General features: G+C 61.9%; 99 protein-coding genes (1 of these 99 running past the window's edge). 43 read left to right on the forward strand and 56 right to left on the reverse strand.

Annotated elements, in window-relative coordinates; genetic code table 11:
* The first annotated feature begins 170 nt into the window (after positions 1 to 170).
* A complete protein-coding gene (locus tag CH278_RS14660) occupies positions 171 to 557 on the forward strand; it encodes a winged helix-turn-helix transcriptional regulator (protein WP_179274371.1) in 387 nt (128 codons plus the stop codon).
* A 146-nt stretch (positions 558 to 703) separates the two neighbouring features.
* Here the strand turns inward: CH278_RS14660 and CH278_RS14665 are convergent, their stop codons facing one another.
* A complete protein-coding gene (locus CH278_RS14665) occupies positions 704 to 1,468 on the reverse strand; it encodes a serine hydrolase (RefSeq protein ID WP_179274372.1) in 765 nt (254 codons plus the stop codon).
* A 199-nt stretch (positions 1,469 to 1,667) separates the two neighbouring features.
* A complete protein-coding gene (locus tag CH278_RS14670) occupies positions 1,668 to 2,852 on the reverse strand; it encodes an MFS transporter (RefSeq protein ID WP_179274373.1) in 1,185 nt (394 codons plus the stop codon).
* Positions 2,853 to 3,071: 219 nt separating this feature from the next.
* Here CH278_RS14670 and CH278_RS14675 point away from each other — a divergent pair, with 219 nt between their 5' ends.
* Together CH278_RS14675 and CH278_RS14680 are read left to right on the forward strand one after the other, a co-directional pair.
* On the forward strand, positions 3,072 to 3,734 hold the full coding sequence (locus CH278_RS14675) for an SDR family NAD(P)-dependent oxidoreductase (protein WP_094622238.1): 663 nt from the start codon (positions 3,072 to 3,074) through the stop codon (positions 3,732 to 3,734).
* A gap of 97 nt (positions 3,735 to 3,831) precedes the next feature.
* Positions 3,832 to 4,878 (forward strand): NAD(P)-dependent alcohol dehydrogenase, encoded by a 1,047-nt coding sequence (locus CH278_RS14680; RefSeq protein ID WP_094622239.1) that lies wholly within the window; start codon positions 3,832 to 3,834, stop codon positions 4,876 to 4,878.
* Positions 4,879 to 4,969: 91 nt separating this feature from the next.
* Here the strand turns inward: CH278_RS14680 and CH278_RS14685 are convergent, their stop codons facing one another.
* Complete coding sequence (locus CH278_RS14685; RefSeq protein WP_094622240.1) at positions 4,970 to 6,460, reverse strand: NAD-dependent succinate-semialdehyde dehydrogenase; 1,491 nt, start codon at positions 6,458 to 6,460, stop codon at positions 4,970 to 4,972.
* A 122-nt stretch (positions 6,461 to 6,582) separates the two neighbouring features.
* Entirely contained in the window at positions 6,583 to 7,422 is an 840-nt protein-coding gene (locus tag CH278_RS14690; RefSeq protein ID WP_037185304.1) for a hypothetical protein, read from the reverse strand.
* Between the two features lie 148 nt (positions 7,423 to 7,570).
* Between CH278_RS14690 and CH278_RS14695 the strand changes: the two genes are divergently transcribed.
* The 8 genes from CH278_RS14695 to CH278_RS14730 all read left to right on the forward strand — a co-directional run bounded on the left by CH278_RS14695 (position 7,571) and on the right by CH278_RS14730 (position 15,421).
* A complete protein-coding gene (locus CH278_RS14695) occupies positions 7,571 to 8,392 on the forward strand; it encodes an SDR family NAD(P)-dependent oxidoreductase (protein ID WP_094622241.1) in 822 nt (273 codons plus the stop codon).
* 39 nt (positions 8,393 to 8,431) lie between these two features.
* Positions 8,432 to 9,886 (forward strand): aldehyde dehydrogenase family protein, encoded by a 1,455-nt coding sequence (locus CH278_RS14700; RefSeq protein ID WP_094622242.1) that lies wholly within the window; start codon positions 8,432 to 8,434, stop codon positions 9,884 to 9,886.
* Positions 9,887 to 9,918: 32 nt separating this feature from the next.
* Positions 9,919 to 10,710: an HpcH/HpaI aldolase family protein gene (locus tag CH278_RS14705; protein ID WP_037183747.1), complete on the forward strand. Its 792-nt coding sequence runs from the start codon at positions 9,919 to 9,921 to the stop codon at positions 10,708 to 10,710.
* 17 nt (positions 10,711 to 10,727) lie between these two features.
* On the forward strand, positions 10,728 to 11,723 hold the full coding sequence (locus tag CH278_RS14710) for a ketopantoate reductase family protein (RefSeq protein ID WP_094622243.1): 996 nt from the start codon (positions 10,728 to 10,730) through the stop codon (positions 11,721 to 11,723).
* Positions 11,724 to 11,768: 45 nt separating this feature from the next.
* The gene (locus CH278_RS14715) at positions 11,769 to 12,191 is read left to right on the forward strand and encodes a nuclear transport factor 2 family protein (RefSeq protein ID WP_094622244.1); all 423 of its coding nucleotides are present in this window, start codon (positions 11,769 to 11,771) and stop codon (positions 12,189 to 12,191) included.
* The gene (locus CH278_RS14720; protein ID WP_094622245.1) at positions 12,191 to 12,718 is read left to right on the forward strand and encodes a cupin domain-containing protein; all 528 of its coding nucleotides are present in this window, start codon (positions 12,191 to 12,193) and stop codon (positions 12,716 to 12,718) included. The genes CH278_RS14715 and CH278_RS14720 overlap by 1 nt, the downstream gene beginning before the upstream one ends.
* A 444-nt stretch (positions 12,719 to 13,162) precedes the next feature.
* Positions 13,163 to 14,599, forward strand: a complete 1,437-nt coding sequence (locus tag CH278_RS14725; protein ID WP_256991785.1) for a sugar porter family MFS transporter — start codon at positions 13,163 to 13,165, stop codon at positions 14,597 to 14,599.
* 54 nt (positions 14,600 to 14,653) lie between these two features.
* Complete coding sequence (locus CH278_RS14730; protein WP_094622247.1) at positions 14,654 to 15,421, forward strand: SDR family oxidoreductase; 768 nt, start codon at positions 14,654 to 14,656, stop codon at positions 15,419 to 15,421.
* Between the two features lie 89 nt (positions 15,422 to 15,510).
* On the opposite strand, the gene CH278_RS14735 is transcribed toward CH278_RS14730, so the two are convergent.
* On the reverse strand, positions 15,511 to 16,287 hold the full coding sequence (locus tag CH278_RS14735) for an IclR family transcriptional regulator (RefSeq protein WP_179274374.1): 777 nt from the start codon (positions 16,285 to 16,287) through the stop codon (positions 15,511 to 15,513).
* A gap of 283 nt (positions 16,288 to 16,570) precedes the next feature.
* On the opposite strand from CH278_RS14735, the gene CH278_RS14740 reads away from it, so the two are divergent.
* Both CH278_RS14740 and CH278_RS14745 read left to right on the forward strand, forming a co-directional pair.
* Positions 16,571 to 17,029, forward strand: a complete 459-nt coding sequence (locus CH278_RS14740; RefSeq protein ID WP_037183742.1) for a MarR family winged helix-turn-helix transcriptional regulator — start codon at positions 16,571 to 16,573, stop codon at positions 17,027 to 17,029.
* On the forward strand, positions 17,026 to 18,420 hold the full coding sequence (locus tag CH278_RS14745) for an MFS transporter (protein ID WP_094622249.1): 1,395 nt from the start codon (positions 17,026 to 17,028) through the stop codon (positions 18,418 to 18,420). The genes CH278_RS14740 and CH278_RS14745 overlap by 4 nt, the downstream gene beginning before the upstream one ends.
* Before the next feature lie 85 nt (positions 18,421 to 18,505).
* On the opposite strand, the gene CH278_RS14750 is transcribed toward CH278_RS14745, so the two are convergent.
* Both CH278_RS14750 and CH278_RS14755 read right to left on the reverse strand, forming a co-directional pair.
* On the reverse strand, positions 18,506 to 20,005 hold the full coding sequence (locus CH278_RS14750) for an aldehyde dehydrogenase family protein (protein ID WP_094622339.1): 1,500 nt from the start codon (positions 20,003 to 20,005) through the stop codon (positions 18,506 to 18,508).
* 225 nt (positions 20,006 to 20,230) lie between these two features.
* Positions 20,231 to 21,349: a tartrate dehydrogenase gene (locus tag CH278_RS14755; RefSeq protein WP_373557332.1), complete on the reverse strand. Its 1,119-nt coding sequence runs from the start codon at positions 21,347 to 21,349 to the stop codon at positions 20,231 to 20,233.
* A 158-nt stretch (positions 21,350 to 21,507) separates the two neighbouring features.
* On the opposite strand from CH278_RS14755, the gene CH278_RS14760 reads away from it, so the two are divergent.
* The 4 genes from CH278_RS14760 to CH278_RS27605 all read left to right on the forward strand — a co-directional run bounded on the left by CH278_RS14760 (position 21,508) and on the right by CH278_RS27605 (position 25,730).
* Positions 21,508 to 22,401: a LysR family transcriptional regulator gene (locus CH278_RS14760; RefSeq protein ID WP_037183733.1), complete on the forward strand. Its 894-nt coding sequence runs from the start codon at positions 21,508 to 21,510 to the stop codon at positions 22,399 to 22,401.
* Between the two features lie 233 nt (positions 22,402 to 22,634).
* Positions 22,635 to 24,098 (forward strand): MmgE/PrpD family protein, encoded by a 1,464-nt coding sequence (locus tag CH278_RS14765; protein ID WP_094622251.1) that lies wholly within the window; start codon positions 22,635 to 22,637, stop codon positions 24,096 to 24,098.
* Positions 24,095 to 25,432 (forward strand): TRAP transporter large permease subunit, encoded by a 1,338-nt coding sequence (locus CH278_RS14770; RefSeq protein ID WP_094622252.1) that lies wholly within the window; start codon positions 24,095 to 24,097, stop codon positions 25,430 to 25,432. Before CH278_RS14765 ends, CH278_RS14770 begins: the two co-directional genes overlap by 4 nt.
* 154 nt (positions 25,433 to 25,586) lie before the next feature.
* Entirely contained in the window at positions 25,587 to 25,730 is a 144-nt protein-coding gene (locus tag CH278_RS27605) for a hypothetical protein (RefSeq protein WP_179274375.1), read from the forward strand.
* A 55-nt stretch (positions 25,731 to 25,785) separates the two neighbouring features.
* Here CH278_RS27605 and CH278_RS14780 read toward each other — a convergent pair whose 3' ends face one another.
* Complete coding sequence (locus CH278_RS14780) at positions 25,786 to 26,907, reverse strand: XdhC family protein (RefSeq protein ID WP_094622254.1); 1,122 nt, start codon at positions 26,905 to 26,907, stop codon at positions 25,786 to 25,788.
* A 291-nt stretch (positions 26,908 to 27,198) separates the two neighbouring features.
* Here CH278_RS14780 and CH278_RS14785 point away from each other — a divergent pair, with 291 nt between their 5' ends.
* From CH278_RS14785 to CH278_RS14795, 3 genes are read left to right on the forward strand one after another with little or no spacing between them, the layout of a single operon-like run.
* Positions 27,199 to 27,834: a (2Fe-2S)-binding protein gene (locus CH278_RS14785; RefSeq protein ID WP_037183729.1), complete on the forward strand. Its 636-nt coding sequence runs from the start codon at positions 27,199 to 27,201 to the stop codon at positions 27,832 to 27,834.
* A gap of 3 nt (positions 27,835 to 27,837) precedes the next feature.
* A complete protein-coding gene (locus CH278_RS14790; protein WP_037183726.1) occupies positions 27,838 to 28,815 on the forward strand; it encodes an FAD binding domain-containing protein in 978 nt (325 codons plus the stop codon).
* Positions 28,812 to 30,977 carry a xanthine dehydrogenase family protein molybdopterin-binding subunit gene (locus tag CH278_RS14795; protein WP_094622255.1) on the forward strand — a complete coding sequence of 722 codons (2,166 nt, stop codon included), beginning with the start codon at positions 28,812 to 28,814 and terminating at the stop codon, positions 30,975 to 30,977. The genes CH278_RS14790 and CH278_RS14795 overlap by 4 nt, the downstream gene beginning before the upstream one ends.
* A gap of 80 nt (positions 30,978 to 31,057) precedes the next feature.
* On the opposite strand, the gene CH278_RS14800 is transcribed toward CH278_RS14795, so the two are convergent.
* The 10 genes from CH278_RS14800 to CH278_RS14845 all read right to left on the reverse strand — a co-directional run bounded on the left by CH278_RS14800 (position 31,058) and on the right by CH278_RS14845 (position 46,243).
* Positions 31,058 to 34,465, reverse strand: a complete 3,408-nt coding sequence (locus tag CH278_RS14800; RefSeq protein ID WP_094622256.1) for a pyruvate carboxylase — start codon at positions 34,463 to 34,465, stop codon at positions 31,058 to 31,060.
* A 55-nt stretch (positions 34,466 to 34,520) separates the two neighbouring features.
* Positions 34,521 to 35,390, reverse strand: a complete 870-nt coding sequence (locus CH278_RS14805; protein WP_037183720.1) for an NAD(P)-dependent oxidoreductase — start codon at positions 35,388 to 35,390, stop codon at positions 34,521 to 34,523.
* 59 nt (positions 35,391 to 35,449) lie between these two features.
* The gene (locus CH278_RS14810; RefSeq protein WP_052060100.1) at positions 35,450 to 36,769 is read right to left on the reverse strand and encodes an MFS transporter; all 1,320 of its coding nucleotides are present in this window, start codon (positions 36,767 to 36,769) and stop codon (positions 35,450 to 35,452) included.
* Positions 36,770 to 36,777: 8 nt separating this feature from the next.
* A complete protein-coding gene (locus tag CH278_RS14815) occupies positions 36,778 to 38,436 on the reverse strand; it encodes an AMP-binding protein (RefSeq protein ID WP_037183718.1) in 1,659 nt (552 codons plus the stop codon).
* Entirely contained in the window at positions 38,433 to 39,359 is a 927-nt protein-coding gene (locus CH278_RS14820) for an SMP-30/gluconolactonase/LRE family protein (RefSeq protein ID WP_306436700.1), read from the reverse strand. Before CH278_RS14820 ends, CH278_RS14815 begins: the two co-directional genes overlap by 4 nt.
* Positions 39,352 to 41,862 carry an ATP-binding cassette domain-containing protein gene (locus CH278_RS14825; protein ID WP_176459267.1) on the reverse strand — a complete coding sequence of 837 codons (2,511 nt, stop codon included), beginning with the start codon at positions 41,860 to 41,862 and terminating at the stop codon, positions 39,352 to 39,354. Before CH278_RS14825 ends, CH278_RS14820 begins: the two co-directional genes overlap by 8 nt.
* Positions 41,859 to 43,133, reverse strand: coding sequence for a substrate-binding domain-containing protein (locus CH278_RS14830; protein ID WP_176458690.1), 1,275 nt, complete (start codon positions 43,131 to 43,133; stop codon positions 41,859 to 41,861). Before CH278_RS14830 ends, CH278_RS14825 begins: the two co-directional genes overlap by 4 nt.
* Positions 43,134 to 43,181: 48 nt before the next feature.
* Positions 43,182 to 44,240, reverse strand: coding sequence for an ABC transporter permease (locus CH278_RS14835; RefSeq protein WP_094622258.1), 1,059 nt, complete (start codon positions 44,238 to 44,240; stop codon positions 43,182 to 43,184).
* 168 nt (positions 44,241 to 44,408) lie between these two features.
* Positions 44,409 to 45,263, reverse strand: coding sequence for an HpcH/HpaI aldolase/citrate lyase family protein (locus CH278_RS14840; protein WP_080738113.1), 855 nt, complete (start codon positions 45,261 to 45,263; stop codon positions 44,409 to 44,411).
* Positions 45,236 to 46,243, reverse strand: a complete 1,008-nt coding sequence (locus tag CH278_RS14845; RefSeq protein ID WP_037185282.1) for a MaoC family dehydratase — start codon at positions 46,241 to 46,243, stop codon at positions 45,236 to 45,238. The genes CH278_RS14840 and CH278_RS14845 overlap by 28 nt, the downstream gene beginning before the upstream one ends.
* Before the next feature lie 217 nt (positions 46,244 to 46,460).
* Between CH278_RS14845 and CH278_RS14850 the strand changes: the two genes are divergently transcribed.
* Together CH278_RS14850 and CH278_RS14855 are read left to right on the forward strand one after the other, a co-directional pair.
* Positions 46,461 to 47,183 carry a FadR/GntR family transcriptional regulator gene (locus CH278_RS14850; protein ID WP_037183709.1) on the forward strand — a complete coding sequence of 241 codons (723 nt, stop codon included), beginning with the start codon at positions 46,461 to 46,463 and terminating at the stop codon, positions 47,181 to 47,183.
* A gap of 56 nt (positions 47,184 to 47,239) precedes the next feature.
* The gene (locus CH278_RS14855) at positions 47,240 to 48,208 is read left to right on the forward strand and encodes an NAD-dependent epimerase/dehydratase family protein (RefSeq protein WP_037185279.1); all 969 of its coding nucleotides are present in this window, start codon (positions 47,240 to 47,242) and stop codon (positions 48,206 to 48,208) included.
* 53 nt (positions 48,209 to 48,261) lie between these two features.
* Here CH278_RS14855 and CH278_RS14860 read toward each other — a convergent pair whose 3' ends face one another.
* From CH278_RS14860 to CH278_RS14895, 8 genes are read right to left on the reverse strand one after another with little or no spacing between them, the layout of a single operon-like run.
* A complete protein-coding gene (locus CH278_RS14860; protein ID WP_037183708.1) occupies positions 48,262 to 49,281 on the reverse strand; it encodes a zinc-dependent alcohol dehydrogenase family protein in 1,020 nt (339 codons plus the stop codon).
* Between the two features lie 47 nt (positions 49,282 to 49,328).
* Entirely contained in the window at positions 49,329 to 50,528 is a 1,200-nt protein-coding gene (locus tag CH278_RS14865) for a CoA transferase (protein WP_244165059.1), read from the reverse strand.
* Positions 50,529 to 50,536: 8 nt separating this feature from the next.
* The gene (locus CH278_RS14870; protein ID WP_037185277.1) at positions 50,537 to 52,027 is read right to left on the reverse strand and encodes an aldehyde dehydrogenase; all 1,491 of its coding nucleotides are present in this window, start codon (positions 52,025 to 52,027) and stop codon (positions 50,537 to 50,539) included.
* Positions 52,028 to 52,035: 8 nt separating this feature from the next.
* Positions 52,036 to 53,205: an acyl-CoA dehydrogenase family protein gene (locus CH278_RS14875; protein ID WP_037183704.1), complete on the reverse strand. Its 1,170-nt coding sequence runs from the start codon at positions 53,203 to 53,205 to the stop codon at positions 52,036 to 52,038.
* A complete protein-coding gene (locus CH278_RS14880) occupies positions 53,202 to 53,972 on the reverse strand; it encodes an enoyl-CoA hydratase/isomerase family protein (RefSeq protein WP_037183702.1) in 771 nt (256 codons plus the stop codon). Before CH278_RS14880 ends, CH278_RS14875 begins: the two co-directional genes overlap by 4 nt.
* A complete protein-coding gene (locus CH278_RS14885) occupies positions 53,969 to 55,225 on the reverse strand; it encodes a CaiB/BaiF CoA transferase family protein (protein WP_244165058.1) in 1,257 nt (418 codons plus the stop codon). The genes CH278_RS14880 and CH278_RS14885 overlap by 4 nt, the downstream gene beginning before the upstream one ends.
* The gene (locus tag CH278_RS14890; RefSeq protein WP_094622259.1) at positions 55,222 to 56,151 is read right to left on the reverse strand and encodes an acyl-CoA dehydrogenase family protein; all 930 of its coding nucleotides are present in this window, start codon (positions 56,149 to 56,151) and stop codon (positions 55,222 to 55,224) included. Before CH278_RS14890 ends, CH278_RS14885 begins: the two co-directional genes overlap by 4 nt.
* A complete protein-coding gene (locus CH278_RS14895; RefSeq protein WP_094622260.1) occupies positions 56,148 to 56,918 on the reverse strand; it encodes an enoyl-CoA hydratase-related protein in 771 nt (256 codons plus the stop codon). The genes CH278_RS14890 and CH278_RS14895 overlap by 4 nt, the downstream gene beginning before the upstream one ends.
* Positions 56,919 to 57,068: 150 nt before the next feature.
* Between CH278_RS14895 and CH278_RS14900 the strand changes: the two genes are divergently transcribed.
* Entirely contained in the window at positions 57,069 to 58,535 is a 1,467-nt protein-coding gene (locus CH278_RS14900) for a 3-hydroxyacyl-CoA dehydrogenase NAD-binding domain-containing protein (RefSeq protein ID WP_037183696.1), read from the forward strand.
* 48 nt (positions 58,536 to 58,583) lie between these two features.
* On the opposite strand, the gene pntB is transcribed toward CH278_RS14900, so the two are convergent.
* The 10 genes from pntB to CH278_RS14950 all read right to left on the reverse strand — a co-directional run bounded on the left by pntB (position 58,584) and on the right by CH278_RS14950 (position 68,811).
* Positions 58,584 to 59,975: a Re/Si-specific NAD(P)(+) transhydrogenase subunit beta gene (gene pntB / locus CH278_RS14905; protein ID WP_179274376.1), complete on the reverse strand. Its 1,392-nt coding sequence runs from the start codon at positions 59,973 to 59,975 to the stop codon at positions 58,584 to 58,586.
* Positions 59,976 to 59,981: 6 nt separating this feature from the next.
* On the reverse strand, positions 59,982 to 61,523 hold the full coding sequence (locus CH278_RS14910) for a Re/Si-specific NAD(P)(+) transhydrogenase subunit alpha (protein ID WP_094622262.1): 1,542 nt from the start codon (positions 61,521 to 61,523) through the stop codon (positions 59,982 to 59,984).
* An 8-nt stretch (positions 61,524 to 61,531) separates the two neighbouring features.
* Positions 61,532 to 62,329 (reverse strand): enoyl-CoA hydratase/isomerase family protein, encoded by a 798-nt coding sequence (locus tag CH278_RS14915; RefSeq protein WP_037183690.1) that lies wholly within the window; start codon positions 62,327 to 62,329, stop codon positions 61,532 to 61,534.
* 1 nt (position 62,330) lies between these two features.
* Positions 62,331 to 63,941, reverse strand: a complete 1,611-nt coding sequence (locus tag CH278_RS14920; protein WP_244165057.1) for a class I adenylate-forming enzyme family protein — start codon at positions 63,939 to 63,941, stop codon at positions 62,331 to 62,333.
* Between the two features lie 2 nt (positions 63,942 to 63,943).
* The gene (locus CH278_RS14925; RefSeq protein ID WP_037183687.1) at positions 63,944 to 64,717 is read right to left on the reverse strand and encodes an SDR family oxidoreductase; all 774 of its coding nucleotides are present in this window, start codon (positions 64,715 to 64,717) and stop codon (positions 63,944 to 63,946) included.
* A gap of 63 nt (positions 64,718 to 64,780) precedes the next feature.
* Positions 64,781 to 65,548, reverse strand: coding sequence for an SDR family NAD(P)-dependent oxidoreductase (locus CH278_RS14930; RefSeq protein WP_037183685.1), 768 nt, complete (start codon positions 65,546 to 65,548; stop codon positions 64,781 to 64,783).
* Between the two features lie 98 nt (positions 65,549 to 65,646).
* A complete protein-coding gene (locus CH278_RS14935) occupies positions 65,647 to 65,988 on the reverse strand; it encodes a carboxymuconolactone decarboxylase family protein (RefSeq protein ID WP_037185272.1) in 342 nt (113 codons plus the stop codon).
* Between the two features lie 5 nt (positions 65,989 to 65,993).
* Positions 65,994 to 66,812, reverse strand: a complete 819-nt coding sequence (locus CH278_RS14940) for an aspartate/glutamate racemase family protein (protein ID WP_244165056.1) — start codon at positions 66,810 to 66,812, stop codon at positions 65,994 to 65,996.
* 25 nt (positions 66,813 to 66,837) lie between these two features.
* Positions 66,838 to 68,049 (reverse strand): acetyl-CoA C-acetyltransferase, encoded by a 1,212-nt coding sequence (locus CH278_RS14945; RefSeq protein WP_037185268.1) that lies wholly within the window; start codon positions 68,047 to 68,049, stop codon positions 66,838 to 66,840.
* Positions 68,050 to 68,067: 18 nt separating this feature from the next.
* Entirely contained in the window at positions 68,068 to 68,811 is a 744-nt protein-coding gene (locus tag CH278_RS14950; RefSeq protein WP_094622263.1) for an SDR family NAD(P)-dependent oxidoreductase, read from the reverse strand.
* Positions 68,812 to 68,873: 62 nt separating this feature from the next.
* Here CH278_RS14950 and CH278_RS14955 point away from each other — a divergent pair, with 62 nt between their 5' ends.
* Entirely contained in the window at positions 68,874 to 70,064 is a 1,191-nt protein-coding gene (locus CH278_RS14955; protein WP_037183681.1) for an acyl-CoA dehydrogenase family protein, read from the forward strand.
* 116 nt (positions 70,065 to 70,180) lie between these two features.
* Here CH278_RS14955 and CH278_RS14960 read toward each other — a convergent pair whose 3' ends face one another.
* A complete protein-coding gene (locus tag CH278_RS14960) occupies positions 70,181 to 70,603 on the reverse strand; it encodes a universal stress protein (RefSeq protein ID WP_037183679.1) in 423 nt (140 codons plus the stop codon).
* A 56-nt stretch (positions 70,604 to 70,659) separates the two neighbouring features.
* Positions 70,660 to 71,403 carry an SDR family oxidoreductase gene (locus CH278_RS14965; RefSeq protein WP_094622264.1) on the reverse strand — a complete coding sequence of 248 codons (744 nt, stop codon included), beginning with the start codon at positions 71,401 to 71,403 and terminating at the stop codon, positions 70,660 to 70,662.
* A 210-nt stretch (positions 71,404 to 71,613) separates the two neighbouring features.
* Here CH278_RS14965 and CH278_RS14970 point away from each other — a divergent pair, with 210 nt between their 5' ends.
* The gene (locus CH278_RS14970; RefSeq protein WP_094622265.1) at positions 71,614 to 73,035 is read left to right on the forward strand and encodes an aldehyde dehydrogenase family protein; all 1,422 of its coding nucleotides are present in this window, start codon (positions 71,614 to 71,616) and stop codon (positions 73,033 to 73,035) included.
* Between the two features lie 10 nt (positions 73,036 to 73,045).
* Here the strand turns inward: CH278_RS14970 and CH278_RS14975 are convergent, their stop codons facing one another.
* Positions 73,046 to 74,278: an MFS transporter gene (locus CH278_RS14975; protein ID WP_373557331.1), complete on the reverse strand. Its 1,233-nt coding sequence runs from the start codon at positions 74,276 to 74,278 to the stop codon at positions 73,046 to 73,048.
* Between CH278_RS14975 and CH278_RS28030 the strand changes: the two genes are divergently transcribed.
* Entirely contained in the window at positions 74,271 to 74,456 is a 186-nt protein-coding gene (locus CH278_RS28030; RefSeq protein ID WP_244165170.1) for a hypothetical protein, read from the forward strand. The genes CH278_RS14975 and CH278_RS28030 overlap by 8 nt on opposite strands.
* A gap of 6 nt (positions 74,457 to 74,462) precedes the next feature.
* Here the strand turns inward: CH278_RS28030 and CH278_RS14980 are convergent, their stop codons facing one another.
* Positions 74,463 to 75,851: an MFS transporter gene (locus CH278_RS14980; RefSeq protein ID WP_094622267.1), complete on the reverse strand. Its 1,389-nt coding sequence runs from the start codon at positions 75,849 to 75,851 to the stop codon at positions 74,463 to 74,465.
* Positions 75,852 to 76,255: 404 nt separating this feature from the next.
* A complete protein-coding gene (locus CH278_RS14985; RefSeq protein WP_052060096.1) occupies positions 76,256 to 76,852 on the reverse strand; it encodes a DedA family protein in 597 nt (198 codons plus the stop codon).
* A gap of 278 nt (positions 76,853 to 77,130) precedes the next feature.
* On the opposite strand from CH278_RS14985, the gene CH278_RS14990 reads away from it, so the two are divergent.
* Positions 77,131 to 78,006 carry a helix-turn-helix transcriptional regulator gene (locus CH278_RS14990; protein ID WP_094622268.1) on the forward strand — a complete coding sequence of 292 codons (876 nt, stop codon included), beginning with the start codon at positions 77,131 to 77,133 and terminating at the stop codon, positions 78,004 to 78,006.
* A gap of 133 nt (positions 78,007 to 78,139) precedes the next feature.
* Here CH278_RS14990 and CH278_RS28035 read toward each other — a convergent pair whose 3' ends face one another.
* From CH278_RS28035 to CH278_RS15035, 8 genes are all read right to left on the reverse strand, one after another.
* Complete coding sequence (locus tag CH278_RS28035) at positions 78,140 to 78,499, reverse strand: cyclophilin-like fold protein (RefSeq protein WP_037183667.1); 360 nt, start codon at positions 78,497 to 78,499, stop codon at positions 78,140 to 78,142.
* A gap of 206 nt (positions 78,500 to 78,705) precedes the next feature.
* Positions 78,706 to 79,164 carry a lipocalin-like domain-containing protein gene (locus CH278_RS15000; protein WP_037183665.1) on the reverse strand — a complete coding sequence of 153 codons (459 nt, stop codon included), beginning with the start codon at positions 79,162 to 79,164 and terminating at the stop codon, positions 78,706 to 78,708.
* Positions 79,165 to 79,620: 456 nt separating this feature from the next.
* Positions 79,621 to 79,959 carry a carboxymuconolactone decarboxylase family protein gene (locus tag CH278_RS15005; RefSeq protein WP_037183663.1) on the reverse strand — a complete coding sequence of 113 codons (339 nt, stop codon included), beginning with the start codon at positions 79,957 to 79,959 and terminating at the stop codon, positions 79,621 to 79,623.
* Positions 79,960 to 80,139: 180 nt separating this feature from the next.
* Entirely contained in the window at positions 80,140 to 81,168 is a 1,029-nt protein-coding gene (locus tag CH278_RS15010; protein WP_094622270.1) for a zinc-dependent alcohol dehydrogenase family protein, read from the reverse strand.
* 29 nt (positions 81,169 to 81,197) lie between these two features.
* Positions 81,198 to 82,571 carry an MFS transporter gene (locus CH278_RS15015; RefSeq protein ID WP_218828716.1) on the reverse strand — a complete coding sequence of 458 codons (1,374 nt, stop codon included), beginning with the start codon at positions 82,569 to 82,571 and terminating at the stop codon, positions 81,198 to 81,200.
* Between the two features lie 810 nt (positions 82,572 to 83,381).
* Positions 83,382 to 84,233 carry a class II fructose-bisphosphate aldolase gene (locus CH278_RS15025; RefSeq protein WP_094622341.1) on the reverse strand — a complete coding sequence of 284 codons (852 nt, stop codon included), beginning with the start codon at positions 84,231 to 84,233 and terminating at the stop codon, positions 83,382 to 83,384.
* A gap of 76 nt (positions 84,234 to 84,309) precedes the next feature.
* On the reverse strand, positions 84,310 to 85,839 hold the full coding sequence (locus CH278_RS15030) for a four-carbon acid sugar kinase family protein (protein ID WP_094622342.1): 1,530 nt from the start codon (positions 85,837 to 85,839) through the stop codon (positions 84,310 to 84,312).
* A gap of 55 nt (positions 85,840 to 85,894) precedes the next feature.
* A complete protein-coding gene (locus CH278_RS15035; protein ID WP_037183658.1) occupies positions 85,895 to 86,572 on the reverse strand; it encodes an aspartate/glutamate racemase family protein in 678 nt (225 codons plus the stop codon).
* A gap of 524 nt (positions 86,573 to 87,096) precedes the next feature.
* On the opposite strand from CH278_RS15035, the gene CH278_RS15040 reads away from it, so the two are divergent.
* The gene (locus CH278_RS15040) at positions 87,097 to 88,335 is read left to right on the forward strand and encodes an MFS transporter (RefSeq protein ID WP_176459269.1); all 1,239 of its coding nucleotides are present in this window, start codon (positions 87,097 to 87,099) and stop codon (positions 88,333 to 88,335) included.
* A gap of 26 nt (positions 88,336 to 88,361) precedes the next feature.
* Here the strand turns inward: CH278_RS15040 and CH278_RS15045 are convergent, their stop codons facing one another.
* From CH278_RS15045 to CH278_RS15055, 3 genes are read right to left on the reverse strand one after another with little or no spacing between them, the layout of a single operon-like run.
* On the reverse strand, positions 88,362 to 89,120 hold the full coding sequence (locus CH278_RS15045; protein ID WP_208601183.1) for an SDR family NAD(P)-dependent oxidoreductase: 759 nt from the start codon (positions 89,118 to 89,120) through the stop codon (positions 88,362 to 88,364).
* 55 nt (positions 89,121 to 89,175) lie between these two features.
* Complete coding sequence (locus CH278_RS15050) at positions 89,176 to 90,657, reverse strand: aldehyde dehydrogenase (RefSeq protein WP_094622274.1); 1,482 nt, start codon at positions 90,655 to 90,657, stop codon at positions 89,176 to 89,178.
* A gap of 51 nt (positions 90,658 to 90,708) precedes the next feature.
* Positions 90,709 to 92,010 carry an MFS transporter gene (locus tag CH278_RS15055; protein WP_179274377.1) on the reverse strand — a complete coding sequence of 434 codons (1,302 nt, stop codon included), beginning with the start codon at positions 92,008 to 92,010 and terminating at the stop codon, positions 90,709 to 90,711.
* A gap of 374 nt (positions 92,011 to 92,384) precedes the next feature.
* Between CH278_RS15055 and CH278_RS15060 the strand changes: the two genes are divergently transcribed.
* Entirely contained in the window at positions 92,385 to 93,167 is a 783-nt protein-coding gene (locus CH278_RS15060) for an IclR family transcriptional regulator (RefSeq protein ID WP_217901044.1), read from the forward strand.
* 21 nt (positions 93,168 to 93,188) lie between these two features.
* Here CH278_RS15060 and CH278_RS15065 read toward each other — a convergent pair whose 3' ends face one another.
* From CH278_RS15065 to CH278_RS15075, 3 genes are all read right to left on the reverse strand, one after another.
* Positions 93,189 to 94,547, reverse strand: coding sequence for an MFS transporter (locus tag CH278_RS15065; protein WP_256991786.1), 1,359 nt, complete (start codon positions 94,545 to 94,547; stop codon positions 93,189 to 93,191).
* Positions 94,548 to 94,626: 79 nt separating this feature from the next.
* Complete coding sequence (locus CH278_RS15070; protein WP_094622278.1) at positions 94,627 to 96,006, reverse strand: MmgE/PrpD family protein; 1,380 nt, start codon at positions 96,004 to 96,006, stop codon at positions 94,627 to 94,629.
* 136 nt (positions 96,007 to 96,142) lie between these two features.
* The gene (locus CH278_RS15075) at positions 96,143 to 96,898 is read right to left on the reverse strand and encodes an SDR family NAD(P)-dependent oxidoreductase (protein ID WP_094622343.1); all 756 of its coding nucleotides are present in this window, start codon (positions 96,896 to 96,898) and stop codon (positions 96,143 to 96,145) included.
* Between the two features lie 353 nt (positions 96,899 to 97,251).
* Here CH278_RS15075 and CH278_RS27610 point away from each other — a divergent pair, with 353 nt between their 5' ends.
* From CH278_RS27610 to CH278_RS15105, 5 genes are all read left to right on the forward strand, one after another.
* Positions 97,252 to 97,416, forward strand: a complete 165-nt coding sequence (locus CH278_RS27610) for a hypothetical protein (protein ID WP_179274378.1) — start codon at positions 97,252 to 97,254, stop codon at positions 97,414 to 97,416.
* A 1,072-nt stretch (positions 97,417 to 98,488) separates the two neighbouring features.
* The gene (locus CH278_RS15085) at positions 98,489 to 99,940 is read left to right on the forward strand and encodes an NAD(P)/FAD-dependent oxidoreductase (RefSeq protein ID WP_094622344.1); all 1,452 of its coding nucleotides are present in this window, start codon (positions 98,489 to 98,491) and stop codon (positions 99,938 to 99,940) included.
* 1,168 nt (positions 99,941 to 101,108) lie between these two features.
* The gene (locus CH278_RS15095; RefSeq protein WP_256991791.1) at positions 101,109 to 101,552 is read left to right on the forward strand and encodes an acyl-CoA thioesterase; all 444 of its coding nucleotides are present in this window, start codon (positions 101,109 to 101,111) and stop codon (positions 101,550 to 101,552) included.
* Between the two features lie 528 nt (positions 101,553 to 102,080).
* On the forward strand, positions 102,081 to 102,896 hold the full coding sequence (locus tag CH278_RS15100; protein ID WP_094622281.1) for an SDR family NAD(P)-dependent oxidoreductase: 816 nt from the start codon (positions 102,081 to 102,083) through the stop codon (positions 102,894 to 102,896).
* Positions 102,897 to 102,948: 52 nt separating this feature from the next.
* Complete coding sequence (locus CH278_RS15105; RefSeq protein ID WP_037183642.1) at positions 102,949 to 103,953, forward strand: GAF domain-containing protein; 1,005 nt, start codon at positions 102,949 to 102,951, stop codon at positions 103,951 to 103,953.
* A gap of 95 nt (positions 103,954 to 104,048) precedes the next feature.
* Here the strand turns inward: CH278_RS15105 and CH278_RS15110 are convergent, their stop codons facing one another.
* The gene (locus CH278_RS15110) at positions 104,049 to 104,501 is read right to left on the reverse strand and encodes a helix-turn-helix transcriptional regulator (protein ID WP_037183640.1); all 453 of its coding nucleotides are present in this window, start codon (positions 104,499 to 104,501) and stop codon (positions 104,049 to 104,051) included.
* 1,121 nt (positions 104,502 to 105,622) lie between these two features.
* On the opposite strand from CH278_RS15110, the gene CH278_RS15120 reads away from it, so the two are divergent.
* The 9 genes from CH278_RS15120 to CH278_RS15160 form a co-directional block, all read left to right on the forward strand.
* The gene (locus CH278_RS15120; protein ID WP_256991787.1) at positions 105,623 to 106,954 is read left to right on the forward strand and encodes a hypothetical protein; all 1,332 of its coding nucleotides are present in this window, start codon (positions 105,623 to 105,625) and stop codon (positions 106,952 to 106,954) included.
* A 49-nt stretch (positions 106,955 to 107,003) separates the two neighbouring features.
* Positions 107,004 to 107,597, forward strand: a complete 594-nt coding sequence (locus tag CH278_RS15125; protein ID WP_244165050.1) for a hypothetical protein — start codon at positions 107,004 to 107,006, stop codon at positions 107,595 to 107,597.
* A gap of 74 nt (positions 107,598 to 107,671) precedes the next feature.
* Positions 107,672 to 108,328, forward strand: a complete 657-nt coding sequence (locus CH278_RS15130) for a hypothetical protein (protein WP_094622346.1) — start codon at positions 107,672 to 107,674, stop codon at positions 108,326 to 108,328.
* Positions 108,328 to 109,617 carry a MinD/ParA family ATP-binding protein gene (locus CH278_RS15135; RefSeq protein ID WP_037183637.1) on the forward strand — a complete coding sequence of 430 codons (1,290 nt, stop codon included), beginning with the start codon at positions 108,328 to 108,330 and terminating at the stop codon, positions 109,615 to 109,617. The genes CH278_RS15130 and CH278_RS15135 overlap by 1 nt, the downstream gene beginning before the upstream one ends.
* 38 nt (positions 109,618 to 109,655) lie before the next feature.
* A complete protein-coding gene (locus CH278_RS15140) occupies positions 109,656 to 111,737 on the forward strand; it encodes a cutinase family protein (RefSeq protein ID WP_094622347.1) in 2,082 nt (693 codons plus the stop codon).
* A 146-nt stretch (positions 111,738 to 111,883) separates the two neighbouring features.
* Positions 111,884 to 113,581, forward strand: a complete 1,698-nt coding sequence (locus tag CH278_RS15145) for a peptidoglycan DD-metalloendopeptidase family protein (protein ID WP_094622284.1) — start codon at positions 111,884 to 111,886, stop codon at positions 113,579 to 113,581.
* Entirely contained in the window at positions 113,578 to 114,165 is a 588-nt protein-coding gene (locus tag CH278_RS15150) for a hypothetical protein (protein ID WP_094622285.1), read from the forward strand. Before CH278_RS15145 ends, CH278_RS15150 begins: the two co-directional genes overlap by 4 nt.
* Before the next feature lie 58 nt (positions 114,166 to 114,223).
* Positions 114,224 to 114,643: a hypothetical protein gene (locus CH278_RS15155; protein ID WP_094622286.1), complete on the forward strand. Its 420-nt coding sequence runs from the start codon at positions 114,224 to 114,226 to the stop codon at positions 114,641 to 114,643.
* Between the two features lie 101 nt (positions 114,644 to 114,744).
* Positions 114,745 to 115,343: the 5' portion of a hypothetical protein gene (locus CH278_RS15160; RefSeq protein WP_094622287.1), read on the forward strand. It continues 142 nt past the right edge of the window; the window shows 599 of its 741 coding nt (coding positions 1-599); its start codon is at positions 114,745 to 114,747; its stop codon lies beyond the right edge, outside the window.

Here is a 115,343-nt window from a genome sequence, read left to right on the forward strand (position 1 = left end):
GCGGGCGGGCATGCGCGCATGCTCGGGCCGGTCTTCGGACACCGCAGCTGGAGAAGTCGAATCGGACACAACACCCCTCGAGGTAATTTGGTTGGATAACCAGACCGAATGTAGGGGCAATCAGTTTGAAAGTCCAACCAAATGACGCGCTCACAATCGCACTCGATGCTGTGAGCGACCGCTGGTCTCTCCATGTTGTTCGCAGCCTTGCACTCGGCTCGGTGCGGTTCACCGATGTGATTGCCGATACGGGAGCGCCGAGAGACGTGCTGGCCAGTCGCTTGCGCAAGCTCGCCGACGACGAAATCGTCGAAAAGCGTCCCTACAGGGAAGGATCGCCCCGCGACGGTTACTTCCTGACCACGAAGGGCCTGGACCTGGCGCGAGTGTTGCTGGTTCTCAAATCATGGGGCGATGCCTACAGTCCGCCGGATGCCCGGCGTCGCCGTTTTGTTCACACTCGTTGTGGAGACGCCTTCGAGGCCATGGTCGTCTGTTCCCATTGCCGAGAACCACTCGGAACCGACGAACTCACCGACGAGACGCCAAAGAGCTGAACTGGAGACGCACCGGGCCCCTGACCACGTTCAAGCTTTCGACTTCCACTGAAAGAATGGTCCCGGCTTGCCATCGAGCGAGGCACCGGACAAACCTCGAAGCTCGGAGGGGTGACGACCGAGATTGAACTGGGTCAGCTGAGGGGTCAACTGGGATGGACACGGCCGGAAGGGAACAGCTCGGACGCAATCGCGGTCATGGTCCGACGAGCATGGTCCGCACCGACCGAACCTCCGCCGTATTCGCTCGCGGCCTCGCGAGAGGCGATTGCCACCAAGTAGCGGTGGTCGGGACCGACGAACCCGGTCGACAAATGAATCCAGTCGCCACCCACGCAGCACATCCACCCCTGCTTGACACCGAGGCTGTTCTCATCGGGCAACGCATCGGGAAGTCCAAAACGCTGGTAGTAGCCGTCCGCGCCGAAACGCGTGAAGTTCTGCAAATTCGAAAGGACAGCAACCGACCGCGAGCGCGAGAGACCACCGGCACCGTCGATCATCGCGGAGTAGAAGGTCACCACATCGTTCATCGTGGTTCGAGTTCGCCACCATTCGTCCCCCGGCTGCACCGAAGTGGAGGGCAACCCGTAGCGAGCAGCTACACGCCCTACGATGTCGTTGCGCCCGAAACGATTCCAGAGTTGCTCGGCCGCGGCATCGTCCGAGGAGCGCAGCATAGCGTCGATCTGGGTTCTGTCACTTCCGCTCAAATCGACCTCACCGCGCTCATTACGGAACAGCAGATCGGCCGCGATGAAGAGCTTCGACACCGACGCAGTCTCGATCGGCTCCTCGTTACCGTTGGTAGCCCGAATCCCGCTGACCCGGTCCATGAAAGTGATAGACACTCGCGCACCGTTCAGCGCCCCCACCTCGGTGGCAGCGCGCATCCGCGTCTCGAGGCTCACCGGTTCGATCCCTGACACTTCGGTGGCAGTCTCGGCAGGTGGTTCCGCACTCTCGACAACGCTAGGCGCAGTAACCAAATCGGTGGCAACGCAGTGCATCGGTGCCGACACGGACAATACGAGAACGACGACTGCAGTCAGAGCAACACGGCCGACTGCAGTTCGAGACACGGCCCGAGCGATCTGCCGGGGCGGTATTTCAGCGCTCTGCACGAGAAGTCCTCACTGTGACGACGGCGGACACCGCGGCGATCGCCGCATATCCGAATGCGATGTGCGGGAGGGCAACAATGCTGGACAAACGGCCGGCGACAAGACTCGGTGCGGCGGCTCCACAATAGGAAAAGAGATAAACCGCCGACATCAGGCCTGCACGTTCGCCACCAGCCGTTTTTGACAGTAACGCGCGGACGGACCCTGTGAACGTCATACCCTGTGCCGCACCGGCGATTACGCCGAAAGCAATGACCCCGAGGGTCGATCCGGCAAGCAAACTTGTTGCGATGCCGACGACGGCAACTGCGAACACCACGATGCCCGCGCGCTGCGCCACGGATGGCGTAAGGCGGGCGGTGAGTGGGCCGCCCAATGCGTACGGGGCCATGAACGATGCGAAAACCACTGCAGCCACGAGGGTGTTGGTGGTCCCCAGGTCTCGGGCCGCGATCGTCGGGCTGAAGGCTTGGTAGAAACCGCCAAGCGCCCACGTGGCACCGAACACGGCAACAGCGCCCGGCAACAACGGTCGAACCGCAGCGGGAATGGACACGCGAGGACGTAGCGACGTCAATGCTCCCTGTCGTCGGTTCACAGGATCGTGAGCGAACAGGAGCAGCACAGCACACACAGCGAGCAGGCCGACATCGATCACGTAGGTGGCCGCCAGGGGTGCCGGAGCGTACTGAGCGAGAGCTCCGGTTCCGAGCGACCCGATGGTGAGCCCCGAGACCGGCGCACCCGCGGCTGCGCCGGCAGCAAGCCAGCGCGGGCGGTCGGGGGCAGTGTCGATGACGTAGGTGGTGAGCGCCGAAGACGCAAGCCCACATGCCAGGCCGTGAAAGACTCTGCCAGTCAACAGAGTACCGAGGTTGGACACATCGAGCAGAATGAGGCTTCCGATCGCGGCGAGGATCACAGCCGCGACTGCAACGACACGGCGGCCAAGATGGTCGGACAAGCGGCCCAGTACTACCAGTGCGATCAGGACGGCGACGAAGTACGCGACCGCGGCCAGCGACAGGTCTTGCGTGCTCAATCCTGCCGCAGCTCGATATCGCTCGTACAACGGAATAGGGGCCCCGGACGCAGCGAACACCGCAACGAGCGCCGCAGTTGCGGTGGCGAACGCGAACGGTTGCGGCGTTCGATCGTCAGGCGCGGTCATCGGCGGCGATGAAAGGCGATTGTCGTAGGGGCATGCTCTCGAGTAAACAGAGCGAGCGGCGACCGCGGGAGTCCCTGCTGTGGGGTGTACTGACAGGGAACCGCTCATGGCGGAAAAGACCTGGTCGCCGCCAGCGCCGAACTTGCCACTCGGGCGATTTCACGCCACTGTGGAAAGGACGGAAATCGGTGAACGCCCCAACACGAGGAGATAGAAGAAATGGCCACGATCGCAATCATCGGCGCGGGTGAAGGTCTCGGCTCCGCTGTGGCTCGACGTTTCGGGCGTGAAGGACTCGCAGTAGCGCTCATTTCCAGGAACCAGGACAACGTCGACCGCATCGCCGGACGGCTTGTCGACGAAGGAATTACCGCCCAGGGTTTTGCCGCCGATGTACGGGACGCGAAATCGCTGACAGCAGCACTGGATTCAGCGGCCGAACGACTGGGCCCGATCGAGGTACTGCAATACAGCCCCGTGCCCGCGAAGGAATTCATGAAGCCTGTACTGGAGACCACCGCCGATGATCTTGCCGGTCCAGTCGAGTTCTCCATCTACGGACCTGTCACGGCTGTGACGCACGTGCTGCCCGGAATGCGCGCGCTCGGGCGCGGCACCGTCCTCTTCGTGAACGGGTCGAGCGCTGTTCGGCCCGGGCCCTCCGTCGCGGGCACCTCGATCGCGTTCGCCGGGGAAAGTGCTTATGCTCAACTGCTTCACGATGCCCTTGCACCCGAGGGTCTGCACGTCGGCCAACTGATCATCCCGCGGGGAATCGGCGCAGGTGAGCCATCGCACGAGCCGGATGCCCTCGCCCAGTCGCTGTGGGGAATCCACACCGAGCGCAAGGAATTCCGCGTCTTCGTGGCCCCTCTGGATTGAGCTTCGGACCGGCGGTCGAGCGTCGACAGAGGTACCTTGCCAGTACACCTTTTCTCAGAGACTGGTTCGATTGCCGTCCGCGGTGTTCCATCGAAACATGACAACTTCAGTGAAGGCCTACGCCGCCACCGCAGCCGACCAGCCCCTGTCCCCCGCCACCATCGAACGCCGCGACCTCGGGCCGCACGACGTTCGCATCAATATCAAATTCGCCGGCATCTGCCACTCCGACATCCACACCGCACGCGGCGAATGGGGACCGATCAACTACCCCCAGGTCGTCGGACACGAAATCGCCGGCATCGTTGCCGAGGTCGGATCCGAGGTCACCAAACATGCCGTCGGCGATCGCGTCGGCGTCGGCTGCATGGTCAACTCCTGCGGCAAATGCGCCCAGTGCGTCAAGGGCCTCGAGCAGTACTGCCTCGTCGGCAACATCCAGACCTACGGCAGCACCGACCGCGACGGCACCACCACCCAGGGCGGCTACTCCCAGCAAGTCGTCGTCACCGAACACTTCGTCGTCAAGATCCCCGAGGGCATCGAACTCGACGCCGCCGCACCCCTGCTGTGCGCCGGCATCACCACCTACTCACCCCTGCGCCACTGGGGTGCCGGACCCGGCAAGAAGGTCGCCGTCGTCGGCATGGGCGGACTCGGCCACATGGCCGTCAAGATCGCCCACGCCATGGGTGCCGAGGTCACCGTGCTCTCGCAGTCGCTGAAGAAGCAAGAAGACGGACTCCGCTTGGGAGCCGACCACTACTACGCCACCGGCGACCCGGAGACGTTCGACAAGCTTGCGTCCACGTTCGACCTGATCATCAACACCGTCAGTGCCTCGATCGACCTGAACGCACACCTGTCACTACTCGCAGTAGACGGTGCCATGGTCAACGTCGGTGCCCCCGCGGAACCGCTTCCGCTGCAGATCTTCTCACTCATCCCCTACCGTCGGACGTTCGCAGGATCGGCCATCGGATCGATCGCCGAAACCCAGGAAATGCTCGACTTCTGCGCCGAGCACCACCTCGGAGCCGAGATCGAGGTCATCTCCGCCGACAAGATCAACGACGCCTGGGAGCGGGTACTTGCATCCGACGTCCGCTACCGCTTCGTCATCGATACCGCCACCCTGGTCTGAGTTTTCACTCGACTATGACGCCGACCGCCGGCGCCGTTTTCAGTGCCGTCGGCATTGCAACGACTGGGCACCGGATGTAATCCGGTGCCGGTCAGGTACGCGGTATCGCCATGTATTTGTACTCGAGGAACTCGTCGATCCCCACCCGTCCACCCTCGCGCCCCAATCCAGAGGCCTTGACACCGCCGAACGGCGCGGCAGGGTTGGACACGATGCCGGTGTTGAGACCAACCATTCCCACTTCGAGGGCATCCCCGACGCGAAAGCTTCTATCGACATCCTGGGTGAACAGATACGCGGCAAGACCCCAAGGGGTGTCGTTGGCGAGACGCACAGCCTCGTCCTCCGAGTCGAACGGCACTATGGCAGCCACGGGCCCGAAAATCTCCTCGAACATGAGGTCAGCGTCGGCCGGGACGTCGACGAGAACCGTTGGTAGATAAAAGTATCCAGGACGGTCCGGCCTCGCGCCGCCGCAGATCACCTTCGCTCCCCTGCGGAGGGCATCACTGACGAGATCTTCGACCTTCGTCAGAGCTTTCTTATCGACGAGAGGGCCGACTTCCGTAGCTTCGTCGATTCCGTCACCGAGCGAGAGCGCACCCAACCGCTCTGCGAGCCGTCTGGCAAACTCATCTGCGACCGACCGTTGCACCAGAATGCGATTGGCCGCCGTGCACGCCTCGCCCATGTTCCGCATCTTGGCCGCGAACGCGCCTTCGACGGCTCGATCAAGATTCGCATCCTCGAACACGATCAGCGGAGCATTACCGCCGAGCTCCATCGACGACCGCATGACATGGCGAGACGCCTGCTCGAGAAGTAGGACACCGACAGCCGTCGAGCCGGTAAAGCTGATCTTGCGGGCAACTCCACTGGCCATCCACGGCGACACGACAGCCGATGCATCGGTCGTACACACGACGTTGACGACACCTTCGGGTAGGCCGACCCGAACAAGGATGTCCACGAGGGCGAGGGACGCGAGCGGTGCGAGATTCGCGGGTTTGAAGACCACAGTGCATCCTGCCGCGATGGCCGGCCCGATCTTTCGCGTACCCATCGCGAGCGGAAAGTTCCACGGAGTGATGAGAACACATGGTCCAACCGGTTCACGAGAGACAATGATGCGATTCTTTCCGTCACCCGTCGTCGTGACGTCACCGGCGACGCGAACTGCTTCCTCGGAGAACCATCGGAAGAATTCGGCAGCGTAGGCGACCTCGTCCCTCGCCTGCCCAATGGGTTTGCCCATCTCGCTGGTGATGATGAGTGCGAGATCCTCCTGCTCGAGCAACATCAGTTCATACGCCCGGCGCAGGAGCTCGCTTCGCTCGCGGGGCGAGGTCTTCGCCCAGTCCTTCTGGACGCGGCCGGCTGCTACGATGGCGCGCTGCGCGTCCTCGGGTCCTCCGTCCGCGACCGTTGCTATGACGTGCCCACTTGCCGGGTCGATGACCTCGAAACGTTCACCGGATGCTGCTTCTGCCCACTCCCCACCGATGAATACGCCGGTAGGGACTGCGGCGATGGTCGCCCTTGCTCGTTGAGACGAACGGCTGTCGCTGAGATGGGTAGTCATGATTTTCTCAGCCTACTTTCCGGTGACGGGATGTCGACCAGTCGCCGATCGTCCAACTCTTGCGCACGCGGCGCGTGTAGGCATACGTCAAGGCAAGGGCACGCCATCGTTCAGCAGCAGGCTCAGAACGTGTGCAGCACTGCGCGAAAGAACTCTGTGGGTTCGACGGCTTCGATGGCCACGGGCCCCTCGTTGGCCAGGAACTCGTAACCCGTTTCGGCACCGTACTTCTCGCCACCGACCAGCACGTTACCGTTGAGCTGGAACAGAATTTCGATCGACGAAAACTGTCCGGCCCCGTAGGTCGCGCCCGCGTCGAGGCGGACGAACCCGAGGCGGAGGTTGCGCTCGGTGAAGTTGCCGAGCCACTTGTCCCACACTCCCGATTCACCCTGCTGGATCCAGTCGTATGCCTCTGGATTCATGGCTATCACGTCGGTGTAGCGCGGAGTCGCAAACTCCAGTTTGCGGCCTGTGGCGTGCTCGAAGATCGCCTGTGAACCGTCCAAGGTCTGCTCTACCCCGTTTTCGTCGGTGTAGTGGTAGAGACCCTTCTTGAACACACCCTTCTTGTTCAACTCGGCATTGGTCGCTTCACGCTGCGCTACGGAAAGATAGCCGTTGCCGCTGGCTCCACCGGCCTGCAGAACCAGTGTGCGCAAGCCTTCCTCACGTTCCTGGGGTCCGTAATGGACGCTCTCGGGGAAGTAGCCGACCCAACCCTGCTCCAGGTAGTCGGTCTCCGAGTACGGCAGACGGCCCTCGACGACGTAGCGGATCTGATCGAAGTCGTGTCGGTGACGCGGAGTCCTCCAACCACCGCTACCGGTGTAGCCGGTGTTCAGATCGTAGTTGTTGGGCGAGCCGTCCACACCGAACAGAAGATGCTTCTGTTCGAGCTTTCCCTCGCGCATTGTGCCGACGGCTTCCTCGCCGGTCTCCGATGCCCTGCTCACTCGCATGTTCTGCTCCTTCGCTGCTTGTGCGTTCGTTCCGAATCTCGTTGACAATATCCCATAGTTCGGGATATTGTCCACCATTAAATAGATGCGGATCACAATTTCGCTGAAGACCCAGACACCACACAACGAGACTTCGACAAGGACCGACATGACCACAGCGCTCACACACGCCCCCCAGGATTCGGGAGTCCCCGCTTCGGCGCGCGACTTCAGCGTCAACGATCGCGTGGTGATCGTGACCGGTGCTGGACAAGGCATCGGCCGTGAGGTCGCACGACAGTTCGCTGCAGCCGGGGCTCTCGCCGTTGTTGCCGATCTCGACGAAGGCAGGGCAAAAGCAGTTGTCGGCGAGATCGAAAGTGCAGGCGGCGTCGCTTTGGCGGTGAAGGTAGATGTCGCCGACGAGCAAGCTGTGGGTGCCATGGTCGATACCGTCGTCTCCAAGTGGGGCCGTGTCGACGTGCTCATCAACAACGCATCCGTGTTCGCAACCATCGAGAAGGGGCCCTTCGACGAAATTCCCGTCGAACAGTGGGAACACGTGTTGCGGGTCAACATCACCGGGACATATCTGTGCGTCCGGGCAGTAGCGGCCCACATGCGCAAGTCGGGCTTCGGTCGTATCGTCAACATCTCCTCCGACGCGGTGACCCGCGGCACGGTGAACTACCTGCACTACGTGACCTCCAAGTCCGCGCTGATCGGTATGACCAATTCGCTGGCGCGCGAGCTCGGCCCGCACGGAATTACCGTCAACTGCATTCGGCCGGGGTCGGTTGCCACCGAGGTCGAACGAGTCATCAACCCCACCGCCGAGGTGCGCCAGCGCGCCCAGTCGCTCCAATGCATTCCACGCGGAATGGTGCCGACCGATCTCGTCGGCATCATGTTCTTTCTGGCAACTCCTGCGTCCGCGTTCGTCACAGGGCAGACGATCGCGTGCGACGGGGGCTACACACACAGCAGCTAGTCCGACCGACCTGACAAACACCCGAGGAAGGCTCGATCCATGAGGCAATACCCGCACCTGTATATCGACGGTCGATGGGTCGAGCCCATCGCACCCAAAACGATCGAACTGATCGACCCCACCCGCGAAGAAGCATTCGCCACCGTTGCCCTTGGTGGCGTCGCAGACGTAGATCTCGCGGTTGCAGCCGCGCGCCGTGCGTTCGAAACGTTCTCGGAAAGCTCCGTCGAGAGTCGAATCGCGCTGTTGGATCGAATCATCGACGTCTACGAGTCACGTCTGGACGACTTCTCCGAGCTCATCGCGCGAGAGGTGGGCATTCCGGTCGCGAACCGTGCACAGGTCACCGGACCGGCCGATCACATGAGGGTTGCCCGCGACCTCCTGCGCGACTATCCGTTCGAGTCGAGGGTCGGCGGAGCTATTGTTCGTCGCGAACCGATCGGCGTGTGCGGGTTGGTCTCACCGTGGAACTGGCCAGTTCAAACGGGAGTCATCAAACTCATCTACGCCTTGGCGGCCGGGTGCACCGTAGTCGCCAAACCGAGCGTCGAATCCGCTGCCAGCGGCGTGCTCTTGGCCGAGGTACTCCACGAGGCCGGTGTTCCAGCGGGAGTATTCAACCTGGTGAGTGGCACCGGTCGCGAGGTGGGTGACCGGTTGTCCCGTCACCCCGACGTCGACATGATCTCATTCACCGGATCCACCGGTGCCGGCAAGCTCGTGGGAGCAGCCGCGGCAACGAGCACCGTCAAGCGGGTATGCCTCGAACTGGGTGGCAAGTCTGCGAACATCGTCCTTCCGGATGCTGACCTCGAGAAGGCCGCGCGATGGAACATTCAGAGGTGCTTCCTCAACACCGGACAATCCTGCCACGCGCCCAGCCGAATGCTGGTGCACGAGAGTCAGATCGAAAAGGTGGTCCCTTTCCTTCTCGATGAGGCGCGGCGATTCCGAATCGGCGATCCACTGGAGAGTTCGACCACGATGGGACCTGTCGTCAGCGCCGGCCAGCTCACATCGATCCAGAATCTGATTCGGACCGCCATCGACGAGGGTGCTGTTCTCGAAACGGGTGGCGCTGATCGGCCGAGGGGCCTCGACCGCGGGTACTTCGTGCAGCCAACAGTGTTCACCGGAGTCACACCGAAGATGACGATCGCCCGCGAGGAGGTATTCGGACCTGTTCTGGCCGTTCTTTCGTACCGCGACGAAGACGAAGCGGTCAACATCGCGAATGACTCCCCGTACGGCCTCGGCGGCTACGTGTTCGGCGGCGACCTCGCGAACGCCAGAAAAGTGGCGAACCGAATTCGCGCCGGGCGCATCAGCGTGAACGGCGCAGCAACGGACTCCCACACACCGATGGGTGGCTACAAGCAATCCGGAATCGGCCGCTCGATGGGCAGGCTCGGCCTCGAAGAATATTTGGAAGTCAAGTCCGTCTACGGGTTCGAGGACGAGGCGAGCGACTTGCCTGCCCTGTTCGGCTGAACACACCCAGATCACACAGGAGACCACAGCACATGAGCGACGAAACCCCAGTCCTTCTTCACAATTTCGCGAAAGAGAAGCTTTCCCGAGGCGAACCCGTTTACTCGATGACGGTCCGCCTCGTACGGACGATCGACATCGCCTCGATCGCGCATACCGCGGGATTCGACACTGTCTACATCGACCTCGAACACAGCAGCTTCTCACTGCAGGACGCAGGCCAGATATGTATGGCCTGCAATCATCTGGGTGTCACGCCTTTGGTTCGCGTTCCTGACCTCGATCCGGCGCTTATAGCACGCGTGATGGACTCCGGCGCAATGGGAATCGTCGTTCCGGGTGTTGCGTCCGCCGACGAGGCGCGGGCCGCTGTTCGAGCGGTCAAGCATGCCCCGCTCGGCGAGCGCTCCCTTGCCGGGGCTGCCCCCCAATTGCATTATCGAACACTGCCGGCCGAGCAAGTCGTACGCGAGCTGGACCAAGCGTCGATGGTCATCGTCATGATCGAATCTCAGGCCGGTCTGGACGCAGCCGAGGACATCGCGGCGGTCGACGGTGTCGACGTGGTGCTTGTGGGAGCCAACGATCTGAGCGTCGAACTGGGTGTCGCCGGGCAGGTGGATCATCCGAAAATTCATGAGGCGTACCTGCGAGTCATCGCGGCATGCAAGGCCGGTGGAAAGACTGTGGGAATCGGCGGAATGGGCGGTCGTCCGGACTTGATCCGTCAGTACCTGGACATGGGTGCCGGCTACGTCTCGACCGGCAACGATATTTCGTTCCTTGCCGGTGCCGCCGCACAGAAGCGTCAGCAGTTCTCCTGACGCGGGAAAGCAGTCACATGCCCACGAAAGTATGTATTTACGGAGCCGGAGCCGTCGGCGGACACCTCGCAGGCCGCCTTGCTGCAGGCGGGGGCGGACCTGAGGTCTCGGTCATCGCGCGCGGCCCACATCTCGCAGCGGTACGCGAACGCGGCCTCCGGGTGCGAACCCACGATGGGGAGTTGCACTCACACCCGTCCGCCACCGATAGACCGGGCGATCTCGAGCCACAGGACATCGTCTTCGTCACGGTCAAGGCCCCCACGCTGCCGTCCATCGCCGCGGACATCGCGTCGCTGCTGCACGACGACAGCCTCGTCGTGTTCGTCTCGAACGGAATTCCATGGTGGTACTTCCACTCCCACGGTGGACCTCTGGACGGTACCGATTTACGACGACTCGATCCCGATCTTTCCCTGTTCTCGCTCATCGGTCCCGACCGGTCGGTGGGTGCCGTTGCGTACACCGCGGGAACCGTCGTCGCACCAGGCGAAATCGCTGCCATCAATCCACGCAACAGGCTGATACTCGGCAGGCCTGACGGTCGAGTCGACAGTCGCTTGGAGGCCGTTGCGTCGCTCTTCGACTCGAGCGGGCTCGAAGCAACAACCACCTCGACGATCCGCGACGCCGTCTGGGCAAAACTGTCGATGAACCTGATCGGTGGCGCGCTGGGCGTGCTGAGCAGCTCCGTCATGAAGGACGTTCTCGACAAACCACCTGTGGCAGCGACCGCGTTGACGATGGTGACAGAAAACGGTGCCATCGCACGAGCGCTGGGATGCGAACCGGCCGATCCCGGAGACGTTCTACGTAAGCAATCGGCATCGACTCATCTGCAGAGCGTCGTTCAGGATCTACAGGCCGGCCGGCCGATGGAGATCGACGCTCTGTTTCGAGTCCCTCTCGAGCTGGCCGCACTGGCTGACGTACCGACACCGACGTTGTCTTTCGTTATCGAACTGGTCATTCAACGAGCACGTGCTGCTGGCCTCTATCGCGACTCGGCGTGAACCGCCGACCCACACCCACCACTGTCAATTACGGAGATCGCACCTATGCGCGCAACGTCCGACACGATCACTCTGCTCACCGAGTACTACACGGCCATGCAGAACAACGATCCTCGACAATTCGCAAAGTACTACGCAGAAAATATGACTCTGACGTTCGGCAACAGCCCAGAGATCGTCGGGCGGGAGAAGGTCATCTCGGCCTTCAGCACCGCGCTGGACAGGGTGGAATCACTCGCACACGATCTCGTCGACGTCTGGGAAGAGGACGGCGGTGTCGTCTTCTTCGAGTCTCTCGGCCGTTGGACGTTGCGCGGCGGCGAGATCGTCGAAATCAAAGCCGCCTCGAAGATCACCATCGTCGACGGGAAGTTCGTGGATCAGAAAATCTACGTTGACAATGCACCTGTAGACGAAGCACTGCTGCGCGAATCGGCGACATTCGACAGCGGACGGAAGGTTCACTGATGACCGGAGAACACCGCGAGTTTCAGTCTCGTCTCATCGTCACCGGCCTCGACGACAAAGGCCGATCAGCTATCACGAGTGACGGTCCAACGACAGACCGCCTTGTGGCCGACGGCTACACCCGGAATCACCTGTGGCAGGGAACCGAAGTTCCGACTCCGGTCACGGCTCCGAACGGCCCTCCGAGTGCCGCAGTGATTCCGCCCCCGCCGGCGGGCTACAACTACGTCATCACCGCTTTCGCCCCAGACAACGAGTGGGATTACGAAGGCGGCTATGCGCGAATCCTGGCGGAGTCCGGCGCAGGCGACGCGGTCGACTCGTCGGATCCTCCAGGCATGCACACGACGGACACCATCGACATCGTCACCGTCATCTCGGGTGAGGCGTGCGTCATCCTCGACACCGGCGAGACGGTCATGCGGCCGGGAGACACCATCATTCAACGTGGAACCAAGCATGCGTGGCGAAATCGGACCAACGAATTCTGCGTGGTCTCCGCTGTGCACATCGCCGCGACTCGCTGACTCATACCGACTCGAGATTCCGGTTCCGCTGAGCGGGGCCGGAATCTTTTGTACGTCAACGTGACCGAAGCAATTGAATCCGGGGTCGACACTCGGCACCCGAGTTCCTGCTCCTTCACCTTCCGCATGGCGACGGTGCCGAACAGATCGCATCAACTGTTGACTATTTCCCACATGGCAGGATATCTTTAACAATGTGAGGGCCGTCACTGCGCGCAAATGCAGCAAGTGTCAACACTCCAACGACGCGTAGGCCATCGAGCAGCGCGGCCGCTACCGCCCGTCCCTGGGGCCCGCGCCCCGCGTTTGACCGCAGGACTTGCCGCTGCCGTGACAACCACGGCTGCACCCACACTGTTGCCGAAGACCGACCGCAAGACCGGGCATCGACCGATACATGCGAACTTCCGCGGCACAGCCCGTTCATCACGAAGGAGAATCTCTGTGTCCGACAAGTTGGACTCCACGCGGGTCGCGACCGATCAAGGTAGTCGCGAAGACCCCAGAACGTTTCTGTTCCGGCTGACACTGATCGCCAGTATCGGCGGGTTGCTGTTCGGTCTCGACACTGGTGTGATCGCGGGTGCACTCGTGTACTTACGCGACGACTTCAACCTCACCGCCGTCAGCGAAGGGTTGGTGGTCACCTCGCTGCTGTTTCCCGGCGCGACAGCAGGTGCACTCTTGGGCGGTCCGATCGCAGACCGCTTGGGACGCAGAAAGTCATTGGTCATCGCTGGCTTCATCTTCATTGTCAGCACCATCGTCTGCGCTCTCGCTCCGACGGTCGCAATTCTGGTCGCAGGACGAATTGCCTTGGGCTACGCCGTCGGAGTCGCATCCGTGGTCGTCCCGCTTTATCTCGCCGAGATGGCGCCGGCATCGCAGCGAGGCCGCATTGTCACGATGAATCAGTTGATGATCACCGTCGGGCTGTTCTTGGCCTTCGTACTCAACGCGTTGCTGGCGAACCTGGTCGACAGCTCAGTGGTGTGGCGCTACATGATCGGCATTGCCGCGATTCCTGCCGTCGCCTTGTTCTTCGGTATGCTCGCGCTACCCGACACCCCTCGTTGGTATGCGAGCAAGCAGAGATGGGACGAAGCCAAGAACGTGCTCCGACGTGCCCATATGGCAGACCGGGTCGAAGCCGAGTACAAGCAGATTTCCGCGATTGTGGAAGACGACCAAGTCCAGGGCAAAGTGTCGGTCCTGGCCGTGCTTCGCAACGAACCGTGGATGAAACGCTTGATCATGGTCGGCATCGTTCTGGCGGTTGCTCAGCAGACCACAGGGATCAACGTCGTGATGTATTATGCACCGACGGTTCTCGAAACGTCCGGCCTGACCAGATCCGCCGCTCTGCTCGCGTCCGTCACAGTGGGAATTGCGATGATCCTCTTCACGATCATCGGAATGTGGATTCTCGGCATTATGGGACGGCGCAAGATGATGCTGTTCGGCTTCGTCGGTGTCGCGGTGTCGCACTTCGGTCTCCTGATTACGTACATGTTGCCCGAAACCACCGTGCGTTCGTACCTGATCCTGCTGTTCATGCTGTCGGTCACCGGCTTCATGGTGACCTTCCTCGGAACGACAGGCTTCCTGGTGCTGTCCGAACTGTTCCCCCTACCAATCCGCGGATTTGCCATGGGCGCCTCTCTGGGCGGGCTCTGGATTGCGAACTCGCTCATTTCGTTCCTCTTCCCAATTCTCGCGGAGCGGTTCGGGTCCGTGGTGGTGTTCGGCGGATTCATGGTGCTGAACGTGCTCGCCGCACTGTTTGCGTTTCGGTTCATTCCCGAGACCAAGGGGCGCACCCTCGAAGAAGTGGAAGTCGAGATGCGAGCCCGCGGCACCGCATCTGCAGCAAGTTCGTAGCCTGACGCACAGCAGACCTTTCTCACTCACCCAACAGAAGGCGATTGCCCGAAAATGACTGAACGCAGATTTGCCGGAAAAGCTGTATTCGTGACGGGAGCCGGCAGCGGAATCGGCCGCGCAACCGCCTTGGCCTTTGCGAGCGAGGGTGCGGACGTGGTTCTGGCCGACATTGATACCGCCGGAAATGACGAAACCGCCAGGCTTGCAGCCGAACACGGCGGTCGAACGGTCGCCGTGCGCTGCGACGTGTCGTCCTCGGCGGACATTCGTAGCGCCATCGACCGGACCGTCGCGGAATTCGGACGACTCGACGTCGCATTCAACAACGCAGGCATCGAACAGCCGGCCGCACCACTGGTCGACATCGAGGAAGACGAGTGGACTCGGCTGATCGACATCGATCTGCGAAGCGCATTTCTCTGCATGAAGTACCAGATTCCCGCGATGCTCGAAAACGGTGGTGGATCCATCGTCAACACGTCGTCGGGAGCAGGTGTCATCGGAATTCGAGGACAGGCCGCATACGTCGCTGCCAAGCACGGATTGATCGGACTGACCAAGTCCGCCGCACTCGATTACGCTGACCAGGGCATTCGGGTCAATGCGATCTGTCCTGGCATCATCGAGACGCCCATGATGGACAGGTTCTCGGGCGGCACTCCCGAAGGCAGGGCTCGTGTTATCGGCCAGGAACCCGTGGGACGGATGGGAACCGCCGCCGAGATCGCGTCTGCGGTTCTGTGGCTGTCGTCAGACCTCGGGAGCTTCGCGACCGGTCATGCAATGGTGATCGACGGAGGCCAGACCGTCGGAATCTGATCGACCTTCCAGTATCGACAAATTGCCGTCAGACCGTGTGAGAGCACATCGTCTGGCGGCGATTTGCGTTGTGTACTCGGACGCTTCGATCACAGGGAGTTCGGGACCGGCCCCGCCCCGTCTGCGGCGTCGGCTCGACGTTGTATGTCGGCTACCCCGTCCGAAATCTTCGACGCTGCAAGCTTCACAGCCGCCACTGCCCGCCGCACGTCGACATCGCGCCGCTCGTTCACATCCCACGCCACCCCCACACTTCCAAGCGCGGTCTTCTGGCCAGTGAGAACCGGTGCCGCGACGCCGCAGACCCCAGGGTTGAACTCCCCCACTGTGACAACGAAACCGTCTTTCTTGAATGCACCCAAAGTCGAACGGAAGGCGGTCCACGAGTCACCCAGACCCGCCTGCTGAATTTGCTCGCGTTGACGCGGGTACAACGCCTTCAGGCGGTGGTGCGGAAGGTAGGCCAGTATTATTTTCGACACCGCTCCTTGAAACAACGGACGCCGTTCACCGCGAGAAAAACGATTGGCCGGACTGAGCGGAGCTCGGTACTCACCGACACAGAGGACCGAGTCACCAAACGGTCGGCACAACAACGCCGAGTGGCCGATGTTGTCCACCAAGTCCTCCAGCACACCACGACTGGCCAGCAGAAGAGGATCGGTCTCACGAATCTGGCGATCCATCTCGATGATTCGGGGGCCGAGAGTGTACTGCCCGTTACGCACAGCGGCGATCAACCCGGCATCGTTCAGCGTCTTGATGTACCGATACCCCGTCGAACGAGAAGTATCGAGGTACTCGAGAATCGCGGCAGTGGACCACATCGGCTGAGCTTCACTGAACAATTGCAGGATGTGAAGCATCTTTTCCAGACTGCCAGCCGTGTCCGGGCTTTCCGCCACGTCATCGACGTCATTCGATGCATGAGACTGTGCCATCGTTCGAGTCCGACCCGTTTCTTCCGTCGTTCGCCGCGTACCGCTCATCCTAGTGCTCCGGCCCGTCATGGCGTGTAACGCCGCACGGCTGCCCGGTCGACGACCGATTAGCCAGTGATGCTGCCTACTTATCCGCCAGTGTACCCCCCAAAACGTACTAAAAGGCGTATATTCGTAAGCATTGCTGGCTATTAATGAGGAGGATCGCGTGGACGATCGGGTCGATGCACTTCGAGAAGACATCGTGCTGTTCAACCGAGCTATTCGAGCGAACGTCGCCGGCCATCTACTGACACCCACCCAGCTTCAGACCCTTGGGAACCTCGACCGCATCGGTGCAATGAGCGCCCGTGAACTGGCCAAAGTGGAGCGGGTGACACCGCAGACCGTGGCCAGGACGGTCACACTACTGGAAGAGCGCGGACTGGTGACCCGCATTCAAGACCCTGATGACGGTCGCGCGCAAATCATTTCGATCACCCACGAGGGCAAGGCCAAGCTCGGAGCCGATCGTCGCAAGCGCGACGAGTGGCTGGCAAACGCACTCGACACGCATTGCAGTGCTGTGGAACGCGACGTGCTCTTTGCCGCCGGAGCCCTGCTGCGCCGTCTGTCGAGCGCACCTGTCGTCAGCGACAGCGTCGAGGACCGGGCGGTGCGTAAATGACGCGGAGTACCGAAACAGGGCTGGCGCGAACATCGGTCCCCTTCAGCGTGCGAGGAGCAGCAGCCACCGGAACCGTGCTTCAACCGCTCAACTCGTCCATGATCGCTGTGGCCATCGTTGGAATTGCTGCCCAGTTCGGCCCGAGCGCCAAGGTCTCGTGGGTCATCTCGGCTATGTACATCACAACGGCCGTCTGCGCGCCGATGGCGGGTCGCTTGGGATCGATGCTCGGCGCACGTCGCGTGTTTTTGGCAGGTTTGGCTTTCGTGGCGTCGGGTTCCGTCTGTGGTGCCTTCGCACCGAACATCGGAACGTTGATCGCGTCGTATGTAGTTCTAGGAGTCGGGATCTCGGCGCATATGCCCAACGCGATGACCATGGTCCGGGCGTACGGAGAACTGCACGGGCAGCAAACCCGCACTGCGCTCACCACCATCGTGATGTGCGGGCAGTCCGTTGCCGCTTTGGGCCCGACAGTCGGCGGGCTTCTGGTCGGAACGTTCGGCTGGCAGTCGATCCTCTGGGTGAACCTTCCCGTCGTGGCCATCAGCGCGATCGCAGTGTTGTCGGTCGACGTCGGAGACGAGGGTCGGTCGACGGTCTCCCTGCGAGAGGCACTCGGAGCCATGGACGGTATAGGGATCGCGTTCTTCGTTACCACAGTGGCGTCGTTGATGGTGTTCCTGGCGTCGATCGCACACACAGCCCGATGGTGGATACTCCCTGTCTCCTCTGTCGCGTTCGTGCTGTTCGTCGTGTGGGAGCGTCGCACGAACCAACCATTCTTCGACGTACGCGCTCTCGCCCATAACCGTGCGCTGGCCGCGACCCTGGGCGGTGCGCTGATCACCTACACGTGCTTCTATTGTGTGTTTTTCGGAATCCCACAGTGGCTGCAGGCGTCTCGGGGAATGACACCCATCGAGACCGGCCTGACCATGCTGCCGGTCGCCGGAGTCACCGTCCTGTCCACGGTCCTCGGAGCCCGCGTATACGGCCGGTTCGGCGCGCGACGCACCCTTCTCGCCGGCACGGTGATGATGCTCGTCGGCGGCACTCTGATCGCCACCGTCGAGTCCAGCACCGCCCCGATGTACGTGCTTCTTCTGGTCGCCGCCGTACTCGGAATTCCCAACGGCTTTCACAACATCGGAAATCAGAGCCTCATCAATGCCACGACCTCGGTCGACGACGTCGGCACCGCTATCGGGATGTACCGCACCATCGCCTTCGTCGGAGCAAATCTTGCGGTGGTCGTACTCCAGATCACTGCAGGTCCGGTTGTCGACGACGCGGGCCTGCACCGTACAGGTGTGTTCATCATGGTCTGCGCTGCAGTCGTACTTGCGGGGTTGCTCGCGTACCGTCGAGCGGCGACGTCACGGAGTTGAGTACAAAAATCGGGCCCCCTCCGTTGATTGCGCAGTGACGCAACAGAATCGACGGAAGGGGCCCGCTTGGGCGGTCAGCGAGTCGTCATAGCTCCATGTAGACGCACTTGGTGTAGAGGTAGTTGTCCATATGGGCGGCGTTGCCTTTGGCTCCGTATCCGCTCAACTTGGTGCCGCCGAAACCGACCATGGGATCGATGTAGCCGTAACAGTTCACCCACATCGTGCCGGTGTGCACCCCACGAACCACTTTCATGGCGGTCGACAGACCTTGCGACCACACTGCACCGCCGAGCCCGTAGTCGCTGTCGTTGGCAATACGAATGGCCTCGTCCACGTCGTCGAACGGTAGAATGGAGAGCACCGGTCCAAAGATCTCCTCGCGAGCGATACGCATACTGTTCGACACACCGCCGAACACGGTCGGTGCCATGAAGTAGCCGCTGCCGAGATCGCCGCCCAATCGCTCGCCGCCACGGAGCAGTTCTGCTCCTTCCTCACGACCGATGTCGGTGTAGGCCATGACCTTGTCCAACTGAGGCTGCGAGATGATCGGGCCCAGGGTGGCCGCGTCGTCGAGGCTGTGTCCGACTCGGATCTCGTCCATGTACTGCAGGAGTCGTTCGGTGAACTGATCGACGATGGACCGCTGAACCAACACACGCGTTCCGGCGAAACAGATCTGACCGGAGTTGGCGAACACACCCATGGCGGCACCCGGTACCGCTTTGTCCAAATCTGCATCGGCACAGACGATGTCGGCGGATTTCCCACCGAGTTCGAGCTGCAGGCCTTTGATGTTCACAGTCGATGCTTTGATGATGCTGCGGCCGGTCTGCGTCGATCCGGTGAAGGCAATTCGGTCGACGTCAGGATGACTGGCCAGCGCGTTGCCTGCATCTTTGCCCAAGCCAGTGACCACGTTGACGACGCCGGCGGGAACGCCCGCCTCGTGCAGTATTTCTGCTGTCCTCAGAACGGATAGCGACGCATCCTCGGAGGGCTTCAGAACGGTGGTACACCCACTTGCCAAGACCGCACCGACGATCCAGAACTGACCGCCCAGCGGACCGTTCCACGGAATAATGCCTCCGATGACACCCACCGGAGCTTTCAACGTCATTGTGGCAATGTCGCCAGGGATGCCATTCATCAAGGTCTCACCCGAGATGTTTCCCGCTTGCGTCGAAAAGAACGACAACATCTTCATCAAGGCTGCCTTGGAGTTACGCAACCTCGTGACCGGGGCACCCATGTCCAGCGCCTCGATCTGAATCAGCTCGTCGAAACGGTCGTCCATGATGTGCGCGACGCGCGTCAGCAGAGCTTGACGTTCGTAAGGAGACCAGGTGCTCCACTGACCGTGGAAGGCGCGGCGGGCGGCGACTACCGCCCGGTCGATGTCGGACTCACCGCCTGCACCTATCCGGGCGAGAATCTCGCCCGTCGACGGATTGACGGTCGTCAAAGTCTCCCCGGAATCAACCGGCACACTGCGCCCGTCGACGAAAGGGTGGTGCACCTCCCGTGCCAAGAAGTTCTGGGCACCATCCAACAGGGCGAAATTCTGGAGATCTGTACTCACTTGCATCCTCTCGAAAGAATCTACGACACCGCGTCGATCGGCAGAGAATCAACCGACGGGTTCACACGTGCGCTCTACATATATAAGCCGAAACTGGTTCGCGTACAAGGATTTCACATCTGGTGTACCCCTCGGGCGAACTACGCCACGCTCGGATAAAACTTTCATTGGAACCGGTCGGCTCGACAAGGTCATATCGAGCCGACCGGGGTCTGATGCACCTGTTCACGCCATCGTGAGCGCGGCCCGCAGCGCGCTCACGATGGCGTCGGTGACGGCCTCGGTGTCTGCTGTGCCGCCGATATCGCGGGTGAGAACTCCCCCCGCGGTGGTGGCTTCGATGGCGGCTTCGACCTGCCTGGCCTCGGCGTGGCGTCCGAAGTGATCGAGCATGAGGGCTGCGCTGGCGATCGCGCCGATGGGGTTGCTGATGCCTTTGCCAGCGATATCGGGGGCCGATCCGTGGACGGGTTCGAACATGCTCGGATAGCGGCGTTCGGGGTTGAGGTTGGCACTCGCTGCGATGCCGAGGCTACCGGCGAGTGCAGATCCGAGGTCGGAGAGGATGTCGGCGTTGAGGTTCGAGGCGACGACGACGGACAGTTCCTCTGGGTGAAGGATGAATTTTGCGCTCATCGCATCGACCAGAACGCTCTCCGTGGCAACGTCTGGATAGTCCGTTGCCACCCGATGGAAGACCTCGTCCCACAGCACCATGCCGTACTGCTGGGCGTTGGATTTGGTAACCGAGGAGACTTTTGCCACGGTGCGAGTGCGCGCCAGATCGAACGCGAAGCGCATGATCCGCTCACAGCCCTTGTCGGTAAACAGTGACGTCTGCAGTGCCACCTCGTTGCCCGGTCCGCGTCCGCCGAGGTTGCGTCCACCGAGGCCCGCGTATTCGCCCTCACTGTTTTCTCTGACGACGACCCAGTCGAGTTCTGTGTCGTCGGCCTTGCGTAACGGGGATTGCACTCCGGGCAGAAACTTCACCGGTCGCACATTTGCCCACTGATCGAAGTTTTGTGTGATGTTCAGACGCAGACCCCACAGACTGACGTGGTCCGGGACGTTCTCCCATCCCACGGCACCGAAGTAGATGGCGTCGTAAGTTCTCAGAATTTCGAGCCCGTCGTCGGCCATCATCTTGCCTGTCTTCGCGTAGTATTCGCTACCCCAGGGAAACTCGTCCCATTCAAAGGCGAACGCACCGCCGGAGTGTCCGGCCACGGCATCCAATACGCGTCTGCCCGCGCCCACCACCTCTGCGCCGACACCGTCGGCGGGGATCGACGCGATCCGATACGTGGTCGACTGCGAGCCCACTACTACCTCCGATGTCAGACAGATCACGCTTGATCCCACTAATTAAGACTGCGCAAGCTACCCCCCGTCCATTACCAAGTTCCGATGCCGCTCATAGGATCAATCAATAGAAGTGGTTCGACCGCAGCTAGACTGCATCGAACCTCACGACCAGCACAACGTGGAGGCAGGTTCGAGTGGATGCACGAAAGCTCAAGTACTTCCTGGCTATCGTCGATGAAGGAAGCATCAATCGCGCGTCCGAGGTGTTACTCATCGCCCAACCCACTCTTTCTCAGGCCATCGCTGGACTGGAGCGCGAATTGGGAGTGCCGCTGTTCCATCGCATCGGTCGGCGACTCGTACTGAGCGACGCCGGCGAAACCTTGGTAGGGCCGGCTCGAGTGGTGTTGCGCGATCTGGACGACGCGGAAGCAGCTGTCCATGGCTTGAAGGGACTTCGGGGCGGACGCCTCGACCTGATTACGATGCCGTCACCGGGAATAGAGCCCCTCACCACTATCCTCACCGCGTTCGGTCGACTGTTTCCGGCAGTAACCGTGAATGCCCAAGCCGCATTCACACCTGAAGAGGTCCTCCGAGCGGTTCGCACCGGCGTCAGCGAGATCGGCATTCTCGGCTCACCTCAGGCCGTTCAGGCACCGGACCTGCGGGTGGTGACGTTCAAGAGCCAGCCTCTGTTGCTGCTGTCGAGCCCCGACGCGGATCTACCTGACCGGCCCGAGATTCAGCGGTCGGAGCTGTCAGGGCTGAGGTTGATAGCTTCACAGCAGGGGTCGCTGATGCGATCGCTGGTGGACGACATTCTCGCCAGCGGGATCCCCGCCACTATCGCTGCCGAAGTCGCACACCGGACGTCTATCCTTCCCATGGTGCTCAGCGGCTTCGGCCACGCAGTCACTCCCTCTGCCTGGGCGGCGTCGGCCGAGAAGGCAGGTGTGCGAGTTCGCCGCATCGTCCCGGAGTCATACCTGCACGTCGCCGCCGTGTGCCGACTGACACACATGACTCCCCCGGCGAGAGTGCTGATGGACGAAGCCCAGAAATACGCCGGCGAAGTACCCAATTGAGCACTACCGAGAATGCTTCAACGCATCGCGCAGACCATTGTGGGCACTGTCGGAACGCGACCTCGCCCGGCACTTGAACATCGGCGCTACCGATAACTTCTATTGGTAAAACGTATTGGACATTCGAGGCTGCTTAGCCCCTTAATAGATCGACTCGAATTGTGACACAGGCGACAACGCGTATCCGGAACCGGACGCTGTCATTCGAGATAATCGCGATAGGGGTTTTTCAAATGCCGACCGAAACCGACGATCTGGTACATCACCTGGCGTACGCAGCGGCCAACAGTGCGTTCGAGTCACTGTCACCGGAGGCGATAGAAGCCGCCAAAAAAAGCATCTTGGACACTCTCGGAGTAATTCTCGCAGCCAGTGGCGTCGAGCCGGCGGTACGCGCAGCTATCGACCTGGTCCGAGAGGGTGGTGGTACCCCTGAGGCGTCCCTCATGGCTTTCGGAGGCAAGCTGCCGGCAATTGCTGCAGCATTCGCCAATGGTGCCTTGGCGCACTGCCTCGACTACGACGATCAGACTCCCTGGGGCCAGCATGCTTCCAGTTCGATCATCCCTGCCGTTTTCGCCGTCGCAGAGCGCAAGGGCGGCGTAACCGGCAAAGACCTCATCGCGGCGGTCGCGACGGGTCAAGACCTGTTCGCCCGGCTTCGGTGCAACGTCGGTTGGCGTAAGGACTGGAACCTGTCGACAGTGGTGGGGGTGTTCGCCGCCACCGCGGCAGCGGGCCGCGTGCTCGGCCTTTCCGCCAGTCAGCTTGCCCATGCACTCGGCATAGCAAGCATGCAATCGAGCGGTGTCATGGAGGTAGTGGCTGGAACCGGAAGCGACCTTCGTGGTATGTATGCTGGCTTTTCTGCCCGAGGCGCAGTGACAGCCGTTCTATTGGCCGAGAAAGGCACCACGGGCGTCGACACCCTGTTCGAGGGCGAATATGGCTTCCTGAAAACATACTTCGGCGGCGTATACGATCGCGCGCAAATTCTCAAGGGCCTGGGAAGCGATTACCGAGGTAGCGGAACTCTCTACAAGAAGTGGCCGGCTGTCGGTACCGCTCACAGTCACATTCACGCGACCATCGAACTACTGAAAGAAAATGAATTGACTGCGGACGATCTCATCGAGATTCGCGTATTCGTCGGCGACTACCACGATCTCATGTGCCGTCCGCTCGAAGCACGCCGAACCCCAACGACGTTGGTCGACGCAAAGTTCAGCCTCCCATTTCTCGTCGCAGTCGGCGCAGTTCATGGGACCGTAAAGATCTCGCACTTCAGCAGCGAATCTTTGAAGGACAAATCCGTCCTGGCCGTTGCTCAGAAAATAGTGCCGATAAGTGATGCATCTCTGGACTGGACTCTCGAGTTACCTCCGGGGCGAGTCGAGATCGTCACTCAGGACGGTCGGCGATACGAGAAGACCGGCACCGGGGTACCAGGGAACGATGATGCGCCGCTCTCTTGGAGCGACCTGGCCGAAAAATTCAGCGATTGTGCGGCAGTCGCCGTTACCAAGCATTCAGACGACGTTCTCGTCAAGGTCGTGGACTTGATCAAGAACTTGGAGTCGCTCGACGACGCAACGGTCGTAATGGAAAATCTCAGTCCTGCTGTGGACGAGCGTTTTTTACTGAAGTACGAGACATCGTCGCAGTCGACTTCGACGGAATCCGAGGCGCGGTCGTGATCGCTATCTGGGCGCTCGTGGCATTCATCGGCACCATCGTAGCGTGGAATGCAGTACTCAAACGAAACATCGGCGAGGCGATGCTCGTCGGCTTCATCGTAGTCGGCGCGTTCGCCGGCCGAGATGCGCCACGGTACATGGCGAACGGCTTCGTCGACGCGATTCAGGCCGAAATTACTTTTGCTGCGCTGGCGTTCATTTTCATGAGTTTCATTCTGGCGAAAACACCGGTGCTCGATCGGCTCATCGATATTCTGAACTCATTCCTCGGGCGAATGAAGGGAGGGCCGATTTACACCACGACGCTGGCTGGGGCGATTTTCGGTGCGGTCGCCCATGTCGGCGCATCAATGGCCGCGGTCGTGGGATCGGTGACTGTTCCATGGATGAAGCGTTCCGGCGTCAGCGGAGAATTGTCTGCCACCGTCGTAGCCGGTTCAGCAGGCATGGGTTTGACGTTTCCATTCAGTGCGACCATGTTCATCTTGGTCGGATCTGCCACAGTCAGTGGCATGATGGACGCGGACGACATCATCGTCCCTCTCGGCATCGCCGGTGTGTGGTGTCTCGTCTACCGACTTGTACTCAATTTCTATCTGATTCGCAGGAACGGCCTGCAGCCGATCGCTGTCGAGGACCGAATTCCTGCCCGACGCAGTCTTCGCGCTGGGTGGACCTCGGGCCTTCTACTGATTCCGCTGCTCGTCCCCCTGTTCCTCACCCAGGGGCCGATCGCGAACGCACTGGGGCAATACACGGACTTGGTGATGTCGAGAGCAATTAGCATCATCACCTGGATCCCCGTTCTGATGATTCTGCTCGTCCTCTTTCTCGGACGTAGACACCTGCCCAGAGACGGCAGAGGCTGGTGGAAGATACTCGGCGAATCCGCGCCCCAGTTCGGAATCATCGGCACGACGCTCGTCGCGGCGTTCTCCGCGTCCGCCGTCCTTGGCCAATTGCGCCTTCCCGAGCAGTTGACCTCGATGCTCGAGTCATTGGCCGCACCGAAATGGCTGATGGCAATTCTGGTCGGAATCATCATAGTGGTCATCGCAATCCCCTTGACGGCGTCGGCCACCGTAGCAACCGTCGGACCGGTGGCGGTCGCAGCATTGGCCGGGGCGGGCGTTCCTGTACCGATCGCAGCTGCCGCGGTGCTGGTCTTTGCGTCCACCGAGGGATCTTCACCACCGTCCGGCGCGCCGATCTACATCGCGGCAGGAATCGCAAGAATCGATCCGTCGAAAATCTTTGTGCCGCTGCTCAAGTACTACTGCATTCCAATTCTCGCTATCGGTGTGCTGATCGCGCTCGGCCTTCTCCCCGTCTGAATGGATAGGACACCACATGTTCCGCACAGTCGTCTCGACCCTCTTCCGCCTCAGCACAGTCGTTTTTCTGGTCGGGGGGCTGGTGATCGTCCTCTGTCAGGCGGTCGGACTGATCCTCGGCAGAGGGGAATTCGTTACTCAGACTTTTGCCTCGATGAGCCCTTACGTATTCGGTAGCGCGGGAGTAGCCGGGTTGCTTGCATTCGTCATGTCGTATCTCGATGATCCCGACGACTCTTCGACCGACTCCAGCTTTCATGACGCGGCACCGGGTGGAGCATCGTCCGCGCCGCAATGAACGAGTCCTGACGACCAGCGGTCGGGCACCTACCGACGAATACGCAATTCTACTGCTAGACAACCGCATTCGTCGACAGGCGTCGGTCGACACCGATAACCCCGTGCTGTCGATGTATGGGACCGTCCAACTCGCGCAGCCGCTGTCCCGATGCGCCGCTTCGGTCAGCTATCAGCTGCGCCAGAATCGAGATGGCTGTCTCCTCGGGGGACCGCGCATCAAGATCGAGTCCGAGGGGTGAGTTCACACGCGCGATCACATGCTCGGAAAGTCCCGTAGCACGTAGTCTTTCGAGCCGCTCGGAGTGCGTGCGCCGCGAACCGAGCGCGCCCACGAAGGCGAGCTCGTCCAGCTCCAGTGCGGCCACCAACATCGGGACATCGAACTTGCTGTCGTGTGTCATCACACAGACCACCGTGCGACCGTCGAGTCTGCCGGCAGTGTGTTCGGCTTTCAGATATCGGTGCGGCCAGTCGTTCACTACCTCGTGCACGTTCGGGAAACGTTCGGTCGTCGCGAAGACGGGCCTCGCGTCGACGACGGTCACCCGGTACCCGAGCAGCGTGGCAGATGCACCCAATGCTCGGACGAAATCGTTCGCGCCGGCCAAGACCATCCGCGGCGGAGGGAGGAAAGTATGGACGAACGCGCGGGCACCGTCGCCCGATACTTCGACAATTCCGGTCGATCCCGACTCGTGCAGGCTGAGCTCACCGTTGTGAAACGCGCACGCCGACCGGTTGCCTCCTGGCACCTCCGGGTCACCCGTCACGAAACGCCGCGGCTCGTCGTCGAGCACCGTCACCAGGGCGAACCGGCGATCCTGGTCACGGGCCGCGATCAACCGATCGATCATCTGTTTGTCCGAGGGGTCAATTCGCTCGATGAACACTTCGATTTCGCCCCCACACGGGAGTCCGACCTCGAGTGCGTCGGGGTCGGAGTAGCCGAACAGCTCGCACGCGGACGTCCCGGTTGTGATGACCTCGAGCGCTGTATGAATCACAACTGATTCGACGCAACCTGCCGACAACGAACCCAACGGCTCCCCGTCAGCGGTCACGACCATGCTGGCTCCGACGGCACGCGGGCCGGCTCCGGAAGTTGCCACGACACGTGCCAACGCGACGGGAGAGGACTCCAGGAGAATACTGATGTCATCGAGCAATTCGAACATTCAAGAGCCTTTCCCGAATCGCGACGCGATTGAGATCTCGGCATTCGAGAACGCGTGCGATTACATACATCAAATCCGCCGATGCCGCGGTGTCGAGACGCGAACGATATAGCGACGACCTGACTTCCGCTCGACGGTACGCCGCAGTAACGGCCCCTGCCACCGAACCTGCGGCCAGAGGGGTTCCCTGCCAGTACGTGCCTAACCAGTGCCTGTCCGATTCACCGATCCGCTGCAACCATGGGGCCAACAGTCGCGTCCTCACGTTCGTACAGTGACCAGGAGAGTGCAATGGCCCCACAGCACGACACCGATTCGCCCCAAGAAGCTCGCGTTCCACACAGCATGACGCGCCGAACGTTTGTCGGTACCTCTATCGCTGCAGGTGGCGCAATAGCGGCCGTTTCTTTGCTGAACGGTTGCTCCAACGAATCAACCACACCGGTCACCCCGTCCGAAACGTCGCCGGTGCGATTGACGGTGAACGGCGCCGAACGTGAACTTGCCGTTGACAATCGCACTTCCCTGCTCGACATGTTGCGGGAGCACACGGAGTTGACCGGAACGAAGAAGGGCTGCGACCAGGGCGCGTGCGGTGCCTGCACCGTCCTGTCGGACGGTCAGCGGGTGTTGTCCTGCCTGACGCTTGCCGTCCAAGCGAACGGATCAGACATCACAACCATCGAAGGCCTCGAAACAAATGGCCAATTGCATCCGCTACAGCAAGCATTCATCGACGAAGACGGCTTCCAGTGCGGCTTTTGCACCTCCGGCCAGATCCTCTCGGGAATCGGCTGTATCCGCGAAGGTCACGCCGGCTCTCCCGAAGAGATTCGAGAATCGATGAGCGGCAACATCTGTCGATGCGGTGCCTACACCAACATCGTCACCGCCATCTCCCGCGTGGCGGAACAGGGAGGTGCGTGAATCATGTTTCCTTTTCAGTACGACACGGCTGCCGATGAGGCAGCAGCACTGGACGCAGCCGACGGCGGTGCCCGTTATCTCGCCGGAGGGACCACCCTAGTCGACCTGATGCGTCAGACCGTCGAACGTCCCACCCGAGTCGTCGATATCAACGCGCTGCCCTACCGCGACATCGAACTCGACTCGAACCGCCTGCGCATCGGTGCCCTCGCTCGAATGTCGGACGTTTCGGCCGACGAACAAGTGCAGAAACAGTTTCCGATGCTCACCCAGGCGTTGGATCTCAGTGCCTCGGCGCAGCTGCGCAACATGGCTTCCATCGGCGGGAATCTACTCCAGAGGCCACGTTGCCTGTACTTCCGCGACGTCAATGCAAGATGCAACCGTCGCCAGCCCGGATCCGGCTGCGCCGCAATCGATGGCCGCAATCGCACATTGGCGATCTTCGGAACAAGCACGGAGTGCGTGGCAACCCACCCGTCCGATCTTGCTGTCGCGCTGACCGCGCTCGACGCCACGATCGTCACCCGAGATCGAGACGGAGAGCGGACGATCCCGATCGCCGACTTTTTCAGGTTGCCCGCAGACACACCCGACCGCGAGAACAACCTCGCCCCCGGAGCACTCATCACCGCCGTAGAGATCCCGGTCCGCCCTGACACCAGGCGATCCGGGTACCTGAAGGTGCGTGACCGCTCGTCGTACGAGTTCGCTCTGTGTTCGGCTGCTGTCGCGCTCGACATCAGCGACGGTACCGTTCGTTCGGCCAGAGTCGCTGCCGGCGGAGTAGGTACGGTGCCATGGCGCCTGACCGGCGTCGAGGAACGACTCGTCGGACAGAGGCCGAGCCCCGAGTTGTGGAACACCGCGGCGGACGCTGCGACAGCGGGCGCGCAACCCCTCTCCGAGAACGGATTCAAGGTGATACTGCTCCAACGCACCGTCCGACGTCAGCTCTCGAGAGTGGCGGCCCTGTCGTGACGACTCCACTGAGTGCGAGACTATCCGGTCAACCCCTCACCCGCGTCGACGGCCGTCTCAAGGTCACCGGAGCTGCGCTCTATGCTGCAGACAACCCGGTACCGGACCACCTGCACGCAGTCCTGGTGTGCAGTACTGTTTCCCGGGCAACCGTGGCGTCGATGGACACCGATGCGGCCAGCGATCATCCTGACGTCGTCAGGGTGATCACCGACTTCCCGGGTATCGAACTCCCCTACGACATCTCTCGGGTCAACTTCTTCGGCCAACCGTTGGCGGTGGTCGTCGGCAATACCCTCGAGGCAGCGACGCACGGTGCGGCACTGGTGTCCGTTCGGTACAACGAAGAAGCCCAGAGCACCAACCTCGACGACGCGTCCGGAGAGAACCGCGAACCCAGCAGAATGGAGCCCGCGTACTCCCGCGGAGACGCGGACACAGCACTTCGCACCGCGCCTGTCGTCGTCGACCGCGAATATTCCATTGCGCGCAACTATCACAACCCGATGGAGATCCCCGCGACAATTGCGTCGTGGGACGGCGACCAGCTGACAGTGTGGGACAAGGTACAGGGAATCCACTACAGCAGGGCCGCATACAGTGGCGCACTGGGAATTCCGGCCGAGAACATTCGCGTCGTCTCCCCCTTTGTGGGTGGCGCATTCGGTAGCGCCGGCGAGACCTGGCCGCATCAATTCCTGGCCGCAGAGGTAGCCCGTCAGCTTCGTCGTCCAGTGAAGCTGTCACTGACGCGACCCCAGATGTACGCCGCGATCGGCTACCGCCCCACGAGTCGTCAGCGACTGGCTCTCGGCACCGATCGTGACGGAAGATTTCTTGCCACCGTGCACGAGAGCGAAGTCGAGGTGTCGCGTTACGGAGGGTACGAGGACTCCCCCACGGAGGGGACGAGGCTGATGTACACGTCTCCGGCATTCCGGTCGGCTGCAAGCGTAGTTCCCCTCGACACCAGTGAAGCGACCTACATGCGAGGACCAGGAGCTGTCACGGGCGCGTTCGCGCTCGAATGCGCCATCGACGAAGTCGCCGAGCAACTCCGGCTCGATCCGATCGAAGTTCGGTTGAGGAACGAGCCTACGGAAGACCAGACCAACGGCACCCCGTTCTCCACGCGCAGACTCACCGAGTGCTTCCGCAGAGGTGCCAATGCGTTCGGGTGGTCTCGACGCAACGCGACCCCCGGCGCCGTACGTGACGGCGACCAGCTCATCGGTATGGGTACCGCTTCGGCGCTGTACCACACGCTTCGCTCACCGTCCTCGGCGATGGCTCGGGTCAACTCCGACGGTAGGGCCGAGATCTTCGCCGCCGCAAGTGATATCGGGCCAGGTACATACACTGCGATGACTCAGCTGGCTGCCGACGCGCTAGGTTTGCCACTCGACAGGGTCACCTTCTCCCTCGGCGACAGCGACTATCCGCAGGCCGCAACGCAATACGGGTCACAGGGAATGGCGAGCGTCGGTTCGAGCATCGAGATCACCGCGAACATTTTGCGAGATCGCATCATCCGAACCGCCGTACTCGATCCCGCATCCCCTTTGAATGGGGCTCGGCCGGATGAGATCGACGTCGTCGACGGGCAGATGCAGGTACGCGGCGACTCGGGCAGAGCTGAGACCTATCGGGACATGTTGCGCCGCCGAGGCGAGCCGAGCATCGAAGCCTCCGAGACCTACACTCCGGAAGATGTGAGTGCCCAGTTCTCCATGCACGCATACGGAGCCGTGTTTGCCGAGGTTGCTGTGGATGAGCTACTCGGAACCGTGAGGGTGCGGCGAATCTACGCCGTGTACGACGCTGGCCGAATCATCAACCCCAGGATGGCGCACAGCCAAGCCCTCGGCGGTATGACACAAGGCATCGGCATGGCGCTGCTGGAGTCCGCAGAAGTCGACTACCGCGACGGACGTCTGGTCAATGCGAATCTTTCCGACTACCTCGTACCGGTGAATGCGGACGTTCCCGTTCTGGACGCTGTCTATCTGGACGCCCGCGACGATATTGCAGATCCGATCGGCGTCAAAGGTCTGGGTGAAGTGGTGATGGTGGGAGTTCCTGCAGCGATTGCCAACGCGGTGTACAACGCCACAGGGCGCAGGGTGACCGATCTGCCCATCAGCGTCGAGAGCCTGCTTTGACCCACGGCAGAAGCAGGCTCGGCCGATAGTGCTTGCTATCGGCCGAACCTGTTCGCGGTCTCGGTCTCGGACTGTCCCACTTACGACGGATCGGTCGGATCCCCGACACTGATGACGGCGATGAGGTCTCCACCTTCGACCTGCGCGACACCGGTGATCGCAAGGCGGGTGATACGGCCGCCGCGTGGTGCGGTGATTGTGGCTTCCATCTTCATGGCCTCGATGGTGGCCAAAGTGTCCCCAACTGAGACAGAATCCCCCTCAGCCGCAACCATCGTCACGACTCCAGCGAACGGTACCGCTACGTGAGACGGATCGTTTCGATCCGCTTTCTCCGAAGCCGGGGCATCCGCGGCAATCGACCGGTCGCGCACCGACACCGGGCGCAACTGCCCGTTGAGGATGCACATAACCGTCCGCATTCCGGCGTCGTCGGGCTCCGAAATGGCCTCGAGCCCGATCAGCAGCTCCACACCCTTTTCGAGCTTCACTCGGTGCTCGTCACCCTGTCGTAGACCGTAGAAGAACTGGTTCGCCGACAACGACGAGGTGTCGCCGTACTTCTCGCGGTGTTCGGCAAGTTCCTTGGCGGGGCCGGGGAACAGTAACCGGTTCAACGCTTCTCGACGAACCGGTCCGGCTGTGTCGAGTGCTGTCTCGTCGTCGGGTGTCAGGGGTGCGTCACGGCGTACCCCGGTTCGGCCGGCGAGCGCCCTTTCGCGGAACGGTTCCGGCCATCCACCGGCTGGCGTCCCGAGATCTCCGCGCAAAAATCCGATCACCGAATCGGGGATGTCGTATTTCCCCGGGTCCGCCGCAAAGTCGTCGACACTCACTTCGGCACCCACCAGATGCAGTGCGAGATCGCCGACCACCTTCGAACTCGGGGTCACCTTGATCAACCTGCCCAATAGGCTGTCCGCGTCGGCATAGGCCCTCTCGACCAGTTCGAATCGGTCCCCGAGTCCGAGAGCGATCGCTTGCTGACGCAGGTTCGACAGTTGGCCGCCCGGAATTTCGTGACGGTACACCCGTCCTGTCGGCGAGGGGAGCCCGGACTCGAATGGCGCGTACACCTTTCGCAGAGCTTCCCAGTACGGCTCTAGATCGCACACGCTCTGCAGGCTCAAACCGGTATCGCGTTCGGTGTTCGCCGCAGCCGCCACGATGGCCGACAACGCCGGCTGGGACGTCGTGCCCGCCATTGGAGAGGACGCACCGTCGACGGCGTCCGCCCCCGCCGTCCACGCAGCGAGGTACGTCGCCAGCTGCCCACCGGGTGTGTCGTGAGTGTGCACGTGCACCGGAAGGTCGAAGTTCGCGCGCAGCGCTGTCACCAAAGTGGTCGCCGCCGGTGCCCGCAACAGACCCGCCATGTCCTTGATCGCCAACACGTGCGCGCCGGCGTCGACGATCTGCTCGGCAAGCTTCAGATAATAGTCGAGGGTGTAAAGGTCCTCTCCAGGGTTCGACAGGTCACCGGTATAGCTCAGCGCCACTTCCGCTACAGCAGAGCCGGTTTCGTGCACAGCGTCGATAGCCGGTCGCATCTGGTCGACGTTGTTCAGCGCGTCGAAGATACGGAAAATGTCGACACCGGTCTGCGCGGCCTCCGCCACGAATGCGGACGTCACCTTCTGCGGATACGGGGTGTACCCCACTGTGTTCCGGCCGCGAAGCAACATCTGTAAGCAGATGTTGGGAACCGCCTCGCGCAGGGACGCCAATCGATCCCAGGGATCTTCGTGCAGAAAGCGCAGTGCCACATCGTATGTCGCACCGCCCCAGGCTTCGATCGAGAGCAGCTGCGGTGTCGATCTGGCCACGAAGGGAGCCACGGCCATCAAACCCGTCGTGCGCACCCGCGTGGCCAGCAGCGATTGGTGGGCGTCTCGGAACGTCGTGTCCGTCACCGCCAAAGCTTTCTGCTGTCGCAGAGCTCGCGCGAAGCCATCGGGGCCCAGTGCCCGCAGTCGTTGACGACTCCCGTCCGGCGGGGCAACCGACAGGTTCAGGTCCGGCAACTTGTCTCGTGCGTAGACCACAGTCGGACGGATGCCGTGCGGCATGTTGACCGTGATATCCGCCAAATAATTCAGGATCTTCGTGCCTCTGTCACCGGATGCGAACGAGGTCAACAAGCCGGGCCGCTGCTCGATGAACGAGGTCGTGATGCGTCCGGCTCGGAAGTCCGGGTCTGCCAGAACACTCTGCAGGAACGGAATGTTCGTCGCGACTCCGCGGATGCGGAATTCGGCTACGCCCCGTTGTGCACGCGCGACCGCGGTCTCGAAATTCCGGCCACGACACGTGAGCTTCACCAGCATCGAATCGAAGTATGCGGACACCTCCGCTCCGGTAGTGGTGCCACCGTCGAGACGGATGCCTGCCCCGCCGGGCGTCCTGTAGGCGGTGATCCGGCCGGTGTCCGGCCGAAAGCCGTTGGCCGGATCCTCCGTGGTGATGCGGCATTGAAGGGCAGAGCCGCGAATCTTGATGTCCTCCTGGAGGAGTCCCAGGTCCTCCAGCGACTCGCCCGCTGCGATCCGCAACTGAGACTGCACCAGATCGACGTCGGTGATCTCCTCGGTGACCGTGTGCTCGACCTGGATACGTGGGTTCATCTCGATGAAGACATGGTTTCCGTCGCGATCGACCAGGAACTCCACGGTTCCGGCACACGCGTACCCGATTTCCCGCGCGAAGGCGACTGCATCCGCGCACAGCCGAGAACGGAGCGCCTCGGAAATGTTCGGGGCCGGAGCGATCTCCACCACCTTCTGGTGGCGGCGCTGCACCGAGCAGTCACGCTCGAACAGATGGATGACGTTGCCATAGGTATCGGCCAAGATCTGCACCTCGATGTGGCGGGGCTCGATGACCGCCTGCTCGAGGAATACCGTCGAGTCACCGAACGCCGACTCCGCCTCTCTCGCAGCAGCTTCGATCGCCTCTCGAAGATTTTCTATCTTTGCAACCCGACGCATGCCGCGCCCACCACCACCGGCGACAGCTTTGACGAACACCGGGAAAGTCATGGCCTCGGCCGCAGCCAGCAACTCATCGACATCCGACGAAGGTTCGGACGACGAGAGCACGGGCAGACCAGCCGCCTTTGCCGCTGCGATTGCCCGAGCCTTGTTGCCCGTCAATTCCAACACCGTCGACGAAGGGCCGACGAAGGTGATTCCAGCGGCAACGCACGCAGACGCCAGATCGGGGTTCTCGGACAGGAACCCGTAACCGGGGTAGATCGCGTCTGCGCCGGCGCGGACTGCGGCGTCGACGACCTTCTCGACCGAGAGGTAGTTACGAACTGGATGGCCCGGTTCACCTATCTCGTAAGCCTCGTCGGCTTTGGTGCGATGCAACGAATTTCGGTCCTCGAACGGGAACACAGCAACGGTGCCCGCTCCAAGCTCGTAGGCAGCACGGAATGCTCGAATTGCGATCTCACCGCGGTTGGCGACCAGTACTTTGGAGAACATGTGGACAGCAAACCCCTCGACGAGCTGGAATCGGACTGTTGAGTCGTGCAGAACGTCAGTCGGTCACAGATGGGTACCACTTCTGCATGAGGTCGGTCTGATCGGCGGAGCCCCCGAGTCGTTCGACTGCCTCATCCATCATCTCGGCGACCAACGATCCGACTCGCAGTTTCTGCCCGACGTGGTCTGCCAAAGCCTCGGCGAGATGCGCGTCCTTACGCATCAATTCGAGCGTGAAGCCCTGCTTCAAGTTGGGGAAAACGATCTCAGGATACGTGTAATCGGTGACGTAGCTGCGCCCGGACGACACGTTCAGGACGTCGACCATGACGTCAGGGGCGATTCCGTATCGCTCTGCAAGAGTGATCATTTCGACCGTCGCGAACCGATTGCAGTGGTTCAGAAGGTTGTTGACCAGTTTCGCGGCGTGTCCGGCACCTACCGGCCCCAGGTGAAACACGTTGGAGGTGATTGTGTTCAGCAGCGGTTCGGCGCGGGCGAAATCCTCGTCGGTTGCACCGACCATGAGGGTGGCCAGACCGTCGTAGGCGCGTCGGACCCCGCCGGCGATCGGTGCGTCGATGTACGAGATCGACTTCACGGCGAGGTCGCGGACGAGTCCCTCGTCGACGATGGGGGTGCTGCTCGTGGTGTCGATGACGAGTGAACCCGGATCCATCTTCTCGGCCAGGCCGCCGTCACCAAGCAGAAGCTTCAGGACGTTGTCGGGGCCGGGAAGAGACAGGAACACGACATCGCATGTCGCGATCTCGTCGAGCGGCGCGAACCTCGCTCCCCGTTCCTCGAGGGGGGTTGCGAGGGCGGGGTTCAAGTCGTTGACCCACAGCGTGTTCGTGTCGACGAGTCGAGACGCGATGGCCGACCCCATCGCTCCGATGCCGACGAATCCAATAGTTTGCGACAAGAGTCCGCTCTCCTCATAAAGTCTGACAATTTACATACTGCTGCACTGTGAATGGATTGTCAATGAACAGAGGCCTTCCCGGCGATGTGATCGGCACCGGACCGCCGAGAAGGAGCATCGATCTGCCGGACAGACAGGGCACACAGGGCCGAGATGATGGTCGATGCCGCGATCCAGAGCACGACCGGCATCCCAGAGTCCATGTCCGCCACCAACTTCGTCAGCACCAACGGCGTCACCGCACCGCCCAGAATGACTCCCAGGGTGAACCCGATCGACAGACCCGTGTATCGGACCGCACCGTCGAACGCCTCGGCGAAGAACACGCCAATGGTTCCCCACGTCATCGAGTACCCGGTCAGCATGACCAGGTAAGCACCGAGAACGACGGCCTGGTTCTCCGTGTCGAAGGCCCGCATCCATCCGTACGCGGTCACCGCGATAGCGATATTGCCCGTGATGAAGATCTGCTTTCGACCGACGCGGTCGCTCAGCGCACCGAAGAAGATACTGGCCGCGATCACCCACACGGCCGCCGGGATGATGATCACGAGCATCTCGTTTCGTGTGAAACCATGGTTTGAGCCGTACGACAGACCGAAGACGGTCGCAGAGTAGAAGGTCACCGAGTTGCCCACGGCTGCACCGGCTATCAACAGAACAGCCATTTTGTGACGCCGGAGCACTACCAAAACAGGAGCGGGGGCTATTTCGTGCGACTTCTGCAAGGACTCGAACGCCGGGCTCTCCTCGAGCCGCAACCGAATGATCAACCCAAGGATGACGAGCAGACTGCTGATCCAGAACGGGACGCGCCACCCCCAGCTGAGGAAGGCGTCGTCGCCCATCGCCGTGCCGACCACCAGGAACACGATGTTCGCTACGATCAGGCCGCACTGGGCACCCGTCTGAACCCACGAACTGTAGAAGCCCCGCTTGCCCTTGGGGCTGTGTTCGACTGTCATCAGTACGGCACCGCCGTATTCGCCGCCCAGCGCAATACCTTGGATGAAGCGGAGAACAACCAGCAGGATGGGGGCGGCGATCCCGATTGTGGCGTACGACGGAATCAGCCCGATGGCGACAGTGGCGGTGCCCATCATCACCAGAGTCGTCACCAACGTGACCTTGCGACCCACTCGGTCCCCGAAGTGACCGAATACAACTCCGCCGAGCGGCCGTGCCACGAACGCCACACCGAACGTCGCGAGTGAGAGAAGCGTTCCGGTCACGGGGTCGGAATTGGGGAAGAACACCGTCCCGAACACCAGCGCGGCGGCGGTTCCGTAGATGAAAAAATCGTAGTATTCGATCGTGGTACCCATCAGGCTGGCGATTCCCACCCGCCTGACGTCACCCGTACTCGGTGTCCGGGACATCTTGTGCCTCAATTCCGGTCGTCGTGTGCGAGTCGCTCGCGCAGCTCGACCTTGCGGATTTTTCCACTCATCGTTTTCGGCAGGTCGTCGACCACGACGACCCGTTCAGGGCAGTAGCGCTTGGCCAAGCCGCACCCAATCAAGAACTCCCGCAACGAGTCCACCGTCACAGTCGTTCCTGGCCGGCAACGAACGAACGCACAGGCTCGTTCACCCAATCGGTCGTCGGCGTAGCCGACCACGGCCACATCCGTTACGGCCGGGTGGCGGAATATTTGACTCTCCACGGCCCCGACGGGGATGTTCTCGCCGCCGCGAATGATGATGTCCTTGGTGCGGCCCGTTATCGTCACCGACCCGTCCGCGTGCTGTATAGCTGTGTCTCCGGTTGCAAACCAACCGTCTTCGTCGAACGCATCGACGGTGGCCTCGGGGCGGTTGTGATATCCCACGAACAATCCCGTTCCACGGAGCCACAGGTCACCCACCTCTCCTGTCACTGACTCGACACTGTCGGCGGTGCGAACGGACACCTCCGCATTCGCCAATGGCAGACCGTCGGTCGTGCGATTGATGTCACCGAGTCCCGGTCGGCCGGACACTGCAATGCCGAATTCCGTCATGCCCCATGCGGGGATCACGGAGCATCCGAGCACGGCTTCCGCCTCCGACATCAGGGGTCGAGGAATGGGGGCACCGGCAACGGCAACGAGGGCCAGATCGCGCGCGTGTTCGCGGGTCAGACCCGACGAGCGAATCAGGTCGATCAGGAACGTCGGAGAACCGACCATGCACGTGATCCGCTGCGACTCAAGGACTTGTGCGCCGACCTCGGGGCTCCATTTTTCCATGAAGACAGCCGTTCCGCAGAGATACACGGTGAACAAGGCACCCCAGAAGAACCCCGTCGAATGACCGACCGGTGACATCACCAAATTTCGCATCGGTTGTCCGAGCGAATCCGGACCGACGTGTGCAGCCCAGCCTCGCACCACGACGTCGAGCGTTGCGTGCAGGTTCATCACAGCTTTGGGGGTGCTCGTCGTTCCCGATGTGAAGGCGAGCTGAGCGGGACCCAGCGGGTCGGCCGGGACCTCCACGAACGAGTCTGCGGAGCCCATGAGCCCGTCAAGCGACAATGTTCCGTCGACTGGCTCACCGACCACCACTACCGTCAGGGCGACGTTGCCCAGCACCTCCTTCGGCAAGGCGGTGGCCACGACGTCGGAGGAACCGTGGTGGCGTGAGACGATGAGCACCGTCGTCCCCGTCGCACTCGTCATGGACTTCACTTCGTGTGAGCCGTAGGTGATCGGGATCCCCGAATAAGTTGCCCCTGTGCGCAAGACGCCATAGACGACGCCGAGAAACTCCGCCGAGTTCGTCATCATGACAGATACGACGTCACGAGGCACCACGCCGCGGGACTGCAGTCCCGCGGCAACCCGACGGCTCATCGCGTCCAACTCTGAGAACGTCATCTCCCGGACGGTCCGGCCCTCGTGGTCGACGCTGACCGCCGCCACTCGGTCGGGGTGCCGCGCGACGGCCTCGTCGAGGTACTCCCACAACGAGGCGTGTCGCCACAACCCTTGGTCGAGCCTGCGCAATGCCTCGTCGGCCGAGACCACCGAACCGGCGGGCAGGTCTCGCATCATCGTGCTCATCGCGCCGAGGGAATATCGACTCGCATCGACACGATGCTGCTGTCGCGCGCGGCCTTGCGGGCTTCGACATCGAAATCCGGTGTTGCACAGAAGAACAAGGTGTGGCCATCTGTGCCTCCGAGCGCACAGGCAAAGACGCACGAGCCCGGATCTACGCTCTCCACGATCGCACCGTCGACCACCCGATGCAGCCGATCCTGCCGAATGTCAGCCAGCCACACCCCACCCTCGGAATCGATGCACGATCCGTCCGGAGCGACCGTTACCTCTTTCAACGCCTCGTCCGCGTTCGACGAAATCGGTAGCGGCCCGAACGACGCCCAGACGCGTCGGTTGACTAGATCCCCGGATTCGGTCAGGTCGAAGGCTGTCATGCGATTGCCGAACGTCTCGTTGACGAGCATGACGTCGTCGGCGGTAATGACACACCCGTTGGGGAACCACAGGTCGTCCGCCACCCGCGTGATGGTGCCGTCCGGATCGACTCGGTGAATGAATCCCCGTCGCATGTCTTCGCCGGCGTAGAGGTCGAATCCGAAGTCTCCCAGATAGGCGCGTCCGTGCCGGTCGACCACGATGTCACCGAGGAATCCTCGGACGTGCTCGGACAGATCTGCATGTACGACGAGACTGCCGTCCGCCTCACGACGCAAGAGCGTCTTGTCCATCATCGACACGATCAGAAGACGACCGTCTGGCAACCAACCGAGACCCGACGGTTGTTGGGGTACCGTCGCTTCCTCTCTCAGGTCCGAGCCGTCCTCGCAGGCCGACTGCACCTTGTGTGTGTACAGGTCGGAGAACCAGATACGGCCGTCATGCCAGCGCGCGCCTTCGGTGAATGTCAGTCCGGGAACGACGGTGTCGAACGTTGTGGGCACGGTGAACTCCTCGATGGTGGTTTCTGTGTCGAGCTCAAGCACGGCGTCGTCCCCGTTGGGCATACGCATAGGTACCGACAGCGATCAGCAGAATGAAGCCGTAGATGGTTTGGCGCGTCGAATCCGGGATGTTGAGCAGCGGCGTGACGTTGTTCAACAAAGAGAGGAACAGTGCTCCGAGGATCGCACCGATGAACGAGCCTCGACCGCCCGTCAGTACAGCTCCGCCCAGGAACACGGCGGCGAAACAGGTCAACGTGTATCCCGCACCGACCGAATTGGACCCGATGCCGGTCTGCGACGCTAGGAAGATTCCACCGACAACAGCACCGAACGAACACACCAACAGTCCCACTGTGCGCACGCGGGTGACCGATTGACCGACCCGTCGGCTGGACTCCATGTCGAACCCGGTCGCCCGCAATGCGAGGCCGGAGGGGCGACGTTGGAGCCACCATTCGGCTCCGATGGCAATGACGACGAGAACGATGAAAGGTGCAGGAACGAAACCGATTCCGAGTGAGAACATCGAGTTCAACCCGGGTGCGATAGTCCCCTCAGGCTTGGGTCTGAGCACGATAGCGAGCCCAGCAATGATAGCCATCGTCGCGACGGTCGCAACGATGGCGTTCACCTTGAGCCTCTCGATCAGGAATGCGTTGAGACATCCGATGACCAGCGCGGTGAGCACGAATGCCGGTACCGCGACGAGCAAGGTGCCCGCCGACAGATCCGGTAGCACCAGCGATGCGATGACTACGGTGAGACTCATGGTGGAGCCAACCGAAATATCCAGGCCACCTGACACCATCACGTATTGCTGTCCGAGCGCGACGAACGCGAGCGGCAAAGTCAGTAGCAAGAGGTTGGCAAGGTTCTGCGGAGTCCAGAAGACCTCCGATTGCGTTCCCGTGTAGATGGACACCAGTGCCAGCAGAATCAGCAGCATCGCCACTGGAATCTGGCCTGACACCCGACCGAGTGCCCGCCCCAACCAACTCGGGCCGATGGGAAGGCCGACCGACTCGTCGTCGACATCGACCGCACCGACGAAGCTGCGAACGATTGCGGCTTCCGTTGTGGGAGAGGGCAATTCCTCAATCGCCACGCCCTTCGACATGACGACGACTCGATCGCACAGTCCTGCCAGTTCCGAGGAATCAGACGAGTTGATCACAACGGCGACACCGGAGTCCGCGGTGTCGGCAATGAGGCTGTAGATGTCCAGACGTGCTTTCGCGTCCACTCCCTGAGTGGGTTCATCCAGCATCAACACCTTGACCTGGCGCAACGCGGCGCGCGCCAGCACTGCTTTCTGCGCATTGCCACCGGAGAGCGCACTGATGGGCTGATGCGCCGATGCGGCGACAATTCCCAGACTGGCTTTCGCGCTCTCGAACTCAGAATTGAGACGGCCCGGCAGGGCCAGTCCGAACGGTCCGGCGTCCGACCCGAGTTGGGTTGTGGCATTCGCCATCACCGACAGTGGCAGAAACACCGATTCTGCAGCGCGATCGCCGCTTTGGAAACTGATTCCGGCGTCCAGCGCCGAGGGCGGACTGAGCCGCTTGATCGGAGCACCATCCACCGAGACATCGCCTGCGTTCCGGTCGATCCCGATCATTCCGCGCAGTACTTCGCGTTGCCCGTTCCCTTCGGCACCGGCAATTCCCACGATCTCGCCGGCTGCGACGCTGATGTCGACAGGACCGTATCCTTGCCCACTGAGTCCGACGACCCTCAACCGCTCCGGTGCACCATTCACTCGCGGTGCGCGGGTGGGAAATTCGAGCGCAGTCGGCGCGCCCACCATCATCTCGACGATGTCGTCGACTTCCCAGTTTCCCGAATCGAAGGTTCCCTGGATGACGCCGTCGCGAATGACGGTCACGCGGTCGGCGAGACGCCGAACCTCAGGCAGTCGATGGCTGACGTAGACGATGGCCGTGCCCTCGTCGCGAGATGTCCGAACCAGTCCGTCGAGATGCTCTGCGTACCGCATGTCCAACGCTGCGGTGGGCTCGTCGAGCATCAGAACGAGCGGGTTGTGAGCCATGGCCTTCGCAACTTCGAGGAGCTGCCTGGAACCGGGTCCGAGAGCTCGCACTGTGTCGCCGGTTCCGAAGGGCAGGTCGAATCGTGCGAGCAGACCGTCGAGATCCTCCGGTGGCGTCTCACCGACAGAGTGGAACGAGAGTTCGACGTTCTGCCGAACGGTCAGGTCTTCCACGAGGGATGTGTCCTGGTAGGCAACCATGAGCCCGAGCTGACGAGCTCGCCGCACACCGCTTCCGGCGAGCTCCGTGCCACCGATCAACACATTGCCCTGCTCCGGCGTGAGTACACCGGAGGCCGATTTGATCAGAGTCGACTTGCCGGAACCGTTTTCGCCGACGAGCGCATGCACCTCGCCTGGTCGTACGTCGAAGGAGATCGAGTCGAGCGCTCGGACACCCGGGTATACCTTGGTGACATCGGTCATCACCAATACTGGATCGAGGTTGGTTGTCGACGCCTGCTCGACGGGAGAATTCGCTACGGTCATGACGCGGACAATGCGAGCGCGATCTGAGCGGGCGTCAGAAGACTCGGAACCGGTGTGCTGGCGGGGATGGATGGGTCGGCATTCTGCAGTACGCTGTCGAGCGGAACCACCGGGTTGGGCGAAATCATCTGCCGGTTGACGTCCTGCCCCGCTCTGAGCATGATTCCCGCAGTAACTGCGATTCGTCCGCTCCATACCTGACTATTGGTGACGAAGCTGGTTGGGTTGAGGTTGGCGTTCCGAGCTTCCGTGAACGCGGTCAGCCAGGACTGGTTCACCACGTCGGACATGACGACCGGCGGTGTCTGGCCGCGGTCGACGAACGGACGCACCAAGTCTTCGGGGGTGTAGTCGTACACGATTGCACCCGGTGTGGTTCCGGACGACAGGAGTGCGTTGGCTGCCTGGGCTGTTCCCTGGGGAGTCCACTGCGTGAATCCTTCCAGTGCGCGAGTCCACCCTGCGGCTTGCATCGACCGCTCGAAGCACGGCTGCCATGTTGCTGCGTTGCTGTTTCCCGGGATTCCGGTGTACATCGCGTAGGACTTGTTGGGCGCGTTCGTCGCGGCGATCGCTGCACCTGCTTCGGTGTAGGTCTGGCAAAGGTCCGGAACCACCTGAGCCGCTACCGTTTCGACCACATCGTCGGGCAACGGTGTTTGGGCCTCGACGACGAGAATGCCGGCGTCCTTCGCCTGCTGCAGGACGGGGCCCACGGCTCCACCGTAGATCGAGTTGAGCACGATGACGTCGACGCGCTGTGCCACCAAGCTCTGGAAATTGGCGAGGAAACCGGCGACATCGGTGGACGAGTTGTAGACGATCTTCGCGACCTGCGGCGACGCTATCGCCTGAGCGGTGATCTCGCCTCGGAAGATGCTGCGCCACGGGTTGACGTTGTCGTTTGCGAACGCGACGGTGAGCGATCCGCGGCCGGTTTCGCAGACGTTGCTCTGCATGCACTCCGCAAACGTCTGATCTTGCTCGCCGGTGAGAGGAACGGATGCCACGGCCATGGTGTTCAGGATGGTCGGGTCGAGTGAATCCGCGGGAATCGGCTGTAGGAACGCCTTGTCGATGGTCGCCTGCAGGGCCTCGGGAGTGGCGATATCGGCCGACACCGGTTCCACAGACGCACCGCTGCCGCTATCCCCGGCAGTAGTGCTCGAGCAGCCTGCAACCAAGGCCGCTGCAGCCAAGGCTGCGGCGTATCGAGCGCGCCGTGAACGGGCACGATGGCGCTGATTGGGCAGTGACGCGGAAGATCTCATATCTGACTCCATGTGTTGGGGGAACGCGGGACCGAAGAAGGGAACATGTCAGCTCTTGCTGCGAAGCAACCGGGTGAATCGACGGACGCTGCTGGCGCCGACCGTTCCTACGGTGATTGCGGCGACGGCGATCACCAGGGCGGCGCCCTGGACGATCGTTCGGGCACCGGCGGAGAGGCCGAGGATCGCAAGAGCCTGGTCGAGCAACTGGAGAAAGATGCATGCGACGACGACGCTGGCGACACTCGCGGGCCCGCCCGCAAAAATTCCGCCTGCGATTCCGACCGCGGTCACCGTGGCCAGCTGATACGGAACACCCACGGTGCTGTCCGGCGTACCGACGAACCCGGACAGCAGCACTCCGGAGAGTCCGTAGAGAAGGCCTGCAGCCGCGAAGCTCGACAGCCGCACTCGGGTGACTCTGACTCCTAGTGCGCGCGCCGCTCTCGGATTCGAACCCACCTCCGCGACTCGTCGACCCGCACGTGTCAGGTGCAGTACGCCCGCGAGGAGTGCGGCCAGTACGACTGCGACCAGGAAGCACGCGTTGACGCGGAAGATCGACAGCTGCGCGAAGTCTTGGAGTGCTTGGGGCGCTTGCCCGGTCAGCGAGAAGGAGACGCCGGTCGAGTAGCTGATGAGGCCGGTGACGATTCCGAACGTCGCCAGCGTGACGATCAGTGAGTTGAGTCCGAGAACCGAGATCAATATCCCGTTCACCGTGCTGATCACCACCGCCATCGCTACCGCTGCGACGAGGACGAGCGGGACGTTGGCACCGTCCCCGCCGTAGTGGACGATGATTCCCGCCACTGCCGCAAGAATTGCCGGCACGGAGAGGTCGATAGCTCCGAGCATGATGATGAGCATCTGCCCCATGGAAGCGAGCGCAAGTGTCCCGGCGAGCGCCGTGACAACCCAGACCGAGTCTCCCTTGAGGCTGGCAGGTGCAACGATGAGCGCTGCAACGATGAGGAGCGCCAACGCGGCCCATGCCGCGAGGTAGCGACCGGGGTATCGATACTTGATGTCGGTCAGTCTGCGCGTGCTCCTCTTGGGAGCATGCGAACTCGCCGCCGTCGAACCACTCTGCACGACCGTTGACATTTGGTAACTTTCTTTACATTCAGCGAAAAAGACTGACCGAGGTGATGGCTGTCACAGCATGACTCAGAGTCGAGTCTCCGGTCAAGGCTTTCGGTCAAACAATTTACTGACTGTAGTGTTGAGCATGCCAGTGAATGCCGCGCGGGCTCACCATGTCCGGTCGTCAGCTCAAAGCCTGGCGAGAATCGTCCGCGCGCGAGAAATGACCGGTGGATCCACCATCTCACCGTCGATGGCGACAGCTCCCCCGCCTTCGGAAACCCAACCTGCATCGACGGCCGCCGCGACGCGACGCGCCCAGGCGATATCGGCCTCCGACGGACGTAGGACGTCGTGCACCAAGTCGACCTGACGTGGATGAATACACAGCTTGCCAGTGAGTCCCATTGCTTGTGCATGCATCACGTCGTCGATCAGACGTGCCGGGTCGTCCAACGACGTGGTGACACCGTCCACCGGGCCGGCGATTCCGGCTCCGGCGCTGGCGAGGACCAACTGAGACCTTGTGTAGAGGAACGCATCCCGTGAATCAGGATCGACCCGCAACGCTGCGGCAAGGTCGATGTGTCCGAGAGCAACCCGAACCACTCCCTCGGCGGCCGCGATCGACTCCGCCCGAAACACTCCGGCGGGTGTCTCGATCAGTGGTACCAACGGCAGTCCCGATCGGCGGTGCAAGGCCTCGACCATGACCGGAGAATCGGTCTTGGGGACCATGAGGGGCACACCGAATCTGCGCAACGAATCGATCTCGTTCTCGTGCCACCGCGAGTTCACCGCATTGATACGAACTATCGACACCGACTGTCGCCGTCCCGGTTCGAGCCACTGGACAACCGAGGCCAGTGCCGTGGACTTGTCGCCCGCACTCACCGCGTCTTCCAGGTCGAGAACAACGACATCCGATCCCGATGCATGAGCTTTCTCGAACCGGTCGGCTCGTGACGCCGGGACGAAGAGGAAGCTTCGGGCAGCTCCGATCTGCGCATGGACGCTCATCTCACGATCACGATCGGACGCCACACCAGCACCGTGGACGAACCCTGGTCGAGCGCGTCACGGCTCGAGGTGACAACTCGCAGTCCGAGAGCCCGGAGCCCGTCGGCGCTCGAGTCCACACTTTCGATCGTCACGGTCGAGGTGAGAAAATCTCCCTCGCGCACGGGGCCTACGTGATCGCAGCCATGCCAGCCGGCGACCGCAACGATTCCCGGAACGGCTTGACACACGTGATGGAACGCGATCCCGATGGAGTGACCGCCGTACACCAGCCTCTCTCCTCCTCCCGCCTCCGAATCGTGATGCACGCGTGCGACGTTCCCCGTCATTCGCGCGAGTTCGGGGGCACTGGAGACCACGTCGCCGCCGAGTACGTCGAGCTCGGTGCCCACCTCCCACGTCGTCGGACCGCCCGGTTCTGACAATTCGTGGACGTTCCATCCCGCCACCGACGAGAACAAGCCGGGATGTGCGGACGAGTCCGTTTCCGATGAGATGTCGTCGCGGTGGTCGGTCTCGGGGGCGAGCGGTGAGAGCAGAACCATCGCGCATCGGCGGTAGTCGAGGACTGTTCGCCCGTGCTGATCCACCGTGGTGATGCGCAGTACGACGAGTCCCGTCGGCGGCCGGTCCGGCCGGCGGGCGTTCTCACGAAGGGCTTCGACGACTGTCGTGGTTCGCAGAGTGTCGCCGACCACGGGAGAACGATGAAAATGCAGCCCTCGGTAGAACAGATTTGCTCGTACGTGTTGTGTTGCCGGTGTCGACTGGCCGATCGAGATGTCCCACACCAGAGCGGGGTTGACGATCGAGCCGCCGCAGATCGCCTGCGCGGACGCACGATCGAGGGACAGTGCATACCGGTTGCCCACGATCGAACTGTGCACCGCAGCGAGCCCGTCGGTCAGCGTTACCGCCGGCGCGGTATCGAACAGCTGGCCCACGACCAGTTCATCGAAATAGGGACTCCGGACCGATTTCCGAGGGGACTCGACCACCGACATGCACATACCACCATTCACGAGTTGACCGATGAACAGCTAGACTACTGTCAGATTATTGATTGGCTGCAAGGTTTTGCCGTAGATGTTGCTGAGATCCAGTCGGTGGGAACTCACTCGCAACCGGAAGAACGTGCACTCGGGCTACAGCGTGGGAGACTGTGAAAATACCGCCGCAATCTCGATACTTGCACCTCACACAACGCCTTCTGGAGATTCCATGACGTCATCCTCGACCAACTCGTTCAAAGCGCGACAGGTGACTCGTCCGCGCGATCAAGTCGAAGCGCAGTTGCGGGAAGCGATTCTGGACGGACGGTTCAAGCAGGGCGCCAAGCTTCCCCCCGAAACCGAGTTGGCCCAGCTCTTCGGGGTCAGCCGACCCACCGTGCGGGAGGCACTCGGAGCCCTGGTCAGCTCCGGCCTGATACGAAAGATCCCTGGAGTGGCGGGGGGTAGCTTCGTCAACACCGTGACCCCGCACTCGCTCAGTCAGATGCTGACCGAGTCGATGGACACCATCGTGCGCATCGGCGCGTTGGATATCGAGGAGATCACCGAGGTTCGCCGCCTCCTGGAAATTCCGGCCGCGGAATGGGCTGCGCGCAACCGAACGGACGAGGACATCGCCAAGATTCGCAGCGTCATCGACCTGCAGAAGAACATCACGATCGACGATCCCGAGATCCCGGAATACGACCTTCGCTTCCACACCGCGATCGGATACGCCTCCGGCAATCGCCTGCTCGCCGCATTCATCTCGTCCGTACACGATGCGACTCACCCCGCCCAATACTTGGACGTGACTCCCGAGGTCGCCAAGAAGACGGTTCGTCAGCACATTGCCATCGAGGCTGCCATAGAGGCGGGCGACGCGGAGAAGGCCGGCGCGGCGATGCGCGAACATTTGGACTTCGTCCTTCAGTACTCGCTTCCCTGCTAATTCCCGCAGCATCGGCGATATTGTCAGACATTATCCTGGCTGCTATTTTAGGGATCATGAGTACTACAGAACCGCAGCCGGCCGACGCGCCATCGAGAATTCTGGTCACGGGAGCTGCAGGTTTCGTCGGCTCCCACGTGGTGGAATTGTTGGCTGCCCAGTCGGACGCAGCGGTGCATGCCACAGACGCGGGCGGCGAGGCCATGCTGGGGCAACTGGACCAATTGCCCAATGTGACTGCCTCTCTCGCCGATCTACGCGATCGGTCTGCAATCACCTCGCTGGTTCGTGACGTCGATGTCGTTGTTCACCTCGCAGCCGTGCGAACCAAAGCGTCCTCCTCGAACACCCGCGACGCACACGAAGTCAATGTCGGCTCGACCTACGACCTGTTGACGGCGGCAAGCGACGCCGATGTCCGTCGGTTCGTCTTCGGGTCGTCGCACACGGTGTACGGCTCGTTCCCCAATCCGAACAGACGGCCGTTCGCAGAGGACGAACCGTGGGCCTGCACAGGCATCAACATGTACGCGGCCACCAAGCTCGCCGCCGAGGCTTATTGTGAGGCGTTCGCATCCGCAGGTGGTCCCGACTATTTGGCTTTACGACTCGGCACGATTTACGGCCCCCGCACCAGCCCCGGGTCGAACGGGTCGTTGATGACCGACCTGCTCGCGGCTGTTCACGACGGCCGGACACCGACCATTCCATGGGCCTCGGGCGCTCGACACGGCTTGATTCATGTTTCGGACGTTGCCGAAGCCGTCCGTCGCGCGATCGAATCCGATGCGACGGGAATGGCCGTGAACGTTTCCGGAACTCCGCGAACCTCCACAGAGATCTACGGCACCCTCGCCGAGCTGGCCGGGAGCGATCCAACGGCAATCGTCTTCGACGAGAACCGGACTCGGCATCAACTGGTCAGCCAGCGGAGGATGCAGGAGGTGCTGGGCTTCACGCCGCAGGTCGAACTGAAGGACGGCTTGCTCAGTGTGATCGAGTGGTTCCATTCGACGCAAGAGTGAACGACGAACGACGCCGACCTCACGGTCGGCGTCGTTCGTGGATACACGTCGATTCAGAAAACGATGACACCCTTACCTGCACGCTGCTGGTCGAATTCCTCGTACGCCTCGGACACCTCGTCCAACTTCCATCGGTGAGTGAAGAGGGCGTCGACCGGAAGGTTTTGCGCCACAATGAAATCGGCGCATTCCTTCTGCCCCACCCAGGACATCGACCATGACGTCATGACCGTCAGTTGGCGTCGAAGGTACGGCAACACGCCGATTCGAATCTCGGCACCGACACCCACGAAACATGCACGACCCCATCGCGCCAGACTGTCGATCAACGCGGCAGCTGCGATCGACGAACCTGACGTCTCCAATCCGACAGGAACGCCGTCGGCACCAGCAATTTTCCGAATCGCCTCCGGTACAGGCCCGCTCGCCGGATCGACGGCGGCCACCGCGCCGAAAGCGAGAGCCTGCTCGCGCCTCTCCGCGTTCAGGTCCACCGCGATGACGCGCGCGCCCAAGGCCGTCGCAAGCATGGTTGCCGACAGGCCGACCGGACCCTGACCGAACACCACCACGAACTTGCCGCCGACGTCGCCCACACGGTCGAGTGCGCCCCACGCAGTGCCCGTTCCGCACGAGATAGCAGCGCCCGCCTCAAAACTCAGTGTGTCGTCGAGTGGAACCAGTGTCGACGCCGGGACCTTGACGTAGGGCGCGTGACCACCGTGGTCGTCGCTTCCGAGCACCACGATCGGCTGCACAAGACACATCTGCGACCACCCCGACCGGCAGTCGGAGCAGGCCCCGCAACCGATGTAGTGGTGGATCATCACACGGTCTCCGACTTTCGCCACAGCATCGGACACACCCTCACCCACCGAGTGCACCACGCCTGCGGGCTCGTGTCCGGCGATACAGCGTCCGGCACTATCAGCTGCGGCGCGGTAATAATTGAGGTCACTTCCACACAGTCCCGACGCCTTGGTCGCCACGACGACCTCACCCTTACCCGGTGTGGGCTCGGGGAAATCACGCAACTCGATCTTGCGGTCGCCGAGATATACAGCTCCTTGCATCACTATCTCCCATCTCACTTCTCGAGTGGTATGCAGCGGTACGCCGGCTAACCGACGACCCCGCGTACGCGTAGTCCAGCAAGCTCGGCGTTCGACAATCCCAGCGCGTCGCCGAGAATTTCGTCCGTGTGCGCAGACAAGTCCGGTGCCGCACATGACTTCGCGTGTACATCGCCCCACCGCCACGGCGCGGCAGCGCTGAGCATGGTTCCGACTCCCGGCTGTTCGATTTGGTGCACGATGCCGGTTGAGTCCTCGAGCGCGATCTTCACGACCTCGCTCATGTCGCGGTACGGGCTCCACAGCACTCTCGCTGCGTCCAGCGATTTTTCTACGTTCGCGAAATCGCGCGTCGCGAACCAGGGCCGAAGTATCGATTCGATCGTATCCCGGAATCGGTACCGCGCACCCTCGTCGTCGAGATCCGCACCGAATGTCTGTGCCAGCGCTGTGAATATGCTCTCGGTGCCCGTGGCTCGCTGCAGGGCGTGCCACTGGCCTGTCGTCAGGGCAACCACCATCACGCGTCGTCCGTCGGACGTCTCGAAATCGACACCGAAGGTGCCGAACATGTGATTGCCCAGTCTCTCTCTGGCACTCCCGGATTCGTGCGCCTCGGCCAGCCAGCCCATCTCCGCTACACCGGCGAGCGCCACGTCCGACAAGGCAACGTCGACCTTGGACCCGCGTCCCGTTCGGTCCCGGTGGACAACAGCCGCCGCCACCGACGTGGCCGCGATCATTCCTGTCACCAGGTCCCACGCAGGCAGCACATGGTTGACAGGCCCGATCCGGTCACTCGGACCGGTCATCATCGGCACACCGACCTCTGCGTTGATCGAGTAGTCGACCGCCGGCAGTCCCCCCCTACGCCCCTCGATATGGACGTGGATGGCGTCGGCGCGGCGCGCGATCAGCTGCTCGTGTCGAATTCGGCTGCGCCCTACCATGTTGTCGACCAGGATCCCCGTGCCGGGACCGGGTGCGGTCACCAGCCCGAGCAGAAGCTCCAGCCCCTCCTCGGTGCGGTGGTCGATAGTCACGGAGCGCTTACCCCGATTCAGATTCGTCCAGAACAGGCTCGCCCCGGTACGGGAAAGCGGCCATCGTCCCGCATCGCTCCCGCCCGTGGGTGGATCGACCCGAATGACATCCGCACCGAGCTGGGACAACGCCAACCCGGCAGACGGCCCGGCGACGAACGACGACGCCTCGATGACGCGGATGCCCGCGAGCGGACCCGTCACCCGACCGATCACGGCATCGCCAGCGACGGGTCCGCTGCGACGAGGGCGTCGGCCACCTCCGCCGAGACACCAACCGCCTTCAACTCGACATACGCTTCGAGCCCCTCGGGCCCGTTCTCCCGGCCAAGTCCGCTGAGCTTTATTCCGCCCATGGGCGCGGAGAAGCCGGCCGGATTTCCATTGACCTCGACGGTGCCGGTGTGGATCCGTTCGGCGACACGCAGACCGCGCTGAGCGTCACCGGTAAACACCGCGCCGTTCAGCCCGTAATCGGAATCGTTTGCCAACTCGATAGCGTGTGCCTCGTCGCGGTACGACAGCACCGACACGACCGGACCGAAGATTTCTTCGCGCACAATCTTCATGTCGGGGGTGGCATCGACAAAGACTGTTGGTTCGACGAACCAACCACGATCCAGATGGGCGGGTCGACCACCGCCCAGAACGCACCGTGCACCCTCTGCTCGACCGGCAGCGATGTATCCCTCCACGATGGTGCGCTGGCGTTCGGTCACCATCGGACCGATCTGGGTGTCGGGGTCCATCGGGTCGCCCACAGGCATAGCGGACACCATGTCCACGAGGCGGTCGGTGAACTCCTCCTGCTGCGACTGGTGCACCAGAATGCGTGTCTTGAGCGAGCACACCTGACCGCTATTGCGGAACGATCCCATGCGGAGCGCTTCGACAGCCGCGTCCAGGTCGGCGTCGGGAAGCACGACCGCCGCCGACTTGCCGCCGAGCTCGAGAGTCACACGCCGCAGATCCTCGCCACAACGCGCCGCGATGCTTCGTCCCGCCGCGGGGGATCCCGTAAACGTGACCTTGTCCACCATCGGGTGTCCCACGAGGTAGGCGCTCGCCTCTCGGCCTGCAGGAACGACGTTCAGAACGCCCGGCGGCAGACCGGCTTCGGTAGCCATCTCGGCCAAGAGGTAGGCATCCAACGGTGTTTCCGGCGAGGGCTTGAGCACCATCGTGCAGCCCGCGATGAGAGCGGGTACGAGCTTCTGCACATTGATCGACAACGGCATGTTCCACGGCGACACCGCGGCGACGACGCCGACCGGGCTCCGCGTGACAAGAGCATTGGCCGATCCGGAACGTCGCAGCGCTCGCCACGGGAAATCAGCGGCGATGTCGAGGGACGCGTCGATGACCCTGACCGGGTTTGCCGCCTGAATCGTCCTCGATTGCGTAATTGGACAACCCATCTCGGTCGTGATGGTGGTAGCGAGATCCTCCGCGTTCTCGACGAACAGCTGCCGTAGTCGACGCAGAATCTCCAGACGATCGTCGAGCGTGGTGTTCGACCACTTGCCGTCGTCGAACGCCATGCGCGCAGCGCGAACGGCGGTGTCCATGTCCTCGATGGATCCCGCAGGCACCGTGCCGTACACCTCACCTGTCGTCGGAGAGACGAGCTCGGTCACCTCCGACGAGGCGGGCGCGATCCACTTACCGTCGACGAAAATTGTTTCGTACGTTGACCTCTGCATCGAATCCCTCACGCGTCCGCGGTTGCACGTGTTGCAGCGAGACGAATGTCCCGTGCGACGAGCATGCTCTGAACTTGATTGGTGCCGTCGTATATCTCGGCGACCTTCGCATCGCGCATCAGCCGTTCGGCCCCGAGCGAAACCAAATCTCCGTCCGGCCCCAGAAGCTCGACGCATCGCGCGGCAACGCTCGTTCCCAATGTCGTGCAGTGCATCTTTACCAAGGACACCTCTGCGACCGGCTCCTCGACACTGGCGTCGACCTGATCGGACACCGACAACAGCATTGCCCGCGCGGCCGTGATGTCGCCGCGCAATCTGGCGAGCTCGAACTGCAGATCCTGGGCATGCGCGGTCTTGGACGAGAGTAGATCTCGATAGTTCGCCCAGGCCACCACGACGTCGAACGCACCCTGTGCGAAACCGACGCCCTGCGCAGCGGCACTGATTCGAGATCGAACGACCGAGCGCAAGAGCAGTGGGTAGCCGTCGCCTTCTTCGCCCATCCGGGCCGAGACGGGGATCCGGCAGTCCTGGAACGACAACGTCACCGTCGACGCACCCTTCTGACCCAACTTCTTCATCGGCGCTCCCGGCACGAAGCCGTCGAGTGTCGCAGTGTCGAGAAGGAAGGCAGTGATACCCGACTTCCCGAGGGCGGTGTCCACAGTGGCGAACAAGACGATAACGTCGGCACGGTCACCGTTGGAGATGAATGTCTTCTCGCCGTTGACGATGTAGCTGTCCCCGTCGCGTCGGGCGACCGTTCGCATCGAACTGACGTCCGAACCAGCACCGGGCTCCGTGAGCGCGATCGATCCGATCGCAGTTGCCTTGCACAGCTTCGGTACCCACCGCTCGCTCTGCTCCTGCGAGCCCTGAAGGTGAATCGGGTGAGCGGCATGCATCTGCGTCATGTAAACCGTCGAGGTCGCACCACAAACGGCCGAGATGCGCAGCAGCGCTTCGGCATACGTCGAGGTGCTCGCTCCTGCACCACCCAGGGACTTCTGCATCTGCAGAACCCCGAGGCCCGCGTCCGCCAGTTCGGAGATCGCAGCGGAGGGGAACGTGCCGGTCGCGTCGATCGCCTCGGCTTCGGGCGCGATGGTGCGCGCGATAATCGAGTCGACAATGTCGATGATGTCGTAATCGACGCTGGCCCATGGTGTGTTCATGTGATCTCCTGATGAAAGACGGGTGCCCGACGCTCGGCAAAGGACGTGATGCCTTCCTGCCCGTCGCGAGCAGCTATGGATACGGCAGCGAGTGCAGCCTCGTGATCGAGCGCCGCCGCGCGGAAGGCGGACCGTGCAGCGTCGAGGATGTTCGCGACGCCGGTTCGGCTTCCCGACGCGATCAACTCGGCCAGTCTCCGAGCTTCCGCCGCCGAATCTTCGGGCGGTAGCGGGGGAACCGAGAGAAGACCGATCTGCCAGGCTCGATCGGCGTCGATTCGTTCGCCCCCGAGCATCATCGCAAGGGCTGCCGGTTTGCTCACCGACATCGCGAGCCGTTGCGTGCCACCGAAACCCGGGATGCAACCGATGCGTGCCTCGGGAAGGCCGAATCGGCTCCGATCCGATGCGACGACCAGGTGGCAGGACAGCATCATCTCGAAACCGCCACCGAGCGCGAAGCCGTCCACGTCGGCGACCACCGGCACCACCGAGTCGGCGATGGCCGTCATCGTTCGTTGGCCTGCTCGAATGAACGAGTGCGCGGCCTCGACGTCGAGTCCGCGGATCTCATCGAGATCGGCACCGGCGCTGAAGGCGCGGTCTCCGCTGCCGCGAATGATGATGGCTCCCAGGGAATCGTCGTGTTGCGCTTCGACGACGACGCCGAGGATCTCGCCGAGAACGGTGGAGTTGAGCGCGTTCAATTGTCCGGGCCGAACGATCTCGATGGCCAGAACTCGCCCGGAACGGGTGGTGTCGATCATGGAACCCACACGACCTCCTCGTTCGCCAACTCTGCGATCGCCGCGTCGTCGAGCCCGATCTCTGCGAGCACATGTCGCCCGTGCTCTCCGCGCAGCGGCGCCGGAATACGAGCCTGCCGATCCTCGCGATCGGAGGCAAGTCTCCACGGAGTCCCGACTCCGCGGAATGTACCCGCCACCGGATGCTCGTAGGACACAATTGCCGAGCGTGCTTCGACCTGCGGGTCCGCGACCACCTCCGACAACGAGTTGATCTGCGAGCATGGAACGCCGACGGACTGCAGCGTTTTCAGTGCGGTCTCCGAGGACATGGTCTCGAGCCGAGCTTGGAACAAGCCGACGACTTCATCCCGCTTGGCACGGCGATCGGCGTTGGTTCGCAGGTCCTCCCGCTGCCCCAGATCGTGCAAGCCGAGCGCCTCACACGCGCGAGTCCAATGACCATCGTTTCCGATGGCGACGACGATGGGACGATCAGCGGTCTGCATGGACTGATAGATGGCCACGACCGAGTCACGACCCGAGCACGGTGCGGGTTCCGGATCTCCTGCGAGGTAGCTTGCGATGCGCGGCGACATGAACGCCAGATCGGCTTCAAGCAAGGCGATGTCGACGATCTCGCCCTCCCCCGTTCGCTGCTGTTTGACCAGAGCCGACGCAACAGCGAACGCGGCGACGGTCCCTGCTGCCACATCGGAGAGCGCCGTACTGACACGCTGCGGCACGCCGTCTGCACCCGTTACACTCATGATTCCCGATCGGGCCTGGGCAATGAGGTCGTAGCCCGGGAGCGCAGAGTCCGGTCCAGTGAGCCCGAAGCCCGAGAATGCGCATATAACCAACTTTGGGAATGCTTTTCGCAGAGTTGCTGGACTCAAACCGTGCTTGTCGAGTTTGACCGGGTTGATGTTCTCGATGAAGACATCGGCGGTTTCGAGCAATTTGAACAGGACGTCGCGGCCGGCCTGTCCGCGGATGTCGAGGCACATGCTGCGCTTGTTGCGATTGACCGACAGGAACCACGCGGCCTCACCGTTCAAGAATGGAGGGCCCCATCCGCGCGCGTCGTCCCCGCGAATCGGTTCGATCTTGATGACGTCGGCACCCATGTCTGCGAGGTACATCGAGGTCGTCGGTGCAGCGTAGGACGACGAGATGTCGACTACCCGCACACCGGCCAATGGCCCAATGGATGCGTCCATGCTGTTCTCCGATTCTGTGCTGGTGCCGCTCTCGCGCGATGCGGCGGTCATGGCAGCACTGTTGCTTGAGAACCCAGACCGAGCTGGGCAACCCGTGCCAGGTGAAAGCGCCGCCCACCAGCCCTCGACTGGATGCTGACTGCATCGCGCAACAGTCCGGCGATGGGGTACTCCTCGATGTATCCATACCCGCCGTGGGCCTGCACGGCATCGATGCACACGGCGACGGCTGCGCGCCCGGCCACGGCCGACACCGGCGACGAACTGTCGCCGTCGAGGGCCCGCAGCAGCAACGCCTCCGCTTCTCGAACGCGGAGATCCATCTCGGCGAGCAGGGCACGCAGACCCGCGAAGGACGCGACGGGGACGCCGAACTGGTGACGCCCCAGAACGTAGGACTGTGACTCGAGCACTGCCCGTCGGGCTGTGCCGATCAGCGCGGCCCCGGTGAACAGGTCCCACCGCGAGACCAGTTCCGTTGCGTCGCAACCCTCGACCACTGTGCCCGAGTCGATGGTGATGGAGACGAGCTCCGCCTGCGCCAGACCGGATCGTTTCGCGCTGGCGTCGGGGACGACGAGGTTCCACGGTGCTGAAGACACCGACCCGGTCACTGAGTCCCAGACAACCACGCGCTGTGGCTCCAATGCCGACGACACCACGGTCGTCGAGCCTGCGAAGGCCAATCCGAACGTCGAGCCACCCGGCCCTACATCTCGGCCGACATGGTCGGCCGCGTAGCGCCCGGCGAGCACGAAAGCGAGCGACGGAGAGGTCTGCGCGACTTCTCGCACGGTATGAGCGAGCCAGGCCAGACCATCGGGCTCATCGGCGACATCGCCTGCGAGCTCGAGAAGCCCGGTACTTTCCAACGCCCCCCGTGAAGCACTCATCGAGTCGGACGAGTCGGCCACCGACGATGCAACCTTCGTGGCTGTCGCCAGAAACTCCCGTAGCTCGGAGCCGAGGCCGCTCATCGGTTGAACTTCGAACGGTCGGGCTCGCGGCGCTGCTCGAACGATTCGGACATCTCGGTGGCCTCCTGAGTGCTGCGATACGCAGTGAGCAAGAGGTCGTGAGCCATCCGAGCCTGTCCGACGACACCGGTGTGGCGTCCGGAGAACGCAGCCTTGAGCGCACTGAGGGCGAAGGGGCCACGGCTGCGCAATGTCTGCGCCAACTCGATCGCATGGGAAACCGGATCCTCGGCGATGTCGTTGACGAGCCCTATCTCCTGCGCTTGCTCGGCGGTGTACTTGCGGTTGAGGTACCACATTTCCTTAGCGCGTCGACGCCCGATCGTCTGCTCGAGGTACCACGTGCCGTACCCGGCGTCGAAGCTTCCCACCATGGGCCCGACCTGCCTGAAGATCGAATGCGGTGCTGCAACGGTCAGGTCGCAGACAACCTGGAGAACGTTGCCGCCGCCGACAGCGAATCCATTGACGGCTGCGATGACCGGTTTGGGCATCGTGTCGATGAACTCGTACAAATCGATGACCGGCATCACGCTCGAGTAGTCGAGCGACGTAAGTTCCTCGTGTTCGCCGCCGATACAGAAGAACTTGTCGCCGACTCCGGTCAGCACCGCGACATCCACCGACGGCGTCTCACGCACCATGCGGAATGCGTCGAGCAACTCGCGGGCGGTGGTGAAACGCAACTTGTTCGCGTTCTCGGGGCGGTTGATCGCAATGGTCGCCACCCCCTCGTCGACCGAGACGACGATGTCTTCGTAGGTCATTGCGGTACCACTTTCTGTTCCGGTTCAAAGATCGATCTTTGTAAGACATTTAGTCTGATACTTTCTTTACAGAAACGTACATTGTCATACAGATAGAAGCAACAAGTTTCGTCCGTCTCGCAGCCTTACCATCGACTTCCAGGAGAGAACATGACCACAGCATCCACTCCGATCTGCGTCGTGGGCGCAGGCACAATGGGGCGTGGAATCGCGCAGACCGCGCTCGCTGCGGGCCATTCGGTCACTATCGTCGATCCACAGGAACATCAGCTGGTCGCCGCGGCAGCCGACATCGAAGCCCGCCTGACCAAACGGCACCCCGCATTGGCGGCCGACCTCGAGTCCGCGTTGACCACCTGCACGTCGATCCCACTCTCCCCGCGTCATCCGAACACCGTGGTCATCGAGGCGGTTCTCGAGTCGCTCGATGTCAAGTCTGCTGTCTTCACAGCAGCCGCGGACCACTTCGGCCCGCAGTGCATTCTCGCCACCAACACCTCTTCGCTGTCCGTCTCCGCGATCGCCGCACGCTGCCCACTCCCCACCCGGGTCGTCGGAATGCATTTCTTCAACCCGGTTCCAGTGATGAAGCTCGTCGAAGTCGTCACGGGGCTGCAGACCGACCCGCAGGTCGCAGAAGAGATCGACACGCTCGCGGTCGCATGGGGCAAGACGGTCGCTCGAGTGACGAACGCACCGGGCTTCATCGTCAACCGGGTCGCTCGTGGCTTCTACGGTGAACCCCTCCGACTACTCCAGGAGTGCGTCGCCTCACCCGCCACCCTCGACGCGGTCATCCGCGGCTCCGGGCAGTTCAGGATGGGGCCGTTCGAGCTGATGGATCTCATCGGCAACGACGTCAATGCAGCAGTGACCAGAACGGTCTGGTCGGCTTTCAACTTCGATCCCAGGTTCGAGCCGTCGCGAATCCAGGACGAGCTAGTCGCCGCGGGACGCTACGGACGCAAGAGCGGGCATGGCTTCTACTCCTACGCCACAGAGCACACCCCCGCCGAAGCTCCAGCGCAGGTCCAGCTCGGCGCGCTTGCACCGCATGCCGTTCGACGCGGTGACAGCGCCGAGCTGGACGCGGTGTTGGAGCGATCCAGCATCGCAGTCACCCGCGACGAGCAGGCACCGGACGCACAGGCGGAACTCGTTCTCGACGGAACAGTCGTCGTCATCACCCGCGGCCGCACCGCGAGGTCGGAATCGGCAGCACGAGGCGGCACACCCGTCGTCGTTCTCGACCGCTGCATCAGCGTTGCCGAGGCCACTGCGATCGCGGTCGCATCGTCGCATGTGGAGTCGCTTTCGGCGGTGGCGGCCATGCTGCACCGGGCAGGCATCACCGCCCACCCCGTGTCCGACGTGCCCGGCCTTGTGCTCGCTCGGACCCTTGCCGTCATCGCCAACGAAGCCTGGGAGGCAACGATGCACGGCGTGGCCTCCCCCGCTGACATCGACATCGCGATGAAACTGGGCACGAACTACCCGGCAGGCCCGTTCGAGTGGACTCGCGATTGGTCACGTGCAGCTGTGTTGGAACTGCTCGACGCGCTGTGGTTCAGCTACCACGACACCCGCTACCGGGCCAATCGCCTACTGCGGGACTGACGCGAAAATCCCGTACGTTCACGCCGATGCGCGAACGTACGGGATTCTTCATGCCATGTAGCGGACGATGTCCTCTACCCGAGCCTTGGCGTCGCCGAACAACATTCGGCTGTTGTCTCGGAAGAACAGCGGGTTCTGCACACCCGCATACCCGGTTGCCATGGAACGTTTGAACACAATTACATCCTTGGCTTCCCATACGCGCAGCACCGGCATACCCGCGATCGGTGACGATGGGTCCTCGGCCGCGGCCGGGTTGACTGTGTCATTTGCGCCGATCACCAGCACCACGTCGACACGATGCAACTCGTCATTGATCTCGTCCATCTCCAAGACGATGTCGTAGGGCACCTTCGCTTCGGCGAGTAGCACATTCATGTGGCCGGGCAATCGACCTGCAACCGGGTGGATGGCGAACTTCACGTCAACTCCCCGCTCACGCAAAGCCTTGGCCAACTCTGCGACGGGATACTGCGCCTGCGCGACAGCCATTCCGTAACCCGGAGTGATGACCACCGAGGACGCGTTCTGCAGAAGGTCCGCCGCAGTCTCTGCGTCGACCTCACGGTGCTCGCCGTAGTCGGTATCGTCCGAGACCGAAGCGGTGGAACCGAATCCACCGGCGATGACGGAGACGAACGAGCGATTCATCGCTGTGCACATGATGTAGGACAGGTACGCGCCCGAGGATCCGACAAGGGCTCCCGTCACGATCAGCAGGTCGTTGTTCAGCAGGAAGCCCGAAGCCGCTGCAGCCCAACCGGAATACGAGTTCAACATCGACACGACCACCGGCATGTCGCCACCGCCGATTGACGCCACCAGATGCCAGCCGAGGGTGAACGCCAGAACGGTGACCGCAACGAGCAGCCACAGCGACGGCACCGCGACGAACCAGACGGTGAGCGCGAAGAAAGCCACCAACGCCCCGATATTGAGAGCATTCTTGCCGGGAAGCATCAACGGGGACGAAGACATCTGGCCGGACAGCTTCAGGTTCGCAACGATCGAACCGGTGAACGTCACCGCCCCGACGAACACTCCGATGAACACCTCGGCGTGGTGAATACCCTCCACCGCCCCGGACTCGAAGGTTTCGTGCGCGAGATAGCCGTTCCAGCCCACCAGTACCGCTGCGAGCCCAACGAAAGAATGCAGTAGAGCAATTAGTTCCGGCATCCCCGTCATCTCGACCACCCGGGCACGCCACCGCCCGATGGCCGCGCCGATCAGCAGCGCCACGACGAGCAATCCGATTGCCACGCCGCCCGAGCCGTCGACGATCACCACGATGGTAGAGCCGACGGCGATCGCCATTCCCACGATGCCGTAGGCGATGCCGTTCTTCGAGGTTTCGTGCTTCGACAGCCCTGCGAGAGAAAAAATGAACAACACAGCGGCGACGAGGTACGCGGCGCTCGTCGCGGACAACACGGTCATGATGCCTCAGCCTTTACTGAACATCCGAAGCATCCGCCGAGTGACCGCGAACCCTCCGAACACGTTGATTGCGGCCAGAAGTGTAGCGACGAAAGCCAACACACGGATCACGCCGGCATTGGTGGAATCACCGCCAACACCGAGTTGGACTATCGCACCGACGACGATGATGCCGCTGATCGCGTTGGTCACCGCCATCAGCGGCGTGTGCAACGCATGAGCAACGTTGCCGATCACGTAGTACCCCACGATGACCGACAGCACCAGCACCGTCAAGTGTTGCGGGAGTGGAGCGGGCGCAAATCCTAGAATCAGGAAAAAAGCAAGCACTCCGCCCGCAAGCCAGACCCATCGATGCCAGATCGGCCGGGGCAATTGTGCCTGCGGAGCGACCACTTCGGCGGGTGCGGCGAGCGGCGCTGCGGACACTGCCGTCGGCGGCGGCGGCCATGTCGTGTGGCCGTCGCGCACCACGGTGACACCGCGCTGAACAACATCGTCGAAGTCTATGACCAATCGGCCGTCTTTCGCCGGTGTCAGCAGCGTCAGAAGGTTCACCACATTGGTGCCGAATAGCTGCGAGGCCTGGGTGGGAAGTCGGCGCGCCAGATCGGTATAGCCGAGGATGACCACACCGTTGTCTGTGACGACGCGCTCCCCGGCAACGGACCCGGCAACATTTCCGCCCTGTCCGGCAGCCATATCGAGCACGACACTTCCCGACTTCATCGAGGCGACATCAGCCTCGGTGATCAGACGAGGTGCCGACCGCCCAGGAATCAGCGCGGTGGTGATGATGATGTCCACATCGGCCGCCTGCTCGGAGTAGATTTCCGCCGCGCGTCGGCTGTAGTCCTCGCTGGTGGCCTTGGCGTAACCGTCGGTCGACACCGCCTGCGCCACATCTACTTCGAGAAACTCTCCACCGATGGAACGGACCTGTTCGGCAACCTCGGGTCGCGGATCGGTGGCCCGAACAATGGCCCCGAGGCTCGAAGCCGTGCCCACTGCCGCCAGCCCCGCCACCCCGGCTCCGGCAACCAGCACCCTCGCAGGTGGGACCTTGCCTGCGGCGGTCACCTGACCGGTGAAGGACCGACCGAACTCGTGAGCCGCTTCGATCACCGAGCGATAGCCGGCGATGTTCGCCATCGACGACAGAACGTCCATGGACTGCGCGCGCGAAATACGAGGCACCGCATCCATCGCGAGAACTGTCAGATTCCGTTGTGCCAATGCTGCAACGAGTTCCGCGTTCGACGCCGGACCGATCAGACTCACTGTCGTCGCGTCGTCCGACAATCGGTCGATCTCCACCGGTGTCGGTGCATCGACCTTCAGGACGACCTCGGCAGCCCACACGACATCACCTGAGGCCACGGTCGCGCCCGCCTCGCGGTACGCACTGTCGCTAAAGCTCGCCCTCTCCCCCGCACCCTGCTCGACGAGGACCTCGTAGCCGAGGCCGAGAAGCTTGCGAACGCTGGCAGGGGTTGCTGCAACACGGGTTTCACCCGGCGTCGACTCGGCAACCACCCCGAGGCGCATGGGTTCGCTCAACTGCTCGAACCAGCGCTGTAACGCTCCATCACGGCAAGAATTCCAGTCCGGACGTCGGGCCGGGCGATCAACTCGATGTTCGCGGCCAGGCTTGCCCGGAGTGCTGCGTCCAATTCCACAGTAGATATCGCACGAGTGATCTTCTTGACGCTCGCGTACGTGGCCGATGGGCCGTGCGTCATATCATGGGCCAACTCCTGCGCCCGGTCCATCAACTCGTCGGGCTCGCGGACCTCGCCCACCATGCCAAGAGCGAGAGCGCTTTCGGCGGAGATGAACTCGCCCGTCGCGAGCAGTCGTAAAGCGGCCGCCGAGCCGATGAGCGAGGGCAGAAGGTACGCGCCGCCGGCGACCGGAACCATGCCGAGATTGACGTAGCTCTCGGCGAACCGTGCCCGCGAGGACGCGATCCGAACATCGCACGCGAGGCCGAAATCGAGTCCGCCTGCGGTAGCAGCACCGTTGTAGGCGGCGACGACCGGAACGGGAGCGCCCCACAGCATGCGCACCGTCGCCTGCACCGCAGGCATCCAGATATCGGCGAGGTAGTCCATCAGTGCATCGGGCCCATCGCCGGTATAGACGCCGTACATCTCACGAACATCGGCACCTGCGCAGAACACCTTGCCGGTACCGGTGAGCACCACAGCGGAAACCGAGTCGGTCTCCGCGAGTTCGGTTACTGCTTCGCCCATGCGTTGCACGACATCCGGAGTCACCGAGTTTCCCCTGTCCGGTCGGTTCAGCCGCACCGTTCCGACTCCGTCCGCCACTGATACGACGATATCGGTCACGTCACTTCTCCACTCTGGTCACGTTGGCAGGGACGCAGCTGGGGTCGGCGACCCAGGACTGCACGGTCTTCTTGATGTCGCCGCGGGCAATCTTCGACTCTCCCGATGCGCGTGGAATGGGATCTGGTGACACGAAGATATGTCCGGGCCGCTTGAACCCGGCGAGGTTGGTCTTGAGCCACTGATCCAGTTCGAGGCCGATCGACTCCCAGGGCTCCGAAAGGTGAACATACGCAGCTGGAGTCTCCCCCCATTTCGCGTCGGGAACACCGACTACGACGGCCTCGCGGACAGCAGCGTGCTCCTCGAATGCCCGCTCGATCTCCACAGGTTGAATATTCGTACCGCCCGTGATGATCGTTTCGCTCGCTCGACCCACGATGTAGATGCGCCCCGCGTCATCGAAGTGGCCGAGATCCGAGGTGCGCCACCAGCCGTCGGGTAGCGACCGTTCGGCGTGCTCGGCCTCGGCACCGAGAAGAGTGCTCGCGACACTCGGCGTGCGGATGACGAGCTCGCCGTCGACACCCGGTTCCGGACTGTCCAGGACAACGCCGTCGGCGTAGACAGAGAACTCGACACCGGGGACCGGGCGTCCGATCGACGCCCAGAGTTCGCGGTGCTTCATGTCGGTTCGCGACAGCAGCGTCGTCGATGCGGGCGCTTCGGTCTGGCCCCAGCACTGAATCAATGCGTTCGTGTGTTGCCCCACCACCTCGAGCGCGGGCAGAGCCGCCGGTTCACCGGCCAGCATGAGGCAACTGAGCGAGGATTCTCGGAGCGCGGACAGTCCCGTAAGCGTGCTCATTCGCCGTAGCATCGTCGGTACCGCGAACATCCACGTGATACCGCGTCGGACGATCACCTCCAGCATCTGCTCGGCATCGAAGCGATCCATGAACACGTTGGTTCCGCCGCACAGCAAGGTGGGAAGAATACTCCAGCCACCGGCGTACACCAGCGGCGCAACTTGCAGCGTTCGCGGCCTGTCGACGGGTCCACTGCTGCTCATCACCCAGGTGTTCCCGAGGATCGCCGCACGAGCACCGCGATGAGAGATGGCTATCCCCTTCGGTTTTCCGGTGGAGCCGGAGCTGAAGCGAATGTGATAAAGGTCGTCGGGACCGGTCGCGGCCTGTACGGATGTCGGTGCGCCGCCTGCGATGATCTCGGCGAAGTTCAGCCATCCGTCCCGTGGCCCGATGTGCACTCGCAGGATGTCGGCGTCGTGGAGAACCTCGTCGAGTACGGCAGAGGATGCCTCGTCGGCGACGACAAGTCGAACGTCCGCCAGTTCGATGCACCGACGGAGCTCGTTCGGAGCGAACCGATGATTGAGGGGAACTTTGACGAGTCCTGCTTTGAGCAAAGCGAATTCGAGCACCACGTACTCGACGTGGTTCTGCGCTACGTATGCGACGCGACTGCCCGGCGTCAGGCCGAGGCCTATAAAGGCGTTGGCCAAGCGGTTCGACGAGAGTACTAGTTCGGCGATGGTCAACCGATGCTGTCCGACAATGTCTTCCGCAGCCACCTCGTGCCCGGGGCGACGTTGGATCTGACTCATCAACTGGACGACGGTCTGGGCGACCGCCGGTGACTGCGCACTCATCATTAACCTTGACCGAAGCCGATTGGCATGGTCGCCAGTGACAGCCCGCCGTCGACCACGATGGTCTGGCCGTTGATGACAGCGCTCTGGGGAGAGCACAGGAACGCCATGACCTCGGCGACCTCGGCCGGTGTCGGGTACGCACCCGACGGGGTCTGCGCGAGCCACTGCGTCGCGTAATCGTCCCACGCGTCGCCGGCGTAGTAGCGGAAGGAGTCGGTGTCGATCGGTCCTGGGCAGACTCCGATCGTGCTCACCCCGTTGGCAGCCAACTCGATCGCAAGGTACTTCACGATCGTCTCCATCGCAGCCTTGGCCGCGCCGAGGAGGCCGTGTCCCGGGAGGACGCGGAAGCTGTCCCAACCGCTGACAGCCATGACGCGACCGCCACGGTTCATGTGTGGCAGAGTCAGTCGAACCAGGTCGAGGAAGCCCTGCACCGTGATGCCCATGGTCTTCTCGATGTGACGTCCATGAATGTCCATCAGCGGCTTGAACGCGCTGGCTGCGGCGTTGGCCACGACGACGTCGAGGGAGCCGAAGCGGTCGACCGCGTGTCCGATCATGGCCTCGACGGCGGCAGTGTCGGACACGTCCGCCTGCACAGCGAGTGCCTTTCCTCCTGCCGCTTCGATGGCCTCGACGGTCTGGCTCGCGGCCTCGGTGTCGCGGCGGTAGTTGACGACGATGTTTGCGCCTTCACCGGCGAGACGCAACGCGAGTTGCTGCCCCATTCCGCGGGAACCGCCGGTGATCAGGACCGTTTTGTCACGCATGGGGTGAACGACCTCTCGGTGTGGGATTGGAGAAACTCATGATCGGAATGGCAGGGCGGCGCGTCATGAGCCCATCGTCAATCCTCCGCCGACGCACAGGGTCTGCCCGGTGACGTAGCTGGCACCGTCGCCCGCGAGATATGCGATCGCAGCTGCGATTTCGGACGGCTCACCCGCTCGACGCATCGGCACGCCCCTCAGAATGCTGCCCAGCACCCCACCGTCCGCGCCGTCACCGGATACCAGACCTTGCTCCTCGAGCAGGGGGGTGGCGGTGATACCCGGTGCCACTGCGTTGACACGGATACCGAAGCGGGCCCACTCACGAGCGAGCGACTTGACCAACGCAATGATGCCGGCTTTGGCGGCCGAGTAGACGGCTTCGCCGGAGGTGCCGACCGTGCCTGCTTCGGACGAGGTCAGCACGATGCTTCCGCCGCTGTCCTTCATCACGCGACCCGCGGCCGCCGACAGGTAGATCGCCGACATCAAGTTCACGTCGATGATGCGACGCCAGTAGTCCGGAGACTCGTCGAGGAACTTCGTGATCGCCGTCCACCCCACGGTGGAGACGACAGTGTCCAGATGCCCGACGGCCTCCACGGCGGCCGCGACCAGCGCGTCGCAGGCCTCCGGGTCGGTCGCGTTCCACGACTGTCCCAGATCGATGATCCCGTCCACTTCGGCGGCGAGTGCTGTCACCGACTGCGCATTGAGATCCGCCGCGACGACGCGAACTCCCGCGCCCGCCAATTCGATGGCGCTCGCGCGTCCGATTCCGGATCCCGCTCCCATCACCAGCGCGGTGCGGGTGCCATTACGTTCTGTCATCGACGATTCTCCTGTAGAACTCGAATACGCTGGTCGGTCGTGGTCGTGGTCACGCGTAAAAATATCATGGTGCGTATTGTCTGACAATACAGTTGCTGTTAATCAGCGAGTTCGTCGTGCGCCCACGACAAGGCCTCTACGACGGGTACTAGGCCGAGGCTTGTGCCGAGTTGGAGGATGACGATCTGTTCTATCTCCTCCAGCGTCGCGCCTGCATCCTTCGCGCGCGTGCAATGCACGCGGAAACCTCCCTCGTTCCGCGTGACAGCAAAGCCCACCAGCAGACTGAACTCCCGCTGTTTCGGTTCGAGAGTGCCGTACGAGTCGGCGGCCACGCGCAGCCCACGGAAGGCATCGGCTACGTCCGGCGCGGTTTCGCGAAGACGGTCCAGATTGGAGACGAACACATCCTGCTTGCTCAACGGGTAACGCACGTCCATCGAATTCACTCCTCTGTTCGTTGTGTGGCGGGGTCGGAACGGTCGATCGATCGCTTCAGGGCAGGCACGTTGTAGCCATCGGCGTATTCGGCGGCAGATTCCTGGATCGACGCTTGGGGTGCCCGCGCGTACAGCCTGCGGCGACTGACGAAAGTGCCTGCCTGCCGGTGTATTCGGACAGCCGACTCGACTGCGGTCACAAGCGAGACGGTTCCGTCGAGGAGCGGTGCACCGTCGACGTCGCGGATCCCCACTGCATTGAGGAACGCGGTCAGGCGACCACCCGCGGGGATGACCACCTCTGCCCCTTTGTCGAGGGACGCTCGCGCCGCCGCGACAAAGGAGTCGATCGCTTTCTGGCGACCACTGTGGTCCGAAAAGCACGCATCGAGTTCGTGCGGAGTCAGGCCCATGCATTCGATGCTCGCGAGCCGGTCGCGCAATCCGTATCTGGCGACGTTCTCCTCGAAGCGACCGCCGAAGTAGGGATTGACTCCTACGAGCGAGAACTGACTGCCCATCATGCAGGCCGTCAACATCGAGGTCTCCCCGAGGCCCAGCACCGGGATATCGACCATCGACCGTGCCTCGCGAAGCGCCGGATCGAGGATGTTGCCGATCGCCACCGCGTCGAAGCCGTCCTGTTCCGCACCCACGACGGAGTCGAGGATCGACACCCAGTCGAGTACTTCGAAGAACCGGAAGCTGTCGATGCGGCCGACCCGCGTGCCTCGGAGTTCGAACTCGACCTCCGGTGACTTCACCCCGTCGATATAGGTCCGCAGATACGGAAAGTAGTTAGGTGAGTATCTCTCCCGAGACATGCTCAGATACAGGACTCGTGTCACCTCACGCCACCCGCTCGAATATTGCAGCCAGTCCTTGACCGCCGCCCATGCACATGGTCTCCATCCCGTATCGCGACTCTCGTCGATCCATCTCCCGCAACAGGTTCGCGAGAATACGACCTCCCGTCGCTCCGATTGGGTGGCCGAGCGAGATGCCGGAGCCGTTGACATTGACGCGGTCCAAATCGGCGTTGCTCAACTCCCATCCGCGGAAGCAACCGATCACTTGAGCAGCAAAAGCCTCGTTCAATTCGATTAGATCGATGTCTTTCCAGGACAACGACGCCCGTTCGAGGGCCCGCCGTGCCGCCGGAACAGGGCCGATACCCATCAGCTTGGGCTCGACGCCGGCCAGGGACCAGCTCACGAGCCGCGCCAACGGACGCAACCCGAGCTGCTCGGCCTTCCCTGGCGTCGTCACGATCGCTATTGCGGCCGCGTCGTTCTGACCGCTGGAGTTGCCGGCCGTGACCGACGCGCCGGGCAGGGTCGCTCCCATTATCGGTTTCAGCCGCGAGAGTGACTCGATTGTGGTGTCCGGGCGCGGATGCTCGTCTTGAGAGACGATGAGTGGCTCACCTTTTCGACCCGGAACGACTACAGGGATCATCTCGTCCTCGAACAGCCCGGCGTCGATGGCCGCAGCAGCGCGCTGCTGCGACCGCAACGCCCACTCATCCTGCTGTTCGCGCGTGACAGAGTACCTCGCTGCAACGTTCTCGGCGGTCTCGATCATTCCGCCCCGAACTGGGTACCGCCGCCCTCCAGAATTGCTACGCGGGCTCGCGAGTCGATCACAGAGATCGGGCAGACCGCCTGAGTTCCATCGGGCATTCGGCATGTAGTACTCCGCTTGACTCATACTCTCGGCACCGCCGGCCAGCACCAGATCAGACCCCCCGGTAGCGACCTGCATGCATGCGTACAGCACAGCCTGGAGACCGGACCCGCAGCGCCGGTCTATCTGTAGACCTGGCACTGACACATCGAGACCGGCGTCGAGTGCTGCAATCCTGCCGATGGCGGCTGCCTCGCCGTTCGGGTAGCCCTGGCCGAAGATGACATCGTCGATATCCTCGGCAGTCAGACCAGTGCGATCGACCAGACCTTTCATCACCGTCGATGCGAGGGACGTCACCGGGACGTCCTTGAAGATGCCTCCGTAGCGGCCCACCGGCGTACGGATCGGCTCGCAGATCACTGCATCGGTCATGCTTGTTCCTTTCACTGTTCAGACGCTCGCTTCTCCGCCGTCGACCGCGATGGTCTGCCCGGTCAAAAAATCCGGTGCCGTAAGCGCCAGGTACGCCACGACGTTGGCGAGTTCGTCCGGCGTGCCCATGCGGTAGGCCGGAATGCGGCGCATGACCTTGGCCATGGCTGCGTCGTCGGCGCGGAGTTCGGCATTGATATCGGTTGCGAAGTAGCCAGGCGCAACGGCATTCATCTGCGCCCCGAACCGCGCCCATTCCGCAGCGACGGACCGAGTGAAGTTGATGACGGCACCTTTGGACGCGCAGTACGCGGAATATCCAGGCCGGCCAAGCAAGCCGAACACCGAAGCAACGTTCACCGCGCGCCCGGACCCGGCAAGAGCGAATCGCCGTCCGGCCTCACGACTGCACAGGAACATCCCGCGGACGTTGGTGTCGAAGATGCGGTCCCATTCGGCCTCGCCGAGATCGACAAGGTTGACACGGTTGGCGATACCCGCATTGTTCACCAGCACGTCAATCCGGCCGAAAGCATTCTCCGCGTCCTCGAACAATGCCGCCACTGAGTCGGAATCGGTCACATCCGTTGCGCGCACCAGCGCGCGTCCGCCCTGCGTTTCGATCCTGGACTTCACTTCTTCGAGCGGCTCGATCGATCTTCCGGCGAGGACAACCGGGGAGCCTTGACGCGCAACCTCGAGCGCTATCGCCTCACCGAGCCCTCGCCCAGCACCAGTAACCACTACTACCGAATTAGACATGCATGTAATATGTCTGACATCTAGTACCTTAGTCAAATGCATTTACAGAGGAGATACCGATCATGAGCCGACTCGCGCGCACAACGGGACTGACTGCCGAGCAGGACGAGATACTCGATGTCGTTCGACGCTTCGTCGAGAAGAAGATCATTCCCGTCGCAACCGAGTTGGAACATGCAGACGAGTATCCGACGGAAATCGTCGAGGGACTCAAGGATCTGGGAATTTTCGGACTCATGATCCCGGAGGAGTACGGCGGTCTCGGCGAGTCACTGCTGACCTATGCGCTGGTGGTAGAAGAAATCGCCCGTGGCTGGATGAGTGTCTCGGGTGTCATCAACACCCACTTCATCGTGGCGTACATGCTGACTCAGCACGGCACCGAGGAACAGAAGCTGCGCTACCTGCCGCGGATGGCGACCGGCGAGGTTCGCGGCGCGTTCTCGATGTCCGAGCCCGGGCTCGGTTCGGACGTGGCGGCCATCTCCACCAAGGCCAAGCGGACGGCCGAAGGATACGAGATCACCGGGCAGAAGATGTGGTTGACCAATGGTGGCTCCTCGAATCTCGTCGCCGTGCTGTGCAAGACGGAAGACGGCTCCGACTCGGTCTATAGGAACATGACGACATTCCTGGTGGAGAAGGAACCCGGATTCGGCGAGACCGCACAGGGCGTGACCATCCCCGGCAAAATCGACAAGATGGGCTACAAGGGCATCGACACCACCGAGATGATCCTCGATCATCATCGGGTGGACGAAACCCAGGTGCTGGGCGGCGAAACCGGTAAGGGGTTCTATCAGATGATGGACGGCGTCGAAGTGGGACGTGTCAATGTCGGCGCGCGCGCAGTGGGAATCGCCAATCGAGCCTTCGAACTGGGCGTCAAGTATGCCCAGCAGCGCGAGACCTTCGGCAAGCCGATCGCCCAACACCAGGCGATCTTGTTCCGCATCGCCGAAATGGCCACCAAGGTCGAGACCGCACACTCGATGGTGGTGCGCGCGGCTCGGCTGAAAGATGCCGGAGAGCGGATGGACGTCGAAGCGGGAATGGCGAAGATGGTGGCCAGCGAATACTGCAACGAGGTCGTTCAGGCCTCGTTCCGCATTCACGGTGGCTACGGGTACTCGAAGGAATACGAGATCGAACGGCTTTACCGCGAAGCAGCTTTCATGCTGATCGGCGAGGGTACGACGGATATCCAGAAGATCATCATCGGTCGAGCGATGCTCGCCGAGTACAAGCTCTGAAATGTGGTGCGGCGGGACGAGCACACCCTCGTTCCGCCGCACCACCTGTCGCTCATACAGGCCTGGACGTGACCCTCACGGGGGTCACGTCCAGGCCTGTATGTGCGATTGTGCGATCAGACGGTCTTCGCGATGTACACGTCGCAGGGCGCATGAGCAGCGACGGCACTGGCAACACTTCCGAGCACACGCGAAAGTCCCTGTGCCCGCTTGTTTCCCACGACGATGAGCTCTGCATCGAGCCGAGCAGCCTCCTCTGACAGAGCGACCGCGGCGCGGCCGTACACCACCGAAGTCGTCACCTGCTCGACCGTGGTCCGAAGCTCGTCCGCAGCGTCACCGACGATGGCGTCCGCAAACTCACCCGAGGTCACGGCAGTAGACCCCGGACGGCCGGGATACTCCTTGACGGTGCCACGGTCGACGGCGTTCACAACGTGCAGACTCGATCCCAGCCTCCGAGCGATCTCGGCCGCTCGGCGGGCAGCACGCATCGAGGCCTCCCCGCCGTCCACTCCGACAACGATGATGCTTGACACAGAGAACTCCTTGTCCTGATCAGACGACGACTATTGGCGGAAGGCATTGCATCGAATCACATCCCGCCGTCGACAGCGATGTCTTGGCCAGTGATCATGTCCGATTGCGGCGTGGACAGGAAGACGGCAAGGTTTGCTATGTCGACCGCTGCGATGCGCTTCTTCATACTCTGGTTCTCGAGCACCCACGCGTCGTACTCCGGCTGCTTGTCTCCACGGTCGCGGTATTCCGCGTCGGAGAGGACCGCACCGGGCGAGATTCCATTCACATTGATCAGGTAATCACCAAGCTCACGGGCCATACCCTTGATCAGTCCGTACATTGCTCCCTTGGACGCAATGTAGGGCACATAACCTGTCCAGCGGCCGGTGAGGGTGAGCGAGGTGATGTTGACTATCTTTCCGTAGTTCTTTTCCTTCATGTGCTCCGAACACACGCGCGACAATACGAAAACGGCCGAGGAGTTCACCCTCACCTGATCCTCGTATTCCTTGATGGTGAATTCGGCATGAGGCTTGAAGATCACCAGCGCGGCATTGTTGACCAAGACATCGACCCCACCGATCTCGTCGGCCAGAGCTTTGACCGACGTCTCGATACCCTCCAGATCGCCCAGGTCGCACCCGAAGAATCGAATCCCATCGCCGATACCGTCCAGGGTCTGCTGAGCGTCGGGCGCGTCAGGTCGATCCAACGCGATGACAGTGGCACCTTCCTCTACGTACCGGCCAACCAGTGCCTGGCCGATGGTGCCGAGAGCGCCAGTGATCAAGACGTTCTTACCTGTCAATGAACCCACGAAATAATCCTCACGTCGTCGAGCGCCCGGAGCCGTGCAGTGGAGTGGAGTGGCTCGATGGTAGGGCATGTTAAATGCATAATGTCAGACAGTTGATTTTTGGTCAAGTGATTAAAACGTTCAGACACTTCTTGGCGTCTGCAATACAGAGTATGCTTCGGTCTGACATTTCACATTCAGTTTGACTTTTTCAACGCACGGAGGCTTGAAGTGGAGCATTTCGGACAGCACTACATCGGTGGTCGATGGGTCACGCCCAGCGGCCAAGGAACACGGACCCTGGTCGATCCGACATCCGAAGAGCCCTGGGCCACGGTGGCATCCGGGGGTGGGACCGCAGATGTCGATCATGCTGTAGCGGAGGCGAAAACTGCATTCTCCAGCTACTCCAAAACGACCGTCGGCCAGCGGATCGAGTTGATCGATCGCATCATCGCGGTGTACGAAAGCCGTGAAGCCCAACTTGCTCAGCTCATTGCGCAGGAGGTCGGCGTTCCAGTCTCCTTCAAAGCACAGGTGAGCGGCCCCGCCGGTCACATGAAGGTCGCTCGTGACCTCATTCGCGACTACAAGTTTCAGCGCGAGCTGGCCGATACGCTTGTCCGGCGCGAGGCCATCGGCGTCTGCGCCCTCATCTCGCCCTGGAACTGGCCCATTCAGACTTCGGTCATCAAGGTGATCTACGGAATTGCCGCCGGCTGCACGATGGTGCTCAAGCCTTCGGACGCCTCGCCTGCCTCGGGCGTCGCGCTCGCCGAGATCATGCACGAAGCCGGAACACCTCCAGGCGTCTTCAACCTGGTCATCGGGCGAGGAAGCGTGGTGGGCGACGCCCTCTCGCGACACCCCGACGTCGACATGGTGTCGTTCACCGGCTCTACGGGCGCGGGAGTAAAGGTCGGCGAATCGGCGGCCCTCACAGTCAAGCGCGTATGTCTCGAACTCGGCGGGAAGTCCGCAAATATTGTTCTCACCGACGGTGATCTTGTAAAGGCCGCTCGTTGGAACGTACAGCGCGGGTTCTCGAATACCGGGCAGTCGTGCCACGCCCCCAGCAGGCTCTTGGTGCACGAGTCCCAAGTGAAAGACATTCTGCCTTTCATCGAAGACGAGATCGGACGGATGCGCCTCGGCGATCCCCGAGACCCGGCGACAACTCACGGTCCGCTCGTGCACTCCCATCAGTACGACAGCGTCCAAAACCATATCGAAGTGGGCATCAACGAGGGCGGGACGCTCGTCACCGGAGGTTTGGGCAGGGCGGACGGTTTCGATCGCGGATTCTTCTGCAAGCCAACCGTTCTCGCCGACGTTGATCGCAAGATGACACTCGCCAAGGAAGAGATCTTCGGCCCCGTGCTCGTCGTCATGCCCTACCGCACCGAGCAGGAGGCACTCGATATCGCGAACGACTCGATCTTCGGTCTCGGCGGTTACGTCTTTAGTGAGAATCGTGATCGTGGTTACGAGTTCGCGTGCGGCATCAAGGCTGGCCGGGTGTCGTTCAACGGTGCCAACACCAACTCGCTCACGCCCATGGGTGGCTACAAGCAGTCCGGCATCGGCCGATCAATGGGCGAGTTCGGACTCGAGGAGTACCTCGAGGTCAAGTCGATCTACGGGTTCGCCTGACTCCAGCTTCTCACCCGCGGGAAACGCGTTTTCCGCGGGTGAGGCTTCGAGTGACCATAACACCGGACAGCAGCGCGATCGAGATTGCGATGACCACCCAGCCGGTGTCACGGATCCCGTCGTCACCCACGTCCGGACCGGCGGTGAACTGAAGTACTGCTGCGGCTAGATTCGCTCCCAGAAACTGCACCGTGCGATACATCCCCATAGCTGTACCGACTTCGTCCACCGAGGTCGCAGAGTTGACCATGCTCTGGTTGCTCAGGTTGTTGAACCCGCTGGGCACGCCGAGGACTGCTGCAACTAGAAGCACGACGACGATGGGGGCCGTGGAACGCTCCACGGTGGCCAATAGCAGTCCACCGATCGACAGGGCAAGCGACCCTACGGTGAGGGTGAATCGAATTCCGCAGCGTGCCAATACCTTCGAGGCAACGTATGTCGACCCCATTGCCACGATGGCAACGGGTAACATAGTGAGGCCTGTTTCGGTCGCCGTCATTCCGCGCTGATACTGCAGCCACTGCGGGACCGAGAAAAACACCGAATAGAACGCCACGTAGGTCAAGAGCGTTCGGACCAGAGTCGCGCTGAGTGAACGATTCCGAACCAGCGCCCTGACATCGATGAACGGTTCGTCGGTGTGCCATTCTCTCGCTACGAAGGCGATCAGCGCTAGGGCGGGGACCACGAGCAGAAGCCACGAAGGCGTTTCGGCCAGGGAGAGCAGAAACATCATGACACCAGCGGTCAGGACGACGAAGAGCCCGACACCGAGGAGGTCCAACGTTCGAAGCACCGAGCGTCGGGACTTTCCCAGCGCTGAAGCCGAACCCCGATCGACGTATCGAAGTACTGCGATCGCGCTGGCTGCGATTACCGGAAGGTTGATCCACAGAATCGATTGCCATCCGAAAGTCCCGACCAGAAGTCCCCCCAGAGTGGGACCGAGGGCAGCAACGGACTGACTGCACAGTACGAGCGTCAGCAATGCCGATTTCGGGTCACTTCGGTGACGGTCTGCATAGTTGCGAATGATCGTCATCGCGTTCGGAAAATGTGTAGCCATGCCCGTTCCGAGCAACACGTACGCGGCAACGAGCCAGTTGATATTGGGCGCGAAAGAGCCCACGATCGTTGCCACTCCGACGATCCCGAGCCCCACGAGATAGATCCTGCGCGCCCCGAAGATCGAACCGAGCTTTCCGCCGACGGGCGCGGAAACCGCTGTGGCTATGTACATTCCGGAAATCAACCACGATGCGCCTGTGGTCGATCCGAAATGCGTGACGATGGCAACCATTGCCACCGCGATCATCGAAGAGTTCAACGGCTGCAAGACACTTGCCGCCGAAGCGGAGACGCTGACTTTCGCCGGGACCTTCGCTCCGACGGCTCTCTCTGTCAGATTCATCGAATGAAGTGACTCACGATCGATTTGCGACCTTCGTCGAGTCGGACGCTTCGACGACAGGTTCCGAGTCCGAACGGGGCAGTCCGTAGACAGAAGTCCGCAGGTCGGTGTTCTTGGTTTCCGGTACGAGCCACACCCCCACCAATCCGATCAGACCGATGAGCGCCATTGCATAGAAGGCAGGCGATACCGGATTTCCGGTGACGCTGATCAACGTTGCTGCGATCAACGGCGTTGTGCCACCGAACAGGGCTACGGAAAGGTTGTACGAAATTCCGTGTCCCCGGCACCGGAGTGCGGTCGGAAAGATCTCGACCATTCCGGTGAACATCGCGGCTCCGTACACGGACAAGCCAATCGAGAGAAGCGCCTGTCCGACGAAGGCTCCGGCCACCGTTCCCGACCCCGCAAGCGCAAACGCGGGATATGCGGCGACCAGGAGCCAGATTGCCCCGGCGTAATACATCGGCTTGCGGCCGAGCCGATCACACAGAATGCCCATCACAGGAAGCAGTGCCGCGAGCACCATGATGGCAGCCATGTTCGACAGCAGGGCACTCGTTGCAGCGATACCGCCCTGGCTGACGACGAATGTGTACATGTAGCCGCTGAGCAGGTAGGCACCGATCGCGTACGGGGGCTGCAGCATTATCACGAGCAGCATGGACTTACGTGTGCTGAAGGTCCCACGCAGTGCGCCAGCCACCGCGTTCCCCGATTCGTCACGGGGGGTCATCTTCTCGTACTCCGCTGCTGCTTCGAGGAATTCGTCGGGATCCTCCAACGTCCTCCGCAGCACGTAGCCGACAACGGCCACGACTCCACCAAGGATGAAGGGGATCCTCCATCCCCACGCCTCGAACGCCTCTTCACCCAAGGCCGAGCGAAGCCCAAAGATGATCGCCGCCACCGCTGCGACGGGCCAGTACGAGAAGGACTTCACTGCTCCCATCCACGATGCTCGCTTCGTCGCGGGTGCCGACTCCACGATATAGCTCTCGACTCCTGTCGTCTCACCGCCGATCGACAGGCCCTGCAGCAGGCGGCAGAAAATGAGGATGAGTGTCGCCGCGATGCCGATCGACTCGTAGGTTGGGATCATTCCGATGAGCATCGTTCCGACACCCATCAGCACGACGGTCCAAGACAAGACGGCCAGGCGGCCGAACTTGTCGCCGACATACCCGAAGAGTGCACCGCCGAACGGCCTCGCAACGAATGAAAGTGCATACACCGCAAAGGTTCCCAGAATCGCGGCGGCTGGGTTTCCTGCCGGGAAGAAGTGAATCGCGATGGTCGGCGCCATCAGCGCGTACACCGAGTAGTCGAACTGCGTTCCGATTTCGCCTATCGCTCCGCCAAGCTTCTTTCGACGGTCACTGTCTTCGTGCGACGCGATCATTCGCTCTCCTTTGTTCTGCGACGAGAACCTCTGCCCGCTCAGGCCTTTTTGACGGCACAGACGGGTTCGCATGATGTAACGGACGACACATTCAAGTACATGCTGTACTAAACCAATCTGTATGTCAATAAGGTGCTAAAGTAATTGTCATACGTTTGACAATGAATATGACTCGACGGGGTGCAGGCAGGACCGCGGTCACCCAACGTCTGATCAGATACCGAGCGAGCAGGTGGGATGAAACAGGTCGGCCACAGACGGCATTTCGACGCGGCAGCGATTCGACAATCGGCAACGGGGCTACCGTCCACTGGACTGCTGAAATCGCAGTCGTAAGAATCCATTTACGGGGATGCAGCTACATCGAAGGTCGGTGCCGACTCTATCGGCAACGCAGAGGGTGTTCATGCCCGGCGGCGCACGAGTCCCATGCCGTATGTGATGGACATTAGGCCGACACCGGCAGCGATGAGATACGGGGCAATGTTCGGATTGGCACCGACGGTGCTGCCCAACACCAGCAGAATAGTTACCCACAGCGCCGCGGCGGCAAAATTGCACAGCGCGAAAGAGCGGAACGACATGGGGGAGGCAGCCGCTAGTCGCGGACCGAGGGTTCTGGTGCCGCCGAACAGATGACTGGCGATGGAGGCGACGGTGGCATGGCGAGCGAAACCGCTCTGTGCCCGCCTGACAAATTTCGCTGAAGAACCTCTCTTCGAGGGAAGCGGTGTCGCATTCTCGCCGCCACGACGGCGGCGCAACAAGAAGGCAGTTTGTGCACCCCCGGACGACGCCAACACCATCACCACTGCCGCAACGATCGGGTCTACGCGACCGAGCCCTACAACCGACCCGACGATGAGCACGGTGCTGGTTCCCGGAAGAACGAGCCCCACGAGCAGCGCAGACTCCGCCAGCAGGACTATCCCGGCTGCACCAAGCAGATACGGCGCACAGATTCCGGCCAGACAGATGAGAACAAGTCCGACATCGGGCACCGCTCCAACCTTTCCAAGCTTCTTGACGAGATTGCTGAATACCGCAACCAGGCTCCGTTGCGGTGGTGCCGGTTGTCGACGTAGCCGCAGTGGCGCTCAGCAAGGACGGAGAGTTCAGATGATCGATCGATCCACATTGTGCGACCTGACCCGGTCGGATTCGTGACGAGTCAAGCTTCGCACGCGAAGTCGGAATATGCGACGTCGCGACAGTGCCTCCGCGAAAGGTGTACGGATAGGGCATCCTTCATTGCCGTGAATGGCTCTACGCTCGACACATGGACAACAAAGCGGAGGTACGCGAGTTTCTGATGACCCGCCGAGCGAAGGTCTCGCCGGAGGATGCGGGCATCACAGGCGGCGGGAACAGGCGCGTAGCCGGTTTGCGACGTAGTGAGGTAGCTGCTCTCGCCGGTCTGTCCGTCGAATACTATGCCCGCATCGAGCGCGGCGCGATCGGCGGTGCGTCGTCATCCGTACTCGATGCGCTATCGCGCGCTCTGCGCCTCGATGATACCGAGCACGCACACCTACTCGACCTCACGCGGGCTGCTGATGGGGTCCCCACCTCCGGACGCCCGCGCCGAAAGGCCGGGCGCGCCGCTGCTCCTCGGATAAGCCTCCAGTGGGCACTGGATTCGATTACCGACGGCGTCGCTTTCGTACGAAATCAGCGACAGGATCTCCTCGCTACGAACAACCTGGGCAAAGCGTTCTACGCGCCGATCATCGGTGACGGTGGGCGAATTCCAAACCTTGCGCGGTTTCAATTTCTTGACCCGATATCCCGCGAGTTTTATCCCGATTGGGATGCATTCGCTCAGATGTGCGTGTCCATCATGCGAGCAGAAGCCGGACGCGATCCACACGATAAGGGCCTGCAAGACTTGGTGGGAGAACTCTCGACGCGAGACGAAACTTTCCGAACGCTGTGGGGGGCGCACAACGTTCGGTCGCATGGCGCTGGCAAGAAGCGCTTCAATCACCCGATCGTCGGTGAGGTCCACCTCGCCTACGAGGAATTGGTCATCACCGCCGATCCCGGTTCCATCCTGATGGTTTACACAGCCGAACCAGGTTCTCCGAGTGCCGAGCGACTGCACCTACTCGGGTCTTGGGCCGCCGAACACAGCCCGAGCAACAGTCAGTTCTAACACTGCGAATTTCGACCGCTGCCGGTCCGTCACCTGCTCAGTGACAACGACACGACCGCCGAACCTGCTACGCGTCGAACACCCGCCCGCCGGCTGGAAGGCGGGTGCACGAACCGCTCCTATTGTCCGCTGTTCATCGGTCCGATCGAGCAACTGTACCCGTCACGCTGCCTTCGATCGCCCCGACGACGTCGGGTCCGATCTCGTCCATGCTCCCCAAGATAACGATTCCGGGGAAGTAGCTTTGGTCCCCGTAGTACAGGACGAAATCGTTTCCCGGAGAGTAGTACCCGATGTCACCCGGGTTGGGGTCCGCTCCCGAAGGTGAACCGTCGGTTGTCAATTCGGCAGGTAGCGGTCCGGTCTTCTCCACCGAGCCGTGATCGGACAGGGTAAGCGTCAGTGGAAGTTGTGCCAGCAGTTCACGACTTGCCGCGCTGTCGTTCAGCGTTCCACCGACCGTTGTGCCGCCTACCTGAATTTCGACTCGCATGGATTCTCCATTCTCCGTCGTGACATTCTCCCCGCTGGTCGTCGCGGTATCCGCGGTCCGTGGCGTGGCAAAAGATTCCGATGGTGCGACGTCGGGGGAATCGGTTCCCCCGGAGCAGGACACAAGTGCAAGGACGCACAGCAGTCCAACCGCAGACGACGCCCCGCGCATTCTCGATCGGACCCTGGCTGTCGTGCCCATCCCGCTCACGAGCTGGAGTGACGTTCGTAGGTCACACGAAATCCGTCTGCCGGATCACTCGGCGTCAGGACCAACGTGTCGCCATCGACCTCGTAGTTTCGATCGAGGGTCTGCCCGATCAAATCGCGTGCCAACGCCGATTCGACTGTGATGGTGAATGTTCCGGCATCCGCATCGGTGGTCAGGTCGCCGTAGAACGCCTCGTATCCCTGCACCGTCAAAGCCGTGTCAGGTGCCTCGGTGTCTGGGTTCATGGCCTGGACGGACACTGTGTCACTGGTGAAGGTGATCTGGCCCGAGTAAGGCACCGGCTGCAGGTCGCCCTCGGTCCCGACCTCGAGTGACGTCATGCGCCACTCGCCGACCAGCGAGTCGCTACCCTCCTCGTCCGAGCCTTGCGAGCACGCAGCGATCGAACCCAGCAACCCCAATGTGATTGCTCCCGTAAGTATTTGCTTCTTCATCGTTCCTACCTTTGAGTGTGAGACAAATCGTCTCTCCACACGGTAGGTGCACAAATCGGACAATGGGAGTCCCTGCCAGGGCACCTATCTCGCATCCTCTGTCGCCGTCGTACCGATCAGCCGCGTTGCAACACCGAACATGGACATTCAGCGACCGCCCATGGGGCCGGTCCGGGCAGGCGATCGACACCTGAACGCATCGGATCGGCGTCAAAACACTGCTGGCTGGCAGGATCCTCGCCCTTCTGAACCACGGAGATGTGTTTCACGAACACCCCCGACGCGGCAACGGGGCAGTCCTATTCTTTGCATGACGCGTAAGTGTTGACCGTTCATGTGTAAGTGCATGCCGTGCTGGCTCCCGGGGCGAAACGAACCGTCGCGACAATACAGCGGACTCGATTTTCACGATCCTGCAATCTCGATCGATTCGATTGAGCTCACCTGCAGCCCAACTTATTGGGCAGCATCCCCGTCGAACAATTCTTTAGCGACGCCCATCGCAGCCATCCCCTTGGGCCAACCCGCGTACATCATGACGTGCGTGATCGCCTCGATCAGCTCGTTCTGCGTTAGGCCGTTCTCAACAGCGCGCCCGAGGTGGAACCCGAGCTGCTCGGTGTCGCCCCCGGCCGTCAGCACCGCTACTGTCAGCAGGCTTCGGTCGCGGGCAGCAAGTTCGGTCCTGTTCCAGACATCGGCAAAGAGCACGTCGTCGGTGAGCTCGGCGAGCTTAGGGGCGAACTCCCCGAAGCTCGCCCGCCCACCTCCTACTTGCTTTGGTTGGTCGGTCACGGCAATCCTTCCTGGTCGATATCACCAGCATGGCGTGTAAGGCCCGAGGAGGGAAGGCACTGCCGAAGAGCGCACCGACAGGGCATCATTCACTGCTCGAACCTGAAGATATGAGACCCGGAGCTCTCGAGGATTGTGGCCAAAGCGCTGGTCCCCTGCTGCCCGTGCGACACCGAGGCGTCAGTCGAAGACGAATACGCCCTTGCCGATCTCGCGTCGATCGAACAACCTGTAAGCACGTTCAGCTTCGGAAATCCGGAACTCGTCTGTGAACAGTGCCTCGATGTCGAGGTCACGCTCCGCCACGAACGATGCGCACTCCTCCTGGAGATTCTTGCTGAACGTAAGCGACCCCACGATCGTCTTGTGAAGATGGATCAGCTCGTCACTGCTGATCTCCAAGGGGCCGAATACACCGACCATGCACGCAGTCCCCCAAGGCCGAATCGACAGCACTGCGTGTTGACGCACGGTAGCGTTGGCGCTGCATTCGATCGACTTGTCTGCACCCTCGCCGTCACTTGTCAACGCTCGAACGGCCTCCACTGCATCGACTTCCGCGGAGTTGACAACGAAGTCGGCACCGAACCGCTTCGCCATCTCGAGTCGTGCAGGATCGATGTCCACCGCAATGACGCGAGCACCGAATGCTTTGGCCAACAACGTCGCACTCAATCCGACAGGTCCCTGACCGAAGATCGCGACCGTGTCAGCAGCGGTCAGGTCGATCCTTTTGATCGCCGCAAACGCAGTACCCGTTCCGCACGAGATCGCAGCACCCGTCTTGAACGACAAAGAATCCGGCAGTTTGATCAGCGTGTGCGCAGGGACCTTCATGAAGTCAGCGTGTGCACCATCGCCGTTGAGGCCCCCGTACACGATGCGTCCGTTCGGGCAGTATTGCGTCCAACCGGAGCGACAGTACCGACATGCGCGGCAGCCGTCGTAGTGATGGACCATGACGCGATCCCCCACCTGTGCCTCGGTGGGTCGGACCGCATTTCCTACGGAATCGACAACTCCGCACGGCTCATGGCCTTCGATTACCAGTGCGTCCGCGGGCCGTTTCGGGCTGTGTAGGTGATGCAGGTCGCTGCCGCACATCCCGGAGGCCTTGACACTGATGACCACCTCGTCCGGACCTGGCACTGGATCCGGTAAGCGACGAACCTCGATCTTGTTCTCGCCAAGAAAAATTACGGCATCCATTTTGTGGCTCCCATGTGTGGTTGACGGGGTCAGTTGCCGGTTCGCGTCGGTCCGACCGACACGTCGGCGTCCTTCGGCGTCCGAGAATCGGCCTCTCGATCGTCTCTGGACAGAGCCTCCTCGGAGATCTGGCTGAGAGCTTCTCGAGAAGTGTCGACGCGCGCAACGGCATACATCAGGGTTGCGATCACATACAAGCCCGACAGAGCCAGGATTACTCCGACAATTCCGAAGTGGGAGTACAACCAAAGGACGATGAACGGGGAGAAGATCAAGCCCACACGACCGACGGTCTGAGTCAATCCCCCGCCGCGGAACCGGAAGGCGGTCGGGAAGAACTCAGGCACTGTGCCGAGACACATCGTCAAGAACGATGCGGCCATGGCCACCAGGATGAAACCGATGACGACAATCAGAGCCGGATGCTGCATGAAGGGATAGATACCCGCGAATATCGCAGCGAGTGTTCCGAAGATCACGATGCTGTTTCGACGACCGATGCGGTCAGCGATCAGAACGCACAGCAACGGCCCGACAACGTATCCGGACATTATCGCGGCGTTGAAGCCCAAGGACCGCGACACAGTGAGCCCCTGCTCGACGAAGAAAGTGGGCATCCAACCAGTAATCACGTTGGAGCCGAACAAGCAGATGACAGTGAGGAACAAAGCCATTGCCGTCCGAGCGATCACCGGACGGGAAAACAGCACCGTGATCGGTACCCATTCGGCCTTCGCGCTGACGGAGGTCGACGCGGCGTCGGAGCTCTCCGGTGAGTTGTTCAGGCTGTGCGGGATGCCGTTCTGCCTTTCGATCTCCTGCATGACCGCTTCGGCTTCTTCGTACCGCCCGCGTGACTCCAACCACCGCGGCGACTCCGGCATCGACCGGCGCAGCCACCACGCAACGAGTGCACCGACGCCCCCGATAACGAACATCGCGCGCCACGAGAAGGTGGGAATCACCAACCAACCCAAGACAGCGGACACTGTCACCCCCAGTCCACCGAAGAAGCCGAGGATTCCCAGATACCGACCACGACGAGCACGCGGAATGAACTCGGTGATCATGCCGTAGCAGATGACGTATTCGGCACCCATCCCGATACTCATGAGAAAGCGCAGGGCAATCAGAATTTCCATGTTTGGTGCCATCGCGGCGCACAACGCCAAGACTGCGAACAACCCCAGGTTGAACTGAAATGCGAAGCCTCGGCCGACGCGGTCGCTGAGCCAACCCGCGAACGCTGCCCCGATCGCCAGACCAGCGAACGTGAACGACAGAAACAGAGAGTTCAGTTCCAGCGTAGAAAAGCCGGTAGGCAGCATCGAAGCAAGAACTGCAGCAGAGAGCTTGTTGTCGAATGCATCCCAGAACATTCCGAGCCCTACCAGAATGATCATGCGCCGATGGAATCTTCCCATCGGCAAGTTGTCGAGTCGCCTACCAACATCGATGCGTGTGCTCACTGCCCCGCCCCTCTCGACACTGGCTCAGTACCGACACCGAGAAGCCGTACACCTCGCCTGCTTCGATCGACCGGACACGTTCGAAGTTCAGCTTTCACTGCAACATACCTTTGATTGGTGTTCTTATTTCGTCGGGCGCAAGCACCGAGCTCCAGGTGGTCTTCGCGGGATCCGTTGGCAGGCAACAGCGAGATGCTGCACTTGGTCGCGTGCAATATCAATCGTCTTTCTTGTTGTACAGATCACGTTGAGCTCGATGTCCATTAAGTCGTCACAGCTCGCCCACGTCCAATACCGAAAGCCGATTCGGCATATAGACCACTACGATCTCCACCGACCAACTGCTGGTCGATCGAGGTGCCGGACACAGTGGATGCGTTTCGCCTACTCGAATTTCGGTCGGCCGAGCGCAGGAATCGGCGCGATGTGCGGTGCACCCGGTCGGCTCGGAATTTTGCTCGGCCGAGATATCCCCCGCGCGCAGCGCAGCCATTTCGAGTGGAAAAGTGCGGGTCTACAAGCATGCCTGTCGACAGGGGCCACGACCGGCTCGACGATCGCCGAATGATCAACCCAACCGCCCGATTTCCGATGACAACCAACGGTGTTGGCGGCGGAACAAGATATAGCGGACACCGTCGCCGACGCTGCTCATTCGGTTGTACGGTCCATCCGATCGCCATAATCGAGCGAGGACCCCTGCCGCGCTCTACAAGATGCTCGATGCCGATTGCTCTGTGGCTCTCAACGAGTGAGGTTCGTCAGGGTCGCAACGCCGAATGCGCGGGCAGCATCATCCCACCGCCCCAGCAGACCGAGCAGGTTCTCCCCGTCCGCACGGTACGAACGGATTTCGAGTTCGAGAACCTCGAGAATGCCAGTTCGCAGCTCTGTGTTGAAGTTGATCTTGCCGACGTTCATCGTTCTCGCCCTGGCCAGATCCTCCGCTGGGATTCCCGATGCACCGTGCAAGACGAGTGGTATCGAGGTGCGCGTGGCGACGTCGCGCAGAACATCCCACTTCAACTGTGGTTCGCCGCGATATGCGCCGTGAACATTGCCCACTGCAACGGCAAGAAGTTGAGCACCGGTCCGAGCCAGGAAGTCCGTGACCAATGTGGGATCGGTGAGGCCAGCACTGGATTCCTCGGCATCGGACGCGACATGAGCACGGTCCTCGTCGCCGGCGAGGCCACCCAGCTCTGCTTCGATAACGATGTTCGGGCCGATGAGCTCTCGTGCCGCTCGGACCAACGCGATGTTGTCCTCGTACGCGAGGGCAGAACCGTCTACCAGAACGGAATCGGCCCCCGCCGCCACCGCCGCGGCGATCACTTCCAAGTCTCCAGCATGGTCCAGCTGGACTGCGACCGGAACGACGGCTCCGTCCGCGAGGCCTCGAAGTGCCGTGATCAGCCGGCACCCGTTCTCGGTCGCCGCCACCTTGGGAGCGACCAGCAACGTCGTCCCGCAGCCGGAAGTCTCCGCAGCGGCGACAACGGCGAGCGCCGTCGTGAAGTCGTAACAGGTGAAGGCGGGCACAGCCGACCCACGCAACAGGCTCACAGAAACCAGATCATCGAGTCGCGTGCGCATCAGAGGACACCGTGCCAACACCCAGCAGTGGAACCCAGCTGTCGGATTACGAACGAGCTCGATCCGCGATATGTGCTCATGCTGTCCCGCCGACTTTTTCCTCGAATTTGCTACTCAGTTTTCGAGTCACATCGACCAGCGATCGATCGTCGCCGACGTTGCCGGGAAATACGATGTACGGGATGCCTTTACCCGGACCTTCGGCTGGCTCCCACAGAGAGACAATGCCGGGCAGCATGGGCCCGCGCACGATCGCGTGGCGGATCTCCATACCGTATGCGGCCACGTCGGAGGACGTAATCCCTCCCTTGGCGATGACAAACCGGGGCGGAAAGGCTTCGAGGGTCCTCTTCACGACATCAACGACCGCAGCGGAGACGGTACGAGCAATTTCCAAACTCGACGACGCTTCATCGGTCTTGACGAGTGCTCGGCAAGTGTGCACGATGACGTCTCCGTCATGCAGGCCATCGACCACATCGGCGACGATTCCGTCGATATACGGATTGTCGGGCGCTTGGCGACCGGAAAGCAGTAGCTGCTCGACATCGATTTCGATGACACGAGCCGATCCGTGAGCCGATGTGAGGGCGTTGAGTTGACGGGTGGTGATCGCAACATGCGATCCCACCACGATCAATCCGCCGGCTTGGGCGGAAGTATTGCTTGCGTATACGTCCTCTGACACCAGAGCGGCACGAATTTCCTGACCGATGCGCGCCCGGACGAATGGCGGACCGACTCGGTACAGTAGCTTCTTTCCGCGGCGTTCGGCTTCCAGCAGTCCGAGCGCCAAGGCTCGAAGATCGTTCTCCGTGACAACGTCTGCGACGATCGGAGTCGAGTTCGTTGCAGGCTCGATGGCATCGGCAATAGCTTTCGCCGAGACGCTCGGGTCCTGTGTGGCCGCACCCGCTCGAATGACGTTCAGGTCCAGGACGATCACGGACTTCGCAGGAAAACGACCGTCCGACTTCTCTTCGATGTACTCGGGCAGCGACGAGTGGACGAAGCCGAAGCTGGCATCGCTCGCAAACTCCGTTTCCCCGACGGGTATCAGGTTTCCCGACTCGGTACCCGTTGCGCGCATGTAGTGGACTCCACCGATGGTGATCCGACCTGCGTCGGGAAATGCAGGGACGACCACAACGCCATCGGTGCCATCGCCGGTCACCGCTTTCACGGTGGCGGCGATGACATCGGGCTCGAGTGGGTAGTGTCCACGCAGAGTCGAGTCACTCCGGCTTACGAACGACAGTGTCAAGCGTCCGTCTACGGTCGCGGCCGATGTCAGCGCGTTTCGTACCGCCTCTTCGTTGCGGGCAGCGGCCTCGGCAGGGCTGAGGCTTCGAGTGTTGGTCAGTACGTAGACAGCCGGTTTGGTTTTCTCTTCTCGAATGTGCTTGAAGGCCCAGTCGAAATCACTCGGCTCCCACCGGGTGAGTACCGGTACGTCCCACACGGACTGCGTGCCTGTGGGGTCGTCATCCAGTACGACCAATACGCGAAAACTGTCGCCGTCGTGCGCGATGTTCTCCGACACGGCCGACGCTGAAATCGTTACCTCTTCGGGAAAAGCTGACAACACTTCATGTTCGAGCAACACTGCGCACTCCATTGTGACGGCTAGTTCGGTTTCGAGGTAGACAAACTCGGATCTGTCAGACGGCCACTGCGGAGACGCGTTCAGCCAGGTAACCGACACCCATGCGCGGACTGGACAACACAGTAACCCCAGTTTTCTCCTGCAACACCTCGGCGAGGCGGTTCATCGAAGCTTGCGCCAGAACGATCAGGTCGACCGTTTCGGCGAGGTTCGTCGCCTGCTCGATAATCAGTGCGTCATGCTTTTCGCGGTCTCCGGCCATCAGAACCGCGAACGCACCCTCACACAACCGCTGCTGGATTTCCACCTCGCGGCCGATCTCGACTGCCTTCTTTTCGATCAGATCGGACGTAGGGCCCAGAGTGGTCGGCACCGTTGCCAGAACGCCGATCCGTCGACCGTCGCTGGCGGCTTGGAGTGCCATTGCCTCGTCGATCTTAACTACGGGGGTGTTGACGTTCTGCGCGGCAACATCCAACGCCGGGCCGAGCGAGGAGCACGCGGAAAAGATGATGTCGGCACCTGCGGCCTCCGCAGCCTGGGCAAGACGGGTCATCCGTTCCTCACTCTTCCGAGAGATTCCCTGTTCGCGAACGACTGTGGCCAGAACATCGGAGTCCACGAAATGCATCACCTCTGCATCGGGAATCAACTCGGCGATCAAGTCGTTGATCACAGGCTCGACGGAGACGAAAACGAAACTCGTATGGAGAATTGCAATCTTCTTTGTCACGATATCCTCTTTCTAGGTGGCACCGGATTGTGAATCAGAGCGTGTTCGGCGAACGGTTCATTGGGGCGAACGGCTACGTCCGCAGATCGCGACGCGTAATCAATTTGCATGGCGCAGTGGCACGGCCGTGAATTGGTCACAACACGAGCCGGCTGACGGTCGACGCGCTCACGAAACGGCAGGTCCGCGGCGAAGGGTGGTCGTAGGGAGTCAGCCCGATCGGCGCTCGAGCGCGATCCGACCATTCCCTCCCCTGAAAGTCCTTTCGGGTCACATACCATTAACAGGCATGCACAATTCCATGTCCAATATCGGTTTGTGATCAGCCATATAGCCTCCCTCTATGGACCCGCGATGTGCGTAACCACGCGGCTCACGTCGGCCGAACGAGCGTGATCGCCCAATTCCCCCGCGTACCAGAATATGTGCCGATCAACGTAGAGTGGAGTCGACAGTCTGGAATGGGCGCACTCCCCTGATGCGCCTCACCGACGAGTATTCGACGCCCACAGCAAGGATCGGCATTGGCATCGCGAGAACGAACCTGGACCATCCGTCTGCTGATTCTTGCGGCTTCGGCTTCCATTGCAGTGAGCATCATCTATCTGCCACAGGCGCTATTGACCGCCATGGCGGCGTCGTTCGGTATCTCACCGTTGGTCACCGGTGCAGTGGCGACCGCGGTCCAAATCGGCTACGCAATCGGAATCTTCCTGTTCGTTCCACTTGCCGACCGAGTACATCCGCGTCGACACATCACGATTCAGTCGGCCGCGCTCGGCGTGGCATTAGCAGTGTCCGCGGTGGTGCCCAATGTCGTTGCGCTAGCGATCAGCTTCTTCACAGTTGGGCTGGTGGCCAATATTGCGCAGGTCCTCATTCCGGTGGTGGGCAAATTGGCTCCGGAGGACAAACGGTCCCGGGCTACCGGGACCATGGTCGGCGCTCTTCTGATCGGGGTCTTCGGTGGCCGAATCATTGCCGGTCTGCTTGTCGACTCGATCGGATGGAGGCTCGTCGTTGCTGTTTTCGCCGCGACGATCCTCTGCACCATTCCGCTTACTCGACGAATTCTGCAGGTGAAGTGGGTAACTCCCGCACCGGGCAGTAAGTACCGCGTGCTTCTGGCCGATACTTTGAGGCTCACCACACGTAGTCCCGAACTCGTCGAATCCTCGTTCATACAGTTCTTCGCATTCGCGACGTTCAACATGTTCTGGACTGTCAGCGTGATACATCTGACGTCGGAGACCCACGGCTGGTCGGTTGCGTCCGCGGGACTCTTCGGATTGGTCGGCCTTTCAGCGGTTGTGATAACCCCACTTTTCGGCCCGGCTATCGACCGATTCGGATCCCTTGGGGTGATCGCAGTGAGCCTGCCGATCTTGTTGTGCGCCTGCATATCCGTCGCACTCGATTCCGATCACATCGCGTTGTTCGCGGTATCACTGTTCGTCGTAACTGCCTGCAACCAATCGCTGCAGGCAGCAAACCAGACGAGGGTGCTCTCCGCAAACGAGCAGTACGAGGCGCGAGCCAACACCATGTTCATGGTCGCCGTCTTTGCGGGTGGTTCGACGGGTGCCGTCCTGGCGCCTCTTGCTTACGGGCTCGGCCAGACGCCTGCTGTCGCCATGATCGCATCGATACTCATTGCCGTCGACATCGCGGTGTTGTGCGTGGTCTGCGTGCGTCACAGGCGCCGAACCGCAGTCACATCGAGCGATCTGGGGCTGGTCGATGAGTCGACCAGCCCCAGATAGTTCCGATGCGCTTGGCAGTAGCCGGTTCAGTGGAAGGACCGGCCTCCATCGGTCGCGAGCGCTGAGCCTGTGACGTACGAAGATTCCGAGCTGGTCAAGAACAGAATCGAACGAGCAATTTCGATCGGCTCAGCCAAACGGCCCAGCGCATAGTTCCCAACGTTGTTTCGGTGTCCGTCTGCCATCGCGGTGTCCACCATCCCGGGGCACACACTGTTGACTCGCACTGTCGGTGCCAGCTCGGCGGCGAGAACGCGAGTCAGGTTCAACACTCCACCCTTGGAGGCGGCGTATGCGGTGTATCCGGGGGCATTGGGTAGCAAGCCTTGCGCTGACGCGATATTCACGATTGTCGCGGTCTCCTCCTTCTGCAGCCAGGGGATACAACTACGCAGAACTATGTAAGCACCGGTCAAATTGACCTCCAGCACGTGCCGCCAGTCCGCCGCCGTGACGTCGGATGCCAGGCCGCGGAACATAATTCCTGCGGCATTGACTACACCGTCTATGCCGCCCAGCGCAGTGCCCGCTCGATCGACCGTATACCCAACCGCCTCCTCGTCGGTGATATCGACCGCGTAACCGGTTCCACCGGTAAGTTCGGCAGACTGCATTACGCCACGTTCGTCACGATCCAGTAGCGCGAGCGAAGCACCCTCGCTCGCGAAGAGCTGGGCAGTCGACTTGCCGATTCCCGACGCTGCGCCGGTCACAACTATTTTGCGTCCGAGCAATCGTTGCCCGGGGGTCGTCGAATGAGCTTCCATGCCTATCGAAGGCGTCATGATGCCGCGTCCCTCTCCTCTGTCTTCCGATCTCAGCAACCAACGACGATCCGACTCAGCGCATCACGAAAGCATTGGATGGCGCACCGTCATCGGTGGAGATGACAATGCTCTTGGTATCGAGATATCCGTCCACGGCTTCTATTCCGTGTTCGCGACCTAAACCGGACTGTTTGGTACCGCCGAATGGAACCATGTAGCTGTACGTACGGTAGGTGTTCACCCACACGGTCCCGACGTCGAGGGCCTTCGACATTCGTAGCGCGCGTCCAACGTTTTCGGTCCACACGCCTGCAACAAGGCCATACGCCACGTCATTACCGAGGGCGATCGCGTGCTTCTCGTCCTCGAATTCGATGATCGAAAGGATGGGGCCGAACACTTCCTCCTGCGCGATCCGCATGTCGTTGGTGACGTCTGTGTAGATCGTCGGCTCGATGAACTGACCACCGGTGAGATCAGCGCCACTGGCCGGCTTACCGCCGAGAAGGCAACGAGCTCCCTCGGCGTTCGCAATGTCGATGTAGTCCAGTACTTTTCGATACTGCGGTGGCGTAGCGATGGGGCCCACATTGGTCAGTGGATCGTTCGGATCGCCGAGTCGGATGCTGCGGGCAATCTCCACCAACTTCTCGGTGAACGCGTCCTTGATGGAACTGTGGACGAGCAGCCTCGAGCCGGCGGAACACATCTGCCCTGAGGCACCGAAAATCCCCGAGACCACTCCTGTCGCGGCCTTGTCCAGATCCGCGTCCTCGAACACGATGTTCGGTGATTTTCCGCCCAGTTCGAGCGACACACGCTTCATCGTGCGAGCGGCGCTCTCGTAGACCCTGGCCCCGGTCGTATCGGACCCAGTGAACGTAATCTTCGCGACATCGGGATGTTCCACGAGCGCCGAGCCGACATCCGGGCCGAGTCCTGTCACGACATTGAACACACCGGCAGGCAACCCGGCCTGCCTGGTCAGCTCGGCGAATTCCAACGTACTGGCAGAAGCGAACTCCGACGGCTTCACGATGACGGTGCACCCGGCGGCCAGCGCCGGTGCACACTTGACCGCCGCAAACCACAGTGGCGAATTCCACGCGGTGAGAGCTGCGACAACCCCGATCGGCTCTCGGTACGTGAAGGCAACCGAATCGGACTTCTCGATGGGGATTGTCGATCCCTGAATTTTGTCGGCCAACCCGGCGTAGTAGTACCAAACATCGGCAAGCGATGCCAACTGTCCGTTGACCTCAGCGAGTAGCTTTCCGTTGTCACGAACCTCGACGGCCGCCAAGTGATCGGCGTTCGCGAGTACGAGATCTCCCAAACGGCGCATGATCTTTCCGCGCGCCGACGCCGACATCGACGACCACGGTCCGTCGGTCATCGCGCGGCGGGCTACCGAAACCGTCCGTGTGACGTCGTTCTGATTACCGAGAGGGATCTGCGCCCACGCTTCCCCTCGATAGGGATCGACGGTGTCGGTCCACTGCCCTCCGTCGGGGTCGACCCAATCTCCGTCGACGAACATCTGGTACTTCTTCATAGTCGATCCCTTCGTTTTATTGTCATGCGAGAGTTGGCCACGCGAATTCGGTCACGGCGCAGGTCGAGCTCCGGCTGTACCGTGCGCGGTGGCGGCAACTCGGTCGGTCGTGTATTCGGACAGCTCGATGTGACGGCCCTCGTCGAGATTGGACACCGCGTATGCCGAGCCGACAATCACTGCCAGCGTGAACACCATCACCGAGCTGGTGCCACCTAGGGCAGCGAGAGCTGCTGCAACGAAAGGTGCCGGGGCAGAGAAGATCAAGTTGGAAAACGTATGTGACATGGCAGCGCCTGAAAATCGCACCTCGGTCGGAAACTGCTCCGCGAACAATGCAGGCTGAGCGCCACTGAGGAATTGAATCGAGCACAAGACCAAGGTCACTATCAGGCCTGTCACGAATCCGTTCGCGCTGGCAAGGGTGAAGAAGAGTAAAATTCCAGCGAAGCAGCTTGCGAGTCCGATGTAAAAGACTTTCCTGCGTCCGATGCGGTCACATACCCATCCACCGGCGATCGAGAAGAAGATGGATACGCCGTTGGCAATCATCAGGATCACGAACGCCGTCTGCGAGGACATCCCCGTCTCACTCGGAAGGTAGCTCAGCCCGTACACAGCGATCAAGTAGAAACTGAGTGACGAGCCGCCCCAGGCCAGCGTGAGCATGAAAACCGTGCGTGGATGCGTCCTCAGCACCGACAGTCCGGCACCGCGAGTCTTCTCGATCCTTTGCTCGACAGCACTGTTGACTACGAACGCTGGGGTTTCCTCGAGCTTCGTTCTGATGAAGACGGCTACGACGACGATAAGGATGCTGCCGAGGAACGGCACGCGCCAACCCCACGACTCGAACTGCTCCTGGCTGAGTGTTGCACTGAGAACGACCAAAGCGAGGTTCGCGAGTACCTGACTGACCGGCGAGCCAACTATGATGAACGAGCCCAGTAGTCCTCGCCGGCTCTTGTCGCCGTGTTCCATCGTCATGAGTTGGTTTCCGATGGCTTCGCCGCCCAACGAAAATCCTTGAACGAACCTCAGACCCACGAGCACAGCGGCAATGCCGAACCCCTGTCCCGTCGGCAGAAAACCGATCAGGATCGACGAACCGCCCATGAGAATCAGCGTGGCGAACAAGATGGGCTTCCGCCCATGTCGATCGCCGAGATGGCCGAATACCACCGCGCCTACCGGTCGTGCGACGAAACCGACGCCGAACGTCGCGAACGATGCCAGGAGCGCACCAGTGGACCCCAGACTGTGAAAGAACAAGGCCGGGAACAGTGTTGCTGCGAGAGCGCCGTAGACGGCAAAATCGAAATATTCCAGAGCAGACCCTAGGGTGCCACTCACGACGGCGCGAGTCTCCATCGTTCTGGGCTGCATACGCGCGGCCGGGATAGGAGCGGCCGACTCCGGTTGACTATCTGTGTTCACTTCACTCTCCGAATCTCTTCATCGAGTCGCCGGGCGGTCGCTGCGGTGGACCGGGCCCAGGAGGTCCCGATACGGAATGGCTGCTCGATTTCGGTATTGATGTTGCCTCGATCACAACTCCCCTGACCCATTAACCCCTCTCCCAGGACCCGCGTCCAATACCGACATCCGAACACCCGGATAGCCACTTCCTATCGCCAACGCCTCTCCTCGATTCTTCTTGACGCGATGTTTCATATATGAAACTATTTGGCAGTTACGATGACTACCGCGAAAGATGGGCTAAGACGTTGACCGCAGAAGCACAGGATCAGAAGTACCGAGCGCCCGCGCTGGCGAAGGGCCTCGACATTCTGGAGCTTCTCGCTTCCACCGAAAACGGTCTTGCTCAGGCCGAAATCGGTAAGCAACTGGGGCGAACGACATCCGAGATCTTCCGAGTTCTGATGGTGCTACGCGAGCGAGACTACGTCCAGGTCGATGAAGCCGACAGATACCGACTGACGACAAAGTTGTTCGAAATGGCGCACCGCACCCCTACCATTCAGCGTCTCACTGCAATTGCAGGGAGCGAGATGCAGAAGCTTGCCAATCGTATCGGCCAGAGCATCCACCTCTGCATCCTTCATTCTGGTCAATTACTCGTCGTCGCTCAGGTCGATTGCCCCGATACCAACGTGCACACCGTTCGACTGGGTGCGCTCATTCCGATCGACAACTCTGCGTCCGGTCGGGTACTCGCTTCGCAGATGGATCCCGCCGACCTAGAGATTTTGCTTACCCTTGCCGGGCCCGGTGATAATGACCAGCGCACTAGGTTTCTAGCAGATCTCGCCCAAGTACGGGGAGCAGGCTACTGCCAAGGCAGGTCGCTTACAATCGAAGGTATCACCAACATTTCTGCACCTGTCTTCGACTTCACGGGCAATGCCGTGGCCGCAATGACCACCCCGTTCATTCACCGACTGACGGGAACCGAGAATGTAGACCCGGACCATGCTCGGATGTTGTTGGTGCAGACCTGCGAAAGCCTTTCCCGCAGAATGGGAGCGGGAGCGAGTGCCAAGCACTGATGTCGAATCGGAGACGCATCTCTAAATTGTCGACTCAGCTTCTTTGCGCTTTCTCGATCCGGCTACTGCGAAGGGGTCTCGCTGCGGAACCTTGACGAAAAGCAATAAGACGAAGGCCAGAGTTAGTGCAACCAACGGGACGCTCATTCCGACGATGATGTCGCCGGGGGTCGCTATCTTGCCGATGAGGAACGGTCCGAAAAATCCGCCCGCGGAGGCGAGCGAGTTGATCACTGCAATACCGACAACGGCCTGACGCTTGGTCAGAACCTCACTGATCAGGGCCCAATATGTCGGAATGTTCCCGATGACACCGCATGCAAGAAGTATCAAACCAATCATCCCCAGCAGCGGCGAGTCCCGGAACACACCAGTTGTAACAAGACCTACTATCGCAGTGGCGAAGCAGAACAGAACAATTGGCTTTCGTCGACCGCTGATATCGGCATACCGAACCAAAAGCAACATCACGATGGCGCCGCAGACGTACGGAATCGCTCCGTAAATTCCGATGCTGGTGGGTGAGTATTCCGGATTCAGCTGGGATACGACCTGCGGAAGGAAGAACGTCATTCCGTAGGTGGCAACTCCTGCGAGAGCATTGATGAGTCCGAGATACAGAACTTTGCGATTCTTCAGCGTCTTGAGCTCGCTCGAGTGGTCCTGGTCGCCTTCCGGCATGGCCGCGTACTCGTCCGCAATCGAATTCTCCAGCCAATTCTTCTCGTCGGCATTGAGCCACTTTGCCTTGTTCGGACGGTCCGCCAACGTCAGCAATATCCACACTCCGAGCAGGACCGGCGGCAAACCTTGCAAGATGAAGATCCAGCGCCACGAACTGAGCCCGAACCAATCGACATGATCGAGAATAAGCCCACCGCTGAGGCTACCGACGATGAGGGCAAACGGCATTGCCAGCGCCATAACACCTATGGCGCGGCCACGATCGTGGTTGAGGAACCAAAATGTCAGAAACAGAATCAGACCGGGGAACAACCCCGCTTCAGCGATCCCGAGCAATATTCGTGCGACGTACAGCTGAGTAACAGAGTGTACGAATCCGGTCGCAACAGTGACCAAGCCCCAGGTAATCGCAATACGCGCCAGCCAAACCCTCGCACCGACCCGAGCGAGGATGATATTGCTCGGAACTTCCAAGAGCACGTAGGCCAGAAAGAAGATTGCCGCAATAGCACCGTAGGTTGCCACATCGATGCCGAGCTCACTGCCCATTGTGAGTTGGGCATAGCTGATCGATGAACGATCCATGTAGTTGAACGCATAAAGCAGAAAGACAATCGGCAGGATCGTCTTTCGCACTTTCCTGACAACTGCCTTGCCGTCGACCGGCGAACTGACCGGCTGAGGATTTGTAGTCACCGCACTACCTCCATCTTGATTCGACCAGAATTTTTTGAACAGAACTTTCGGAACTCGGTACATCTAAAAGAATCATCGCTCAGCGAAGGAGCTCGATGATTTCGGTCAGGTCGTTGCACGCCTCCAACCCCCAGAGCAGTGTCGTCACCCGGTCGATGTCCTCCGTCGGTAGTGGTCGAACAGAAACGCGGGCACAGTCATCGAACTTCTTCGACAGTTCTTCCACGGTCATCGGTCGCTCCGGCGTGCCAGGAACATCAGAACCCCGGCGGGTGAATACTTGTCCGTTACGGAGTTGCACCTCGACTTTGCCATCCGGCAATTTCAGATCCCAGTTGAGTTCGGCATCCTGTACCGGAACCACCTTGCTCGCCACAGAAAGGACTTCAGCATCTTTCAATGTGTCAATAGAGAAGTCGGACAACAGCATCGAGCCCTTCACCAGTGCTACTGCGACTGTGAACGGTAGCGAGAATTTAGCGTCCATCATGGTTTGCGGTGCTTGTCGAGCGTGGAGTGGGAGAGTCATCCGTTCTGCGAAGTTGCCGACGTACACTCTGACCTCGGCGATGTCGGCAGCGTCGAAGGGGTTTTCGCGCACCAGCTCGATTGCGGCATGAATGTATGTATGCGCGTTTCCGACCGCTGGCCAGTACTTGTACGTCATGCCTTCGCTAAGGTAGTCGACTCCCAGGCCTTCAAGCATTTTCTCGCGGTCGTACTTGCCGCCGAAGTAGACGTTGAAAATTCCGGCCTCCCCCTCGAAGAGGTTCCGCATTCCATGCATACCTTTCCCGGCCAGGAGGGTTGCGTTCACACAGCTTTGAGCGATGAATCCCGCGTACAGACCCCGGACGTCGCTACCGACACCGAATATTTGCTCCATGGTGCCGCCTGCGGTAAGGCTTGCAATGCCCAACGAGTGGGCTATTTGCTCTGCGGTCAGCCCCATCAATGAGCCACAGGCGGCAGTGCCCGAGTACGTCCCGACGACACTCGACAGATTCCAGTCCATGTTCCATCCGACGTTGCACCGTAGCCGGATGAACAACTCTTGACCGATGGCCACCGCGGTGATGAGGTCCCTGCCGGTCACGGAGCCCTTGCGTTCGGCCAGAGCAAGGAGAGCCGGCACAAGTGAGCTGTCCGGGTGTGCACCCCACGGAGTCTGGCTGTCGTAGTCGAGACCGTGTGCGAGAGTGCCGTTCGCGAAGGCTGCGGCTGCGGCGGGAACGCGGCCACCGAAACCGAGGATGGTTGCTTCTTCCTTACCGCCCGCATCGGTGACAAGCTCGATGATCGGTCTGACAGCGGGCTCCATGCCACTTGCGCCCAGGATTACCCCGAGTGTGTCGAGAATGCTCTTCTTGGCGGCCTCGACCGCGCCCGCCGGCAAGTCCACATATCGCGTGTTTGCAGCGAACTCAGCAAGGTCCTGAGAGAGGTCACGGTTCGTCATCGTCGGTTTTCTCCGATTGGGTGATTGGTGTTGTCGGTTTGTCGGGGTGGCCGTTTCGTTGGCAATCCAGATCTCGAAACAGTGATCGGCCGATACAAAGTGTCGGTAGTGGCCCATGACCAACACTTCTGCGCCCCTACAGGCATGCTGTCTGCCCGCCGTCCACCGAAACGACCGAGCCCGTCATGAAGCTGGCGTCATCGCTGAGCAGAAAGACGATTGCCGCCGCGATTTCTTCGGGATAACCGATTCGACCAATTGGATGTTTTGCATTGATCGATGCGGCCTTCACCGGGTCGTTCATCATGTAATCGGTGAGAGGCGTTCTGGTCATTCCGGGAGCCACCGCATTGACGCGTATACCTAGGGGACCCAGCTCAGGGCACATCGATTTCGTGATTCCGGAGATCGCAAACTTGGACGCGACGTACGAGAGCCGATTCGGCACACCGAGAATCCCTGCCCCTGAGGAGATATTCACGATCGCCCGCGGACCTTGGGTGTCTTTCTCGGCCAGCACGAAGGCCTGGCACATGTTTATCGTGCCGTCGAGATTGACAGACATGATCTTGCGATGAGCCTCAGGGTCGAGGTCGACAATTGTTCCTGCACCGGTGATGCCGGCGCAATTGACGAGCCCGTTGATACTGCCGAACTTCTGGTGCATCGTGTCGAGAAGTTTCACGGCTGCGGCGTGATCGCAGACATCCAGCACCGCTCCGTGCACGCGGTCGGCGTTGGACACGTTGGCGATCGCCGCGTCGACCGCCTCCTGCGCGACGTCCACGACGACGACAGTCGCACCCTCGTCGATCAATCGAGCCGAGGTCGCGGCACCGATTCCACTACCCGCGCCTGTCACAACGACAGTCCGGCCTTCAAATCGCAACATCACTCAATCTCCTATGAATTGTCAGGGGCGTCGAGGTCACAGCCAGCTCTGGATGTGACGTGACGCACGTTCGCCTGTGAAAGACAGTTTCATATGTAGACGGTTGCGTCAAGGTCGGGTGCCCGCCGACTCGCACACCAGGTGACACTCGCGTGGCAGATCCACCGAAAAGGCACACGTCGTGGGTAAGTCGGATGAGGTACTCGATCCGTAGCGCGCGCGTTGTGAATTCGATGCCGCCGAACGGCGGTATCTGGTCGACCGCGCTCCGGCTCCGCGGCCCACGAGCACAGCTCCGCGGCGACGAAAAGTGGGAGCCATCCCGGCTGCAATTGCAAGGGTTGCCGGATTGCATGACTACGTCAGCGGTGGTTCTGCGCAACGTGCGAATCGACTTTGCGGTAACCAATGCGCTGGGCCAAGCGGAGCACGCTCCCCTACTTTGCGAAGGTCGGCGAGCCGACATCGCCCGCTATCAGTTGCTGAATACCTCGGCCCGGTACTTCGTTCCGGATTGAGGTGGAGCTGCACCTTCGTCCGTACTGTTGCTCTTGTCCGAGGCAGGACGGGCCCAAACAACCGCGCGCTGCCTGAGCTCATCGGCGAAATGGGCACCAATCAACGCGGGATCCAAGTCGAAGCGAACGGGCCCGAACGGCATTTCTACTACGACTCCAAGTTTGCGGTGGCGACGGGTGGCACCGACCATGGACGGCTAGTCGGTGAACCATCGTCGCCGACGGAGAGGCGTTTCAGAATTGTTGATGACAAGTCGGCGGTGCCGGGCAGATGACGGCCCACATCAAGTCGACCGTCCAACCGTTTGGATCCGACTCTGCATCTCGAGGTTGCTCTTAGAGCAGTAGCGTCATCGGTCAGCTCGTTCAACCGCTCGTGAGGACGTCGATTGTCCACATTCCAGGCGTGTACGAAGCCACTCGTACCCGATCATGGTCAAGTACCAGCAGATCTCCGCCTTGCATCACGCGAATGAGGTATGCATTTGGGTAGCAGTCTGCTCCCCCATCGCTGATCACGTGGATACAGCTGCGGTTCGAGACCTGACAGTCTTTTGCGATCGTTTCTCTCGTTTTCGCGGTCATTCAGCTGCTTTCGGGATCATATGAGCGTCGGCTAACCTCGGAGATCGGAACTTCAAGATTTTTTCAGACCAATTTCACAACTTCCTTATATCAAAATCCAGTATCGAAAGCCGATACCACTTATAGGCCTGGTAGTGACTTCTCCCTGACGTCGCTCCCCGTACCAACAAACCGGTAGGAGCAGATCGGAGGTCGACATGACCAGTTCACACTGATGATTCATCCTCTTACGGTGCCACCAAGTCGCGACTTCGAGGGGCGTTGGTCGCGGGCCAATCCCCACGACTCAGCCTGAATTGCTGAGACTGATAAGCCGTATCGAGTTTCGATATTGGACTTGGCTCACCAGATAGTGGATAAAGAAGGCTGACGGTGACGGAATCTACCAATGCAGCCGATGCAAACAGTAGTGACCCCGATGGTTCGCTGCATCAGCGAGTGCTCGACAGCCGTATCCCGGCCGTCCCGAACGTGGAAGGACCTGACCATTCTCGCATCTGACACGCCCGAGCTAACCCCTGCTCTCGCGGAGCGCATCCACAGACACCAGGTCGTTATTATTGGCTCCGGGTTCGGTGGATTGTTCGCGGCGAAACAGTTGCGTAAAGCCAACGTCGACGTCACGCTCATTGCCAAGACCACTCATCACCTGTTCCAGCCCCTGCTGTACCAGGTGGCAACCGGGATCCTGTCCGAAGGCGAGATCGCCCCGTCGACCCGGTTGATCCTCAAGGATCAGCACAACGCATCGGTCATCCTCGGCGATGTCACCGCCGTCGACCTCGACGCGAAGGCCGTCACGTCCCGCTTCCTCGAGCGCGTCACCGTCACCCATTACGACAGCATCATCGTCGCCGCGGGCGCGGGTCAGTCTTATTTCGGCAACGACCACTTCGCCGACTATGCACCCGGCATGAAGACCATCGACGACGCCCTCGAACTCCGCGGCCGTATTCTCGGCGCATTCGACCAGGCCGAACTCGCAACGGATCCAGCCGAGATCGAGAAGCTTCTTACCTTCGTCGTCGTCGGCGCAGGACCGACCGGAGTCGAAATGGCCGGTCAGATAGCCGAGTTGGCGCACAAGACGCTCCGTGGCACCTACCGCCACATCGACAGCCGCAGTGCCCGCATCATCCTGCTCGACGCCGCACCGAAGGTACTGCCGCCGTTCGCCGATTCCCTCAGCCAGGCCGCCGCAAAGCGTCTGACAAAGATGGGCGTCGACATCCAGCTAGGCGCGATGGTCACCGACGTCGATGCCGACGGCTTGTCGGTCAAGGACGGTGACGGCACTGTTCGACGCATCGCGGCCCGCACGAAGGTGTGGTCCGCAGGAGTTGCGGCGAGCCCGCTCGGTAAGCAACTCGCCGAGCAGTCCGGTGCCAAGATCGACCGCGCCGGACGCGTAGTGGTGAACAAGGACCTGACGCTCCCCGGCCGCCCCGAAGTTTTCGTCGTCGGCGACATGATGAGTCTCGACAAGCTCCCCGGCGTTGCACAGGTTGCGATTCAGGGTGGCCGCTACGCAGCACGTACCATATCCGCGGGAGTCGAAGCCGTCCGCGCAGGCCGGGACGTACCGACGCGCAAGGACTTCAAATACTTCGACAAGGGCTCGATGGCGACCGTCTCGCGATTCAGTGCCGTTGCGCAGGTCGGACCGATCAAGGTCACCGGGTTCATCGCCTGGATGATGTGGTTGCTGGTGCACCTGGTGTACATCGTTGGCTTCCGTAGCCGTCTGACGACCGTCATCTCGTGGCTCACGGCGTTCTTCTCCCGCGGCCGTGGCCAACTCGCGATGACCGAGCAGCAGGTGGACGCACGGGCCGCGATGGTCCGTTTCAATGCGCCCGACCCGAGCGACGCCGGTATCGAAGTCACTGCACCGGACCCAAAATCCGTTACGCGCCCACTGCAAGGAACCCGAGGTTAACCAGCAGACCAATACACGAGTGCGCCGAATGATGCGCTGCCGGCTTCGGAAGAGGCGAAGCCAAGCCATTCGCCTTTGATTCGCCGGACTTCGCCGATTTCCGATCGATCTCATGAACCTAGGACAACAATAATGACGCCAATTCTGAAATCGTCCATACCCATCCCGAACCTTCAGCAACCGGCACATATTTGCCCGTCGACGGTGGATATCTGGTCCGTGAAGCCGATGCACTCATGCCGGCCGAAGTCAGCACGATCATTCGTTGTTCGATCTTTACACGTGTACAAACTCGCTTCAATGAGAAACAACTCTGTGATCGCTGATCCAAAATGCTGGCGGACGTACAGAGTAGGACTGTAGATGCCGGCCGCTTCGACTCCACACGCACGTCCTGCCAACGCGGCCGGGGACTGGTTAGCAGCGCTTGCCGGCCGGTTGATCTGCGTCATCAGTAAGCCCCTCGAAGCTCGTCATCTCAGCCTCGAATTGTACGCAGCATCGCGTTTACTAGTTCCGGACGGCGAGCAGTGATGTAATCCCTACTTCTACGTGGAGCGCAATTCCCGTGCACGGCGTCGCCAGCATTTCCACGGTTCCCACACTTGGCACTCCCCCCACGTCGGACACCAACGCCATTCCTGGCATCGTCACAACCGCTGCGCAGATCAGTTTTCCAAGGTGGACTCTACGAAGCTCGCGCGATCGAAACAATGTCGAATCTGGCCGATCGGCTAGGTACACGCCTGAGCGCAAAGGACTTCGAGAAGTGAAAGGTCCCGATGACGACCGTCTCGCGGTTCAATATCGTGGCGCGGCCGGACCCATCAAGGTCGCCGAGGACAGCGCCTGTGTAGCACGTTTGCTGGTACACATCGTCAGATCGAACGTAGATTGTCGGCTACACTTCGGTCCCCGTATAGGCAGACTGACTTACGCCAAAGTGGCCCTATCACCACCCACCAACATGCACTGAGCGTTCGCCGTCTCCGAACTGTTCGCAAGGAAGCGCTTCGAAGTGACCACTGGATTTGCTTCACGGAATCGCTTACTCAGTCGGATCTACGCCTCAATTATTGACGTTATCAGGAGTGCAATGCAGCATAGTACCGAGACCGACCACGTCTCATCCGATCAGGCCGTCCCGCGCGGCCAAGTGGCACTCTCAATGTCTGTCCTCATGACACCGGACATGAGCAATTTCTCGGGAAATGTTCATGGTGGTGCGCTACTGAAATTACTGGATCAAGTTGCCTATGCTTGCGCGAGTAGATACGCGCAAACCTATGTCGTGACAATCTCAGTTGACCGAGTAATTTTTCGAGAGGCAATACACGTCGGTGAGCTCGTGACTTTCTCCGCTTCGGTCAACTACACCGGACGGACCTCAATGGAAATCGGTATTCGCGTGGATGCCGAGAACATTCGGTCGGGGCAACTCAGACATGCCAACAGTTCTTACTTCACGATGGTTGCCGTAGACGGGGCCGGCAATCCCGCACCTGTTCCACCACTGCATCCGAGCGGTGAGATCGCCATACAGCGCTATAACTCTGCCCGCGCCCGCAGACAGGGGTTCGCGAACCTGACAACACATCAGCAACCAATCTGACAGTATTCACGAGAGTCCCGCGTGCGACACGGGATTCGGCGGCGCCCGCGCAGATCCTACGAAGGTTGCGGCACTTGTGCTTGAGCGTCGACTACTGCGACTCAGCACACCATCTCCACCAACTCGCTTCGGCCGCAAGCATCGGTCAACTAGAAGCAGCAGGATGGCCAAGTCACGGCGCTCAGGGAATGCGTTTGCACAGCCCCGACACCGTTCTCGGTCGAGTCCTACAAACAGCTCGTGTCCTCGACGAGCAGTGGGTCGCATGGAGATGGTCGATCCCCGGCTCCGGCCTACTCGCGCCGTACCCCGGAGGGCTTCTCGGCGACGGGGTCATTCGCGGACGGGGACAGACGTCCGGCGGTGTGACGACGATAGTTGATCGCCACGATCGAGGTGCCGGAGGTGGCTGTCGGACACAGCTCATCCGAGCGACCGGATACAGACCAGCTGGTTGCTAGCGCGATGAGCGAGGAGTCGTTACGGTGCCTAGTTACCGATGGCACCGAGATCTAGGAGGCAGAGCAGATGCCGGGGGAATGGAAAGCAGCGGTCACCGGGGCAGGTTCGGGAGTGGGCCGTGAGGTCGCTCTGCAACTAGCACGCTCGAACTGGTCTCTTTCTCTCGCAGACAATAACTTTGATGCCCTCCTCGACACACAGTCAGAGTGCGCGGCTACCACCAACACCGCACACGCGACTCACCTGGATGTCACCAACCGAATCGAAATCGATTCGTGGGCGGCGTCGTCACGCTCCGCACTGGGCGGTATCGATGCGGTCTTCAACGTCGCAGGCGTTCTCTACAGCGGCGATGTCATCGACACTCCCCCAGCTGACTTCGATCTAGTGATGGCGACCAACTTCGAGAGTGTCGTCAACAGCTCTCGCGCTTTTTTGCCGGACATCCTGAAGTCGCGTCGAGGTCGAATCGTCAACGTGTCGTCTGCATTTGGTGTCATGTCTGCACCCGGCTATTCGGCGTACAACGCATCCAAGTTTGCCGTACGAGGTTTCACCGAGGCCCTCAACCAAGAACTGCGGCTGGCGTCACGAACCGCGCGTGCGACCTGTGTGATACCTGGTGGACTCAAGACGTCGATCGCTCGGACGGCGCGGGCGGCACCAGGCGTTGATCACGCGCGGACTGCCGATTTTTTCGATAGCCGCATAGCCCGAACCACCCCCGAAGTGGCGGCCCGACAGATCATTGCGGGTGCGTGGAGGGGGAAGTCGCAGGTGACTATAGGGAACGACGCCCGCCTCGTCACCGCGACCACGCGCGTACTTGGCCCTCAGTACCAACGGCTGCTGCCTTCGCTCCAAGCACTACGACGGACCTAACAAGTCGTCATCAACAGAAACCATTCACCAGACCTGCGGGGGTCGGTCAACTATGTCGAACAGCTGGATCCTGATAGAGACGTTCGGAGACGCGGAGCCTACCGTGATTGGAGTTGGGTCTTCGCCCAAATCCTTTGTTCCACCTCGTAAAGTTCTCCGCAGCTCCACCAGCCGCGAAGAGGCAGTCGCCGCGGTAGCTGAGGCGCTTTCCACAGGCACCGTAGTGGATCGGCCATGCAAAGACCGCTACAGGCGAATTCTGGCCGAACCACTGCACACCTTCGCGGGCCGTACACATGGCGCATGGGTGTGGCTCGGCCAGCGCGACGAGACTCCACCTCGACGAGACGCCGCCGGGGCGTGGCAGTTCAACCTAACCAAGAGCACAGCAAGCGGTAGCAACGATCTACTCGACCTTTACTGCGTTCCGCAAGACGAGCGCGAGACGCAGCGTGCACTCGCCGGAGCGTTCACCCGACTTGTCACCAACCGGGACGAGAGCGAAGCTATGGCCAAGATCGTGCAATCAGCGCCGGGCACCACTCACCAAGCGGTCTGGACAGTGAGGCGGGACGACGGCGAACTTCGAGCCGCGCATTTCTCGTGCCGGATGATTGCCGAAGACGGGATTTCGGGCACCGAAGTCATCCTGAGGGGTATCACCCAGGACATCGGCCCCGCAGGTGAAATCAATATCGCTCCCCCACCCACGATTCTCGAGCATCGCGTTCTGGAGGCTTCCACCAAGGAGGGCGAGTACCGCGCACTGGTCAACCTTAGAAATCTGAGCTTGCTGCGCTGGTACAACTCTGAACCTGCACCGAGTATCTGCTGGGAAAACCTTCCTGACGAACCGGTACCGGCGATTCATCCGGACGACATACCAATTGCGAAGCAAATGTCGAACGCACTCGCACGCGAACGCACCAACGGCGTGCTTCGGTTCAGAACTCTTGACGGCGACTGGAAGCCGATGACAATTGATGCCGTTCTAGTTTCACTCGATCAGCACACCACGGCCGCACTCGTCACTCTGACCGAATTGTGCGAGGAGTAAATAAGTTCGCGGACCCATGCGGACCCACATAGCCCACTCCGGACTGAGTGCAGTTGAAGCGTGAACTCCGAAGGTGCGTTTAATAGTTGCGTTTTTTACAAGGATTGTGCGCGTGTCGTGCGGGCATCGCGAGTTCGACTCCACGCAGCTGCCACTGTTCGAGTCGACACACCATACGTTTCGGCGAACGACTCGATGCGCTCCTCGGTCTCGGACTTTCGCCCACGCTCGATGTCGGCGAGAACGGTAGTCGACATCCCGAGCAGCTGCGCAGCGTCACCCTGGGACAGCGCCGCATGCACCCTCAGGTCGGACAATTTGAGCTGAGACTGCGGGATCGGAACCAGCGCCGCTACGGACGTGTGCAGGGCGTTCGCGATTCGGCCAAGCGTCGCAGGCGGTGGCGTCGAGCGTCCAGTTTCCCAGGTCGATACCGCCTGCCTCGTCGCGCCCACCTTCGCCGCGAGGTCGTCTGCACTGAACCCCGCCCGTACCCGTAGCTCACGCAACCGGTCGGCGCGAAACCCACGAACTCCGCTTCGCGGCACTGTCCCCAACTCCCTGTCGACCTTTCAAGACAGTCCCATCTTCCTCGATCCGTCATGACCTTGGACTCTTGTGCGTTTTATAGTTGCGCGTTACAGTTGCTGTCATGCATCCCTTCGATCTCGGTGCTACGGAGCTGAACCAATTGCGCGGTGCACTGAACCTGTTCTACAGTCCTGATGCGCGCCCAAAAGGGATTCCTCGGTGCTTGCCTATCTCGGCACTGCTTGTAGCGCGGGACATCAGGTCGGTCTATTCAAAGAATCCGTCCGATCATTCCTGTCGGGAGTTCCACATGTTCGCGTCGCTCGCCCTTGCCGCATCGCACATGCCATCGACGGCTCAGACCAGCATTTACCGTCGTCGAAGTTCAGCGTTGAGCCGTTACGGACGAGGTGCGACAGCAAGCGCATTCGACCGACATTGCCGTTTCCGTCGAAGTCACGGGGCCGAACCGAAGTGAGCACCGCACGGGATGCGATGGAGCCGAATTTCCTCCCAGAGCATCAGTTCTGCGCGGCGATCGTCGTGAATCGGACACATGGCGACTTGATTGCATGCTCGCTCGACCACGGGCATTCCGGTCGCCATCAATACATCGGTGACGACGGAGCACTGCTAGCCGAGTGGAAGCCATCCACATCGTGCAACGAGCGGTCCATTCCTACCCGTATGCCGTAGACCTGGCAGTTCGGACTGCCCCGACTCGAGTGGGCTTTCGCTGATAGCCCCACTCGTGAGCTACAGGAGCTCCCCCGCGCCTTGTAGCTCGACCGGTGGACCGGCGCGAGGGTCGCGTAGTAAGCGCATTTCATCATGTTCAGCGCTGCGTGGCCCCGCCGGGACATCGCCCCTCGAACCCACACCCGTTCGCACAGAAAGGATTCCGTACCTGATGTGGATTTTCCAGCAGCCTTGGTTCTGGTCGGTGGTCTTCGGCTGGCTCTGTGCCTCTAGCACGTGATGGGTGCGTGCAACTGGCCCACAACCTATCGATCGCACGCACCCATCCACTTCTCCCCACCGACTCACTAAAACCAATTGTCGCCAGAGTGATTGTCCCGCAGACGCATTCACCAGCACGACCCGATCGCCGGGTCGCACCAGGAGAGGATCGGCACCAATGCCAGCATCACAGGGCACCGGACACCACCGCTCATCCAAGAAGCGAGGGCGGGTGATCAAATCGCTGCCCGCCGTGGCCGCGGTGACGATCGCCGGCCTGACCGTGCAGGCCGCTCCCGCGCAGGCTGCACCATCTCAGCCGGGAGTGACCAGTCCTCGAGGATCACAACCGGGGGTCACGAGCACACCGCAGACGGCACCGGCCATCCCGCCGCCGCCAGCTCCGAAACCGCGCCAGTACTTGGACGGCTACCAGCCCTCACCACAGGTGCAGCAAACCCCATCGCGTAGCTACGACGACTACTTGGCCGGTAACCAGCAGTCCTCGAACTACCAGAACACTTACTACCAGGCCCCCGCTCCGCCGGCTGCCCCGAGTGAAGCACCCCCGGCGCTGCAGGCGACTCCGCCGCCACCGCCGCCGGTCCCGACGGTGCAGCGCAAGGTCATCGCCCCGATCGAGGCCCCGCCCGGAACCTTCATCGCCGGCGGCACGTTGGTGCCGGTCGATACCAACATCGTCGACCAGAACCTGCTCACACGTACCAACAACACGTTGCAGGCGATACAAGCCGATGGCGGAAACTGGCTTGTGGACAACGGATTCGCCGACGCGCCCCGCGCCGACCGGATCGCAGCGGGTACCGCGACCGGTGTCATCACCGGTGGCGCTGTCGGCCTCGCTGCATCGGTGGTCCCGGCCGCGGTGATCACCGGCACCGCTGCTGCCGTCGGCGGCGGACTCGGAGTCGCCGCTACCACCGGCACCGGTGCGGTCGTCTGGGGAGGACCGGTGGGTTGGGTCTTCATCCCCGGCGCAGCCGCACTTGCCGGTGCAGGCGTCGGCGCAGCACTGTCGGCACCGATCGTGCTGGGCCTGACCGGCGCAGGCGCTGTCATGGGCGGCATCCTCGGTGCCACCGTCCTCGGCGGCGAGCAGCAGATCATCGAAGAGCCGGCCCCCGCCCCGGCAGTGGTTCCCCCGGCTGCCGACAGCGTTCCGACGATCCCGCCGGCCGCGACAGTCGATCTCCCCGGCCCCATCGGGCAAGTTCGCGACACTCTCGCGGCCGACCCGAACGGCCGCCAGGTTCTCGCGGCGGCCGACAAAGCCGTTCAGAACGCGGCTCCGATCGTAGACAAAGCCGTCAACGATGCGTCGGTGTGGACCGCACCGGCCGTCGAAGCAGCACAGGGGTTCACCTCGAAGGCCCTCGAGCAGCCTGCCGTCGCCGACACCGTCGCCGCGGTCAACACCGCAGCCGCACCCATCGTCGATCAGGCCACTGCCGCTCTCGGCGGCTTGCAGGCGGCGTTCGCACCCGCCTGATTCGCCCTACAGCCAGCTAGTTGAACCAGCCAGGAAGGACACATTCCAGATGATCCGCCGTTCGACGACATCTCCGATTGCCAGTGCCACCGGCCCAGCCCGATCAGGGGTGCCGTCGAGCTCGCCCCGTGTGCCGCGATCGCGCCGACGCGCGATCGCGGCCGCCGGGGCTGCTGTCGTGTTCGTAGCCGTCGCCGCCGCTGTGTTGCTCAGCGGTGGCGACTCCGAGCCGGACACGACAGCCACCGACACGATAGCCGCTTCCTCCGTCGCGCCGACAACCGTTGCGGCCGGGCCGGATTGCTCGATGCCGACCGGTGATCAGAACAGCGGCCCCGGGGTCATCGCCGCGTTCGAGCACGCGTACTACGTCCAGCGATCGGGCGCGGCCGCGCACGCTCTGGTGTCACCGAACGCCCCGGCAAGTGCCCCGTTCACCGTCGAAGCCAACCTCGACGCAGGTATCGCCACCGTCCCGGTCGGCACCACCTACTGCCTCGACATCGACCCGCTGCGCACCGGCTGCTACACCCTCACTCTCACCGAGAGCGGCCCGAACGGGCCTGGGACGCAGTACCGCCAACGGATCACCACCGACAAGGTCGACGGTCGCTACGTCATCGCCGCCATCGAGCAAGCGTGATCACCCACCGCCGCCACAGCGCGAGATCGCCGCAGCACCGCGGCGAACAGCCACCACGAAAGGAACGTCAGGACATGAGCGATGCAGCGAGCGAATGGGCCGAGGCCGCCACCGCAGTACGACAGGCACGCGAGACCCTCGAGGCGTCGACCGCGAGCGAGATCCGCGCATGGGCCGAAAAGTCCGGGCTGACCGACTGGTCGATGTGGCAGAAGATCAAACGAGAGCTCTACAAGCAGCTCGACCTCGACTACGACGGATTGCGCGCCAGCGAAGCCGAGCAGGTCACCGACGCCGTCGCCTCCGCGGCATCGGCCGCACCGGTGGTCGAGCTCTACGCCGCAGGTGATGAGCGTGGCAGCTTCGCAGTGGTCGGAGACGGTGACGAAACAGCCTGGTACGGAACATTTCACGCCAAGGACGCGGTCTTTCGGCAGGGCGATCAAGCATCGGCCGACGACTCGGCGGCCGGCAAGGCAGCCTTTCTCGCCGGCAAGCTACGCGAAGAGCTCGACGCCCCCGCGATCCGGCTGATACTGCATATCTCCAACCCGCACCTCGACGGCACACGGCTCGCAGCTCTCGCCGCGCGATACGGAGTGCACCTCGAACGCCTCGAGATCGACGACGAGAACCCGGCCACCGTGTGGTGCGAGGTTCCCGGACACCGTCCGTGGCAGGCCATCCGGCTCTCCGATCTGCTCGTCGACGATCAAGCGGAGGTCGGCTGATGGCCGAACAGCACCCGCGCCCAGACGTCGACAACCCCGTCGCGGGGTACGAAGCCGAGGACACCGTCAACCTCCGCGCTCAACGCCTACGACGACCCGAATCCGAACCGGACGAACAGCCTGCGGAAGAGCCGGCCGACGACACGGCACCGGACCCGTACGGGGTCGGGCAGGACGCATTGGCAGCGGTCGAAACACCCGACGTCGACCCCGCAGCGTTCTACCGAGCACGACTGTTCGACCGCCAGGAAGAAGACCCGACCGCCGAGCCCGCCGAAGCAGGGCTGAGGGGCCGGATCAACGCCGCCCTGGGAACTCATCTCAAGCCCAAGCCCACCTCGGCCGAAGTCAGACTGCGTCAGTCGATTCGCGTTGTGCAACAACCCCTTCCCGGATGCTCGGTGGTCTCGGTCATCAATCCCAAGGGCGGAGCGGGCAAAACTCCGACATCGGTGCTGCTCGGTTCGACGTTCGGTAAGCACCGTGGCCACGGGGTGACGGTGTTCGACGCCAGCGAATCGCTCGGCAGTCTCGGCGATCGAGCCGCCCGCACCACCGATCCGGAGCTCACGGTGTGGGACCTGCTCGACCATGCACACGAGCTGGCGTCCTCGTCGGCGGTATCGGGATCGCTCAACGCGTTCCTGCGGCGTCAACCGACGATGGAAGACATTCTTGCTGCGGACAATTCGGCCGACCGTGAGCGCAATCTGGGGTGGGACGAATGCGCCGCGGTGATGGCAGTGCTGCGCCGACACCGGGACCTGATCGTCATCGACACCGCCGCCAATCCCTTGGCCGAGTCCTGGCAGTGGGCCGTGCAGCATTCCGATGCCCTGGTCGTTCCGCTCCCGCTACGCCTCGACATCGCCCGGCAGGTCTATCAGATGCTCGAGGGCATCATCGCCCGCGGCTACGGTCACCTGTTGGCGTCGACGATCGTCGTGACCTGTGCAACACCCGATTCCAACCCGCAGTTGGCGTCGGCGGTCTTCGAGGACCTGCGCAATCTCGGTGTCCAGGAAGGCAATTTCATTCAGGCCCCGTACGAATCAGCGCTCGCCCGCGGCGATCGGATCGTCTATAAGGACCTCCCCCCGGACACGATCGAGGCCTACACCAATGTCACCGCGCTGGTCGCCGACAACGTCGCCGCGGCACGAGCCGGCGCGGCCTATCAGTTCACCGATCCGTATTCCCCGCAGCCGGTGTACCGCCAGCCCGACAGCGCACCACCCCCACAGCTCTCGCAGTGGGAGCGGCGCAGCCGCGATCGTCGCGGAGCCTGACCCGTCCCCATCCCGCTCGAGCACACGAGGAGAACACCATGACCGGCCAGAGAACGCTCACCACCGCGCTACGACGACCGCGCTGGGCGCACTCCGCGATGGCAGCAGCCGCCGCGGTGGTCCTGGCCTTGGGCGCTGTCCCAGCACACGCCGCACCGGCAGCGACGGCGGCGACCTCGTGCGCGAAGTACGTCGCGATCATGGCCCCGGGTACGTGGGAGACCAATGCCGCGGCGAATCCCACCACCCCGGTCGGGATGCTCGCCACCGTCGGCAACGCCCTGAAACAGAAGTACGGCAACGACATCGAGGTCTACTACCCGGCATACGCGGCGTCGGCGTTCGACAAGGGCCGTACCTACGCCGACAGCAAGGAAACCGGCAAGAGCGCCATCAACAACATCCTCACCTCGGCGTGCGCGACGTCGAAGTTCCTGCTCTCGGGCTACTCCCAAGGCGCGGACGCCGCCGGCGACGTCGCCGCCGAGATCGGTAACGGACGCGGCGTCGTTCCCGCGTCCCGGATTCTCGGCGTCGGCCTGGTCGCCGATCCGCACCAGGGCACCGCCGGCGGCACCGTGGTCGGACCGAAGGTCGACGGCCAGGGCATCGGCGGGGTCCGGCCCGAAGGCTTCGGCTCTCTCGCCCCGGTGGTCAAGCAGCTCTGCAATCCCACGGACCTGTACTGCTCGACGAACGCCGGCAAGGACGGTCTGCTCGCGGGCCTGGGCAAGGTCTTGGCGAACAAGCCTGTCGACCCGGCCACCACCGGCGGACAGGCCGGAACCGGGTCAACCGCGGCAGCGTCGAGTGCCGCAGTGCCGTCGACGACCGCGCAGGGCGGTGTGACCGGTGCCGGGACACAGCCGGGAACGACGCCGACACAGGCCGGAGGGGTCAGCGATTTCTCGTCGTCGCTGGTCTCGGACTTCTCCCGCGTCGATCTGGCCGGTGCCGCGAACACCGCATCGACTCTCGGGGAGCGGGTAGCCACCCTGCCCGACTCGGTGGGAACCAACCGCACTCAGTCGCAGGTCGCCAGCGTCGGGGCCTCCGCGACATCGTTGCTCAACACCCTCGAACCGGTCGCCGACGTGCAGTCGGTGATCGCCGCGAACCCCGGCATCCGCTCGACTCTCGACACCGCCCCGGAAGGATCACCGGAGGCCAAGACCTCGACGGTGCTCGACGCACTGGACCAGATCGACATTCCCGCAGTCCTGAGCACAGCGACCTCGATCGCCGACACCGCATCGTCGGTACTGGGCGGCACCGGCACCACCGCCGGCCTCGCAGGCACTGCGTCGACCCTGGGCGGGCAGGTCGCACCGTTGCAGTCCGTGTCCCCGGACGCGCTGACCTCGGCAACGCAGGTGCTCTCGCTGCTCAAGCCGAAGACGGTGGTCAACCAGGTCGTCAACGTCGCGACCGGCTTCACGAGTCTGGACTACCAAGGCATCGTCGACAACCTGATCGCGTTGCCGCAGAAGGTCGCTGCACTCGATGTCACGGGATCGCACAAGATCGCCGGAGATCTCAACAACCAGTTCGCACCGATCGTGAAGATGGCCGCGGGAGTGGATCTGCACACCCTGTCGGTGTTGGTGGCGATGATCCCCGACCCCAGCGGCTCGGCGCAGATCGCCTCCCTGGTGCTGAGCTTGCTCGGCAACGTCGACGTGATCCGCCTGGCCAACGATGTCGGCGCGATTCAGGAAGTCGCGTGGAAGATCCTCGAAACCGGCAACCTCGCGGCCACCGCCGAGCTGCTTCCCATCGGGCTCGACCTCGCCTCGGTCGCGGTCGGAGTCCTGACCGGCTCGGCCGCCAAGACCAGCCCCGACCAACTCGGCGCACAGACCCAGGTCACCGGACAGTCCGCAGCGATCGGCCAGCAAGCCTCCACCGGCGATTTCGCCGGTCTGGCAGGCAGTCTCGTCTCACTGGCCTCGTCACCGAGTGCCGGCGATGCCGCCGAGCTGGTCGGTGCCGGTATCGACGCCGCGACGTTCTTCGCCTCCGGTGCGCACCAGTCCTACGGCGACTTCAAGGTCGACTCCACCGGCCGCAGCGCCCTGCAATGGCTCATCGACTTCTTCACCCAGAAGATCGGGGGCTGACCGGCGGCCACCGAGCAGGCTCTGCAGCCGGGCGGGCATGACGCAGAGCAGCCGAAAACTACAGCACCACAACCGAACTACACGTACCACCACAGGTGTCCGGGCGGGCACTGATCATCTTTTTCGATTCGTGAGGACATGCACCGATGGCAGCATCACAGCAGGGCAGCAAGGGCAGTGCCGGCGCACTGAGCCTGCTGCTGATCGCCGCCGTCGCTGCGATCGGCATGTTCGGTGTCCTCTCGGGCGATCGCACACCGCCGGTCGACGAAGGCACCTGCCTGCCTGCCGGCGCGGCCGTAGTGGCCCCGCACTCGGGAACAGTGGTGATGCCGCTGCGTGAAGGCACCTATCAGGCCACGAGCGGTTTCAGTGCCCGCACGAACCCGGTCACCGGCGAAGCCGAAGGACACCAGGGCCAGGACTACTCCGCCCCGATCGGAACCCCGATCTACGCGGCCACCGACGGCACGGTCGTCAAGGCCGAACACGCCAGCGGGTTCGGCAACTGGATCATCATCGACACCACCGTCGACGGACAGTCGCTCTCGACGGTCTACGGCCACATGAACGACGACGGCGTCGGGGTCACCGCGGGCCAGACCGTCAAAGCCGGCGACCCGATCGGCGGCGTCGGCAACGCCGGACAGTCCACCGGCCCGCACCTGCACTTCGAGGTCTGGCCCGGCACCCGCCTCGCATCCGGATCGAGCCCGGTCGATCCCGTCGCCTGGCTCGCCGCCGCCGGTGCCACCGCACCGACCGCCACCGCAGACGTCCTCGCCGCAGCCCCGGCCGGCCCCTCCGCCGCGACCCCGACCACCGGTGCCGCGGCGCAAGGCGTATCGAGTCGATCGGTCAAACTCGCCGCCGCCATCAAACCCGGCTGCGGAGTCCCGGCCGGATCGACCGGACTGCGACCGGGGTCGGTCCCGGCGGACTTCGAGCCGTGGATCGTCAAGGCCGGCACCGTCTGCGCAGAGGTCACCGCCCCGGTCGTCGCCGCGCAGCTCGAACAAGAGGGCGGCTTCAACGTCAACGCCCACAACAACGGTTCCGGCGCGGACGGACCGGCGCAGTTCATGCCCGCCACCTGGGCCGCGAATGGCGTCGACGGAGACGGAGACGGCCGCAAGGACACCCGCAGCATCGCCGACGCGGTGATGAGTCAAGCCGCCTACGACTGCGAGCTAGCGGGCATCGCCAAGGACTCGCTCGCCGCCGGCAAGGTCAGCGGCGACCTGACCGAGCTGTACCTGTCGATGTACAACTGCGGGCCCGGTGCGACCCTCTCGCAGGGCCGGGTGTGCCAGAACGCCGAAACCCTCGACTACGTCGCGAAGATTCCCCGCCGCGCAGCAGAAGCGTTCTCCGTCGCCGTCCCCCAGGCCACGCCGGGCATCGTCCCCGGTGGACCGTTCGGTCAGAACGTCGTCGCGGCCGCGATGCGCTGGCTCGGCACCACCTACGCCTGGGGCGGAGGCGACCGCAACGGCCCCACCCGCGGTGTCAGCGACGGCGGCGGCCGCGCGGACATGATCGGCGACTTCGACAAGGTCGGCTTCGACTGCTCCGGACTGGTCCTCTACGCCGTCGCACAAGCCTCGGGCGGTGCGATCGTGCTCCCCCACCAGGACTCGGCACAGATCGCCGACAGCCGCGGCCGCGTGATCGTCACCCCCGGCGAGCTCGCTCCCGGCGACATCATCCAACCCCACTCGGGCCACATCTTCATCTGGCTCGGCGGAAACAAGGTCGTCGAGGCACCGCAGTCCGGCGACGTCGTGAAGGTATCGGACTGGACCCCGCCCGCGAGCGGCCTGACAGCACGGAGATTCGGATGAGAACCACCCACACCGCGTTCGCCGCAATCCTCATCACTGCAACGGTTCTCACCGCGTGCGGTGGCCAGGAGACCGGCGGCACCGACGCCCCGTCGATCCCGGCGCAGCAGTGGACACCGGGTACGCCCCCGCCGAGCGGCAGCGATCCCACCCGTACCCCGGCGCCGGCCGCGACCGCGCTGCCCGACGTCGCCGGGGTGGACAGTCAGGACCCGGACTCGGTGGCCACCGCGGCCTTGACGGTCTGGTTCACCTGGAACACCGCCGTCGACGCCGGACCCAACGACGCCGCCGCCCGCACCGCACCGCTGCTCACCTCCGACTACGCGCGTGAGATCACCTCCACCACAGCGCAATCGAGCTCCGGCGCGCAATGGCTGGACTGGGCCGCGCGCGGCGCGGTCCTGACCCCCGACCTCGTCCCCGACGACGAACCCGTTCCCCCGCAGACCGATTCAACGGCCTACCGGTCCTACCACCTCACCCAACGCATCGACGGTGCACCGGTGAGCGAAAGGGTCGTCGCGATGATCCTGCGTCGCGGCCCCGACGGCTGGGAGGTGAGCCGCATTCAAGACAAATAGCTATTACCTCGTTCACGTGCTTTCACTGCAGAACACCATGTTTCGGAAAGGAACCCCGATGGACACAGAATCCGTCACCACCACCACCCCCACGACCCGCACCTCGCACCGGGCACGCCGCGTACTCGGCGTCCTCGCTCTCACTGTCGCGCTGACCGTCCTGGCCGGCGGAGTCGCCGCCGCCCAGACGGTCAACCCGTACGACGGGGTCAACCCGGACATCAGCTTGTTCGGGCCTGCCCTGAACCAGACATGGAAGCGCATCCTCGCGGCGATCTGGGGAGCCAGCATCGCCATCGCGGGACTGTGGGTGCTCACCTCGTTCCTCAGCTCCCGGAAGGCCCGCAAGCGCGGGATGTCCAGCGATCTGAGCGAGTCGGGCGAGGATCTCAAGCTCTCGCTCATCATCTTGGGCGGAGTGGCCGCTGTCTCGCCAATCGTCGGCGCAGTCCTGCTCCTCGTCCAACCCGGCGCATAGCCGATCCCGGCTCCGGTCCGGCGCATCGCCGATCGCGGCTCTGCCCCCCTGCTCTTCCTCCTCCCCGACGCGGCACCGTCCGCAGAAACGAGTTCCCCATCATGGCCATCGACTACCGCAACGTCGGCTCCGAACCCCCCAGCTCGCCCAACACCGAGAACGTCGGCGGTGATCGACAGTCCGACAGCACGTCCGGGTCCAGGCGCTGGATCATTCTCGGGGCCGTCGCCCTGGCGATCCTCGCCGTCGTCTCGGTGATCGTGGTCGGTCTGTCGGGCCGCTCCGACAACTCCGGCGGCGGTGGCTCCGATGCCATCCGCGCAGTACACGGACCCACGACGGTGAACAACGGCGTCCCCAGCGGCTATACCCGCGACACCCAGGGCGCATCGACGGCCGCGGTGAACGTGCTCCAGGCCTTCGATCAGGCCAGCCAGGGCCGCATCGACATGAACGATGTCCGCTCGGCGATGATCGCCGCCGACCCCGGTGCCGAGCTGGCCCGCGAGATCGAACTCGGCAGCAACCGCGACGAGAGCAGCGACGTGATGAACACCCTGCCGGCCGCGGTGCACGTGTCCTCGTTCTCCGCCGATGCCGCGCAGATCTCGGTGTGGTCGATGACCACCACCCAGTCCGACATCAACAACACCGGCACCGTCGCCGTGAGCACGCTGTGGGCGACCACCGACATCTCGTT

It is taken from the genome of Rhodococcus sp. 05-2254-5 (genome assembly GCF_002258575.1).
GTDB lineage: Bacteria > Actinomycetota > Actinomycetes > Mycobacteriales > Mycobacteriaceae > Rhodococcoides > Rhodococcoides fascians.

What these genes read in the sequence shown, in the direction of transcription:
- CH278_RS14870 (WP_037185277.1), bottom strand. Translation starts at nt 52,027, where the DNA reads ATGCAGAGGTCAACGTACGAAACAATTTTCGTCGACGGTAAGTGGATC.
- CH278_RS15120 (WP_256991787.1), top strand. Translation starts at nt 105,623, where the DNA reads ATGCCAGCATCACAGGGCACCGGACACCACCGCTCATCCAAGAAGCGA.
- CH278_RS14790 (WP_037183726.1), top strand. Translation starts at nt 27,838, where the DNA reads ATGTTTCCTTTTCAGTACGACACGGCTGCCGATGAGGCAGCAGCACTG.
- CH278_RS14955 (WP_037183681.1), top strand. Translation starts at nt 68,874, where the DNA reads ATGAGCCGACTCGCGCGCACAACGGGACTGACTGCCGAGCAGGACGAG.
- pntB (WP_179274376.1), bottom strand. Translation starts at nt 59,975, where the DNA reads ATGACCGTGTTGTCCGCGACGAGCGCCGCGTACCTCGTCGCCGCTGTG.
- CH278_RS15000 (WP_037183665.1), bottom strand. Translation starts at nt 79,164, where the DNA reads ATGAAGAAGCAAATACTTACGGGAGCAATCACATTGGGGTTGCTGGGT.
- CH278_RS14880 (WP_037183702.1), bottom strand. Translation starts at nt 53,972, where the DNA reads ATGATCGACACCACCCGTTCCGGGCGAGTTCTGGCCATCGAGATCGTT.
- CH278_RS14940 (WP_244165056.1), bottom strand. Translation starts at nt 66,812, where the DNA reads ATGTCTCGGGAGAGATACTCACCTAACTACTTTCCGTATCTGCGGACC.
- CH278_RS14800 (WP_094622256.1), bottom strand. Translation starts at nt 34,465, where the DNA reads ATGTTCTCCAAAGTACTGGTCGCCAACCGCGGTGAGATCGCAATTCGA.
- CH278_RS15130 (WP_094622346.1), top strand. Translation starts at nt 107,672, where the DNA reads ATGAGCGATGCAGCGAGCGAATGGGCCGAGGCCGCCACCGCAGTACGA.
- CH278_RS14855 (WP_037185279.1), top strand. Translation starts at nt 47,240, where the DNA reads ATGAGTACTACAGAACCGCAGCCGGCCGACGCGCCATCGAGAATTCTG.
- CH278_RS14680 (WP_094622239.1), top strand. Translation starts at nt 3,832, where the DNA reads ATGACAACTTCAGTGAAGGCCTACGCCGCCACCGCAGCCGACCAGCCC.
- CH278_RS14700 (WP_094622242.1), top strand. Translation starts at nt 8,432, where the DNA reads ATGAGGCAATACCCGCACCTGTATATCGACGGTCGATGGGTCGAGCCC.
- CH278_RS15125 (WP_244165050.1), top strand. Translation starts at nt 107,004, where the DNA reads ATGATCCGCCGTTCGACGACATCTCCGATTGCCAGTGCCACCGGCCCA.
- CH278_RS28030 (WP_244165170.1), top strand. Translation starts at nt 74,271, where the DNA reads ATGTACATTCCGGAAATCAACCACGATGCGCCTGTGGTCGATCCGAAA.
- CH278_RS27605 (WP_179274375.1), top strand. Translation starts at nt 25,587, where the DNA reads ATGAGCCCTTACGTATTCGGTAGCGCGGGAGTAGCCGGGTTGCTTGCA.
- CH278_RS15145 (WP_094622284.1), top strand. Translation starts at nt 111,884, where the DNA reads ATGGCAGCATCACAGCAGGGCAGCAAGGGCAGTGCCGGCGCACTGAGC.
- CH278_RS15100 (WP_094622281.1), top strand. Translation starts at nt 102,081, where the DNA reads ATGCCGGGGGAATGGAAAGCAGCGGTCACCGGGGCAGGTTCGGGAGTG.
- CH278_RS14695 (WP_094622241.1), top strand. Translation starts at nt 7,571, where the DNA reads ATGACCACAGCGCTCACACACGCCCCCCAGGATTCGGGAGTCCCCGCT.
- CH278_RS14690 (WP_037185304.1), bottom strand. Translation starts at nt 7,422, where the DNA reads ATGCGAGTGAGCAGGGCATCGGAGACCGGCGAGGAAGCCGTCGGCACA.
- CH278_RS15050 (WP_094622274.1), bottom strand. Translation starts at nt 90,657, where the DNA reads ATGAAGAAGTACCAGATGTTCGTCGACGGAGATTGGGTCGACCCCGAC.
- CH278_RS15025 (WP_094622341.1), bottom strand. Translation starts at nt 84,233, where the DNA reads ATGCGCACGCGACTCGATGATCTGGTTTCTGTGAGCCTGTTGCGTGGG.
- CH278_RS14950 (WP_094622263.1), bottom strand. Translation starts at nt 68,811, where the DNA reads ATGTCTAATTCGGTAGTAGTGGTTACTGGTGCTGGGCGAGGGCTCGGT.
- CH278_RS14975 (WP_373557331.1), bottom strand. Translation starts at nt 74,278, where the DNA reads ATGTACATAGCCACAGCGGTTTCCGCGCCCGTCGGCGGAAAGCTCGGT.
- CH278_RS14815 (WP_037183718.1), bottom strand. Translation starts at nt 38,436, where the DNA reads ATGAGCACGATGATGCGAGACCTGCCCGCCGGTTCGGTGGTCTCGGCC.
- CH278_RS14925 (WP_037183687.1), bottom strand. Translation starts at nt 64,717, where the DNA reads ATGCGTGACAAAACGGTCCTGATCACCGGCGGTTCCCGCGGAATGGGG.
- CH278_RS14875 (WP_037183704.1), bottom strand. Translation starts at nt 53,205, where the DNA reads ATGAACACACCATGGGCCAGCGTCGATTACGACATCATCGACATTGTC.
- CH278_RS14825 (WP_176459267.1), bottom strand. Translation starts at nt 41,862, where the DNA reads ATGACCGTAGCGAATTCTCCCGTCGAGCAGGCGTCGACAACCAACCTC.
- CH278_RS14720 (WP_094622245.1), top strand. Translation starts at nt 12,191, where the DNA reads ATGACCGGAGAACACCGCGAGTTTCAGTCTCGTCTCATCGTCACCGGC.
- CH278_RS14685 (WP_094622240.1), bottom strand. Translation starts at nt 6,460, where the DNA reads ATGACTACCCATCTCAGCGACAGCCGTTCGTCTCAACGAGCAAGGGCG.
- CH278_RS14945 (WP_037185268.1), bottom strand. Translation starts at nt 68,049, where the DNA reads ATGACCGATGCAGTGATCTGCGAGCCGATCCGTACGCCGGTGGGCCGC.
- CH278_RS15070 (WP_094622278.1), bottom strand. Translation starts at nt 96,006, where the DNA reads ATGACGAACCGTGACCTCTCTCAGGACCTTGCTGAGTTCGCTGCAAAC.
- CH278_RS14810 (WP_052060100.1), bottom strand. Translation starts at nt 36,769, where the DNA reads ATGTCCCGGACACCGAGTACGGGTGACGTCAGGCGGGTGGGAATCGCC.
- CH278_RS28035 (WP_037183667.1), bottom strand. Translation starts at nt 78,499, where the DNA reads ATGCGAGTCGAAATTCAGGTAGGCGGCACAACGGTCGGTGGAACGCTG.
- CH278_RS14990 (WP_094622268.1), top strand. Translation starts at nt 77,131, where the DNA reads ATGGACAACAAAGCGGAGGTACGCGAGTTTCTGATGACCCGCCGAGCG.
- CH278_RS15095 (WP_256991791.1), top strand. Translation starts at nt 101,109, where the DNA reads ATGTCTGTCCTCATGACACCGGACATGAGCAATTTCTCGGGAAATGTT.
- CH278_RS14715 (WP_094622244.1), top strand. Translation starts at nt 11,769, where the DNA reads ATGCGCGCAACGTCCGACACGATCACTCTGCTCACCGAGTACTACACG.
- CH278_RS14745 (WP_094622249.1), top strand. Translation starts at nt 17,026, where the DNA reads ATGACGCGGAGTACCGAAACAGGGCTGGCGCGAACATCGGTCCCCTTC.
- CH278_RS14885 (WP_244165058.1), bottom strand. Translation starts at nt 55,225, where the DNA reads ATGACCGCCGCATCGCGCGAGAGCGGCACCAGCACAGAATCGGAGAAC.
- CH278_RS14860 (WP_037183708.1), bottom strand. Translation starts at nt 49,281, where the DNA reads ATGCAAGGAGCTGTATATCTCGGCGACCGCAAGATCGAGTTGCGTGAT.
- CH278_RS14670 (WP_179274373.1), bottom strand. Translation starts at nt 2,852, where the DNA reads ATGACCGCGCCTGACGATCGAACGCCGCAACCGTTCGCGTTCGCCACC.
- CH278_RS15155 (WP_094622286.1), top strand. Translation starts at nt 114,224, where the DNA reads ATGGACACAGAATCCGTCACCACCACCACCCCCACGACCCGCACCTCG.
- CH278_RS14705 (WP_037183747.1), top strand. Translation starts at nt 9,919, where the DNA reads ATGAGCGACGAAACCCCAGTCCTTCTTCACAATTTCGCGAAAGAGAAG.
- CH278_RS14900 (WP_037183696.1), top strand. Translation starts at nt 57,069, where the DNA reads ATGACCACAGCATCCACTCCGATCTGCGTCGTGGGCGCAGGCACAATG.
- CH278_RS15105 (WP_037183642.1), top strand. Translation starts at nt 102,949, where the DNA reads ATGTCGAACAGCTGGATCCTGATAGAGACGTTCGGAGACGCGGAGCCT.
- CH278_RS14980 (WP_094622267.1), bottom strand. Translation starts at nt 75,851, where the DNA reads ATGATCGCGTCGCACGAAGACAGTGACCGTCGAAAGAAGCTTGGCGGA.
- CH278_RS27610 (WP_179274378.1), top strand. Translation starts at nt 97,252, where the DNA reads ATGACTACGTCAGCGGTGGTTCTGCGCAACGTGCGAATCGACTTTGCG.
- CH278_RS14710 (WP_094622243.1), top strand. Translation starts at nt 10,728, where the DNA reads ATGCCCACGAAAGTATGTATTTACGGAGCCGGAGCCGTCGGCGGACAC.
- CH278_RS14930 (WP_037183685.1), bottom strand. Translation starts at nt 65,548, where the DNA reads ATGACAGAACGTAATGGCACCCGCACCGCGCTGGTGATGGGAGCGGGA.
- CH278_RS15075 (WP_094622343.1), bottom strand. Translation starts at nt 96,898, where the DNA reads ATGTTGCGATTTGAAGGCCGGACTGTCGTTGTGACAGGCGCGGGTAGT.
- CH278_RS14675 (WP_094622238.1), top strand. Translation starts at nt 3,072, where the DNA reads ATGGCCACGATCGCAATCATCGGCGCGGGTGAAGGTCTCGGCTCCGCT.
- CH278_RS14920 (WP_244165057.1), bottom strand. Translation starts at nt 63,941, where the DNA reads ATGAGTGCGCAGTCACCGGCGGTCGCCCAGACCGTCGTCCAGTTGATG.
- CH278_RS14765 (WP_094622251.1), top strand. Translation starts at nt 22,635, where the DNA reads ATGCCGACCGAAACCGACGATCTGGTACATCACCTGGCGTACGCAGCG.
- CH278_RS15045 (WP_208601183.1), bottom strand. Translation starts at nt 89,120, where the DNA reads ATGACGCCTTCGATAGGCATGGAAGCTCATTCGACGACCCCCGGGCAA.
- CH278_RS14935 (WP_037185272.1), bottom strand. Translation starts at nt 65,988, where the DNA reads ATGGACGTGCGTTACCCGTTGAGCAAGCAGGATGTGTTCGTCTCCAAT.
- CH278_RS15010 (WP_094622270.1), bottom strand. Translation starts at nt 81,168, where the DNA reads ATGGATGCCGTAATTTTTCTTGGCGAGAACAAGATCGAGGTTCGTCGC.
- CH278_RS14780 (WP_094622254.1), bottom strand. Translation starts at nt 26,907, where the DNA reads ATGTTCGAATTGCTCGATGACATCAGTATTCTCCTGGAGTCCTCTCCC.
- CH278_RS14895 (WP_094622260.1), bottom strand. Translation starts at nt 56,918, where the DNA reads ATGACCTACGAAGACATCGTCGTCTCGGTCGACGAGGGGGTGGCGACC.
- CH278_RS14850 (WP_037183709.1), top strand. Translation starts at nt 46,461, where the DNA reads ATGACGTCATCCTCGACCAACTCGTTCAAAGCGCGACAGGTGACTCGT.
- CH278_RS14785 (WP_037183729.1), top strand. Translation starts at nt 27,199, where the DNA reads ATGGCCCCACAGCACGACACCGATTCGCCCCAAGAAGCTCGCGTTCCA.
- CH278_RS15150 (WP_094622285.1), top strand. Translation starts at nt 113,578, where the DNA reads ATGAGAACCACCCACACCGCGTTCGCCGCAATCCTCATCACTGCAACG.
- CH278_RS14730 (WP_094622247.1), top strand. Translation starts at nt 14,654, where the DNA reads ATGACTGAACGCAGATTTGCCGGAAAAGCTGTATTCGTGACGGGAGCC.
- CH278_RS15015 (WP_218828716.1), bottom strand. Translation starts at nt 82,571, where the DNA reads ATGATCATTCTGGTAGGGCTCGGAATGTTCTGGGATGCATTCGACAAC.
- CH278_RS14890 (WP_094622259.1), bottom strand. Translation starts at nt 56,151, where the DNA reads ATGAGCGGCCTCGGCTCCGAGCTACGGGAGTTTCTGGCGACAGCCACG.
- CH278_RS14830 (WP_176458690.1), bottom strand. Translation starts at nt 43,133, where the DNA reads ATGAGATCTTCCGCGTCACTGCCCAATCAGCGCCATCGTGCCCGTTCA.
- CH278_RS15140 (WP_094622347.1), top strand. Translation starts at nt 109,656, where the DNA reads ATGACCGGCCAGAGAACGCTCACCACCGCGCTACGACGACCGCGCTGG.
- CH278_RS14845 (WP_037185282.1), bottom strand. Translation starts at nt 46,243, where the DNA reads ATGTCGGTGGTCGAGTCCCCTCGGAAATCGGTCCGGAGTCCCTATTTC.
- CH278_RS15135 (WP_037183637.1), top strand. Translation starts at nt 108,328, where the DNA reads ATGGCCGAACAGCACCCGCGCCCAGACGTCGACAACCCCGTCGCGGGG.
- CH278_RS14910 (WP_094622262.1), bottom strand. Translation starts at nt 61,523, where the DNA reads ATGCGCCTCGGGGTGGTTGCCGAGTCGACGCCGGGTGAAACCCGTGTT.
- CH278_RS14735 (WP_179274374.1), bottom strand. Translation starts at nt 16,287, where the DNA reads ATGCTTCACATCCTGCAATTGTTCAGTGAAGCTCAGCCGATGTGGTCC.
- CH278_RS14835 (WP_094622258.1), bottom strand. Translation starts at nt 44,240, where the DNA reads ATGTCAACGGTCGTGCAGAGTGGTTCGACGGCGGCGAGTTCGCATGCT.